Raw genomic sequence first — 112,595 nt, 5'->3', positions numbered from 1 at the left:
CCAGACCACCTCGATTGGATTGATGGCAACAGCTTCCTGCCTGTGGGACGAATCGACGAAGCGGTACAGGTGGGCGGTGTCAATGTATTTCCGCTTAGCATCGCTGCATGCCTGAAGCGCCATCCTGATGTGCTCGATGCCGCCGTGCGCTTGATGCGCAGCGACGAAGGAAGCCGGTTAAAGGCATTTATCGTGCCCCGCGCGGACGTGACGGCTGAACAGCTGCGGGTAAGACTCGATGGCTGGATCCAGAACAAGCTCACCAGTGCGCAGCGTCCGAAATCGTTTTCGTTTGGTCCGCAATTGCCAAGGGACGCAAACGGAAAGTTATCGGACTGGATTATTCTCAGTCTTTCCGAAGCGCGCACAAGTTTTGGTGAGTAGTAGCAGAGTTCAGGTAATCAGGGAGGGGGGCACTGGGATGATGTTTATCGCCAGAGATTGCTGCGTACACTGCCTAATTGACGATCCAGCTGAGTGATGCACGCCCAAATGCGCGCTGGCGGGACGGCTTCCAGATGTGCGGTTTCCTCGACCGCCATCACCACCACCTGCAGGGGAGTTTCGTCCAGGAAGTGCATTAACTGCGATTGATGGTTGGTCGGCACTTGTCCGGTAGCCAAGGCTTGTTGCAGTTGGTCTATGGGAAGCTCGCTCCTGTAACTGACGCTTGCGTTTTTTGCTGCCATCCACAAACCGCGTTTTTTCTCCCTGGCCTTGATCGTCGGTGGGGCAAAACTGAGTCCAAGCACCCCCAGCAGATTCACCACGCGTCCAAAACTCAAGTCGGCAATAGTTCCAGCCTCCAGTTGCTGTACCGTCTGGCGCGATAGACCAGCCAGCCGCGCCAGGCGTAGTTGCGTCAACCCAAGCGCCAGGCGACGGATGCGGACTGCTTTGCCGACTTCGTAGAGGTTCATGATCTGCCGTTCTATGAATGTACAAAATATTTTACATCCATTTGCAGCTTCAGTGCTGCCAACCGATGGCGCCGAATAGCAGCGACGGATCAGTGGGCCAATGCAGGAAGTAGCCTGGAACGCGCGACAGCAAGTTGATCTTTTCTGCCTAAAACCCCAAGTACCTAGAATGCTGTCGTTGGAGTAACTAGAACTCCTCCCTCCATCATTTTACATAATATAAATTATGCGAAGTTACGGATGGATTTGAGAAAACTTCCATTTTGACAACTCCCCAATCGCAAATGCGATTTTCGCCCTCTGCGCGCAGCTACCATTGTTGCGCGCCCTCGCTTGAACTAGCTACATGAATACCGCTTGTCCCCGTCCTTGTTCGGTTTGTTTACGCCCAGGTTGGCGTGCCGGTGCAAGTCTGGTGCTTCGATGATGCTGGCGATCAGGTCTGCCACGCTCCTGCGCGATAACACGGTGCCTTTGAATGGCGCGTGGCGCGTCGTCAATTCGTAGTCGACTTCGTCTGCGTCCGTCATCTAGGCTGGGCGCACGATGGTGTATTCGAGACCCGACGCTTCGATGGCGTCGGCGGCGCGGCGGAATGGTTTCAGGTGTTCCGCCAGCCTGGCGCTGTTCCATTCGCCGAATTTGCCGGGAACTTCATCCTAAATGCCCATCGACAGCACGAAAAGCAAGCGCTCGACACCGGAGGCGCGCATGGCGGCGATGATGCTGTTGGCCTGGTCTTCCATGTCGTCGCCCACCAGATTGGCATAGACCAAGTCGTGACCGGGCATCGTTTGGCGCAGCATTGATTGGTCCAGCACGTCGCCGGCCAGCACGCTGCCGTTGGCCGGGACTGGCGTGGGCATTTGCCGGGATTGCGCAACAGCAGCGTCAAGGCAATGTTGTCACGACCCGCGAAGGCGCGGATGACCCACTGTGCTACCTGTCCGCCTGCGCCCAGTATTAATATCTTTTTCATCATTGTCGCTTTCATCATGGCACGCTGCCATGCAGGAAGTTACTGGCTTTCTGAAAGGAAAGGAACACGTCGCGCTGGAAAAAAACATCGCCCGGTGATGCGTGCCGGCAGATCGCCTAGTCTCGTGGTAAATTGCCGCCCGCAGCAAGCTTTCCATCGTCAGCGATATCGATAAAATCTGCAATTAAATCAGGCATTTCCCAACTATTTTGAATGAAAAGTCTCAAGACATCCATGACCCAGGCACCTCCACGCACTGCGCTACCTTTGTATGAACGCCTGGCGCGCGCCGGTGTCAAACAACTGCACCCGTGGCCTTGACGCAAATGCTGCTGGACCTGTCGCGCGTGCCGTATGCCGATTTGCGCAAGGAAACAACGCCGTAGCCGCCCCAAGACCTTGCCTGGCGTCCTCCTCCCTTCCCCGCCCTGCTCCCGGTACCATTCCGGACACCATACCAGCGCACCGGAAAACAGGCACTGGTATGGCCCGCATCGCCCACCTTCTGGGGTAATGCCACAACTGGTATTGTGATCTTGCGCAAAGAATAAAACCAGTTGACTACCACCTGCAATGCTTGCACTCTGAAAAATCGGACGGTGTCCAGCCGCCCGGCCATGAAAAAAATACACAAGGAGATGCAAGTGAACCGGACAGTCATGAATACCCTCATCCTTACCCTCTTCGGCGGCACTTTGGCCGCCTGCGGCGGTGGCAGCGGCGACGGATCCAGCGGCGGCGCGAGCCAGCTGCTGGCCGCTTCGACGGAAGCAGCCGCCTGTTTTACGCCGTGGAGCAGCGGCACCGCCTACAACGGCGGCGGCAAGGCCAGCTACAACAATGTCAATTACACGGCCAACTGGTGGACGCAAGGCAATAACCCGTCGACCAGCAGCGGCGGCGCCGGCAGCGGCCAGCCCTGGACGGCGGTGGGAGACTGTGGCACACCGACTCCTACGCCAACTCCGACACCCACGCCTACCCCAACACCTACGCCGACTCCCACCCCTACACCAACTCCAACGCCAACGCCGACTCCCACCCCTACACCAACTCCAACGCCAACGCCAACGCCTACCCCGACTCCAACACCTACACCTACACCTACACCGACCGGCCCGGCAAAGCACGCGCTGATCGGCTACTGGCACAATTTCACCAACCCCAGCGGCGCCACGTATCCGATCAGCCAGGTCAGCGATGACTGGGATGTGATCGTCGTCTCGTTCGGCGACAACGCGGGAGGCGGCAATGTCAGCCTGACCATCGATCCGGGCGCGGGCACGGAAGCGCAATTCATCGCCGACGTGGCCGCCAAGCGCGCCAAGGGCAAGAAGGTCATCCTGTCGCTGGGTGGCCAAAACGGTTCTGTTTCCGTCGGCAACACGGCCGAAGCCACCAATTTCACCAACAGCCTGTATGCCATCATCACGAAATATGGCTTCGACGGCATCGACCTGGATCTGGAAAATGGCGTGGCGCAAGGGGCGGCCATCCAGACCTACCTGCCGATCGCCGTGAAGAACCTGAAAACCAAGGTCGGCAGCAGCTTTTACCTGTCGATGGCGCCGGAATGGGTGTATGTGGAAGGGGGATACACGAGCTATGGCAGCATCTGGGGCGCCTATATTCCCATCATCAATGCCTTGCGCAGCGAGCTGACGGTGCTGCATCCGCAGTACTACAACAATGGCGACATCTACACGCCGTACGCCACGGGCGCCATCAAGGCAGGCTCGGCCGACCAGCTGGTGGCCACAGCGCGCATGCTGATCGAAGGGTTTAATTATGGCGGCAACACCTTCGCCGGCCTGCGTCCGGACCAGGTGGGCTTTGGCGTGCCATCGGGGCGCAGTTCGGCCGGCTCGGGCTTCACGACGAATGCCGACGTCAGCAATGCCCTCAATTGCCTGACGCGCCTGCTCAATTGCGGCACCATCAAGCCGCTACAGGCGTATCCGGACTTCCGCGGTGTGATGACGTGGTCGATCAACTGGGACCGTCACGACAGCTATAATTTCTCCGTGCCGACGAAGAATGTACTGAAAACCTTGCCGTAACAGCCTTTGCCCCACTGCGCATGGGAGCTTCCCCGCTCACATGCGCAGCAGCGCCGCTCCCAGCAAGCGCATGTGCAGCGCTATGCCCTGGCGCAAGGCCTCCCCTCCCCCTTGCGTGTGCTTGATGCCATCCATGGTGGCCACCAGCAGGCCTGCCACTTGCGCGGCACTCGCGTCCACCCGGCGCAGCGCGATATCGCCCGCCGCTTCGGCTTGCTCCAGTGCGCCGGCCGTTGACGCCACCAGGGTTGCCCGCGCGTTCAAGGTGATGTCGGCGGCCAGGGTCATGTTGGCATCGAACAATTCCTGTCCATGCGCGCTGGACGAAATTTCCACCATCAAGCCCTGCTGGAATGCCAGCAGCGCTGATTCGATGCGCGTGAAGACGGGGCCGGGTTCGGCCAGCGCCGCTGCCACTTGCGCCATGACGGTGGCATGTGCCCGTTCAGAGCCGGCACGGAACACGTCTTCCTTGTTCTTGAAGTGCAGGTACAGCGCGGCGCGCGACATATCGGCCGCCTGCGCGATGTCGAGCATGGACGTTTTGCGATAGCCGTAGCGGCAAAACACGGCCAGGGCCGCATCGAGTATCCGCTGGGTTTTCAGGGTGTGGAGTGACATGCTGACATGTTGATACTTTGAATATATAGTGTCAACATGGCTTTTGGACAAATTACGTAAAAGTGTCAGCTTCACCTTACGAAAGGATGGAATCATGGAAGCACAGGACCCTGGCCGCCAGGCGCTCATACAGGAACAATTGCGCGACATCGAACGCAGCCGCCTGCGCGCGCTGGTCGACGGCGACCTGGCAGTGGCGCGCAGCTTGCACGCCGATGATTTTTAGCTGGTCACGCCCATCGGCAGCATGCTGTCCCGGGAAGAATACTTGGGCGCCATCGCGGCAGGCCACATGCGCTATCTGAGCTGGGAGCCGGGCGAGATCGCCGTGCGCCTGCATGGCGATGCGGCCGTCCTGCGTTATCAGGCCCAGCTTGAAATCAATTTCGGTGGCCAGGCCGTGCCCCGCTCGCGCTACTGGCATATCGATAGCTATGAGCGGCGCGAGGGACGCTGGCAAGCCGTGTGGTCGCAGGCGACGGCGATACGCTGACGGCAATGGCTGCTTCGGAATGCACCTGCAGCAGGGGCTATTGATATTTCTCAATCCATAGATGCAATCTATGGATTCAGTTGAAATATTTTACTTCCTTTTGTAAATGAGAATCGTTACTATCTAAATCAAGAATAAGCGAATTCAACAGAAAGGAGCATCCCTTGTTCACAGCCATAAAAACATTCAGCCAGGTTTGCACGCACATGTCGATCGCCTTCGGCCTCGCCTATTTGCTGACAGGGTCCCTGGCGCTCGGTGGCTTGGCCGCAATCATCGAACCGATCATCAACGTCGCCTTGCTGCCATGGCACGAAAAAGCCTGGCACGCGATCCGCCGCCGCTACGCGGCCAGCCGCCTGGGGTTTGCCGCCCTGGCCGGCGAAAAGCTCAGCCAGACGACCCTGCACATGGGCGTGGCCTTCGGCGTCATGTACTGGGCCACGGGTTCCATGGCCTTTGGCGGCTTGCTGGCCGTGGTCGAGCCGATCTGCAACGTGATCGTCTTGCCCTTCCACGACCGGTTGTGGGAAAAAGCCCGCTTTCGCCTGGAAAGCCGGGGCGCGGCCCGCCTCGCCGCCCTGTAATCGTCCTTCTTAATTACCTGCCCACACGGGCGGCCGCCGTTGCCCCCATGGCGCCGCCCGTTCCAGCTGCCCTGCCAGGCGCAGCAACACGCCATCGCTGGCGTAGCCCGCCATGAACTGCATGCCGATCGGCATGCCTTCTTCCGACATGGCCAGCGGCACGGACATGGCCGGCAAGCCCGCCACGTTCGCCAGCGGCGTGTAGGGCGAATGCTCCAACAGGCGCGCCGTCCAGCCAAAACCGTCGAGTTTTTCCTCGTCCTTGCCATAGCGTCCCAGCTGCCATGGCAAGTCCGGCATGGTTGGCGTCAGCAAGACGTCGTACTGGCCGAACACGGCGCCGGCGTGGCGCGTGACCGTGTTGCGCACGTCGAGGGCGGCCACGAAATCGACGGCGGAGACCATCTGACCATGGCGGTAGCAGGCCAGGGTCGCCGCTTCCAGTGTCTCGAGCGACACGGCGCGCCCGCTTTCCTGCGCCAGGGCGTCTATCCACGGCACCAGGTTGGCGCACCAGATGCTGGCGTTGGCGTGTACGAACGCGTCCCATGACACGCCCAGCTCTGCTTGCACCTCTTCCACGTGGTGGCCCAGGCTTTCCAGCAGGCGGACGGTGGCGTCCAGGGCGCTATCCACGGCAGCAACAGGATGGGCGCCATTGCTGGCGGCGCGCTGCACGCCGATGCGCAGCTTGCCCGGCGCCACGTCCACTTGCGACAACCAACTGTGGCCCGGTGCACTGGTCACATACGGCTCGCCCGGCAATATTGCCTGCACGCAATCGAGCAAGGCGGCGCTGTCGCGCACGGTGCGGCTCACGCCCAATTGCACGCCCAGGCCGCTGAAGATCTCGTCCATGGCGGGACCGTTCGAGACCCGACCCCGGCTCGGTTTAAAGCCGAACAGGCCCGTCGAGGCGGCTGGTACGCGGATCGAGCCGGCCGCGTCTGTCGCATGGGCCAAGGGCACGATGCCGGCAGCCACGGCCGCCGCCGCACCGCCGCTGGAGCCGCCCGCGCTCAGGCTGACGTTCCAGGGATTGCGCGTGGCGCCGTACAGGACCGGTTCCGTGGTGGTGGCAAAGGCCATTTCGGGCGTGCTCGTGCGGCCAAACGTTAGCAGTCCCGCCCGGCGGAACTGCGTCATCAGATGAGAGTCTAGCGCGGCGACATGGCCGGCGCCAAGGCGGCTGCCCGCTTCGCTGCGCTGGCCCGCCATCGTCACGGCCACATCCTTGATCAAAAATGGCACGCCGGCGAACGCCGCAGTGCTGACTGTGCTGTCGATGGCAGTCAAATCCGCTGGCCACAGTTCGACCACGGCGTTGAGCTGCGGATTCACGGCGGCGCAGGCGCGCACGGCGGCGTCGTGCAATTCGGCGGCCGAAACGCTGCCTTCACGCAGCAGCTGGGCCAGTCCAAGGCCATCAAAGCTCGTATATTCATGGAGTTGCATCGTGTAGTTCCTGTAATAGATGAGGAGTGGATATCACAGGAACTACTGTAGGGCTTGCGCTATCATAGTGGAAATGAATAGTTGATATACAAGGTATAGCCATGAACAATTTCTATAAGCTGGATTTACACAAGCTGGACTTGAATCTGCTGCTGACCCTGAACGCGCTGTTGATTGAACGTAACGTCACGCGAGCGGCCGCGCGGCTGCACCTGAGCCAGCCTTCCGTCAGCGTGCAACTGGGCAAGTTGCGCGCGGCCTTCGACGACCCGCTGCTCTTGCCCGGTCCGCGCGGCATGCTGCCCACAGCCCGGGCGCTGACCCTGTTCGCGCCCTTGCAAGCCGTGCTGGCCCAGCTGGAGCAGGTCTTGCAGCCGGAACAGGCGTTCGACCCGGCCACGGCCGAGGTGCGCTGGAACCTGGCGGCGGCCGACGCCACCGAATATGCGATCTTGCTGCCCATGCTGCCCGCCCTGCGCGAGCAGGCGCCCCTGTCGCGCATGGCCGTGTTCGAAGCCGTGCCGGCGCGCATGGCGCAAGAGCTGGAAAGCGGCCAGGTCGACCTGGGTTTCCTGGCGCAGGAAGAAGCGCCGCCCGGCTTGCGCCACCGCACCCTGTTTACCGAACACTACGTGCTGGCGGGCCGCCACGACCACCCGCTGCTGCAGGCGCCGCCCGACCTCGATCAATTCTGCGCGCTCGAATTCATCGTTGTCTCGCCCAACGGCGGCGGCTTCCGCAGCAACGTCGATACGGCGCTGGATCAGCTGGGCCGAACGCGCAAGGTGGTGCTGTCCGTGCCGCATTTCCTTATCGTCCCGCCCTTGTTGGCCGCATCAGACATGGTGGCCCTGCTGCCATCGCGCCTGCTGAAAAACGCCCTGGGCGGGCTGCGCACGTGGGAGCCGCCCGTCAGCCTGCCCGATTACGAGATGGCCATGGTCTGGCATGAGCGCATGCACCTGGATCCGGCGCACCGCTGGTTGCGCGAGCGCATCATGGCCAGCTTGTAAGCGGCCTTACACGATTTTCCAGGCTAAAACACTAGGGAAGATTACCTAGTTAATCGAAAGAAACTCCCAATTTTCGCCGTGGTGACGTATGCGTATGCTTGCGCGTAATAATAAAGGGTCACCATGAACGCCATTTCCAGCCTGCTTCGCGGGTCGCACCGCTCCCACACTTCTTTCTTTCCGAGAACTACCTGGCTCACGGCAATGCTGTTGCTCCTGGGCATGCTGGCCTGCTGCGCCAGTGCCTGGGCCGCGCCTGCCGCGACGCCCGCCAAGCCCACCGCCTCGGCCGAGCTGATCAAGCGCGGCGAATATGTCGCCCGCCTCGGCGACTGCGTGGCCTGCCACACCAGCCCGAACGGCGCCGCCATGGCCGGCGGCCTGGAACTGAAAACGCCGTTCGGCACCATTTACAGCACGAATATCACGCCCGATACCAAGACGGGCCTGGGCACGTATACCTACGCGCAGTTCGACCGCGCCATGCGCAAGGGCGTGGCGGCCGATGGGCGCAATCTGTATCCGGCCATGCCCTACCCTTCCTACGCGAAGATCACGCCCGACGACATGCAGGCGCTGTACGCCTACCTGCAGCGCGGCGTGGCGCCCGTGGCGCAGCAAAACCGCGAAACGGACATGAAATGGCCATTCAGTATGCGCTGGGGCTTGTCGCTGTGGAATGCCGTCTTCCTCGACGACGCGCCGTTCAAGCCCGACAGCGCCAAGTCGGCCATGTGGAACCGGGGCAGCTATCTCGCCCAAGGGCTCGGTCATTGCGGCTCCTGCCACACGCCGCGCGGCGTGGCCTTCCAAGAAAAAACCATGGGCCAGGATGGCGGCAGCGGCAAGCTCTACTTATCCGGCTTCACCTTCGACGGCTGGCATGCGGTGAACTTGCGCAATCTGTGGACGCCAGGCGACATCGTGCAATTGCTCAAGACTGGCCGCAACAGTTTCGGCACGGCGGCCGGCAGCATGACGGAAGTCATTACCCATAGCACGCAGTACTTCACGGATGGCGACCTCGACGCGCTGGCCCATTACCTGCACAGCTTGCCGGCCAAGGACGGGGCGGCCGCGCCGCCGAAGAAAACCGCGGCCGTCGCGGTAGCCAGCAACGATGCCCTGTACAACACGCGCGGCGGCCTCGGCTACCTGCAGTTTTGCGCCACCTGCCACCGCCGCGACGGCCGTGGGGTGGAAAACATCTTCCCGCCGCTGGCGCAGAACGACTCGGTGCTGTCGAAAGATGCCACCTCCGTCATCCATATCGCGCTGACGGGCTGGCAGTCCGCCGTCACGCAGCATTCGCCCCGTTCCTTCGGCATGCCCGCGTATGACCGCCTGTCGGACACGGAACTGGCGGAAATCCTCACCTTTGTGCGCGGCAAGTGGGGCAATCACGGCGCGCCCGTCATGCCTGCGCAGATCGCCAAAGTGCGCAAGGAGCTCAAGCTCAAGGCGCCGGACGCGGGCGGCTTCGTCACGCCCCGCTTCGCGGCCCTGACGGCCGATCCGCATGCCAGTCAATTGATCCACGGCATGCAGCTGATGACGGAAACGCGCGCGCGCCTGCCGCAAAACGTGGGCAACGACCTCAATTGCAGCAGTTGCCACCTGAATGGCGGCACGGTGGCGAGCGGTTCGCCCTTCCTCGGCATTTCCGCCTTCTTCCCGTCGGAAGCGCCGCGCGCCGGCAAGGTGATCAGCTTGGGCGAGCGCATCAATGGCTGCTTCCGCCGCTCCATGCACGGCAAGCCACTGCCCGTAGACGGCCCCGACCTGCAAGCGATGGTCGCCTATATCGACTGGATGAAGGGCGCCACGCAAGCGAACGACAAGGTGCCGGGACGCGGCGTGGCCAAGATCGATCGCAATCTGCTGCCCGATCCCGTGCATGGCAAAAAAGTGTATGCCGAGCAATGCGCCGTCTGCCATGGCGCGAATGGCGAGGGCATCAAGGGCGCCAACGGCGTAGTGGCCTTCCCGCCGCTGTGGGGCGAGCGCTCGTTCAATATCGGCGCCGGCATGGCCCGCACTTACACGGCGGCCGGCTTCGTCAAGGCGAACATGGTGATGGGCCACGGCCAGAAATTCCCGCTGGGGCAAGGCAACCTGTCCGACCAGGATGCCGTCGACGTGGCCGAATATTTTACGCACATGCCGCGCCCGGACTTCCCCGACAAGGTGAAGGACTGGCCAAAGGGCGGCAAGCCCAAGGATGCGCGTTACTGATACAAACGTAGGCAGCTGGACGCCGCCCGCCTGTGATACGCTGCTCGCACCACCACACAGGAGCCACGCATGCACACCGACAGCGCCCGCGCTGACGCCGTCCGCCAGCAGGCGGCCCCATCCGACACCTGGCTGGGCAAGCTGGGCCCTGGCCTGATCACGGGCGCGGCCGACGACGACCCCAGCGGCATCGCCACGTATTCGCAGGCCGGTGCCCAGTTCGGCTTCGGCATGCTGTGGACCGTCTGCCTGACGTTTCCCCTGATGCTGGGCATCCAGGTCATCAGCGCCAAGATTGGCCGGGTGAGCGGGCACGGGCTGGCGACAAATATCCGGCGCCACTATCCCCGATCCTTGCTGTACGCCATCGTTGGCTTGCTGCTGCTGGCTAATGTCATCAATATCGCCGCCGACGTGGCCGCCATGGGCGATGCCTTGACCCTGATCATCGGCGGTCCCACCCACTTGTACGCCGTGGGTTTCGGCCTGCTGTCCCTGCTGCTGCAAGTCTTCATTCCCTATCAAAAGTACGTGCGCATCCTGAAATGGCTGACCCTGGGCTTGCTGGCCTACGTGGCCACCGTGCTGACCGTGCACATTCCCTGGGGCGAAGTGGCGCTGCGCACCGTCTGGCCACAGTTTACCTGGTCGGCCGCCTCCGTGACCATGATCGTGGCCGTGTTCGGCACCACGATCAGTCCCTATCTGTTTTTCTGGCAAGCCTCGCAGGAAGTGGAGGACTTGCAGGCAGATTCCAGCGCGCAAGCCTTGCGCCGCACGCCCGAGCTGGCGCCACGGCAATTCCAGCGCATCAAGATGGACACGGCCATCGGCATGGGCTTTTCCAACCTGGTGGCATTTTTCATCATGCTGACCACGGCCGTGACCCTGGGTGCGCAAGGCATCACGCATATCGACACGTCGGCCCAGGCCGCGTCCGCCCTGCGCCCCATCGCCGGCGAGTTCGCCTTCGCCCTGTTCAGCCTGGGCATCATCGGCACGGGCTTGCTGGCCATTCCCGTGCTGGCCGGCTCGGCCGCCTACGCCATGGCGGGCGCCTTTCACTGGAAAAACAGCCTGGAACTGGCGCCCAGGGCGGCCAAGAAGTTCTACGGCATCATCGTCACGGCCACCTTGATCGGCGCGGCCCTGTGCTTCACGCCGCTCGACCCCATCAAGGCGCTGTACTGGAGCGCCGTCATCAATGGCGTCATTTCCGTGCCCATCATGGCTTTGATGATGGTGATGGCGTCGCGCCCCGCCATCATGGGAACCTTGACCATTTCGCGCCGCCTGCGGGTGCTGGGCTGGCTGTCCACCATCGTCATGGCGACGGCCGTGCTGGCCATGTTCGCCACCATGGCGTTCTGATACCTACACCGCTTTCGGCTTGAGCATGCCTTCCACGATGCCCAGCACGGTTTGACGCGGCAGCAGGCGCGGCAGCCAGGCGAGTAGCCGGTTGGGCCGGCCCGCCACGTGGCTGCTGCGGCTCCGGTCCAGGGCGCGCAGCGCTTCGTCGACCACGGTTTGCGGCGCCATGCGCTGGCCCACGGCCGCTTCGGGCGCGGCTACCACGTCGAAGAAGGCCGTGTCCGTGGCGCCCGGGCACAGGGCCAGCACCCGCACGCCACGGCTGCGGTTTTCCGCCCACAGCGCTTCCGAAAACGACAGTACGAAAGCCTTGCTGGCGCCGTAAATCGCCATGTAGGGATCGGGCTGCAGGGCTGCCGTGGACGCCACGTTGATGATGGCGCCCCGCCCCTGGGCCAGCATGTGCGGCAAGACGCAGTGCGTAAGTTCCATCAGCGCCGTGCAATTGACGGTCACTTCGGCCGCCTGGCGCGCAAGATTGATGTTTTCGAAGCGGCCATGCGTGGCGAATCCCGCATTATTGATCAGCACATCGGGCGGCATGCCCAGCGCGCAGGCTTGAGCATGGGCGTGGGTGGCCGCGCCGGGCAGGCTCAAGTCGGCCACCAGCGCGTGCGCGCGAATACCGTGGCGCTGGGAAAGCTCCCTGGCCAGGCTGTCGAGCACGGCGCCGGAGCGGGCCAGCAGCAGCAAATGGGCGCCGCGTGCGGCCAGGGTTTCTGCAAAGACGCGGCCAATGCCGGACGAGGCGCCCGTGATCAGCACGGTCTGCTTGGAGTAATTGAATGCGGTCATGGCAATTGAATCGTAGTGAAGAGAAATTCACTGTAAACTGTGGTCTTTAGTCCACGGTCAAGAGGAATCGATGCGCATCGGAGAAATCACCCGCCTGACAGGCGTCAGCAAGGACACGGTGCGTTTTTACGAGCGCCAGGGCTTGTTGGACGAAGCGCCGCAGCCGGGCATGACGAATAATTACAAGGAATACTCGGCGCAAGCCTTGCGGCGCATCGAGCTGATCGGTCACGCCAAGGCGCTGGGTTTTACACTGAAGGAAATTGCCGAAGTCATTGCCGTCTGGCAGGAAAATGCCCTCGATGCGGCTACCAAGCGGGACATGCTGCAAACGAAAATTGCCCAGATCGACGACAAGGCCCGCTCGATGGCCGTGCTGCGCGCGGGCCTCGTCGATGCGCTGGCCAAGGTGGAGACGGGCTGCAACGATGTGGCGCCAGTGCATATACAAGGATAAAGACAAGGACTATCAATGAGCAACCATTACACGCAGTACCGTCATCTGGCAATCGAGGGCGCCAAGCCAGCCCCCACGGCGCAGCAGATCGCCGCCATCGAAACCTTGCTGGAGGCGCCCTTGCCGCCGGCCTTTCTGGCTTTCCTGCAAGTGGCCAACGGCGCCTGGTTCGACTACACCTGCGATGTGCCGGACGGCAATGGCGGTGTGGAAAAAATGGGCTTCAATACCTTCTTCAGCGCTGAGGAAGGCGATTTCTGCGATGAAACCCTGGTTGGCGAAATCCGCTCCGAGCGCAAGAATATGGACATGCCGGTGCGCATCCTTCCCTTCGCCCGCGATGGCGGCAATTCCATGGTTTACCTGGATCTGACGGAGGAAGGCGGCGGCCGGGTGCTGGCCTATGTGCAGGAGTTACCGGATTGGACGGGCAAGCGCGCCCACGGCATGCTGGAACTGGCGCCTTCGTTCGACGCCTGGCTGGACAGCCTGTATATAGACCGGGACACGGTGCTCGACGAACTCGAACACAGCGTCTCGGAGCCAGCCCACCTGGAGGCGATGGCGCAGTGGCTCGATATCGGCATGCCCGCCTGGCGCCGGGATGCCGGCATCACCGCCTTGTTTGCTCTAAAACAAGTGGAACTGTGCCCTAACGAACAGGACTAGTCCTACGGGAAGCATCGCACGCGTCCTATGGGTGTGCGCAGCCTGCGGGCTTAACATTGCCATCAGCCTGTAGAAAAAACCATACCCGAAAGGAATCCCATGCGTATCTCCACCACCAGTTCCCGTACCCCCTCGCTGAAGAGTGTGGCCATCGGCGCCGCCGTGGCGCTGCTGAGCGGCATCGCCATCAGCAGTATCGCCGCCGCCGCGCCGGGCGCGTACGACAAGCAATTTCTCAGCAAGGCCGCTGACGCGGGCAGTACGGAAATTGCCGCCAGCAAAGTGGCGCAAAGCAAGAGCAGCAATCCCGAGGTAAAGAAATTCGCTGATGCCATGGTCACGGACCACACGAAAGTGGCCGAAGAATTGAAGCAGCTGGCCAGCAGCAAGCAGATCAAGGTCAGCGACCAGCCCGGCATGAAGCACCAGGCGCAGATCGACAAGCTGGGCCGTCTGGAAGGCCAGCAATTCGACAAGGAATATGCGGCCAGCATCGGCGTGGCCGCGCACAAAGAGGCCGTGAAACTGTTTACGGATGCCGGCCAGAAGGCCAGCGACCCGGACATCAAGGCCTTCGCCAAGAAGACCTTGCCAGCGTTGCAACATCATCTGGACATGGCGAACGCCTTGCAGGCGGCATTGGCGAAATAGACTGCAATACGCAGCTAAATACTCGACGTACATGCTGTACAGCAAGTATTTCTGCACTTGACATACAATGCAGCAACTTCGTTTTCGGCCATGCCATGACCTCATGCAGTTACTCAAGAAAACCGGCCTGATCGCCGCCGCCTTCCTGTTCCTCATTCTGCTGGCAGGCTGGCTCTTCATCAAGGTGAGCGCGGCGCGCAATGCCACCGTGTACACCCAGCAGTGGAACGACCAGGGCACGTGCGTGATCAAGACCTATGTGCCGCACTATGGCAATGGCGTGCCGCAGAACATCGTACGCGCGCTGAGCACGTCCACCTTCTTCCGCGTGTACCACAAGGATGGCACCTTGCTGGAAAGCACGGAATGGGTGCTGGACATGCATGAAGACGGCATCCTCGACCATGCCCGCTGGGGCCAGAACCGCGCCATCTACCCGACCGACATGGGCTATGAAGGCTGGACCTTGCCAGAGTGCGCGTAATCCACATGATGCCGAAAGCTAAGCCCACAGGCCTGCGCAGCCCCTGGGTAGACGTGCCGTATGAGCCCACGCTTTACCATTTCCTCGGCCCCTTCGATGTGTATGACCGCGAAGAAACCCTGGGCGTGGAACTGGACACCTGGGACATGAATGATGCCAGCCAGCGTGCGGCGCTGATACGGCGCGACATCACGTCGCAGTACAAGGAGCTCAGCTACCGCCACCGCCATGCTTTGGTGGCCGTGCTGGCGCAGGCGCTGCAAGACCCTGATTATGACTTCCAGGCCATCCTCGAACATGATCCCGAGAGTACTTACGCCCTGCCCGCCCGGTGGGATGACATGGCCGACCCGCGCGCCTTTTTTACCGATATCTATCACTTGGCGCAGCAGGACTGGCACGATGACCTGGCCCGCGCGGCGGCGGAAGACCCGGCCGACTGGTAGCCGCTTGAGCTATGCCTTCCGCCTGGGCGATGGCGGCCCGCCCCTGCAGCCGCGTTAGCGCGGTGACTGCATGGCCGCTGCCGCGCAGTCGAGCATGCGCTTGCCTGCCGCCTTCAGCGCCGGATCCTCCTCGTCCTGCAGCAGCATCCCCACGACGCTTTGGTCGGTAACGCTGCCCTGCATGGCGGCCAGGCGCGCCACGCGGTCTTGCGTGGCGCCATCGCCGATGGTAGGGGCAGTGAAAAAGCTGTACAGGCCAGCGATTTCGCGTTGGTGCAGCCATTCCATCAATTGCACCAGGCGCGCCTGCTCCACATAGCTCAGTTCGCTCACCTTGCGTTCCGCCAGCGCGTAATACACTTCCAGGAGCGCCATCCAGTTGCCCTGTGCTGCAGCCGCAAGCAGCTGGTCCCAGACGGCACCGGCGCGCAGCACGGGCAGCGGCTGCAGCTGATAGGCCAGCACGGCTTGCTGCTGCGGCAAGGCGCCATAGGCCGTGGGCGCCTTGCAGACGAACTGGCGTACATCGGGGCCGCCTTGCCGCAAGCCGCTGGCGATATGCCGCTGGATCTTGTCGCCGATGGACAGCAGACGCTTGGCGTGTTCCTGCATCGACCACTGCGGCGGCAATTTGCCCAGCCAGGCCAGCGCATCGTCGTTGGCCTGGGCCGCCAGTACATAGGCCGCCGCCTTGGCCTGTTGATCTTTCTCTCTGGCCAGTTTTGCCGCATCCTGTTCGATATCGTATAGGCTGGCGCTTTGCTTGAGTTTCAGGCATGACTGGAAGGCGGCAGGCGTTTCCTGCCAGCAGCGAGCCGGCACAAGGAAGGTCCAGCGCATGCTGAGCGTTTCCAGGACATACGACTCTTCGCCCTCCTCTCCCTTGAGATAGGCGCGGCCGTCGGCCTTGGTCACGCCTTTCGTCAGTTGCTTGCCGCCGACCGTGCTCCAGGTATACGGGTCATCGTCCAACGGCACGCCGGGCACGGCGTACAGGGTCAGGTAATGGGCGGCGGCAGGAGCATCGGCGGCATGGGCCAGCGGCGACAACAGGGACAAGGTGAGTAAAGTACTTCGAGGTATCAGTTTCAGCATGCAGCAATCGGTTCAATGAAGTTCGGTATGGCAGGCGCAGTCGTGGCCGCTGGCCGCCTCGGACAGGTTTTGCAGGATGGCGCAGTCCTGTGACGGCTGCGGCTGGTCGCACTGGTGGCGCAAGGTCACCAGTTGCTGCTGCAAGGTTTGCAGGTTGGCCATTTGCTCGGCGATGCGCAAGATATGGTGGTCGAGCAATTCGTTGACGCTCTGGCAGCCTTCGGCCGGATTGTTCTTAAATTCCAGCAAGGCGCGGATATCCGTCAAGCCGATCTGCAGGGAGCGGCAATGGCGGATGAATTGCAGCCGTTCCTGGTGTTCTTCGCGGTATTCGCGGTAGCCGGCACTGTTGCGGCCCGGTTCCTGCAGCAAGCCCGCCTTTTCATAGTAACGCACGGTTTCCACGTCACAATCTGTCCGTTTGGCCAGTTCTCCGATACGCATGGCATCCCCTTTTCATTCTTTCGTGCAAATTCCGCTTGACCCTGTAGCCGCTACAGGGTTTCTAATGGAAGCATACACGAAACCGGAAGGATGATGCGATGCCGCACGATAGCCATAACCACGCGCAGGGCCACGATCATAAGCACGACCATCAGCACGATCACAAGCATGCGCACGAAGCAGCCCCGGCCGCTGCGCCCAAGGCAGCCAGCTGCTGTTCCAGCCAGCATGCGTGCTCGGCCACGCCTGCCGCACCATCTGGCCCAGCGCTGCCCAGCAAAGCCATCGCCGGCGCGAACACGGCCAAATACCGTATCGCCAACATGGATTGCCCTACGGAAGAACGGCTGATCCGCAACAAGCTGGCCAATATGGCTGGCGTGGTGGGCCTCGATTTCAACCTGATGAACCGGGTTCTCGACGTGCACCACACCCTGCCCTCGCTGGCCACGGTGGAAGCGGCGCTGCACGGCATCGGCATGCAAGCGATTCCCATGAAGGCGGACGCCGTCGTCGCGCGCGATCCGGATGAAGGCAGCCTCAGCAGTCTGCAGAAAGGCTTGCTGGTCGTCTCCGGCCTGGCTGCTGCCGGCGCCGAAGCGCTGGCGTGGACCACGCATGAAGACAGTTCGCCCCTCGTCATCGCCCTAGCCCTGCTATCGATCGCCACGGGTGGCTGGCCGACCCTGAAAAAGGGCTGGATTGCCCTCAAAACGTTCACCCTGAACATTAATTTCCTGATGAGCCTGGCGGTGTTTGGCGCCATCGCCATCGGCCAGTGGCCAGAAGCGGCCATGGTCATTTTCCTGTTCGCCATTGCCGAGCTGATCGAAGGCCTGTCCCTGAACCGCGCGCGCAACGCCGTGCACAGCCTGATGCAACTGGCACCCGATACGGCGACGGTCGCCGACGCGAGCGGCGCCTGGCAGCAAGTAGCCGTCGCCACGGTAGCCATCGGCACCATGATGCGTGTCAAGCCGGGCGAACGCATTGCGCTCGACGGCGTGGTGGCCAGCGGCGCATCGTCCGTCAACCAGGCGCCCATCACGGGCGAAAGCATGCCGGTGGACAAGGCCGTGGGCGACGTCGTGTACGCGGGCACCATCAATGAACGGGGCTTGCTTGACGTCACCGTGACGGCCAACAGCGGCAACAGCACCCTGGCGAAAATTGTCAAGGTGATCGAGGAAACCCAGGGAAAACAGGCGCCGACGCAGCGCTTTGTCGATAACTTCGCCCGCTACTACACGCCGGCCGTGGTCGTGTTCGCCATCCTCGTGGCCGTGCTGCCGCCACTGCTGCTGGGCCAGCCCTTCATGCCCTGGGTCTATAAAGCGCTGGTGATGCTGGTGATCGCTTGCCCATGCGCGCTCGTCATTTCCACGCCTGTTACCGTGGTCAGCGGCCTGACGGCGGCCGCGCGCCGCGGCATACTGGTAAAAGGCGGGCAATTCCTGGAAACGGGCTACCGCATCAAGGCCATCGCCGTCGACAAGACGGGCACTTTGACCATGGGCAAACCGGCCGTGACGGACGTGGTGGCAATGGAGGGCAGCAGCCGCGACGCCATCTTGCTGCTGGCCGCCAGCCTGGATGCCAACTCGGCCCACCCGCTGGCCGCCGCCATCGTCAAGGCGGGCCCGCCCGCCGGCAGCCATTTGCCCGTCAGCCAGTTTGCCGCCCTGCATGGACGCGGCGTGCAAGGCAATATCGATGGCCAGACGTATTATCTGGGCAATGCGCGCCTGATGACGGAATTGAAGGTCTTGACGCCGGAACTGCAAGCCATCCTGGCGCGGCTGGAACAGCAAGCGTACACGGCCATGGTGCTGGCCACGCCAGCCGGCGCGCTGGGCGTGATCGCCGTGGCCGATGTGCTGCGCCCCACGGCGGCGTCTGCCATCGCCAAATTGAATGCCCTGGGCGTCACCACCGTGATGCTAACGGGAGACAATTTGCTGACGGCGCAGCGCATCGGCGCCGAAGTGGGCGTCAGCTTGGTCAAGGCGGAATTGCTGCCGGAAAACAAGCTCGATGAAATCAAGGCCTTGCAGCAAGAGTTTGGCGTGGTCGCCATGCTGGGCGATGGCGTCAACGACGCTCCTGCCCTGGCGCAAGCAGACATCGGCTTTGCCATGGGCGCGGCCGGCAGCGACACGGCCATCGAAACGGCGGACGTAGCCTTGATGGATGATGAACTGGGGAAATTGCCCGAATTCATCAGCCTGAGCCAGCGCACGCGCAGCATCCTCGTGCAAAACATCAGTTTTGCCATCGGCATCAAGGCCGTCTTCTTCGGCCTCGCCCTGGCCGGCACGGCGACCTTGTGGATGGCCGTATTCGCCGATGTGGGCGCCAGCCTGCTGGTGGTGGCCAACGGTTTGCGCTTGCTGCGTAACAATAAGCAAGCATAGTCCCACACAGAAATATTTCCATCTGGACAATTGCTGTAAAAAACGCTACTTTGGCGCTTGATCTCCACCGCCGCCAAAGTAGCCGATGACCTTTCTGCCACGCTTGCCCCTCATGGCCGTGCTGCTTGCCAGCGCCGGCCTGCATGCCGAACCCCTGTTTTTCACGCCTTGCTCCGATACGGCCGCTCCCGGCAGCCTGTGCTCGGGCTTGAACGTACCCGGCAGCTACGACGCCCAGGGGCGCGCCGTCGGCGACAAGGATGCCATGCACGTCTTCGTGCGCAAGTTTGCCGCCGATGTGCCTGCCGGCAAGCCCGCCAGGGGCACCTTGTGGCTGGTGGCCGGCGGCCCTGGCGAATCGGGCGCTTCGTTCTACAGCTTGCTGCCCACCTTGCGCCGCAGTTTTCCCGGCTTTGAATTCCTCATCCCCGACCATCGGGGCACGGGCCACTCTTCTCGCCTGTGCAAGGTGGAAGAGTCCGAACAAAGTCCTGGCGGCCGCGCCCTGGCCGGGGCCGAATGGGGCAGCTGCTTTGCCGGCATCAACTTGATGCCGGAATACGCGGGCCAGTTTTCCATCACGATGGCCGCGCGCGACTTGAAAGCCTTGATCGAAGGCGAACGCGGAAGCAAGAAGCCGCCGGTCTATGTATATGGCGTGTCCTACGGCACGCAACTGGTCTTGCGCACCTTGCAGCTGGGGCCGCTGCCCGTCAAGGGCGTCATCCTCGACTCGCTGGTGCCGCCGCAAACGGATGCGCGCCGGGACTTGAGCCAGCGTTCGCACGTGGTCAACACGGTCGGCGTGCAGGTGCTGGCCCAATGCGACGCGGATGCCGCTTGCCATGCGGCATTGGGTGAGCCGGCCGCAACCCTGTACCGCCGCGTGCTGGACAAGGTGCAGGCCGATCCCGCACTGCTGGCGAAGATCCCCGGCAAAAACCTGAAAAACTTCCTGGGCGGCATGCTCGACGTGCCGGCCGCGCGCGCCCGCATCCCGTATCTGCTGCACGACCTGGACCAGGGCGGCGAGGCGGAACTGGCGTCCGTGCGCGCCATCCTGACGCAGGCGGCAGCTGGCCTGGGCAGTTATCCCCAGTCGCCGCTGTCGATACCGCTGGTCAATATCATCAGCAACTCGGAAAACAATCTGCAACCTTCGTTGCGCCCGAACTGGGCCACCACCGACATCGACCGCGACGAGGCGGACTTGCTGTTTACCAGTCCATTGCCCCGCATCTTGCTGGGAGGCGGCTTGCCCACCTACCCGCGCGACGCCTATTTCGGTGCCTTGCCGATGAAAGTGCCACCCACCCTGGTGCTGCAGGGAACACTGGATCCGAAGACGCCGTACGCGGGCGCGCAGGCACAAGTGCAGGCTTTGACACAGAGCAAGGCCGGCAAGGTGGCGCTGTCCGCCGTGCACAACGCCCCGCATTTCCTTTTATGGACGGCGCCCACCTGCTTTGAACAGGCCAGCACCCGCTTTATCGCAGGCAAGACGGCGCAGGATTGCACGCTGCAGTTCCCACCCACTATATAGAAGAGGACGATATGCGCATCACAGGCTTGGCATTGCTGCTGTTATCTTGTTTCGGCTTGGCGCAAGCCGCGCCACCCGCCTCCCCGTCTATCTGCACCTCGCCCGCACAGCCCATCCGCGAGCAAGGCTATGTGCCCATCAATGGCATCGAGCAGTGGATCACGATCACGGGCGCCGCCTGCGGCAATCCCGTGATCTTGTTCATCCATGGCGGCCCCGGCAACGCGCTGAGTCCGTATGCGGATTCCATTTATGCGGGCTGGGAACGCCACTACACGCTGGTGCAGTGGGACCAGCGCGGCGCGGGCATGACGTATGCAAAGCAGCGCCCAAGCGAAGATGTGCCCTTGACAGTGGCGCAGATGCGCGACGACGGTATCGCCGTGGCCCGCTATATCGAGCAGCGTCTGGGCCAGCAGAAAGTCATCCTGATGGGCAGTTCCTGGGGATCGATTCTGGGCGTGCACATGGCCAAGGCGCAGCCGGAGCTGTTCCACGCGTACATCGGCACGGCGCAGGTGGTCAATGCGCGGGACAACGAGACTGGCATGTACCGGGAAGTGCTTGCGCTGGCGCAAGCAGCGAAGGATGCGCCCACGGTGGACAAGCTGACGGCGCTCGGTCTCCCGCCGTGGCGCGATCCGCGCAATTTTGGCATCTTGCGCCGCTTCGACCGCAAATATGAAGGGATGGTAACGGATGCGCCGCCCAAGCACTGGTGGCAACCGGCGCCGTTCTATGCCACGCCGCAAGCCCTGGCCGATGCCGAGGCTGCCGACGACTACTCGTACATCCAGTTCATCGGCATGCGCGGCGACGGCATGTTTTCGACGGTTAACCTGCCCGCGCTGGGCACGCACTTTAAATTACCCGTGTTTTTCATCATGGGCGAAGCGGACTTGTTGACCTCGCCCGTCATCGCGCGCACGTACTTTGACAGCATCACGGCACCGGCCAAGGATTTTACCGTGGTGAAACGGGCCGGACACGACCCCAACCAGGCCGTGCACGACGCCCAATGGACGGTCTTGCGCGACAAGGTGGCGCCGCTGCTCAAGCGCTGACCGAGCAGATCGCGCGGCGTGCCCGCAGATGCAGGTGGCGGATGGTGGCCGCGGCCGCCATCAGGATGGCGGAAGCCGTTGCCAGCACGACAATAAACGCCTTGTCGAAGGCCGAACGGGCCAGCTCCGACACTTGCAAGCCCAGTTCGGCCGGCAATTGCTCGGCGGCCAGCAGCGCCGCATCGAGGGTGTCATGGGCATTCGGCAACAGGCCCGCGCTTTCCGGGATCACCAGGGTGGCGCTGTAGACGGCCGACAAGATGGTGCCCAGCACCGTCACGCCGATCACGGCGCCCAGTTCGTACGACACTTCCTCGATCGAGGCGGCCATGCCGGCCTGCTGCGGCGCCACGTTCAGCATCACGGCGCTGGACGCGGCCGTCATGACGGCGCCCAGGCCCAGGCCCAGAATCACCAGGCTGGCCACCTGCGCCGAGACGGCGGCGTCATGCAGCAGCAAATACGACGCCATGCCAATGCCGGACAGCAGCAGCGAACCCCACAGTACCTTGGCCTTGTCGGCACGCGGCAGCATGAATCCCGTCAGCGGGCCCGCAAATACGGACGCCAGCGGCAACGGCAGCAGCAGCAAGCCTGCTTCCAGCGGCGACAATTCACGCACCAGCTGCATGTGCTGGCTCAGCGCCAGTTCCATGCCGATCAGGGCGGCAGAGGCCACCATGGCGGCGGCCACGGCGCTGGAAAACGGCAGTTCGCGGAACAGGGCGAAGTCGATCAGCGGCTTGGCTTGCCGTTTCTGGCGGCGTATGAATTTCAGCATGAAGAAGGCGCCCACGGCGAACGAAGCGGCGGCCAGCGCATACGACGGTTGCGACTTGCCCAGCTCCTTGATCGCATACACGCCACCAAGCAGACCCATCATGATTTGCAAAGAGCCCGCCAAGTCCCACGGCTTGTCGCGGTTACCGGCCCGCTTCGGCAGGACGACGGTGGCCAGCACCAGGGTAAGCAGCACGATGGGCACGTTGATCAGGAAGACGGAACCCCACCAGTAATGTTCCATCAAGAAACCACCGAGCACGGGGCCAAATGCGGCGCCACCGGAGGCAATCGCCGCCCACACGCCGATGGCGAACGAGCGCTCGCGGTTATCCGTAAACGTCAGGCGGATGATGGACAAGGTGGCCGGCATCATCAAGGCGGCGCCGATTGCCAGCAGGATGCGCGAAAAAATCAACAGTTCCGGCGCGGGCGAAAACGCGGCGCACAGCGAGGCGATGCCAAACACGGCGAGGCCGGCAAGGAAAACGGGTTTGTGGCTGAGGCGGTCACCGAGGGTGCCGAGGCCGGGCAGCAGACCGGAGACGACCAGCGCGTACACGTTGATGATCCACAGTTTTTGCGAGGAAGTTGCCTGCAAGTCGCGCGTCAGCGCGGGCAAGGCGGTGTAGAGCACGGTCATGTCGACCACGATCAGGAACAGGGCGCTGGAGACGATGGCCAGCGTCAGCCATTTTTTCATTGGATGCATAAACAACTCATGTATTATTTAACAACTATCGGTTTGGATAAAGCGGGTGCTGCGCAAATATTTACGTTCCAGGCTGCCACGGGCCTGGCCTTGTCGGGGGCGGCGGGCGTCAGCCACGGTCGCCATCCTTGTCATCCACAGCAGCGCTTACCGCTGGCACGTCGAGTTCGCGCAGCATGACGACGGACACTTGCTTGAAGCCCCGACCCTGGAAGAATTTCTGCGCCGTCAGGTTGTGTGCGCCGCATTCGAGGAACAAACGGGCGATGCCGTGGCTGCGCAGCTCGTCGGCAACCCACTCCACCAACTGACTGCCGATGCCGCTGCCGCGTACGGAGGGCAGCAAGACCAGGTCGTCCAGCGCGGCGAACGATTTCGAGGCGCGCTGGCGCGTATCGATGGAAACAAGGGCCATGCCGACGATGCTCTCGCCTGACGTGGCGACGGCCAGCAGGGTCGAATCGCCATGCGCCCAGTCATGCGACAGGGCGGCGCGAATTTCGCCGCGGATCACCTCAGGCAAGTCCGCGCGCCAGTTGCCGGGCGCATCGGCGCGCTCGCCCTGCAGCTCCGAATGGGAGATATAGTCGGCGCTGACGTTATCAAGATATAACTTGCACAGCGTATCTTCGGCGGTGGCGTCGTGACACCAGCTGAAGCTGATGGCGGGGGTATGGGCTTGAGCGTTTTTCATGGCGGATCTCGTATTGTTGAAAATGTAAATGCATTTTATGTCGCCCCTGAATGGCATTCAAGTTAAAATCCATCTGTAAAACAGATAGGTTAATGCCATGCAATGGACTTTGGAACAAATGCGCTACTTTGAGGCGGCTGTCGCGGCCGGTTCTTTCTCGGGCGCGGCGCGCCGGCTGGGACGCGCCCAATCAGTGGTCAGTACCTCGATCGGGCTGCTGGAAGCGGAATTCGGCGTAGAACTATTCGACCGTTCGCGCCGCAGCGCCGTGCTGACGGAAGCAGGCAAGGTGATGCACCTGGAAGCGTGCGAACTGCTGCGCCAGGCCGAGCGCTTGCAGCTGCGCGCTCAATTGCTGAGCGAGGCGCCCGAAGCGCAGCTGACCCTGGCGCTGGACGAAGCCCTGCCCTACCTGGCCATCAGTACCCTGGTGAAGGAGTTGGCGGCGCGCTACCCGGCGCTGGAACTGGTGATGCTCAACGCCACGGCGTCGGAAGTGGCGCAATACGTGGAGCAGCAGCAGGCCGACGTGGCCTTCCACTTCGACCGTGGCCCGATATCACCCGTGCTGGAACAGCAGCACATTGGCAGCGTGGCGCAAGGGGTGTTCGTGGCGAAAGGCCACCCGATGGCGCACGGCCAGGAAGTGAGCCGCAACGAGCTGACCCGCTACCGCCAGTTGATCATGGATTCCGAGCTCAACCGTGAACACGCCTTCAGCCCCGCCGTCTGGTTTTCCGACAGCTTTTACAGCATCGCGGAGATGGTCGCGGATGAGCTGGGCTGGGCCATTTTGCCTCTGAATATCGCCAACTACGACAATTACAAGGGCTATCTGCAGGAAGTCCCCTGCCCTGCGCTGGCGCTGTCACGCTTGCCCGTGCGGCGGCTGTCGATCCACGGCAAGAAGCTGAGTGAGACGAGTTTGTGGCTGACGACAAGGCTGGCGGAATTGTTACTGGATGGGCCGAGGGGCTAAGGCGTACTGCGGCTATTCCAGTAATTTAATGAAGGAAAAGCTGGTACCTGCAGCATGTAATACCATCTCACTCACAACCGGAACTGGCGGCATTAAATTACACTATATGGCGATACCGATATAACAAAGTGAAGGAATACAGCATGGATTTCGATTGGCACGGTGGCATCATCACCCGGCACACAGTCGTTGATGCCAATTACCGGAACACGCAAAACGTCAGGCGTTTCCTGTTTGACCAGTGCAGTCCCGAATTCAAGCTTGACCGTGATTTCATGGCCTGGATACGCAATGGCGACACCAAAACCATGGGCGAAGTCGCGGATGAATGGATGCGTCGGCATAATCAAGCCGGTGATGTGTCAATAAACAAATTAAACAAATATTAATAAGTACTGAAAGCTTTACATAATGCACTCAACTGTCGTAAGCAGCTGGTTCGCCATGGCGAAAGACGATGCCGTGGAAATTGATCCCGATAACATCAATCACGAAGCGATGACTAATATGTGGAGCTTTTCGCCCACGGACGAGGAAACGCCGCAGATTCATGCGGCGGATATCGTTGAATTTATCGACCAGGTGATTGCGGCCCGCAGCAGCGCACTCAAAGGCGAGGATATGCTGTTCTATTGCTGGCATGATGCGCAATGCCGCCAGTTGCGCTTCAGCCTGGTGTCGCGCTCGCATGGCCGCCTGCCGTTTCGCCGCGAGGTGCGCGAAACGCAGGATCTGGCGCTGATCGTCGACCGGGTGGTGAACGGGGACTGGCGCAACGCGCATTTTATGCAGGCACCGTCGGAGGAAGGCGATGAGCAGGAGCAAGCGCCGTTCGTCTTGCCCGTGTTTGTAGTGCCTGTGCCGTAGAAGTCAGCGCGGCATAATCACGCCTGGAAACGCGCGGGCCGGCAAGCCTCCAGGGCTGACGCTGGCTGCCCATCGACGATTTCCTCGCTGGCAAGCTGGCCCACGATGGCCGCCAACACCACGCCCGGATGCATGGCGCACACGTACGCACCCTCGACCTGCGGCAAATAGCCGATGATGGGCACGCCGTCAAAGGGCATGGGACGCAGGCCGACACAGGCCAGTTCCAGCGCGATGGCGTCGGCTCCTTCCAGTTCATTGCGGATCGCACTGGCCGCGCGCCGAGCCATGGCGGCAGGCTGATTTTCCGGCGCCTCATCCACGTAGTCTTCCGCCGCCAGCAGTGTTCCATCCGCGTTTTGCCGCACTTCCATTGCATGGCTGGAAATAATGCCGCGCACCAGGCCGGGCGGCGCCTTGTAGCGCATGAAGATCGCGGGCGAGGCGTGAATCGGTAGGCTGGCGCCCAGTTGCGCGGCCAGCGCAGCAGTGCCCGTGCCTGCCGCAAGGACGATCACGTCCGCCTCGATGACGCCAGCGGCCGTTTTCACGCCCGTCACTCGCGCGTCCTGGACGGTAAAGCCCAGCACGGGCGTGTGCGTGCGGACAGTCGCACCGAGCGCCTGCGCCACTGCCAGCAAGGCATGCGTGGCGGCAACGGCGTCGAGGGCGCCCTGCGCTGGCTCGTACAGCGCTTGTTCCGGCGGCTGCCGCAGATGTGGTTCAAGCTGGGCGATGCGGGAGCGGTCTATCAATATGGACGCGGGCGACACCCGCCCGTCCGGCGTGCCGTACGACAAGGCGCCATGCCAGCGCACCGTCAGGCCGGGCACCTGCGTTTCCAGCCGGCGGTAGGCAGCGATGGCGCCGCCGCGCAGTGCCGCAATGGGATCCGGCCCCGTGCAGGACGTGTTAATCCAGGCAAACGATGTTCCCGTCACCCCGGACGCGATGCCTTGCGCCTCGACCACGGTGACTTGCGCGCCCTTGCTGGCCAGGTGATACGCGAAGGACGCGCCCACGATGCCGGCGCCGATGACGACGATGCGTTGCGGTTTTTCATTAATCATATACTACGACCTTGTTGTCGACGGGAAGCGCCGTCACGCCAGCCGCCCGCAAATTCAACGCGTAGGCATGGCCATCGACGATGTTACCGGCCACGGTGGCGATATCGGGCACGGCCATTCCCTGCACGAAACCGCAGCGTTCCAGCACGCGGATCGAAGCCGCATTGCCGTCGATGGCGTAGGCACACAGGCTGGCCAGTTGCCATTCGTCTTGCGCCAGGGCAATCAGGTGGCGCAGCGCGGCCGTCGCCAGGCCCTTGCCCGCTTGCTGCTCGCCGATGCGGTAGCCGACTTCGGCCGTTTGCGCCTGCCCGTCGATATCCTTGAGGTTGGCGCGCCCGATCAGCTCGCCGTGTTCGTCCACGATGACGCAGGGGTGCATGCGTCCCTGTGCGTGCTCGTCCAGGAATTGCGCGACGTGCGCCTGGATGCCGTCAACACTGTAAAAATCGTCCGGGCGCCGGTCGATATGGCGCTCGAACCAGGTCCGGTTGGCTTGCTCAAAGGCCAGCAGTGGCGCGGCGTCGTCCCGGCGCAGAGTGCGGATTGCGTATGTGCTCATGGATACTCCTGGAAAGGCATCAGTCTAGTGACGCGCCACCCGGCCCGTCAATCTTGATTCCATCAATCAATATAAAGTGACAAACGCTACAATGGCGGCCATGAACAACGATCTGTCCGCTCTTGACGCGGCGCGCCTCTTGGGCGTCAGCCTGCCCACCCTGTACTCCTATGTGAGCCGGGGCCTGCTGGCCTCCGTCAGCAATGGAGCGTCGCGCCGCAAGCGCTATCCGCAGGAAGACGTGCTGCGCCTGGCGGCGCGCAAGAATGACGCCAAGCGGGGCGGCCAGACGGCCGTGGCCGCCATGCACTGGGGCTTGCCCGTACTCGAGACGCAGATTTCCCACATTCTCGATGGCCAGCTGCTGTACCGGGGCTGCAATGCCACGGCGCTGGCGCAGCACGCGACCTTGGAAGCGGGCGCCAGCCTGCTGTGGGACGATGGCGCAAGCGATTATTTTCAGCAAGATCCTCCTGCCCTGCTACAAGGACCGGCCAGCGTGCCGGACGCGACGCCGCTGGCGCGGGCCATGCTTGCCATGGCCATGCTGGCGTGCAAACCTGCGACTATGCCCGCAACCATGCTGCAATCCGGCCCGGCCGTGATGCGCATCCTGGCCGCCGCCCTGCTGCAGGCGGCGCCGTCCTCCCAGCCCCTGCACCAGCAGCTGGCCCAGGCATGGCTAGCCGACGCGGAGCAGGCTGAATTGCTGCGCGCGGCGCTTGTGTTGCTGGCCGACCATGAATTGAATGCGTCGACCTTTGCCGTGCGCTGCGTCGCGTCGACAGGCGCCAGTCTGCCTGCCGCACTGGGTGCCGGGTTGGCGGCCTTGTCCGGCGACAAACACGGCGGCGGCAGCGCGGCGGCCCGGCGCATGTTGACGCAGGCCCTGGCCGCGCCAGACGCCAGGGCCGCCATCGGCGCCTATTACACGACCATCGCGCCGGAATTCTCCGGCTTCGGCCATCCGCTGTATCCGCACGGTGACCCGCGCGCCGCATATCTGCTGGACCGTTTGGCAGCGCTGTCGAACGAGCAGCCGCAGCTGGGCGCCATCCTGGCCGCGTGCGCCATGGCAGGCGAGCTGCTCGATGCGCGCCCGAATGCCGACCTGGCCCTGGCCGCCATGGAGCTGGCGTTCGACTGGCCCGAGGGCGCCGGCATGAGCGTGTTTGCCCTGGCCCGTTCGGCCGGCTGGATCGCGCATGCGGCCGAGCAAGCCGCCAGTGCGGCCCTGATCCGTCCCCGCGCCCGCTACGTGGGACGCCACCAGCGCGACTAACAATAGCCGCTTGATTTATTACGCATACGTAGTAGTATACTTCGCATGCGTATCAATACATCCCCCCAGCCCGACCTTTCCGATACCGCAGCAGCCTGCCCGCTGGGCGAGCGTTCGCCGCGGCTGTTCAACCTGCTCAACCTGGCGCGCCAGAACCTGTTTCGTTCGGCCGATGCCGTGTTCACCAGCGAACTGGGCTTTTCCGGAACGCAAGTGGTCGCCCTGTTTGCCCTGAAGGGCGAGGAAGGCTGCCAATTAAAGGATCTGGGGCGGGCGCTGCAATTGAAAAACTCGGCCGTCACCGGTCTGGTGGCGCGCATGGAAGAAAACGGCCTGATCGTGCGCGGCCAGTCGGCGCTCGACGCACGCGCCGGCACCCTGCACATGTCTCCCAGGGGCGGCGAGATATTGGCCGCCGCCCTGCCCCTGCTCGACAGCCTGAATGAACAACTGAAGCAAGGTTTCAGCGAAGAAGAACTGGCCGTCGTCGCCCGCTTTCTGCTGCATGCCTCGCGCCTGCGTTTCCAGCAAGACGTCTGACTCATCCCCACATCACCACCACAGGAGTTACCCATGCACCCGAAAGACATGACCGGCTTGCAACTGATGCAAGCTTTCGCGCAAGGCCTGTTTCCCCGGCCCGGCATTTCCAAGACCATGCCCATGGATGCCCACACGGTCGAGCACGGCAGAGTCATCTTCACGGCGACGGCGAATGAAACACATACCAATCCCATGGGCGGCGTGCATGGCGGTTTCGCGGCCACCGTGCTCGACACGGTCACGGGTTGCGCCACGCACACGGTCTTGCCGGCCGGCGAAAGCTATGGCACGACGGACCTGAACATCAAGATGTGCCGTCCCCTGCCCTTCAACGTGACGGTCTACGCGGAAGGCAAAGTGATCAATGCGGGGCGTAACCTGGTCATTTCCGAAGGCACGATCCGCGACGAAGCGGGCAAAGTCTACGCGCACGCGACGGCCACCTGCATGATCATCCGCCCCCGGGAGCAGGCGGCTGCATGATCCGGCTTGGCACCATCGAGGAAGCCTGGCACGTGCTGCAGGCTTGCAATGGGAGCAACAGCACCATACACTGAGCCATTTTGGCCGAGGTCAAATAATGGTTAAAAAGATTGCTTTTATTATCCTCGGGTTCCTGCTTGGCATTGCCTTCGATATGCTGCCTCGTACGTTTGAGGTCGTTGCAAAGACCAACGTTTGTCGCGAATCATGTTCCAAATCACTAAGTGTCGTGTCAGTCGTCCTCTATGCGATCTTGCCATTAGCTTGGGGCGCGCTCTTGGGGGGCGTGATCGAAAAGCATCACGCAACCCGGATACTGTTGACCAGTGCGCTATTCTCTCTGTTTATCATGGCAGTATTAACCTGGTTTCTCTACAAGCAGCAACACCCATGATTTTCAAGCTCAATGTTTTTTTGGGGCGGCCTCAGCCGACCGGTTTCGTCTTCCGATGTCATGCCAGAAGAGTAACAAACCCCGGGCAAGCGGCCAAGAGCAGATCATATAGTGATAAGCTATGCAATTGTTTTTTTGAGAACATCTTATGGCCGGACAAACAGCCTTGATCATTATTGACATGCAAAAGGGTATGGGCAATAGCGCACTTCCGTCGAGAAATAACCCACGCGCGGAAGACAACATGGCACGGCTTGCCGCAGCTTGGCGCGAGGCGAAACAGCCGCTTGTCTGCGTGCGCCACGTCAGTCGTTCTCCCACCTCCGTGTTCGCTCCGGGCCAGAGTGGCATTGAGTTCCAGGAGCGCTTTGCACCATTGCCGCATGAGCACGTTGTAGAGAAGAATGTTCCGGATGCCTTGATTAACACTGGACTCGAGCGCTGGCTGCACGCGCGTGGAATTGAGCAAGTCGTCGTTGTCGGCGTAAGCACCAACAACTCGGTTGAAGCTACCGCACGTACGGCGGGCAATCTTGGTTTTGTGACGACAGTCGTAGCGGACGCCACCTTTGCCTTCGAGACGCAGGACTATGCCGGTAACGTGCGCAGTGCCGAGGATGTCCACTTGATGGCCTTGTCAAACCTGCATGGTGAATACACCGAGGTATGCACGACCGACAAAGTCTTGATTGCATTGGGAGCCTGAACGAATGCGAATCGCACTCCTTTCCGACATCCACGGAAGATGGCCGTGCTTGAAACGCTACGTTTCCTGATTTGGGAGGTCAAGTGAAACGTATTGGCTTGTCGGTCGGGTTTCTCATTGTTGGACTGCTAACAACCTGGGCTGCAATGTTCGCCGGCAGTCACATGTCGTTCAGGTTTCATATCAAGCTGTTACACCACGACTCCAGAGCTTGCTATGAAATAGGGCCGTGTTCGGTGTCTTGGTGGGTCACTGCCGCGCTTGTAGCCTATATTCTCGGCCCATCGTTAATTTTTACGTTGACGGGATGGGTTAGCGGACGGCCCGGCGTTACCACATCTAAAAAACTGAGCAGACTCTTGATGCTAACAGTCCTTACCGTGCTACTGTATTTGCTAGGGTATGTCATCAGTTGAATGTGGCATGAACATGTGCGAATGTGTGATTTTCCGCAGTAAAAAATTTGTTATTGCTGATGGCGGACGGCACGAATTCAACCGGTCAACGCAACACACTGTTCAAATCGTTGTTGGCGGTCCGCCGCAAGGTGTTCTCGGGCGCCCTCAGCCCGCCGCAATCTTCTTCGCCTTCAATAAACTGCCAGCCGCATTTTCCTCGAAACGCCCCGCCTCTTCTATGTAGCCGTGCACCGTGCCATCGTGGCGCCAGCCGCCCTGGCGCTTGATGGCCTGGAAATCGGCGCCAGCCCGGTGGGCGCTGGTGGCCATGCCGCGGCGCAGGCTGTGGCTCGACAATTCCGGCACGTAATCGAGCTGAGCCAGCCTGGCGCAGCCTTCGAGTATCGTGTTGATGCTGCTCGCGTGTAACGCTTTCACACTCACATGGCCCCACTGATTGACGGTGCGCAAGAGCGGCCCCGTGCGGATATGCGCCGCGGCCAGCCAGGTGCGCAGGGCCGTGGCCGGACAGCAGACGCCGTCGCCAAACGGAATCGCCTTGACGATGCCCTCCCCCAATTGATCCGTTTTCGAACGGGGCAAGGTGATCACCATGCCCTGCGGCTCCCAGCTCACGTCTTCCAAGGTCAATCCCACCAGTTCGCTGCGCCGAAAACCGCCAAAAAAGCCCAGTTGCAGCAAGGCGCTGTCGCGCAAGGCCTTGACGCTGCCCAGCGCGGCCAGCCTGGCGATGATCAACTCCAGGTCTTCCAATGGCAAGGCCTTGGCCTTCTTCTTCGGCTTGCCGTGCAGGCGGGCGATGCCGGCCAGGGTCTTGCGCACCGTGGGCGTGGACGCCGGGTCGGCGAAGCCCTGGTACACATGCCATTGCGACAGGGCCGTCAGGCGCAGGGCCAAGGTGCGCGCGTTCAGGCTGTCCGCATACGCCATCAGATAGCGGATGACGGTGGACTCGTCGGCGGGCAGCGCCCCGCCCCAGGCCTGGAAGTGGCGGATGGCGGAACGGTAGGTGCGGCGCGTGTTGTCCGAGGTGGCGGCGGCGAGAAAAGCCTGGTGGCGCGCGGCCAGCTCCGCATCGATCAGGGCGCCGTGTAACGGGATCGCAGCGATGGCGGCGTTTTTCGAAGGGGCAATACGGCGTTTCGAGAGGGGCAAATCGGGCATGGCGGTGGCGAAATCGCATTTTTGTACTGTGAGATACGCAGAATAGCATGCAAACCACCCTCATAACACACGATAAGCAATCTTATAGAGTCTTATTTTTTCAAGAATCATTAAAATTTATATCGTAATATTATCTCATATTACGTATCATGTAATACGTTACTAAATTTCACTCATAGGTGGTTTTATGGCCCGCACCGGCATTTTGTACTCTGATGTTATGAAAGCAGCCCAAATCGTCGCTGCCGATGGGCGCAATCCCACGGTCGACAGTGTGCGCGAAGCGCTGGGCAGCACGGGCAGCAAGAGCACCATCGCGCCCTTGCTCAAGCGCTGGAAGGAAGAGTTCCAGGGTGCGGGCGCCGTGAAAACGGAGGCAGGCTTGCCGGCCGAGCTGATGGAAGCGATGCGCGGCGTGTACGACAGGCACCAGCGCGACGTGGCGCAGCAGCTGGAAACGGGCATGCAGCAAAACCGCGCCGAACTCGACGCGGCGCTGGAAAAGCTGAAAAAGACGGAAACGGAACGGCTGAAGCTGACGGAGGTGCGCGCCGCCCTCACCCAGGAATTGCGCGCCACCCAGCATGCGCTGGCGCAACTGAAAGAAGAGCACCATTTTCGCGCCGTCACCCTGGCCACCTTGCGCAGCGATAACGCGGGCCTGACGCAGCGCCTGGCCGACCGCGGCGAGGAAATCGCCGCTCTGAACCGCCAGTTGGCGCAGGTGCGCTCGCAGTTCGACCATTACCAGGAAGCGGCCGCCACCCAGCGCAGCGAGGAGCGCGCACAGGCGCAACAACGGATCAGCCGGCTGGAGCAGGAAAACGCCCAGCTGCAGCACCGTTTGCAAGCCCAGCAAGCGACTCTGGTGCAGCAAGACATGCGCCTGGCCCAGCTGCAGGCGGAGCAAACGCGCTTATCCGGCGAAGCGGCCGCCGACCGCGAAGCGCTGGCCACCGTGCGTCCCGAACGCGACCAGTTCGAATTTCAATACTTGCAGGCGGCCGCGTCCGCCGACGCCTTGCTGGCCAAGCTCGATACGGCCCTGCTGGCGCTGAACGACGCCAAGGTGGCGCTGGCCGCGCAAGACCGCCAACTCGACATGCTGACGGAAAACGCGCAAGCGGCGAAGCAGAAGACGGAAACGCTGGCACAGGAACGCGACGGCTTGCTGCGCGACAATGCTGGCATGGCGGCCAGGCTGGCCCTGCTCATGGATAGCAAGGAGAAGCGCGATGTTTGAACCTGTCTACATGGTTGGGATATCTACGATGGCGCCAGGACGGACATCGCCAGTTTTCAAGGTTTGTCCCATTATTTTGCCTGCCTGATGACGGCCAACGGGAACGAGATGCACAGCAGTTTCACTGTCCCTGCCTGGCACGGTAGCGCACTCTTATCCACGCACCGATGGCGTCCACGCCGCAGTCCGTCGCCTCTTCGACCCAGCCCGCGCGCGCGTAAAAGCGCCGCGCGCCCGTATTGCTGAGCTGCGTCTTCAGGCTCAGATGGGGACCGAAGCGCGCCACCACGGCCGCCAGCAGTTGCGCGCCGATACCCAGTCCGCTGTGCGCCGGGTGCACGTACAGGTGGTGGAGAAAGTAGTCGGGGGCGTCGCCCGTGTGCACGGCGGCAAAGCCGACGACGATGCCGCCGCGTTCGGCAACGAAGATATCTTCGCCCTGCGTCGCCGCCGTGAACGCGGCGCTGTCGGCGACAGGGCCGAATGCGTCCCGCCCGGCCAGGGCCAGGATAGCGGTGCAGGACGCCGTGTCCGCGCTGGTGTAGGGACGAATCAGGCTCATGGCTGGTGTGCTGTGGAGTGACTAGAAGCGTCGCTACAGGCGACGGTTCAGCACGCTGTCGATATCGTGGGTTTTCAGCTCCACCTGGAGCGCGCCGTTTTGCAGCCAGTAGCCGTCGCCTCCCTGTTGCAATGCGTCCATATCGAGCGCGCCCAAGGCTGGCGGGATGGCGCCGGCGAGCAGCGCCGCCACGTCGTCCCATGCCGCATACAACAGCTTCAGGTACCAGCCGTCGTCGTGGGCAAAGGCGAGGAAGCGGCTGCGCAAGGCGGGAAGCGGCCCGAGTGCGCCACGGTGGTCGAGCATCGCGGCCACGTCCAGATCACGGGAAGCGGGCGGCTTGCCCTGGCAATCCTCCTGCCAATCGGCCCAGGCATGACTGCCCCAGGCATACATATCCTCATGTGCCAGGGCGGCCAATGGCTGCCGGGCCAGCACCTGGTAGACGGCAGGCTTGCTGGCCGTCCCGGCGCTGCCCTTGCGCAGCACGATGCCGTCCGCGTCCAGCAGCGCGGGGATGACATCCTTGAATTCGATGCCGGAAGCGATCAGCATGCGCTCGGCCGGGTCGTGCCAGATATACAGATAATGTCTCACTTGTTCGTTCGCTTCGGTTTGGATGATGTATTTACGGCCACGGCAGCGCGTATCAGCGCCCTGAACGCCGCGCCGTCCCCGGACTCTGCGCCTGGCTCACTGCGCCGTATCGGTCATGCAGGCGGCCAGCGCGGCTATGAACAGCTCGCGCAAGGCCTGGTACTGCGCATCCGTCGCGAATTCCCGTTTATCTGCCGGTTGATTGAGCAGGTAGGCGGTCGCGACCGTCCCGCTGGCGGCATGCAGCAGCGTGTATAGACTGATGACGCCGGACGATTGCGTGATCTTCGGGTTGTTCAATCCTAGCACTTCCACGCCCTGGCGCGTGTCCGTTTCCAGCGGCACCAGATGGGGCGGCTTGCTGTTGGCGGACATCTGCTGCATTTGCGCCACGATGGTGTCGCGGTCGGCGACAAATCTGCCTTCGGCGCTGCGTTCGATTTTCAGATTCACGAAGGGCAAGCTGCCCTTGTGAAACAACATCAGCCGATAACCATCGGCCACCGATACCTGGCCGTCTCCCGTCGCCAGCTTGACGCTGCGCGTCGTCACATGCGCTGGCAAGCGGTCCTGCTGGCGGAACTGGAACTGGCTGCGGTTGATGCATTGCGCCAAGGGCCCCAAAGGATAGGCCGTGCGGTCTTGCGCCTGGGCGGCCAGAGCGGCAACAAGCATGGGAATGGCAAGCAATTGGCGGTGCTTCATGGAAGACATCAGTCATCGGGTTGGCGAGCAGGGAGAATAAGCGTCAGTATTACTAAAAGGCAAATGTTTAGTTGCCATCCTCTAAATGTGCATGAAAACAGCTTCTTAATATGAACTTCACCTGGCCCACGTAGCATTCAGATTGGCAAGGCTCTCATTGTGCAGCGCCTGCCCTTTTCTGGCTGAATCATGAATGACATCGCTTTACCCCTGCGCCACGGCGCCGCCCTGCCGCACCCCGCCAGCGGACACCGGCTGAAAGCGGCACTGGGCGCCCTCTTCTTTCCCCGTCAGCGCACGCGCTGGCAAGCCTTTCTGGGCAGCATGCCCGGCTTGCATTCCCTGGCGCAGCTGCATCCTTGCCTGCGCTTCAAGATTTACCGACCATACGCCTCGCGCCAGCTGGGCTGCGCGGATCGCCTGGCCTTGCTGGAAGGGCATTACCGTTTCCTGTGGCAGGCCGGGGCGCGTGCCCTGGTCGAGCGCGCCGCGCGCCAGCCCGTCGTGCTGGCCGCGTTCGAAGGCAAGGATGGGGCACTGTACCGCTTGCAGCTGACGGCCATCCACGACAGCTACCGCGAAGGCGAATTGTGCCTGCGCCTGACGCGCGACGGCCAAGCCTTCTACCTGGCCAGTTTCCTGTTCCTGCCGCGCGCCGATGGCGTGTCCTTGCAGCTGGGCGCGCTGCAAGGCTTGCGCTCCGAGGCGGGCAAGCTGGCCGTCAAGGAAGCCACGCGGGCGCTGCACGGTTGCCGCCCGAAAAACCTGATGGTGACGGCCCTGCGCGATTTCGGTGATTTTTTTGCCTGTAATAACTTGTTTTTGATCAGCAATGACAACCGCATCGCCCTGAATGCGCGGCGCCGGCGCCATATCGCCGCCGATTACGACTTGGCATGGCAGGAATTGCATGCCTTGCGCATGCGCGATGGTAATTATCACCTGCCCTGCGCGCCTTACCGTGCGCCGGACCTGGCCGACGTGCCGTCAAAGAAACGGGCCGATGCGCGCCGGCGCGGCGAATTGCTGCAATGCATGTCCGCCGACATGCGGGCGCAACTGGCGGGCTTGCTGGAAGAGCCGATGACTGAAAATTGAGCAAGCGCAGACTTGCCATACTGGCAAGCATTAAACTCAGGCAACCTTCATGTTGGGGCCGTATCCTTCCCTAGGCATGCCAGCCACCTTAGTCTGGCGCCGGCGTGCCTTCGACCCACCCTGGACAAGGCTCCCATGACACCCACTTTCGCCCTCCTCCCCCTTTGCCTCGCCGGCACCGCTGCACTGGCCGCACCCGTGCTGGACGACGCCGTGCGTCAGCGCGCGGAAGAACTTACGCGCACGGGCATGCACGCCAGCATCGTCATCGCCGTAATCGACGGCAAGGACAGCGCCGTGTACGGCTTTGGCAGCGTGCATGCAGGCAAGAGCGCCAAGCCTGGCGCCGACACCGTCTACCAGATCGGCTCCGTCACCAAGACCATGACGGCCTTGCTGCTGGCCGATGCCGTCGTTGATGGCAAGGTGAAACTCGACGAGCCCATAGCGACATTGTTGCGGGGTTATACGGTGCCCGCCTTCGACGGAAAAATGATCAGCCTGCTCGACCTGGCCACGCATTATTCTTCGCTGCCGCGCCTGCCCGACAACTTCGCGCCGAAAGACCCGGCCAATCCGTATGCCGATTACACGGCAGCAAAACAGCGGCAGTTTCTCGCCGCCTACCATCTGCCCCGCGCTCCGGGCACGGAATTTGACTACTCGAACATCGGCTACGCCGTGCTGGGCACGGCCCTGGCCGCACAGGCCGGCAGCAGCTATGAAGCGTTGCTGCAAAAGCGCATCGCCGTTCCGCTGGGCATGCGTTCCACGTCGAACAAACCCACGCATGGCATGCTGGCGCGGCTGGCGCCCGGCCATGTGCTGTCGGGCGAACCGACGCCGGCCTGGGATTTGAATGTGGTGGCGCCGGCGGGCGGTGTGTATTCCAGCGCGCGCGACATGATTTCCTACCTGCAAGCGTACATGTTCAAGCCGCTGCGCCCGTATGCGCTGGCGATCAAGCCGCAGCGGCCGCTGGCACCGGACAGCGACACGAAAATCGGCCTGGCCTGGCTGCTGGAGCAGAAACAGGGACACAGCTACGCCTGGCACAGCGGCCAGACGGGCGGCTACGCCAGTTATGCGGCGTTTACCACGGACGGCAAGCGGGGCGTGATGGTGCTGACGAACACGGCGCGCGATGTCGATGCCCTGGGCTTGTCCGCCCTGCTGCCCGGCACGCCCTTGCCCCCTTTGAAAAAGCCGCAAGCCGCCATCGTAGTGCCGCGCGCAACATTAGCTGAGTATGTGGCCGAATATGTGCTCGAGCACTCCCCAGGCGAGAATTTTATATTGACGGTGTCGTTAGGCAAGCAAGGGCTGGAAGCGGCCGGCACGGGCGTCGGATCAGCCCCCCTGTTTGCCAGCGCGAAAGACCAGTTTTTCTTCCGCGCCATCGACGCGGAACTGGCGTTTACACGCGATGCGGCTGGCAAAATAATCAGCGCAGTGCTCAAGCAAGGTGGGCAGGACGTGGTCTTGCCGCGCAAACAGTAAAACTCAAGCTGCCGGGTCTTGCATGAATTGCCCGACCCGCTCGACAAACTCCGCCTTGCTGCGCGTGCGAAATTCGCCCAGGAAGGCGTCGCTGCCCTGGACGATCTTGCCGTGGCGGTCGTATTCCACCTTGCCCATCTCCAGCACGAACTCGCCGGCGGGATCATCTTCCGGCTCGAAGTGTGAATTGAAGCAGTAGCCGGTGTCGCGGCAATGACCCCACAGCAGCAGCGCGCTGCTGAACCATTGCATGGTATCCGGGCCGGGGTCCACCTCGAACAGGGTATTGACGGTGAGATGCCAGCCGCCCGGTACGCGCAGCGGTTGCAAGGGATAGGGAAAGCGAGACTGTTTCATTACGTCGATGGCGCGCGGCGCGCCCGGTAAAAGGCCAGGAATTCTGCGGCCGGCAGCGCTTTCGCAAACAGCCAGCCCTGGCCGAATTCGACTTTGCGTTCCAACAAATAATCGGCTTGTTGCTGCGTTTCTATGCCTTCGGCCACGATCAGCATGTTCAAGGTGCGGGCCATGGCGATGATGTGCGGCGTGACGCTGCTGGTGGCGGCATCCGTGCCGATGGTGTCGACGAAGGATTTGTCGATTTTCAGGGCGTCGAGCGGCAGGTTTTGCAGGCTAGACAGGCTGGAATAGCCCGTGCCGAAGTCGTCGATGGCCACGGCGTGGCCGCGCGCTCTCGCCTTTTCGATGGTGGCGCGGGCCGCGTCCACGTTGATGAAGCCTCGCTCCGTTGCTTCCAGCCAGATCTGCTGCGCCTCGATGCCGGTGCCGGCCAGAGTCCGCTCGAGCACATCGAGCACCCTGCCCGTTTCAATGTCGCTGGCGCACAGATTGATGGCGATGTGCAGTTCGCGGTCGGCCAGCAGCGCGGCGCGCATGTCGGCGATGACGCAATCGATGACCTGGTCGGTGATGGGCAGAATCAGCTCGCCTTCCTCGGCCACGGGGATGAACAGGTCGGGTCGTATCATGCTGCCATCGGGACGGCGCCAGCGTATCAGCGCCTCGGCGCCCACGCACACGCCCGTGTCGAGCGCGATGATGGGTTGATAATGGACAAAGAATTCGCGCCGCTCGATGGCGATCTTCAGTTCGCCCATCAGGGACAGACGGCGGCGCGACAGCCACACGACGATGCCGACGATGAAGGCGGCCATTAGCAGGCCCAGCGGCAAGAGCAGCAACTGCTCGCGTCGCAGCCTGTCGTTCAGCTTGCTGCGCGGCTCGATCATGACGGCTGTCAAGCCATCCCGGTACAGCATCGCATGGATGCTGCCGTCCTGGGTGGCGCGGCCCGCCGCTGGCTGGCCGGCGAGCAGGGCGTGCACCTGCGCGGGGTCCGGATGGTGCAAGGTGTCGAGCACGCCTTCCTTGCCGATGGCCACGGCCATCTGGATATCGCTGTCGACGATGACGTCGGAAAAGCGCACGGGATCGATCAGCACTTTATAGGCGCGGTAAGTCAGTCCCACCATGCGCTTGCCGCCGCTGACGACGGGGCGCAGGTTGAAATCGATGCCCATGCCATTGGCCATGGTGAAATCGGCGGGCGTGATGGCGATGCGCTCGTCCTCCATGCCCGTGGACGTGCATTTGAGCAAGCCATTTTCCACATAGCCGATATCGTCGATGCTGCGCGTGGTGATGGTGATGCGGCGCAGTTGCTGGATATGCGCTTCCGAGCACGGCGCCAGGTCCAGGGCATCGGCGCTGCGCAGAGCCATGCTGGCCGAGGCGATCGAACGGTGGGCGCGCTCGAGCGCGTAGCCGGCCAGCAGCCGCAGGCGTTCCTGCTCGCCCTGCTCGGCGCGCACGGATGACAGGTAGAAGGCCAGGCTCAGGGGAGCGGCCACACCGATGACTGCGACCAGCACGCTCGTAACAATAATGCGTTTTCTGCGCATGCGATTACCTGTGGTAGTTATATGATTGCCATGTATTTCCTGATGGCATCATATTACAAGCAAAGGCCGTGTACTTGAATATTGATGAACAGTTACACTTTTCCCACTTTTTGCACCGGCCTTGCCAGCACAAACACCAGCGCCGCCACCACGGCCGCCAGTCCGCCAGCCAGGTAGAGCACGCTGGCAAAGCCGTCGATGAAAGCGTGCCGGGCCGCTTCCTGGGCCACTGCCTGCATGGTAGGCGGCAGCTGGCCGAAGGCCTCGGCCGCGTTGCCGGAGACGATGCGTCCTATCATTTCAGGAGATGCCTTCAAGCCGTGCAGCCACGCCAGCTTGTCGAACGAAGCCGCCGTGCGCATGGCCAGCACGGCGCCCAGCGCGCCCACGGCCAGCACGATGCCGACAAAGCGCGTGGTGGTGCTGATGCCGGACCCCATGCCCGTGCGTTCGCGGGGGATGCAGGCAAGGATAGCCTTTTGCGTCGTACCATTGAGCAATCCGGCGCCCGCGCCCGTGACGACCATGCCGGCCGCCACCAGGCCGTATTGCAGGCTGGCGGCGGCCAGCGCCGTGGCGACGTTGCCCACAGCGACGATCAGCAAGCCCGTCACGAGGATGCCGCGGTCGTCCAGATGGCGCATGGCGCGCGGCGCCAGCCGGGACAGCACCACCATGGCCACGGCAAACGGCAGCATGGCGCAGCCGGCCAGCACGGCGGAAAAGCCGAAGGCATTCTGCAAATACAGCGGTAAAAACGTCATCATCACTTGCGCGGCAATGGCGTAGCCGAACATGCCCAGCACGGCGCCGACGAACACGCGCCGGCCAAACAGGGATAGATCGACCATGGGCGCGCGCTGGCGCCGTTCCACCATCACGAAGACCACCAGCAGCGCCGCGCCCGCCAGGAAGCGCAGCACGGTGGCGTGGCTGGCCCAGCCGGCCACGCTGGCGTCGATCAAGCCCCAGATGATGCAGAACAGGCCGGCGGAAAACAGCAGCGCCCCAGACGGGTCGAAACTGGCGTTGGACGCATCCTTAGATTCTTCCACATGCTTGCCTACCAGCAGCATCAATATGGCGACGACGGGCAGATTCAGATAGAAAATCCAGCGCCAGTTGATGGCGCTCGTGATCAGGCCGCCCAAGAGGGGCGCCACTGTCATGGCCACGCCCATGGCCGCGCCCCACACGGACCAGGCGCGCGCCCTCTCCTTTTCCGCATGAAAGGTGTGGCCAATGACGGCCAGCGCGGAGGTAAGCAGCAGCGCCGCGCCAAGGCCCTTGATGGCGCGCGCCACGTTGAGCACGAACGGCGTCCACGCCAGGCCGCACAGCAGGGACGCCAGCGCGAACACGGCCAGGCCAAACAGCATGACCCTGCGCCGTCCCAGGCGGTCGGCGATGCTGCCAGCCGGCAGCAAAAACGAGGCGAACGCCAGCATGTAGGCGCTGACCACCCATTCCACGTCGACGAAGCTGGCATTGAGCGAGCGGGCGATAGACGGCAAGGAGACGGCCACCACGTTGGTGTCGAGCATGATCAGCGCACACACGCCCGAGCACGTATATAAGGTCCAGTTGGTATTTTTCATGCCTCGATTGTAAGCAGGCTTGTATTATTTCCTGTTATAAGATGATCGCCTTATAATTTACTCATGGTGAATATAGTCAAAGACATGGAACTGCGGCATTTCCGCTGCGTGCTGGCCGTGGCGCACAGCCTGCACTTCGCGCGGGCGGCCGCGGAACTGGGCATTTCGCCGCCCGCGCTGACCAAGCAGGTGCAGGAAACGGAACAGTTGCTGGGCACGCGCCTGTTCCAGCGCAGCAAACGCGCCGTGGCCCTGACGGCGGCCGGCGAGCTGTTCGTGCTGGAAGCGGCGCGGGCGCTGGAGCAACTGGCGCAGGCGCAGGAAGTGGCGCGGCGCGCGGGGCGGGGCGAGCTGGGACGGCTGGAAATCGGCTACGTGGCCTCGGCCGCCTATTCCGGCGTGCTGCAAGACCAGTTTGCCCGCTTTCGCGCCAGCCACCCCGGCATCCATATCGGTGCGCGCGAACAGGCGATGGATGCCCTGCCCGGCTTGCTGGACCAGGGACGGGTCGACCTGGCCTTCGTGCGCCCGCCCCTGCACTTGCCGGATGGCATAGACAGCGTGGTCTTGCTGCGCGACCGCTTCGTGCTGGCCGTGCAAGCAGACAGCGCTCTGGCCCGGATTGACGTGGCGGGGCCGGCCACGCTGGCGCAGCAGGCATTCATCGTGCCGGAACAGGAATTGGGAACCCTGGAAGTGAGCCGGCGCGGCGGCTTTGCGGCGCAGGTGGTGTCGCGCCCGGGCAGCCTGGTGGCCGTGCTGACGGAAGTGTCGCTGGGCGTGGGCTGCGCCATCGTGCCCCACTCCGTGATGGCCAGCGTGCAATTACCCGGTGTGGTGTTCCGTGAGCTGGAAGCACCGCAGATCAGCTCGGAAATCGCCGTGGCCTTCCGCCGCCACGAACAGGCGCCCGCCGCGCGCGCCTTCATTGCCCAGCTGCGCGCGGCGGCGCTGGCCTGAGTCAAGCCCGGTGATTCGGCCGCTCAGGCGCTTTTCAGCACGGCCACGGCGTAGGTGCAAGCAGTGGCCGTTTCATTCCTGAATACGCAGTCGGCCGGAGGACCCAGCTCCAGGCAATCGCCCTCGTCCAGCACGTGCCGGGTATCGCCTTCGATGAAGACGAGGCTGCCGCTGAGTGACCAGATCAGCTGGCGCCGCGATACATAGGCGGCGGCCGGCATGGCCACCACGGCACCCGGCGGCAAGGTAATATGCACAAGGTCGAGCGGCATGTCGGATGCGGGCGACACGTGCCGCCGCACATAGCCGCTCTGCGGGTCGATCCACACGGGCTGGTCTGCCTGGCGCAGCAAGCGCCCGGCGCGCATTTCGGCGCGGGCGATCAGTTCGGACATGCTCAGGTCGAAGGCGCCCGACAGCCGGGCCAGCAAGGTGGCCGTGGGGCTGCAGTCGCCCCGCTCCACCTTGTGCACCATCGCGCGCGACACGCCAGAACGGGCCGCCAGGTCCGTCAGCGACCAGCCCAGGTTTTCCCGCTCGAGGCGCACCCTGGCGCCGATGCGCTGGTTCAATTCGTCTGGTTTAGTGGACATCTATAGGATTTTATTGGACAAGCGGCGGGTGGCAATCTATGATTTGTCCATTATAGTAGACGCTTGGCAAGGAGAGCAATATGCAGATACGCGACGCCCATGCGGGCGACATCGAGGCAATTACGGCCATCTACAACGATGCCGTCAGCCATACCCTGGCCATCTGGAATGAACGCACGGTCGATGCGGCCAATCGCGCCGCCTGGCTGGCCGACCGGGAACGGGCCGGCTATCCGGTGCTGGTGGCCATCGATGCGCAGCAGAATGTGGCCGGCTACGCCTCGTTTGGCGACTGGCGCCCGTTCGAGGGTTTCCGCCATACGGTCGAGCATTCCGTGTATGTACGCGCCGATAGCCGCGGCGCGGGCGTCGGCAAGGCCTTGATGGGAGAGCTGATACTGCGCGCCCGCAGTCTGGGCAAGCACGTGATGGTGGCGGGCATTGAAGCGGGCAATGCCGCCTCGATCGCCCTGCACAAGCAGCTGGGCTTCGAGGAAGTGGGATTGATGCGGCAGGTGGGCACCAAGTTCGGCGCCTGGCTGGACCTGGCGTTTTTGCAACTGCAGCTTGATACGCGCAGCGATCCGGACGGCATCACGCCGTCCAGCTAAGCGCAAGCAGGCATCAGAGATCGATCTCCGGCGGCGGACGGCGCAGCGCCATATGTTCCCACACAGCCACCAATACCAGTACGCAGCTGGTGATGCAGGCCAGGGTCAAAGGCGAATACAAGCGGCCGTAGGCCATCGGGATCAAGGCCAGGATGATCAAGATGCCCAGCAGATGCGACAACGGCGGCGTGGCGCGGTCGTTGCTGACCCATTTGAATAGCGCATTGCCCAGCAGATACAGGATCGGGCCGCCCAGCAAGGCGCTGATGCCGGCGAAGCTCGCCTCGTCCGGGTGCACGAGGGCCAGCTCATCGGCCACGGCGCTGACGATCACGCCGCCCACGATCAGCACGTGGATATACGTGTAGGCCTTGCGGGCGATGCGGCCCGGGTCCTTCGAGTGGGCGATGCGGTGATGACCCGCTTCAGCCCCCGTGTCAAAGTAAATCCACCACATGGCGATGCTGCCTGCCAGGGCCGACAAAAAGCCCAGCCAGTTGCCAGGCGTCCATTCCAGGCCCGCGAACGTGGCGCCCGTCACCAGCAAGGATTCACCGAGGGCGATGATGACGAACAGGCCACAGCGCTCGGCCATGTGACCGCCATCGACATCCCAGTCGGCGATCGTCGAGCGGCCCAGGCCCGGCATGCCGAATTGCATCCAGGGGCCCGCCAGGTCGATCAGCAGGGCCGCGCCCCACCAAAAGATGCGCTGCTCGGGCGACGCGAGGCCGCCGGCGATCCAGAAGATGCCGGACAGCACGGCCCACAGGGCGATGCGCTGGAAATTGCGGCGGCGTGCCAGCGCTTCATGGCGCACGGCCCACCAGGCAAACAGGGGCCGGCCCACTTGCATGGCCACGTAGGCACCCGCAAAGCCGAGGCCCCGCGTGCCGAACGCTTCGGGAATCGAGGCCGACATGATCAGGCCGCCCAGCATCAGCGCAAACAGGCTGATGCGCACGGGAATGCGCTCTGGGTCGAGCCAGTTGGTAATCCACGATGTGAAAATCCATACCCACCAGACGGCCATCAGCAGCAAGCCCGTCTGCAGCCAGCCCATGGCGCTCAAGTGGGCCAGCAAGCCGTGCGAAAGTTGCGTAACGGCAAACACGAACACCAGGTCGAAGAACAGCTCGATCATGCCCACCTTGCCGCTGTCCTGCCCGCCGCGCGGGCGCAACAGCGATTTTGTCAATTCCATAAATACTCTTTCATCGTCAATCCTGGCCGTGCTGGCGGTGCTGCCCATGGGCTGGCGGCTCAGGCGCGTTGTAAACGCCACCACAAAAAACCGGCCAGCAAGGCTGGCACGGCAAAAATTACTGCAAAAATCGGTAGTTCCTCGGCGATGGAATAGCCGGCTACGAGCACGCCCACCGCCATGTTGATGCCGGCGCCCAGCAGCCACAAGGGAATGAAAGCCAATGCCGCGTGCGCCATCGCGCCCTTACTCCACCCCAGCAGCAGGCAAAGTGCCAGCAGCGCAAAACCTGCGCCCATCACCAGTATCGTATGCATAGCCGCTCCTTCATCCATGTAAAAATGCCACTACATGATGTTAATGCATTTCGCTGGCGCCAGAAAACGATACGCTGTACGTGGCGGGCGGCTAGGTCTTTACTGGCGTGAGCAGGGGCAAGCCGGCGAAGTGTGCGGCCAGATTATCCACCACCAGTTGCCCCATCGCATGGCGCGTTTCCACGGTCAGGCTGCCCACATGCGGCGTCAGCACCACGTTCGGCAAGGCGCGCAAGGCGGCCGGTACGCGCGGTTCGTCCGCAAACACGTCGAGACCGGCCGCGCCCAGGTGGCCATCCTGCAAGGCGGCGATCAGGGCGTCTTCATCGATGAGGGCGCCACGCGCGATATTGATCAGGGTGCCTTGCGGGCCCAGCGCATCGAGCACGCTGCGGTCGATGATCTTGCGCGTGGCCGGCGTGCCCGGCGCGCAGACGATCAGGTAATCGCTTTCCTGCGCCAGGGCCAGCAGGGATTCCGCGCGCGGCACGCTAGTGCCGGCAATGGCGCGCGGCTGGAAGTAGCGGATCTGGACGCCGAAAACGGCCAGGCGCAGCGCGATGGCTTGCCCGATCTGGCCGAAGCCGAAGATGCCGGCCGTCTTGCCGCGCAGGCTAGATGCGGGGGCGATGGCCTCACGACGTTCCCAGCCGCCATCGCGCACGAAGCGGTCGAGTGTCACGATATGCCGCGCACTGGCCAGCAGCAAGGCCAGCGCCACGTCGGCCACGTCATCCGTCAGCACGTTCGGCGTGGTGGTGACGGCGATGCCGCGCTCGCGCGCCAGGTCGAGCGCCACGCCGTCGAGACCGACGCCATTGACGGCGACGATTTCCAGCGCGGGCAGCAAGCCCATATCGGTGGCGTTCAAGCCCAGCGCGCCCGTCGTGACGACGGCGCGGATGGCTGGCGCGCGCTGGGCCAGCCAGGCGTGGCGCTCGTCCGCCGGCACTTGCCAGGCGTGGTGGCAGGTATATTGCTGTTCCAGCTGCGCGTTGACTGCAGCCGAAGGACTGGGAGCGAGGATGAGGAGTTCGGGTGGCATGGGCGTCCTGGGTCGTGTCGACATGAATTGCAGACGCAACTTAGCATATTTGATGCCCGGCCGGGGGTGACTGCCCCGGAATCGCCGTCAAAACCCTGCCATCGACTCGGCATTTAGCCTGGGCAAGGCACGCGTTTCACCTTGCCGCCCGTCTTGAACGGGTCGGCGCCAGCGCCTGGGTTTGCATCCATGCCGTAGCACGTGGCGCCGCCGGCGCTGACGACGCGCGTGGCGGGCCGGCCATCGGCCGTCAGGTATTCCTCCACGCGGATGACGGGGCCGCCGCGCCAGGCGGAGGCAACCAGCTTCTGGAAGGTGCTTTCGCTCTTCAGGTCGGCTGCGGCCAGCCATGGCTGGTCTTGCTTCAGCTCGCCGCGCAGGGCCTTGTCGGCGGCGCCCGCAGCCAACCGGACGCGCGTGCGCAAGTCTGCGCCAGACGGCGCGGTGGCAGGCGCGTCGAGCAATTCTTCGGCGGGGACGGTAATGGTTTGTGCCGTCACGGCAGACATGTCAGGGACGGCGGGCGGCGCAGTAGCCCGTGCGCGCGGCATGGGAGCCGGCATCGGCATCGGCAAGGCCATCGGCGGCGCCTGCGGCGTTGGCCGGGGCGGCAGCAAGGTCATGAAAGCCACTTCCGTATATTGCTTGAGCTGCCTAGCCGGCAAGAGCAGGAAATACAGTCCCAGCGCGTGCATGGCCAGGATCAGCGCGACGGCCGCGCCTTTCAGGCTCAAGCCGCTCCGTATGCGCATGCGCATGGAAGCAGACTGTAGATGGCGGTGCAATGGCATGCGGTTTCCTGTAGGCGCCGGGCGCGATGGCCCATTTTAGCGAAACTGCGCAACGAGCATTAATAAATCCACAAGGTATCGTGTGGCGCACCTTTTTCCGCCAGATTCCAGTGCCTGGCTACCAAGTGTTGTACAAATGGCGACTTTTTTTATGGCATTCTCACACTTTCTCACACCCCGCGCCGCGCTGGAATATAATGATAATCATTCTCATTAATATCCAGATAATACCATGCGCACCTTCCGCCTAGCCCCTACCCCGTTCGCCCTGGCCGCCTTCCTGCTGGCCAGCGCCGCCGCCCAAGCCCAAACCACTGCTGCGACACCGGCCAGCGACGCGCAAACCATGCCCACGGTGGTCGTGAATGCCTCGGCAGATGCCTCGGCGGAAGGCTTGTCCAAAGCCTATGCGGGTGGCCAGGTGGCGCGCGGCGGACGCACGGGCATCCTCGGCGCCGTGGACATGATGGACTCGCCATTCGGCAGCACCAGTTACACGCAACAATTCATTGCTGACCAGCAAGCGCGCAGCGTGGGGGACTTGCTGCAAAGCGATCCGGCCGTGCGCATGTCGCGCGGCTATGGCAATTTCCAGGAAGTGTATGTGATACGCGGTTTCGCCCTCGATTCGGACGACGTGGCGTATAACGGCCTGTACGGCGTGTTGCCCCGTCAATATGTATCGCCGGAACTGCTGGAGCGCGTGGAAGTGTTCCGCGGCGCCAGCGCCTTCCTGAATGGCGCGGCACCGGGCGGCAGCGGCATCGGCGGCGCCATCAACCTGATGCCCAAGCGTGCCGGCAACACACCGCTGACGGAATTGACGCTGGGCGTGGAATCGGGCGGCCATGCCTATGCGGCCATCGACGTGGCGCGCCGCTTTGGCGAGCACCAGGAATTTGGCGTGCGCGTGAATGCCGCCAAACGCCAGGGCGAGACCAGCATCAAGCGCGAAGACCACGACGTGGGCATGTTCTCGATGGGCCTCGACTATCGTGGCCGCGGCTACCGCCTGTCGGCCGATGCCGGCTACCAGAATTTCGACTTGACGGCGCCGCGCCCTTCCATCAGTACCGGCAGCCTGACGGCCTTGCCAGGCGCGCCCGATGCATCGAAGAACTTTGCCCAGCCGTGGAGCTATTCGAAGGAACACGATGTGTTCGGCACGGCGCGCGCCGAAGTGGACCTTGCCAAGGATGTGGTGGCATGGGCCGCGTTTGGCAGCCGTTCGACGAAGGAGTCGAACAGCCTGGCCCAACCGACGTTGAGCTCACTCAATGGCGATGCCAGCGTGTACCGCTTCGATAATGCGCGCAAGCAGGAAATCCGCACGGGTGAATTGGGCATCCGGGGCAAGGTCCGCACGGGCACCGTCCGGCACACCCTGGTGGCCAGCTGGTCCGGTCACTGGAATGAAGCAAAGAATGCGTACGCGATCAGTGACTACGCGGGTTTGCCGACGAATATCTACCATCCGCTGGACGTGGCCATGCTACCCACCCTGCCCCCGAACTCGGGCGGCGTGATGAGCGACCCGCGCCTCACCCAGAAAACCATCCTCAACAGCTATGCCGTGGCCGATACCATGGCCTTCCTCGACGACAAGCTGCTGCTGACCGTGGGCCTGCGCCGCCAGCAGATCCGCGACGCGGCGTATGCCTACGGCACGGCCGTGCAGTACTCCAGCTATGACAAGAGCGCCACCACGCCCGTGGCCGGCATCGTCTACAAGGCCAGCAAGAACGTGTCGTTGTACGCCAACTACATCGAGGCGCTGGTCAAGGGACCCGTTGCCAGCGGTACCTATTTTGATGGCAAGAACGACCTGCCGTTGAGCAACAAGGGCGAGGTATTCTCGCCATACAAGTCGAAGCAGAAGGAAATCGGCATCAAGTACGACGGTGGCAGGCTGGGCATGAGCGCCGCCCTGTTTTCCACGGCCAAGCCTTTGCCGGCCGTGGTCGGCTCGCGCGCTACCCTGTCGGGCGAACAGCGCAACCAGGGCCTGGAACTGTCACTCTTCGGTACGCCAATGGCAGGGGTGCGCCTGCTGGGCGGCCTGACCTGGCTCGATACGGAACAGCGCAAGACGGACAAACCGGCCAACAATGGCAAGGATGCCATCGGCGCGCCAAAAACACAGCTCAGCGTGGGCGGCGAATGGGATGTCCCCGGCACGCCTGGCCTGTCGCTGAACGCCCGTACCGTCTACACCTCGACACAGTATGCGGATCTGGCCAACAGCAAGCAGTTGCCATCCTGGACCCGCGTCGATATCGGCGCGCGCTACCTGACGCAGGTGGCGGGCCGTGACGTGACCTTGCGGGCGCGCATCGACAACGTTGCCGACCGCAGCTACTGGGCATCGGCTGTCTCCTCGTTCGACGCCGGCAGCCTCGTGCTGGCCGCGCCGCGCACCTTCGTCCTGTCGGGCAGCGTGGCGTTCTAACTCAGCCTCCGCCAGCCTGCGCCAAAGCTGTCCCATGAACGGGGCAGCTTTTTTTTCGCGTGCGCGCCTGTGCCGCAAGGCGCGCTTCGGCGACAATGCCCGCATGAAACGACTCCCTGCCCTGTTGCTCTTGCTGTGCCTATCCCTGCCGGCCGCTGCCCAGAAGCAAGCCGCCTGCCCGTATGCCGCCTGGAAAAGCGGTTTCAAGGGCGATGCGCGGGCGCAAGCCACGTGCTTGCTGCGCCCTGTGAAACTGTATGCGCGCCTGGGCGACAGTGCGCCGCTGCCGGACTTTCTTGCCGCCCGCATCGGCCAGCGCACGGGCATCGCCCCGGCCCGCCTGCGCGCCTGGCTGGCCGAGCAAGGCATCGTCGAAGCTGACGTGGGCGGCGCCGTCGACGCTCCCCTGTCGCGCGCCGTGGGCCGGCTGGCCGCGCCCATGGCCCGCTATTTCGTCATCCATGACACCAGCTACCCGAATTTCTTGTTAGAAACCATTCCCGGCCATATCAACGACGCCAGCTGGGACTTCAACGACTTTACCTTGCGCAATCCGGCGCTGGGCGGCGGCCCGAAAGGCCATGTGTACGTGAACCGCCTCGGCGATTCACTGGCCGTGCGCGACTTTGGCACGCCCGGCTACGCCAGCAAGCTGGAAAAGGACAAGCCTTCGCTGACGGGCCTGTTTCTGCACGTGGAACTGGTGCAGCCGCGCCACTCCGTGCCTGGCGGCGGCAAGGGCAACGATGGCCTGGCTCCTGATCCCGGCTTTACGCCCGCGCAATACGAGCGCCTGGCCCTGCTGTATATCGCCGCCAGCGTGCGCAAGGGCACGTGGCTGATCCCCGCCTTCCACGCCGTGCTCGATACGGGATTTGCGAACGGTCATGACGATCCGCAAAACTTTTCGCTGGCCGACTGGTCAGCCTCTCTTTCCCGTCTGCATGCGGCCCTTTGGCAGGCCGATACTGGACAATAAGGCGTTTCCCTGGCGGCGGATTAGGCGCATACTATTGAAAGCATAGCCATTCCTGTCAGGGAGTTCAGGTGAGTATTACCACGGATCATCAGGCGGATCGCCAGGCAGGCGCGCGCCATCCACTGCAGCGCGCGCAGCGCCTCTTTGCCATGCGCGACGCCGTCCTCAGCGTCTGGGAACAGCGCGTGCGCGCCAGCGTACAAGGCGCTGACGAGTTGCTGACACCCATACTCACCAATACCTTGCCGGCCTTTTTCGATAACCTGGCCGAAGCGCTGACCCCGGGCCACCCTCGCGAAAATGCCACCAGCAACAGCAACGTTCCCGCCGTGCATGGCAACGAACGGGCGCGCATGACCAATTACGGCCCGGAACAAGTGATCCAGGAATACCAGATTTTCCGCGACTGCTTCGCCGCCGTCGCACATGAGTCCGGCATCAGCTTGCGCGGCAAGGATTGGCAAGTGATCAACGCATCGATCGACGTGGGCATCCGCGAATCGATACGCGAATTTACCAGCATGCACGAAGGCTTCCGGCGCCGCATCGCAGCCGGCCTGTCGCACGACATGCGCAATCCCCTGGCCGTGATCAGCACCAGCGCCCAGCTGCTGCTCAGGCTAGCGGACCCGGAACGGGTGGTATTGCTGGCGCACAAGATTGCCGAGCACAGCAAGCGACTCGACAGCATGATCGAGGAATTGCTCGATGGCCTCAGCTACCACCAGGGCCAGCAACTGCCGCTGGCCCTGAGCCAGTTCGATGTGCTGCCCCTGGTGCATGCCGTGGCCAGCCAGGTCAACCTGCAGCAGCCGGACAAATGCCAGGTCAGCGGGCAAGCCGTCGTCGGCTGGTGGTGCGAGAATTCGCTGCGGCGCGCGCTGGAAAACCTGCTCGGCAATGCACTCAAGTATGGCGACGACACGCCCATCAGCGTGCATGTGGAAGCGGTCCACGAACGCCTGATCGTCACCGTCCACAATGGCGGCCCCGCCATCGCGCCGGAACAGGCCAAACGCATCTTCGACTACCTGCGCCGCGAGAACGACAACCCCGCGCCAGGCTGGGGCATCGGCCTGCCCTTCGTGCAGAACGTGGCCGAAAGCCACGGCGGCAGCATCGCCGTCGACAGCGCACCCGAAACGGGCACCAGCTTCATCTTCGACGTGCCCGTCGATTGCCGGCCCTTCGTCCAGCCCGCTGACGTCCCCAAGAGTGACACCTAGCGCACCGAATTGGTGCGAGTGGCGGCGCAACGCCACAAAAATGGTCATATTTGCACCTGTTCACGCCCGCCCTGTTGGCACGCTTCCTGCTGAGCTATACCTAGACACGGCTCAAGGGAAATCACAACATGGCAAATTTTTTCAATGAAATGACTGCGGATGAAGTGGGTACGGACAGCAAGGTGCGTGAACACTATCGTGAATTTGACAATTGGCTGGCGCAGCAATCCCCCGAGACCATCGCCCGCAAGCGGGCCGAAGCCGACCTGACGTTCCGCCGGGTCGGCATCACGTTCGCCGTCTACGGCGACGATGCCGGCACGGAACGGTTGATACCGTTCGACACCATCCCCCGCATCATCCCCGCCGCCGAATGGGCGCAGATGCAGACGGGCCTGGTGCAACGCGTACAAGCCTTGAACATGTTCATCCATGATATTTATCATGAGCAAAACATCATCAAGGCGGGCATCATCCCCGCCGAGCAAATCTACAAGAACGCGCAATACCGCCCGGAAATGCAGGGCATTGCCGTCGCCTCCGACATTTACGCGCACATCGCCGGCGTCGATATCGTGCGCGCCGGCCAGGGCGAGTTCTATGTACTGGAAGACAACTTGCGGGTGCCGTCCGGCGTGTCCTACATGCTGGAAGACCGCAAGATGATGATGCGATTGTTCCCGGAACTGTTCGCCCGCAACCGCATCGCCCCCGTCGACCATTACCCGGACATGCTGCTCGACAACCTGCGTTCCGTCGCCCCCATGGGCGTGGACGACCCGACTGTCGTCGTCATGACGCCCGGCATGTACAACTCCGCCTACTTCGAACATGCCTTCCTGGCCCAACAAATGGGCGTGGAACTGGTCGAAGGCAAGGATTTGTTCGTCAACGACAATTCCGTGTACATGCGCACCACGCGTGGCCCCAAGCGCGTCGACGTGATCTACCGCCGGGTCGACGACGATTTCCTCGACCCGCTGGCCTTCCGCTCCGATTCCTCGCTGGGCGTGCCGGGCCTGCTGTCCGTGTACCGCGCGGGCCGGGTGACTTTGGCGAACGCCATCGGCACGGGCGTGGCCGACGACAAGTCGATCTACCCCTTCGTGCCCGACATGATCAAGTTTTACCTGTCGCAGGAACCGATACTCAACAACGTACCCACCTATCAGTGCCGCAAGCCGGCCGACCTGTCCTACGTGCTGGCGAACCTGGCGAAACTGGTCGTCAAGGAAGTGCATGGCGCGGGCGGCTATGGCATGCTGGTGGGACCGGCGTCCAGCTTGGCGCAGATCGAGGATTTCCGCCAGCGCCTGCTGGCCAATCCGGGCGGCTACATTGCCCAGCCCACCCTCGCCCTGTCCGCCTGCCCCACCTATGTGGACGCCGGCATCGCGCCGCGCCATATCGATCTGCGCCCGTTCGTGCTGTCCGGCAAGACGATTTCCATGGTGCCCGGCGGCCTGACCCGCGTGGCGCTGGGCGAAGGCTCGCTGGTGGTCAATTCCTCGCAAGGGGGCGGCACCAAGGATACCTGGGTACTGGAAGCCACATCCGCTTTTGCAGGAGAGAAAACATGCTGAGCCGCACTGCCGATCATTTGTTCTGGATGGCCCGCTACACGGAGCGGGCGGAAAATACGGCGCGCATGCTCGACGTCAACATGCAAACGTCGATGCTGCCCCAGTCCGAGCAGGACGCGGAACAGGGCTGGCGCGCCACCCTGGGCATTTCCGAGCTGCAAAGCGCATACGACCATAAATATGGCCGCTTCCACACGCGCGACGTGCTCGACTTCATGGTGCGCGACCCGAACAATCCGTCTTCCATCCTCGCCTGCCTGACGGGGGCGCGCGAAAATGCCCGTGCCGTGCGCGGCACCCTGACGACGGAAGTGTGGGAAATCCAGAACGCCACCTGGCTCGACATGCAGAAACGCCTGAAAAGCAATTTGCTGGAAACGGACCCCAGCCAGTTCTTCGAATGGGTCAAGTACCGCTCGCATCTGTCGCGCGGCGTGACGTTGGGCACCATGCTCAAGGACGAGGCGATTCACTTCATTCGCCTGGGCACCTTCCTCGAGCGGGCCGACAACACGGCGCGCATCCTTGACGTGAAGTTCCACGGCGCGCGCGACACGTCGAAAGACATCACCCAGCGCGACTTTTACTACTGGGCGGCGCTGCTGCGCTCCGTTTCCGGCTTCGAAATCTACCGCAAGGTCTACCGCGACGTGATCACGCCGGCGCGGGTGGCGGAATTGCTGATGCTGCGCGGCGACATGCCCAGGTCATTACTTGCATGCATGGATGACGTGGTGGAAAACCTGAAACATATCCGCAACGATGTCTCGGCCGATACGGAACGCTTCGCTGGCAAATTGCACGCGGAGCTGAAATTTGGCCATATCGACGACATCATGAAGGCTGGCTTGCACCATACGTTGACGGAGTTTCTGGAAAACATCTACGACCTGGGCAACCGGGTCAGCCGCGACTTCCTCGTTCCCTTGGCGGCCTGATGCAGCTCACTATCCGTCACGAAACCCATTACGCCTACAGTGCGCCGCTGGCCTACACCATCCAGCAGCTGCACCTGACGCCGCGTATCGAGCCGCAGCAGCGCGCCTTGTCCTGGCAAATCACCACGCCGGGCCAATGCCACGCCTATACGGATGCCTACGGCAATCTGTCGCACATGCTGACGATTAACGGCAGCCATCATTCCCTGAGCCTGGTGGCGCATGGCGTGGTGGAAACCATTTATCCGCACAAGGGACGGCTGAATCTGATCGATACCTTGTCGCCGCTGTTGTTTACGATGCCCACGCCGTTGACGCAGGCCAACCCGGCCATCCTCGATCTGGCCGCCGCCAGCTTGCCGGACCAGCGCGTGACGGCGGGCACGGGCCATCTGCTGCGCCTGGCCGAGCACATCGTCGGCAAGGTGGCGTATGAAAGCGGCGCCACCATGGTCACCACCACGGCCGGCGACGCGCTGGCCCTGGGGCGCGGCGTGTGCCAGGACCATGCCCATCTGTTCCTGGCTTGCTGCCACGCCTGGGGCATCCCGGCCCGCTATGTGTCCGGCTATATCGATCCGGGCACGACGGGCCACGCGGCCAGCCACGCCTGGGTCGACGCCTGGACGGAAGACACGGATTTCACGGGCTGGGTCAGCATCGACGTCACCCATGCGCGGCTGATGACGGATGCATATTGCCGCCTGGCCATCGGCCGCGACTATGATTCGGCGGCCCCGGTACGCGGCGTGCGCCAGGGGGGTGGCACGGAAACCTTGAGAGTCGATGTGCAGATCGTGCCCGTGTAAACCGGCAGGAATGAGGCTGGCCGGGCCTTGCCAGCAGGTGGCACGGTCCGGCTGGTGTAGAATGCTCCCCCTTTTGACTTGATTTACGACGATGACTTATTGCATAGGCATGCGCCTCAACGAAGGCCTGGTCTTCCTGTCCGACTCCCGCACCAACGCCGGCGTGGACCAGGTGGGCACCTTCCGCAAGATGAGCGTGTTCGAAAACCCGGGCGACCGCATGCTTGTCCTGATGACGGCCGGCAACTTGTCGATCTCGCAGGCAATCCGCCAGATCGTTTCCGAACACGTGGATGCGGATGGCCGCAGCATCTGGAACGTCGCCAGCATGTACGACGCGGCGCGCATCGTGGGCGAAGCCGTGCGCACCGTGCACCTGCGCGAAGCGAAGGCCTTGGCCGACTGCGGCATCGATTTCAATGTCAGCATCATTCTGGGCGGCCAGATAGGCGCCGAGCGCTGCCGGCTGTTCCAGGTGTATTCGGCCGGCAATTTCATCGAATCGCACGATGAGAACACCTATTTCCAGATCGGCGAAGCGAAATATGGCAAGCCCATCATCGACAGGGTCATCAACCCGTTTACGCGCCTGGACGAAGCGGCCAAGTGCGCGCTCATTTCCATGGATTCGACCTTGCGCTCGAACATTTCCGTCGGCTTGCCGCTCGATCTGCTCGTCTACGAGACGGGTAGCCTGGCTGTCACGCGCTTCGTCACCATCGATGAAAAGAACCAGTATTTCCGCATGATCCGCGACACCTGGGGCGAACAATTGAAACATGTGTTTGAAGGCATCGTCGATCCCGTGTGGAATGCGGCGCCGGAAACCACCACGAACGTGCTGTCCTCAAGCAATATGCACAGCAAGCCCGTGCGCGTGGCCATCCCCGACCACGTGAGCCGAGGCGGTCTGACAGTGGCGCCCTTGCAATCGCTGGCGCAGCAGTTCAGCGACGACAAGCAGCATTGATCTGCCGCGCACCGCCTGCGCGCGGTGCTGGACAAGTCGCTTTGCGCGTGCTTTTATGGCAATATGGGTTGACATTTAATCCAGATTGACCTGAAAGGCAGGTGGCGCATGGACTTGATTACTTCCGCTGTCGTGGCGGCCATCGGGCATGGCGCGCCCGGCCACGCGCCCGAAGTCATCGCCAGTCATTTTCAAAGGCTCAAGCAGGCCATCGCCAAGTTCGACAGCGCCGCCACCATCCTGGCCGCCATCGCCGCGCTGGAAGCCGAGCCTGACGATAGCCAGCTGCAATTGGCCCTGTCGGCCGCCCTGTCCAGCGCGAAAGTGCCCGATGACATGGAAACCCTGTTTGCGGCGCAAGGCTTGCTCGATGCGCTGCAGCGGCCTGTCCCCCAGCTACCCGAAGTGCAAGCCGCGCCCTCGCCGGCCGATAAAAGCGCCGTCGTATCCAATTATGCGGTCGTCAAGGTGTATTTCGCCACGGACCGCCAGCGCGACGTGGGCAAGCCGCCGGCCCAGCGGTTCAGCGGCGAACGCAGTAAAGGAGTGAGCAGCGGCAATGGCGGCGGCGATGGGCCGCTCAGCTATGGCAGTTGCGACATCAGCATCCCCCGCGACCACCGCATGGGCCAGCTGGAATCGCCGTCGCTGTGGCGCCTGGAGTTTCGCGACGACCCGGCCAAGCACGTGCTGCTGCTCGATGCCGAGGTGCAAGACCGCGAGCTGTTCTTTGCTGCATTAACGGCCCAGATCCGCGCCTCGGCCGGCAAGAGAGCCTTTGTCTTTGTGCATGGCTATCACGTGAGTTTCGAGGATGCGGCGCGGCGCACGGGACAGATGGCCTACGACCTGGGCTTCGACGGCGCGCCCGTGTTCTACAGCTGGCCGTCGCGCGGCGACCTGGCCGCCTACACCATCGATGAAAACAATATCGAGTGGAGCACGCCCCACCTCACGGCCTTCCTGGCCGACTTTCTCGCCAACACGGAGGCGGCGCAAGTGTACCTGGTGGGACACAGCATGGGCAACCGGGGCCTGGCGCGGGCCGTGGCCGACCTGCTGGCCGCGCAGCCGCAACTGGCGCAAAAGATCACGGAAATCATCCTGTCCGCGCCCGATATCGACGCCGCCATCTTCAAGCACGATATCGCGCCGAAACTGGCCGGCGCGCGCAACCCCGTCACCTTGTATGCCTCGTCGCAAGACCTGGCCCTGGCCGCCTCGAAAGCCGTGCACGGCTATCCGCGCGCGGGCGACAGCGGCGCCGGCATGCTGATCGTGGCGGGCGTGGAAACCATCGACGCCACCGGGGTCGACACGAGCTTCATGAAACATGCGTATTTTGCGGAAAAGCGCTCGGCCCTGTCCGACATGTTTTATCTGATACGCAACCATGCGCGCGCGGACCAGCGCTTTCTCGACCCCGTCGATACGGTCGCCGGCCGCTATTGGACGTTCAAACCATGACGCCGTTCCATCCGGTGCGGCACGCATGCTAAGATACGGCCCAGAGGGTGGCAACGGGCACGGCGATGACGCCGCCAGCCGATCCCCCCGCAAGCAGGCCTATCATGTTGACATCATCTTCTACACCGCAAGCCGAATCGCTGATCCGCAACACCAACGCCCGCGTCACCAAGACACGCGTGAAGGTGCTCGACTTTTTAATGACGCAAAGTCGTTCGCTGACCCACCACGAAATCCAGCAAGCGCTGTCGCAGGACAGCGATATCGATTCCGTCACCTTGTACCGGGTGCTGGAATGGCTGACGGAAAATGAACTGGTGCACCGCATCGCGGGTGCAGACCAGGTGTGGCGCTTCAGCGCCGGCGCCGGCCACCAGGCGCACGAGCACGCGCACTTCCAGTGCACCAAATGCGCGAACGTCACCTGCTTCAATGAAGTCAAGCTGCCGCCGCCCGTGCTCTTGCCGGAAGGCTTCAGCGGCGGCGAAGTCGATTACCTGATCAAGGGTGTGTGCCCCCGCTGCAAGTAAGCGGTGCCAGCAGCATTACCTGATCAATAAAGCCAGGTGATGCTCGTCATAAAACAAGTCGCCCACGCGCATCGAGCGCGGCTCCGTGCCATAGGCGATAAATCCCAGCGATTCATACAGTTGCCGTGCGGCATTGTTTTCCGCATTCACGCTCAAGTGCACCTGCATGACAGCGGGATCGTGTTCGGCCTGTTCGATGCAGGCCTTCACGAGACGCCGCGCCACGCCCTTGCCCCGCTGCGTTACATCGACGAACACGCCCCATAGCAAGGCCTTGTGCCACAGTTGCCGCAAGGGTTCGCGCCGCAAACCGGCAAAGCCGACCAGGCGCGCGCCATCGAAGGCGCCAAAACCGCGTTGCATGGCGCCGCCGGCGATGCGCTGCGCGTGTTCTTCCGGCGTGCGCGCCAGTTCATCCTCGCGCGACGAGGAAAACGAACTGGGCGAGTCAAGGATGGCGCGCAGGCGCAGCGCGCAAAAGGCGGCGGTGTCTGCTGGCGTCAGCAGGCGGATGACGATATCAGGTGCGGGCATGGTGGAATTCGGCAGTTTTTTTCCATTATACCCACGCCCCCGTCTCAGGCACGCACGCGGCGCAAGACTAGCAAGCTGCGCGCATTCAAGGCGGAGATCAACAACAGCAAGGCGATGGGCAGCCATGCCAGCCAGCCGAACAGCTTTGGCGATGGCGTAAATTGCCGTGATGCCAGCGCCGCCACGGCCACGATGGCCAGCACGGTGACGCCATGGCCCAGCGCAAACAGCGCCCCCATCCACGGTCAGCGCCATGGCGGGCAAGCCCGCTTCCACGCTCATGCGGCCACCGGGACTGGACTGGCCACGCAGCGGTCCAGGCCCTGCGTCAGCATCTGCTGCGGCAAGTCGCGGCCGATAAAGATGATCTTGCTGGCGCGCGTTTCACCGTCGCGCCACGGCGCGCCCAGCTCCGAGCCCATCAGCATGTGCACGCCCTGGAAGACAGCGCGGCATGGCGTATCAGCAATGTACAAAATGCCCTTGTAACGCATCAGCTGGGTGCCAAACAGCTGCACCACGGCATCGAGAAAGTTTTCCACCTGCAGCAAATCGAGGGGCTGGGACTGGTGGTAGACGAACGATTGCACGCCGTCGCCATGGCGGTGGCCCAGTTCCCCCAGGAAATCCGGCTCCAGCTCGACGATGGCGTTCAGGTTGAAGCCGCGTATGTTCAAAATGTCGCGCAGCGGCACATTGCCAAAGCGCACTTTCTGTATGCTGGCGCGGCCGTTGATGGCGATCAAACGCTGGCGCAGCGCGGCCAGCTCGTCCTTGCTGACCAGATCCGTCTTCGACAACAGGATGCGGTCGGCAAAGCCCACCTGCTCCTGCGCTTCCCTGTGTGCCGTCAATTGCTGCTGCGCATGGCGCGCGTCCACCACCGTCAATATCGCGTCCAGCATGTAGCACTCGCTGATTGACGGCTCCGCAAAAAAGGTTTGCGCCACGGGACCCGGCGCGGCCAGGCCCGTCGTCTCGATGATCACGTGATCGAACGCGATGCTGCCTGCTGCGCGCCTGGTGTGCAGCTCGCCCAGGATGCGGATCAGGTCGCCGCGCACGCTGCAGCAGATGCAACCATTGTTCATTTCCACGATCTGCTCGTCGCTATCTTGCACCAGCAAGCCATGGTCGATGCTTTCGGCGGCGAATTCATTTTCGATCACGGCGATGCGCACGCCGTGATCGCCCTGCAATATGCGCTTGAGCAAGGTGGTTTTCCCGCTACCGAGAAAACCCGTGATGATGGTGACGGGGATCAGTTCTGTCATCTTTCTTTCCTATCGATGGTTAATCTTCAAGTTCTTCCATGCGCTGCCATTGGGGGAACGGGTCGGGCAGCTTGCGCCAGGCGGCCATGCCCTGGCGCGTTTCCGTGTAGTTGAGTTGACATTTCTTCAAGCCCGCCTCGATGGCGGCCTGGTCCATGTCCTGCCCGATGAAGACAAGCTCCTGGTAGCGATCGCCATACGTTTCGCTCCATCCCGCTTTTACTTCCGCCAGCGAGGCCGCATCCGTGGGCCAGCGCTCCCTGGGCACGGACACCCACCACAGACCCACGGGTTCGATATTCATCAGCTTGCCCGCGCCGGACAGGCTGGCCACCCATTCGGGCCGGCTGGCCAGCCAGAAATAGCCCTTGCTGCGCACCACGCCCGGTATCGGCTGCGCAATATAGTCATGCAGGCGCTGCGCGTGGAATGGTTCCTTCGCCCGGTAGACAAAGCTGCTGATGCCATAGGTTTCCGTTTCCGGCGTGTGCACACCGGCCAATTCCTGGGCCCAGCCCGGTATGCTGGCCGCCTGCTCCAAGTCGAACAAGTTCGTGCCCAGGATCGCGTCGAGCGGCACGACAGACTGGTTGGTTTCGATAATGCGCGCGCCGGGATTCAGGGCTTTTAAAATGGCCAGCACCCGCAGGCGCGCGTGCGCATCGACCATGTCGACCTTGTTGAGGACGATGACATTGGCAAACTCGATCTGTTCCGTCAGCAAGTTGGCCAGTTGGCGGTCGTCGCCCTCGCCGGCGATTTCACCGCGCTGTTCCAGGCTGTCTTCGCTATGAAAATCGTTCAGCAAGTTGGCGCAGTCGACGACGGTAACCATGCAGTCGATGCGCGCCACGTCGTTCAGGCTGTCGCCGTGCTCGTCTTCGAAGTTGAAGGTGGCCGCCACGGGCATCGGCTCGCCCACGCCCGTCGATTCGATCAGCAGGTAGTCGAAGCGGTCCTCAAAGGCCAGGCGCCGCACTTCCAGCAATAAATCGTCGCGCAGGGTGCAGCAGATGCAGCCGTTCGACATTTCCACCAGTTTCTCTTCCGTGCGCGACAGGGCCGCGCCCGCCGCCTCGGCGCTGTCCTTGACGAGCGAGGCATCGATATTGACTTCGCTCATGTCGTTGACGATGACGGCAACGCGCTTGCCTTCGCGGTTGCGCAGTATGTGGTTGAGCAAGGTCGTCTTGCCTGCGCCGAGAAAGCCGGACAGGACGGTGACGGGGAGTTTGTGCTGGGGCATGGGAATTCCTTCGGCTGGCTGAATTACTGGGTTGGCGATTCTCTCGCTAATACAAATGAATTGCGTTTTAGAATTATAATGCAACTAACTTGCATTTGCGTAGCAATCTTTGCCTGCCAACTTGAAAAGAGAGCCGTGCGCCACCTCGCTGCCATGCCAGGCCATGACATGCCCGACGTGCTACAGTGGAACTTTACCGCTCATGCTATCGACACAAGCGCATGGTGGCTCGACGTTTAAATTTTCACAATCACCAAGGAAACGATGTTCTTACGCAGCTCCACAACGCTTCTTGCCTTACTTGTTTTGATGATGGGCAGTGCCATTGCGGCAGACATAAGAAAGCCGATCAAGCACTATCTTTACTTCAATCACCGCGAACTGAACGGGGAAAACATCACCTCGGATAAGGCCTTAAGCGATCCCCGCTTCAGCGGCGCGCAAATCGTGTACACATGGCGTAACCTGGAGCCGGAACAGGACCGTTATGATTTTTCGGCGATCCGCCAAGACATCACCTATCTCGATTCAATCGGAAAAAAGTTGTGGATACAACTGCAGGAAAAATCCTTCACGCCACGCCATAATGTGCCGGCCTATTTGCTCAGTGATCCTCGCTACCAGGGTGGCATCATCAAGCAAAGCATGCTTTCCGCGCCGGAACGCGACCCGCACAAGCCGGTGACGGATGATGAATATGGCTGGTCGCCAAAAATGTGGGAAGCGCCGGTACGCGAGCGTTATCAACGCTTGATCCAGGCGCTGGGCAAGGAATTTGACGGGAAAATCGAGGGCATTAATTTCAGCGAAAGTTCGATCGACATTGGCGTTGAGGATAGCAAAGGAAATACTACTTTCCCCGATGATTTCAAGCCGCAAAAATATGTGGATGCCATCAAGGAAAACATGCAGGTACTGGCCGCTGCTTTTCCCCACACCACCACCATGGTGTATTTAAACTTTCTGCCCGGTGAATGGCTGCCGTGGAACGACAAGGGCTATATGCGCAGCCTGTTTGCGCAAGCGCAAACGCTGCATATGGGCGTGGGCGGTCCTGACCTGATGCCGTATCGAAAGAGCCATATGGGCCAGAGTTACGCCTTTATCAAGGACTACCCTGCGAATCTGGTCAAGGGCATGGCCGTACAGGACGGTAACCTACGCCAAATCAATCCCCGTACCAGGCAAAAAAATTCAGTCGAAGATTTGCTCGATTTTGCCCGCAATTACCTGGGCCTGGACTATATTTTCTGGGTAGAAGACGAGCCTTACTTTAGCAATGAAGTGCTGAAAAAACTGCCGGCGCATTGACAGACAGTCGCGCCATCGCGCGGCAGCGTGCATCCATGCGCCTTGCACGGCTGTCATCGCCGCGTCATATGGCGGCGTTACAGTCGCGTCCTTTGAATCTTTCCGAGGGCGGTAATGAAAACAAATTGGGTCATGCTGGCGGCGCTGGCAAGTGCGGGTCTCGTCGGTTGCAACGGCAGTTCGAATACCCCGGCGGCGCCGGCCATTCCCGAAGGCGCGACGGTCACCGTTGCCTTGCTGGAAACTACCGATATCCACTCGAACGTCCTCAGCTATAACTATTACGCGCTGGCCGAAGACACGAGTCTGGGCCTGGAACGCACGTCGACCCTGATCCAGGCGGCGCGCGCGGAAAATCCGAACAGCGTCTTGCTCGACGATGGCGACGTCATCCAGGGCACCTTGCTGGCCGATTTGCAAGCCGTAGCCGCGCCCGTGCCCTGCTCCGGCACCCTGGCCGTGCACAAAGCCATGAACGCGCTGAAGTACGATGCGGGCGGCATGGGCAACCACGAATTCAACTATGGCTTGCCCTACCTGAGCCAGATCACCAATACGGATTTCGGCATTCCCGGCGTGGCCAAGCCGACGGGCACGTGCGGCGCGCCCGCCTTCCCTTCCGTGCTGAGCAATGTCGTCGGCGTGTCCAGCGGCAAGCCGATTTTCCAGCCCTACACCCTGCTGCCCCGCGATTTCGCCGCCACGGCGCCCGATGGCAGCAAGCTGAGCGTGAAGATCAATGTCGGCGTGCTGAGCTTTGTGCCGCCGCAAATCCTCGAATGGGACCAGAAAGTGCTCGCTGGCAAAGTCAGCGTGACGGGCGTACAGGAAGCGGCGAAACAGTACGTGCCGGAATTGCGCAACAAGGGCGCCGACCTCGTCGTGGCCCTGTCGCATGGCGGCCTGGACACAAGCGCCTACAGCCCGAAGATGGAAAACGGCAGCTATCACCTGACCAGCACGGGCATCGACGCGCTGATGATCGGCCACTCGCACTTGATCTTCCCGAAAGGCAAGGAAGAAGGCGCGGCCGCGCTGGACGCCTCGTTTGCGGCCTTCCCGGCCAGCGCCAAGATCGACGCCGAAAAGGGCTTCGTGAACGGCGTGCCGACCGTCATGGCGCAAAGCTGGGGCCGCCGTCTGGGCATCATCAAGCTGACGATGGTGTATCAGGGTGGAAAGTGGGTAGTGCAGCCGGCCAAGACGACGGTGGAATCGCGCGGCTTCAAGTATACGGATGGCAAGACCCTCGTGAAAGCCGATCCGGCCATCGCGCCGCTGGTGGCCACCGAACACGCTGCCACTATCGCCTACGCCAAGCAGCCGCTGGGCATCAGCACGGATTTCGAGATGTCCGCCTACTTCGCACTGGTGGGCGACGTGAGCGCCATCCAGCTGGTGAACCAGGCGCAGCTCGATTACGTGAAGAACTTCATCGCCACCAGCACGGATGCAACCTTGTCCAGCTACAAGAACATCCCCGTCATTTCCTGCAGCGCGCCATTCAAGGCGGGCCGCAACGGGCCGTCCGACTTCACGGACGTGGCTGCGGGCGCGACGCCGGCCGCGCCAATCGGCTTGCAAGTACGCAATCCAGGCGACTTGTATTTGTATAGCAATAACAACCTGCAAGCCGTGAAGATCAAGGGCGCGGACTTGAAAGCGTGGCTGGAAACGTCGGCCAAGCAATTTGGCCAGATCGACCCGACCAGTAGCGCCGAGCAAGACCTGGTGCCATCGTATGGCACGATCTATAACTATGACGTGTTCTATGCGGAAAACAATGCGCTGACGTACCAGATCGACGTGACGAAAAAGCCGGGCAACCGCATCGTCAACCTCACGTACAAGGGCGCACCCGTGGCCGATGGCGATGATTTCATCGTCGCCACCAACGATTACCGCGCCGGTGGCGGCGGCGCCGTGCCCGGCATCGATGGCAGCAAGACCATCATCAAGTCACCCGATGCGAACCAGGCCGTGGTCAGCAACTACCTGGCGGCGCTGAGCACCAAGGGCGGCAAGGTGACCCTGGCAGCGAATGGCAGCGCGCGCAGCTGGAGCTTCGTCAAGACGGCCACGGCCGGTCCCGTGATCCTGCGTTCGGCGCCGGGCCATCTGGCATTGGCGCAAGGCAGCGGCATCGCCAACGTGGCAGCCGAAGGCGGACTCGACGCCAGCGGTTTCGCCAAGTACCGCATCGACCTGAGCAAATAAGGTCCATGGGCCGGGACTGCGGTGGTTCCGGCCTGTTTTGATGAAAGGTGATCCAGATGAAACACGCACTTTCTCTCCCCGCCGTCGTGCTGGCCGCTGTCCTGGCCGCCTGCCAGTCTTCGCCACCGCCCACGGCGGCGGAAATCGAAGCCGTCGCCATGCATGCGCGCCAGGCGGGCGACCAGCAGGCCGAGCGCCGTGTGCGCAGCTGGGCCAGCAAGGACATGCCCGTCGCCGAGCGCGAACTGGCGCTGATTTACCAGCCCCGGCCCGAGCGCCGCGCCGAGGCTCTGGCCCTGTTCGAACAGGCGGCCCGCGCCGGCGACACGGAAGCGGCCTTCGAACTGGGGCAGATGCTGCGCGCAGCTACGCCCGGTCAAGCCTGGCTGTGGTACCGGCAAGCGGCGCAGCAAGGCCATGCGAAGGCGGCCTTGATGCTGGGCTTGCTGGCGGCGAATGGCGAAGGCGTGCCGAAAGATCAGCATGAAGCGGCGCACTGGCTGGCCAAGTCGAGCGAACTGGGCAATCCACACGCCATGTTCCTGCTATACAACGCCTACCGCGAAGGCCGCGGCGTGCCGCGCGACCTGGCCAAGGGCCGTGAATTGCTGGAAGAAGCGGCCCACCACGAATACCCGCCCGCCATCCAGGAACTGGCCATGACGGTGCAGGCGAACGACGCGCTGCGCGCCGGTCACCTGATGAAGGAAGCCACGGAACACCGGCATAACAATTGGAACCGCTTTTAAAAACTGGGTTTTACAACCTGGACAAAAGGCCAGTGGCGTGAGCTAGGCCAGCCTTTATATACTTGCAACTTGCAAGCGTGCGGGAGTGTCAGCCATTCGGCGCTTATGATACAAGGATGCCGCCCGTGCTTGCATGGGCGGCGTGGCAAGCCGTCTCGCACAAAAAGATTTACACTGATTTGCATTTTAGAAATTTTACTCTGGACCAGCCCCGGTGAATGTTCATTCAACCCAGCCAGTGTTTGAGTAGCGCCGGTGCGTCCATTGCTCTGCCTAGCCATGAAAGAAAGAGTCCAATGAAAAAGCTGACCACCGCCTTTGGCGCGCCTGTAGTCGACAATCAAAACATCCAGACGGCCGGCCCTCGCGGCCCCGCCCTGCTGCAAGATGTCTGGTTCCTGGAAAAGCTGGCCCACTTCGACCGCGAAGTCATTCCCGAGCGCCGCATGCACGCCAAGGGTTCCGGCGCGCACGGCACGTTTACCGTCACGCACGACATCACGCGCTATACGCGCGCGAAAATCTTTGGCGAAGTGGGCAAGAAAACGCCGATGTTCGCGCGCTTTTCCACGGTGGCCGGCGAACGAGGCGCGGCGGACGCGGAACGCGATATCCGCGGCTTCGCCCTGAAGTTCTACACGGAAGAAGGCAACTGGGACTTGGTCGGCAACAATACGCCCGTGTTTTTCATGCGCGACCCATTGAAATTTCCCGATTTGAATCACGCGATCAAGCGCGACCCGCGCACGGGCTTGCGCAGCGCCAACAGCAACTGGGATTTCTGGACCTCGCTGCCTGAAGCTCTGCACCAGGTAACGGTGGTGATGAGCGACCGGGGCTTGCCGCGCAGCTTCCGCCACATGCATGGCTTCGGCAGCCATACCTTCAGCTTCCTGAATGCGCAAAACGAGCGTTTCTGGGTCAAGTTCACGTTCAAGACCCAGCAAGGGATTCAAAACCTGACGGATGCGGAAGCCGAGGCGCTGGTCGGCAAGGACCGCGAAAGTTCGCACCGCGACCTGTATGAGAGCATCGAGAACAAGGATTTCCCCCGCTGGACCCTGTACGTGCAAATCATGCCGGAAAAAGAGGCAGGCACGTATCACCTCAACCCCTTCGACCTGTCGAAAGTGTGGCCGCACGGCGACTACCCGCTGATCGAAGTGGGCGTGCTGGAACTGAACCGCAATGCCGACAATCACTTCGCCGAAGTGGAACAGGCGGCCTTCAACCCGGCCAACGTGGTACCCGGCATCAGCTTTTCGCCGGACAAGATGCTGCAGGGCCGGCTGTTCTCGTATGGCGACGCGCAGCGCTACCGCCTCGGCGTCAACCACAGCCATATCCCCGTCAACGCGCCGAAATGCCCGTTCCACAGCTATCACCGCGACGGCCAGATGCGGGTCGACGGCAATCAGGGGGGCACCTTGGGCTATGAACCGAACAGCGAGCAGGAGTGGGCCGAGCAGCCGGACTTCCGCGAGCCGCCCTTGAGCCTGGAAGGCGCGGCCGACCACTGGAACCACCGCGTCGATGAGGATTACTATTCGCAGCCGCGCGCGCTGTTCCACCTGATGACCCCGGCACAGCAGCTAGCCTTGTTCGACAACACGGCGCGCGCCATCTCGGGCGCCTCGGAACAAGTCAAGCAACGCCACATCGGCAACTGCACCCTGTGCGACCCCGCTTATGGCGCGGGCGTGGCCGAAGCGATCGGCCGCCTGAGCAAATAAGGCAGGCTGATAAATGACGAGGAAGGCCTGGCAACAGGCCTTCCTCCGCAGCACTCTGCGGCGATGGCCCGACCGCCCAGCTCGCTTGCCTAGCAGCGCTGGATATCGATATGGCCCGTGATGCTCGTCTCCACCGGATAGCCATCGACCTGCAGCGGTACGCGCCGCTTGACGGACGAGTCGCGCAGGTACACGACGAGCGCTTCCTTGCCCACGGTCGTGCGCCCCAGGCTGACGCCTTCCACGCCATCGATGGCCATCAGCGCCCGCTCGTTGCGCCGCCTGGCCGCTTCCAGGCGGCCCTGGGGCGCGGCAGGGGCGTACTGCCCCATGCCCTGTCCAGCGGTCTCATCCGGCAAATACGGCATGGCGGCGTCTTCGAAGACGGCATATGGCGATTGTGCGAATTTACTGTTTGACATGACACACCCTCCTGATGCATTCCATCATACACCCGCCCATCCGGCCTTGTAGCACCCTTCGCCGTCCCGCACCGTGCGTGGCCGCTGCCCAAGATCATCATCGTGCAAAAAACAGCGTTAGGCAAGGCGGCGCGACGCCGCCTCAGCAGGTCCTGGCAGCGTGCTCAGGTGTATAAATTGATGTCGAGCGCCACCACCACCCGCCGCATCTGATTGGCAAAGGTAATGTTGCCGCCGCCGGCAAACAGCAAGCCGACGGGATTGCGCTGCTGGTTCCAGGTCCAGATGGACGAGCCGGAATCGCCGCCCGCGCTGAACGCCCCGCTCACGCCCGTGATGGCGATCTGGTCCTGGAATAGCGCGATCCTGCCGCCGCCGTAATTGACGTTGATGGTAGCGCCCAGGCCCGTGATGCGCCCCTGCGTCAATTGCGTCGTGCGGCCGGATTTGCCGACCATCATGCCCAGCGCGGGCGCCACCAGCGCACTGCTGATGCGGAAGTAGGCCGGCACGCCGCCGCTCAGGTAGACCAGTTCGGGACGCACGCGGTCTGGCCAGGCCCAGCCGGTGGCGCAATCGACAAAATTGACGCCGCCGCTGAAGTTGATGGGCACGAAACGCTCGAGCACGGCCACCTGGTCTTGCGGGCAACGGCCGCCATCGATGGGGCCCGGCTGCACGATGCAGTCATTGAACACGCCGCCGTTGGTATTGGCCAGCACATGATTGTTGCTAAGTATCATCAAGCGGCTGTTGCGCGGCGCGCTGCGCCCCACGGCCAGGCAGCCGATGGTGCCGGCCGTGATGCGGAAATGCCCGACCGACACGCCGCCCGGCGCCGGACGCAAGCGGAAACGGTGCGGTTGCGCATCGATCACGCCCGTGACGACGATATTGACGGGCACCCTGTCGCTGGCCACGGCGCGCACGCCCATGGCCCCCACGATGGCGGCCTTGGCGCGGTCGACAGAGGTGGGCTCGGCCACGTACAAGGTCAAGGCCGGCAAGCCCGGCTCGCCGGACGAGCTGTCGCTGGCGCCCTCACCCAGGCCGATGGACACGCCCTGGATATTGCCGCCGTCGCTGAAGGCATCGGCCGCGCGCACGCCGCCCGCCTGGGAAATGGACTGGCGCATGCCGTCTTCGATGCTGCGCTTGATTTCCAGCAATTCCATGCTGACGCCGCTCAGGGCGTCGGGTACGTCCGAGACGGATGCGCTCTCGATCGTATTGTCTTCTTCGCCGGGGACGGAAAATTGGCCGACGGCCTCTTCATCGTCCGCATTTTGGCCCCTGCCGCTGCTGCCAGGCGGGGCGCTGAAACCATTCTCGTTGCCTATCATCACGTTCTCCTCGTGGGTCACTGCAAAGTACCAGTGTGGACGGGCCGCGCGGGCCGATATTGATCTGGATTGACCCGCGCAGGCGCCTGACTGCCCTGCCCATCCGGGCCCAGCAAGGATAAAAATAGTTCCCGCTTCAAGGTTGAGCGAGATCAGGCGTGCGGGCAGAGGCAGCGCCGTATACTTGGCCGACAGGCTGGTACTGGGCCTGCTCCACGGCAGCAACGCCAGCAACGGTATGGATGGGGAAACGATGACGAGCCCTGGTATGACACGCCACGACGACGCGCCTGCGGACGAGCAAGCAGGCCACCGCGCCACAGATGCAGATGGCGCAGGCCAGCATGCCGACTTTATGCACGGCATGGCGGCCTGGGCGGCAAAACACCGCATCAGTCCCTGGGGCGGCAGTTTTGCCGACTTCGTCGAGCAGATCCTGCCCGGCCGCGCCGCCCTGCTGACGCGCAGCGCCCACCAGTACCTGTGGGACATGATGCGCTGGAACGGCCAGACCGACGACGCCGGACGTTTCCGCTGCCGCCTGTTCGACGACGAGCTGTTCGGCATCGACGAGGCGATCGACCGGGTTGCCGCCTACTTCAAGGCAGCCGCCGCCGGCTCCGAGGTGGGCCGGCGCATGTTGCTGTTGCTGGGCCCGCCGTCGGGCGGCAAGTCGACCATGGTGATCCTGCTCAAGCGGGGGTTGGAAGAATATAGCCACAGCAGCGAAGGCGCGCTGTACGGCATCGCCGGCTGTCCCGTGCATGAATCGCCGCTGCATCTGGTGCCGCACAGCATGCGCGCCGACTTTCGCGCCAGCTATGATGCCGAGCTGCATGGCGAACTGTGCCCCCATTGTCGCGCCCGCCTGGAAGAACAGTATGCGGGCGACTTCCTGCGCATGCCCGTCGAGCGCATCCACCTGTCCGAGGCGGGCCGCTGCGGCATCGGCACGTATGCGCCGCACGATCCCAGCACGGCCGACCTGGCCGACCTGGTGGGCTCCGTCGACCTGTCGAAAGTGGCGCAATACGGCGACGAAGGCGACCCGCGCGCCTGGTCATGGTCCGGCGCCGTGTATGCGGCCAGCCGCGGCATGCTGGAAATGATCGAGATCCTCAAGGTCAAACGGGAATTTCTCTACTTGCTGCTGACACTGACGCAGGAAAAGAATGTCAAGGTATCGCGCTTTCCCCTGATTTACCTCGATGTAGCCATCCTCGCACACACGAATCTGGCCGAGTTTCGCAAATTCCTGCAAGAAAGCGAAAACGAGGCGCTGCTCGACCGCATGGTCATCGTGCAAGTGCCGTATACACTCAATTACCGCGAAGAAGCGCGGATTTACCGCAAGCTGATCCTGGCGGCCGCACCCGCCTTCCGCAATGTGCACCTCGATCCGCACGTGCTGCATGCGGCGGCCGTGTTTGCCATCCTCAGCCGCTTGCCCGAAGGCGACGACAAGGAAGCCGAGCTGGTCAAGAAACTGCGCATCTACGCCAACGAAGACGTGGACGACTTGCAGCCTGCCGACATCCGCCGCATGCGCGAGCGCGACAAGGCACCCGACGAGGGCCTGTCGGGCGTGTCGCCCCGTTTCGTCATCAATGCCCTGTCGCACGCCATCATTTCCGCCCAGCACAACAGCCTGTCCACCATGGACGTGCTGCTGGCCCTGAAGGACGGCATCGAAAGCGATGCGCGCATCGAACCGCGACGCAAGCGCAAGTGGGTCGATTACCTGGTGCTCACGCGCAAGGATTTCTATAACCGCTGGGTCAAGGCCGACGTGCACAAGGCTTTATTCGTTTCGTTCGAGCAAGAAGCGCAAGACTTGCTGAACAAATATCTCGATGAAGTCGAAGCCATGCTCGACAACCGCCAGATCCGCGATCCCATCACCAGCGAAGAGCGCCGCCCCGACGAACGCTTCTTGCGCGCCGTGGAAGAAAAAATCCACATCAGCGATTCGGGCAAGCAATCGTTTCGACAAGAAGTGGTGCGCAAAGCCATGAGCGCCTTCAAGCGGGGCGAGGCGTTTGGCCTGGGCAGCCATGCGCAACTGCACGACGCCATCCAGCAATATCTGTTCGAGCAGCGGCGCGATGTGCTGCGCCTGGTCAGCTCGGCCAAGCGCCCCGATGACGACGTGCGGGCCAGGATCTCCGCCGTCGAGCAGCGTCTGGTCGACGACTATGGCTATGACGCCCATAGCGCGCGCGAAGCGCTCAACTACGTGACCACCTTGCTGGCGCAGGAATAACCATGGCCGCCACGACCTCGCCAGGCAGCGGCAATCAGCATGATCCTCCGGTACGGGGCGGCCCCGCAGCTGCGGCAGTCACGGCAAGCGAGGTAAATTCCGCCGGCGCGGCGGCGTCGCAAGCGGGCGCCGCGCCGGCCCTGGCCCAGCCCTGGTACGCGTTGTTCTCGCGCGGCGCGCGCGACTGGCTGCGCCACAACCAGAAAGTGCGCGATGCCGTGCAGGCGCACTTGCCCGAGCTGATCGCCACGCCAGACCTGATCGGCGGGCCGCAGCAGCGCACGGTGCAAGTGCCCATGCGCCTGCTTGAGCATGCGCGTTTCCGCCTGGCCCCCGCGCGCTACAGCATGGGCGCGGGCCAGGGTGATGGCAAGCCCGGCGATCTCCTGCGCGCGGCGTGCCCCACCGTCACGGGTGGGGCCGGAACGCAAGGCGATGGCGGCGATGGCGAGGGAACGGTGCGCCTGCTGCTGGAGTTTCCCATCGACGATATTCTCGACTGGCTGTGGGATGCGTTCGAACTGCCGCACCTGAAGCCGCGCCACCTGGGCGCCATCGACGAGGCACGGCTCGTGCGTAGCGGCCTGGACCGGCATGGCGCCCGTTCGCGCCTGGACCGGCGGCGCACCGTCAAGGAAGCGATCAAGCGGCGCGCCCTGCAAGCGCAGCCCGTGCCCTTTACCAATGATGACTTGCGTTACCGCCAGGTACTGCCTCAGCCCCATCCCAGCACGAATGCCGTCGTGTTTTTCGTGCTGGACGTGTCGGCCAGCATGGCGCAGGCCGAGCGCAAGCTGGCCAAATCCTTCTTTTTCTTTGTCTTGCAAGGCTTGCGCCGCAGGTATGCGAGCGTGGAAACACGCTTCATCGCCCATACGACGCGGGCCTGGGAATTTTCCGAAGCCGAGTTCTTCCAGGTCAATGGCATGGGCGGCACCATGGCCTCCACCGCCTTTCGCCTGAGCCGGGAGCTGCTGCAGCAACACTATGCGCCGCAGCGCTACAACGCCTATTTATTCTATGCCTCCGATGGCGAGAATTTCAGCGAAGACCGGAGAGCGGCCAGCCTGGCTCTCTGTGAACTGGCCGCCTTGCTCAACTATATGGGCTATGTGGAAACCTTGCCCGGCGTGACGCGCAGCCTGGAAACGGAAATGCACAGCTTGTGCGCCGAGCTGGAACGACGGGGCTTGCCCTTGCACAGCAGCATCCTGAGCCGGAGTGACGATATCTGGGCGGCCATCCGCACCTTTTTTCAGCACGAGGCGGCCGATACGGAAGAAACAGCATGACGTTGCATGACGCACAGCCCCACGGCGGCACGGCAGACACGGCAAACACAGCCAGCCTGGACGGCTACGCGGCGCGCATCAACGCGCTGGCGCGGGAACTGGGCCTGGAATTTTCCGCCGTCGAGTTCGAGCTGGTGCCGGACAGTTTCATGGCCGAGATCGCCATTTATGGCTTGCCCGTGCGCATGCGTCACTGGTCGTTCGGCGTGCGCTACATTCAACAGCTCGTACATCAAAAGATGGGCAACTCGCATATGTTCGAAGTCATGTTTCCCGGCGACCCTTGCCATGCCTACATGGCAGAGCGCAATTCCGTGGCGGAAAACACCCTCGTCACAGCCCACGTGTTGGGCCACGCCGATTTTGCCAGCCGCAATGCGCTGTTCCTCCGTTTCGGCGCCATGGCGGGCCAGCGCATCCTGGAACAAAGCGCGGCGCGGGCGCAGCGTCTGGAGATAGCGCTGCGGCGACACGGGCAGGAGCAGGTGGAAGCTGTGCTCGATGCGGCACTGGCGCTGGAGCAGCATGTGGACATCCACGCCGAGCTGCACCGCCCGGCCTATGCCGCCGTATCGGGGCCATCTGCTGCGGCGGGCACGCACGATGGAACCAGCATGGACGATCCTTTTGCGCAGCGCTACCGGCGCTTGCCGGGCGAAGCGGCCGTCCTGGCGGCGCACGACGCGGCACGGGCACGCCTGGCGCAGCGCCCGCTTGTGCCGCCGCAGCCCGAGTACGACTTGCTGTGGTTCATCGCGCAACATGGGCCGGAACTGGCCGATTGGGAGCGCGACATTTTCCTGGCTGTGCGCGAAGAGTCGTTTTACTTCTATCCCGTGTTCGCCTGCCAGATCATGAACGAAGGCTGGGCCTCGTACTGGCATGCACGGCTGCTGCGCGAAGCCGACTTCCTGCCGCCGGCCCTGTATCTGTCCGCCATCAAGTCACATTCGGACGTGGTGCGTCCTTACGCGGCCGAGCACCAGCAGGCGCTGGCCGTCAACCCGTATCACCTGGGTTTTTGCATGTGGGAACACATCATCGATCGCGAAGGACTGGCACGGGCGCGCCAGATTTGCCGCGACGACGATGACTGCAGTTTTATTCGTAACTATCTGGACGCCGAACTGGCTGACCGCCTGGGCCTGTTCGTGCATGAAAGCCGCAGCGACGGTGAAACGCGCCTGGCCAGCCGCGACTTGCGCGCCATCCGCGAAGCCATCCTGACGCCCAGATACAATTATGGCGCGCCGTGCATCGCCGCCACCCTGCTCAACGACGACGGCAGCCTGGTGCTGCGCCATGATCACCAGCGCGATGGGCGCGGACTCGACCTGGAGCGGGCCGAACAGGTGCTGGCGTATATCGCCCGCGTCTGGCGCCGCCCCGTCACCCTGCATACGACCGATTTCCGCGGCACACCCCAGATTCTCAGCAGCAAGACCGATGGTGTACCCGAGCCGCCCGAGCCGACAGCGTCAACAACGCCGACAGCGGCGCCCACGCAACGCTAGATGGCGGGCGCGAACCGGCGACTATCGCTGGCCTGCCTCGCGCAACTACCAGGCAGGCGGCTGCCAGGCGCCAGGTGCCGGTTGCCGGGCCGCGGACAGCGGGACACCCATCAAGCGTGGCTTGCTTGCTGCACGTACCAGGCGATGGTTTGCCGCAAGCCTTGCGCCAGGTCGTGCGTGGGGACATAGCCCAGCAAGCGGGCCGCCTTGGCGATGTCCGCCTGCGAATGGCGCACGTCGCCGGCGCGAAACTCGCCATACTGCGGCGCCTGCGGCACGTGTTGCGGGCGCACGGCCAGCAGCATCTGCTGCATGGTGGTGTGCAGCTGCGTCAGGCTGGTGCGGGCGTTGAGGGCCACGTTGTAGACCTGGTTCACGGCCGCCGGATCGGTACCCGTGGCGGCCAGGATATTGGCTTGCACGGCATTGTGCACAAAGCAAAAGTCGCGGCTGGTGGCGCCGTCGCCATGGATGTGCACGGCCTGGTTGTCCAGCATGGCGGCGATCCAGCGGGGAATGACGGCCGCATAGGCGCCCAACGGGTCCTGGCGCGGACCGAAGACATTGAAATAGCGCAGCCCCATCGTTTGCATGGCGTAGCAGCGCGCGTACACCTGCGCATACAGTTCATTGACATATTTACTCAGGGCATATGGCGACAGGGGCGCGCCGATGTGCTGTTCCACTTTCGGCAAGGCCGGATGGTCGCCATACGTAGCGCTGGAGGCCGCATACACGAAGCGCTGCACGCCCGCCTCGCGGGCGGCGGCCAGCATATTCAGGAAGCCGCTGACATTGACGGCGTGGCACAGCAGCGGGTCTTCCAGCGAACGCGAGACGGAACCGAGCGCCGCCTGGTGCAGCACGTAATCGACGGCGACGGGGCCACCCGGATCGAGACGGCCGCGCTCGGCCAAGCTGCTGCCGCTGCCACCATAGGCCGCATTTGTCTCACCGCCTGCCTCACCGTCGCCGGCCCTGGCGGTCTGTACCGGGGCACCGCAGGCGCGTGCGCACGCTTGCGGGTCGCGGATATCACCTTCGATAAAGGTGAAGCGCCGCCACGCCTGTTCGCCCACGCTGGCGCGCACCAGCTCCAGGTTTTGCCGGTGGCCCGTCAGAAAATTGTCCAGGCCGCGCACTTCCTGTCCCAGTTGCAGCAAGGTTTCCAGCAGGTGTGAACCGATGAAGCCGGCCACGCCCGTCACCAGCCAGCGCCGCGGCGTTTGCACCAACCGCGCGCAGGCTTGCCCATAGGCGCTGTCATTCGCGCTCAAGCCCGTCAGCGCGCCATCCAGCCCCGTAACCACGCTCGCCTTGCCATCTTCGGCCGCCATCACAGCCGCCACACGTGCAAGCCGCCATCCTCCAGCGGACGGGGGTCGAAATGCGATTTGATATCGATGAAGCAGCCGTTTTCCAGCACTTTGGCCTGGAAGTCGGCCAGCGGGCGGGCCAGCAGGGCCTGGTGCGAGACGGCACTGATGATAGCCTCGGCGCGCGGCAGCTGTTCCCAGCTTTCCAAGGTCAAACCGTATTCTTCCAGCGCTTCGCGGCCATCGGCGACGGGATCGTGGACGTGCACCTGCACGCCGTACGATTGCAGTTCGAGGATCATGTCGACCACTTTCGAGTTGCGCAGATCCGGGCAATTTTCCTTGAAGGTCAGGCCCAGTACGTTCACGTGCGACCCTTTCAATTTGAAGCCTGCCCGCACCATTTCCTTGATGGTCTTTTCCGCCACGAACTTGGCCATGCCGTCATTGATGCGGCGCCCGGCCAGGATCACGTGCGGGTGGTAGCCCAGCATTTCCGCCTTGTGCGTCAGATAATAGGGGTCAACGCCGATGCAGTGCCCACCCACCAGCCCGGGCCGGAATGGCAGGAAATTCCATTTCGTGCCGGCCGCCTGCAACACTTCCAGGGTGTCGATGCCGATGCGGTCGAAGATGATGGCCAACTCGTTCATCAGCGCGATGTTCAGGTCGCGCTGCGTGTTTTCGATCACCTTGGCCGCTTCGGCCACCTTGATGCTCGACGCCCGGTGCACGCCGGCCTCGACCACGCCTTCGTACAAGGCCGCCACCTTGTCCAGTGTGGCGTCGTCGTCGCCCGAGACCACCTTGCGGATGCTGTGCAGGGTGTGGTCCTTGTCGCCGGGGTTGATGCGCTCAGGCGAAAAGCCCACATGAAAGTCTTCTTTCCAACGCAGGCCCGAGTGCTGTTCCAGGATGGGGATGCAGATTTCTTCGGTGGCGCCCGGATACACGGTCGATTCGTAGATGACGATGGCGCCGCGCCGCATGTGCCGGCCGACGGCCGCGCTGGCGCCGGCCAGGGCCGAGAAATCGGGATTGTGCGCGCTGTCGACGGGCGTGGGCACGGCAACGACGATGAAATCGGCCAGTTGCAGCTCGGCCGGGTCGCAGCCGACGCTCAACCCTTGCGCCGCCAGCAACTGTTCATGGCTGACTTCTCCCGTCGGGTCGATGTGGCGCCGGTAGCTTTCCACCTTGCGTGCCGACAAGTCAAAGCCGATCGTGCGCTGGCGCATGCCAAACGCCACGGCCAGTTGCAAGCCCACATAACCGAGTCCTACCACCGCCACCACGCCCGCTTTGCTATTCACATTGCTAAGCACCTTGCTGTCCATATGCATTGCTCCGAAGGGTTGCGGCCTGAGCATCGCCGTCCGGGAAATTCTACGGTTGCCGAAACGGCCATTCTTGAGCGGGAACAAGAAACACGGGATGGAGGCCGGCAGGCGCGCGGACAATCGGCGGCTTGTTGAGCCCAATCAAGAAGACCGGCGGCCATCTTTTTAAGCTAGGCCATGCCGATCCCTTCTGCACGCCGCTACCGGAGACTTCCATGGCCCGTTCCCTGCCCCGCCCTTTCCCTGGCCTGCCGGCCGCCGCGCTGTGCTGCACCCTGCTGCTGCCCCTGCTGACGGCGTGCCACGGCACGCAGAGCAGCGAGACCCTGCTGGCCGACGCGCAGCAATACCGCCAGAAAGGCGAGGCGCGGGCCGCCATCATCCAGTTGAAGAACCTGCTGCAAAAAGAGCCGGACAATGCCGCCGCGCGCTTTCTGCTGGGCAGTATCTATATCGACACGGGCGAAGCGCTGTCGGCCGAAAAAGAATTGCGCAGGGCAAAGTCGCTGGGCCTGGCGCCGCAGCAAGTGATGCCACTGCTGGGCAAGGCCTGGCTGATGCTGGGCCAGTTCGACAAGGTGCTGGCCGAGATCGCCGACGATGCGGCGCAGCCCGCCAGCGTGCAGGCCCTGCGCGGCGACGCCTTGCTGGCCCTGGGTCGCCAGGACGAGGCGCGCGCCCTGTACGCGCGCCTGCTCGAAGCCCATCCTGACCAAGTCGAGGCCTTGCTGGGTCTGGCACGCCTGGCGGCGCTCGGGCAGCAGGTAGCGGCGGCCGAACTGCTGCTGGCGCAAGCCTTGAAAAGCGCGCCTGCCAACCTCGACGCCTTGCGCCTGCAGGGCGACCTGCTGCGCCTGCAAGGCAAGAACGGCGCTGCGCGGCGCGCCTACATGCAGATCCTCAAAATCAAGCCGGACAATACCCAGGCGCACATCGACCTGGCCAACCTCGATATCGTGGAAAAGCGCTACCTGGAAGCGGGCGCGCAGCTGGCCACGGCGCGCAAGACGGCGCCCAACAGCCTGGGCTTGCTGCAAGCCCAGGCGCTGCTCGATTTTCGCCAGGGCAAGAACAAGGCGGCCTTGCAAGCCCTGCAACTGGTGCTCAAGGCGGCGCCCGACCACATGCCGTCCATCCTGCTGGCCGGCGCCGTGCAACTGGCGCTCGGCTCGCCGCCCCAGGCGGAAAACTACCTGCGGCGCTTCCTGGCCGTGTATCCCCGGCATCTGTATGCCGTCAAGATGATGGCCTCGATCGAATTGATGCGCAACAAGACCGACGCGGCCATCGACTTGCTGCAACCCATGCTGGCCGCCTTTCCCGACGACGTGGAATTGCTGTCGCTGGCCGGCGAAGCCCACTTGCGCGCGCGCCAGTACGACAAGGCGACAAGGTATTTCGAACAGGCCAGCACCCTGGCGCCGGACACGGCCAGGCTGCACGCGGCACTGGGGATCAGCCGCTTGGGCATGGGCGAGAACAGCCGCGCCATCAATGAACTGGAACGCGCCAGCATGCTCGACAAGAGCACGCCGCAAGCGGGCACCATGCTGGTGATGACCTTGCTGCGCGACAAGCAGAACGACAAAGCCCTGGCCAGGGTCAAGATGATGGAGCAACAGCAGAAAGGCACGAATCCCTTGCTGCTGAACCTGAAAGGCGGCGTCTATCTGGCCTTGCGCGACTTGCCGGCCGCGCGCGCCAGCTTCGAGCAGGCCCTGAGCATGGACCCCGTCTATTTACCCGCCCTGAACAACCTGGCGCAGATCGACCTGGCCGAGAAAAAACCGGAGCAGGCGAAGCAACGCTTCGAGCGGGCGCTGGCGAAGGCGCCGAAAAATGCCGACCTGTGCGCGGCGCTGGCCAAGCTGGCCGCATCGGAGGGCAAGACGGATGAGGCGCGGCGCTGGCTCGAGCGGGCCAACCGCGACAATCCCGACGCCGTCGCGCCAGCTCTGCTGCTGAGTAACTTTTACCTGAAGACGGGCGCACCCGACAAGGCGCTGGAGCTGGCGCGCACGCTGCAGACGGGCCATCCGGGCGACGCCGATGCGCTTGCCCTGCGCGCCCAGGTGGAGTACAGCGCCGGCCAGGCGCCGGCCGCGCTCGACAGCTATACCAAGCTGGCCAGCCTGCAAACCACGTCCGCGCCCTTGCAGATGCGCATCGCCAGCCTGCATCTGGCGCTGGGCGAGCATCATGATGCGCTGCAAGCCGTCAAGCGGGCGCAAGCGCTTGACCCGGCCCTGCTCGAAGCGCGCGTGGTGGAAGTGGCCCTGCTGCTGAACCTGAACCGCCAGCGCGAGGCGCTGGCCGTGGCGCGGCAAGTGCAGGAACAGCAGCCCAAGCTGGCGGCTGGCTACAAGCTTGAGGGCGACGTGCTGATGGAGCAAAAGCTGCCGCAGCAAGCCGTCAAGCTGTACCAGCACGCCTTCGGGATCAGCCCCATCGGCCCTTTGCAGGTGCAGCTGTACCGCGCCTTGAAGGCATCGGGGCAGGAACGCGAGGCCGATGCGCGCATGGCCACCTGGCTGAAAGAGCATCCGGAAGACTTGCCGACGCGCACTTACCTGGCGAGCACCCGGCTGGCAGCGAAGCAATACCGCGCCGCCATCGGGCACTTCCAGTATGTCGTCGCCAAGGATGCGGGCAACGTGGTGGCGTTGAACGACCTGGCCTGGGCGTATCAGCAAGAAAAAGATTCGCGCGCGCTGGCCACGGCCGAGCAGGCGCTCAAGCTGGCGCCCGACAATCCCGCCGTGCTCGATACTCTGGGCTGGATCGTCCTGGAGCAAGGCGACGTCAAGCGCGCCACGGCCCTGCTGCGCAAGGCTGCGGGACTGGCGCCGCAGTCGCCCGAAGTGCAGTATCACCTGGGCGCGGCGCTGGCGAAATCGGGCGACAAGGGCGGCGCGCGCAAACAACTGGAACAACTGCTGGCCGCCAACCAGGACTTTCCGCAGCGGGCCGCAGCGCAGGCCTTGCTGACCCAGTTGTAGGCCATGGCTGTGCAAACAGCCATGGCCGGCCTGGCGGCGCGGCCTTTGGCCCTGTTGGCGGGCGCGGCCTGCGCGCTGGCCCTGAGCCAGTATCCGCTGGGCCACGGCTGGCCCGGCCTGCTGTTCGCCACCCTGCTGCCCGCGTATTTCCTGCTGCTGTGCTGGCGTCCCGCCTGCTGGCTGTTCTGCGTGCCCGCCCTGCTACCCGTGCTGGACCTGGCGCCATGGACGGGCTGGTTCTTCCTCGAAGAAATCGACGTGCTGCTGTTGCTGACGGTGGCCTGCGGTTACTGGCGCCTGGGAAGACCTGCCCAGCCGGCAGCGGCGCGGCTCTCGCCCGCCGCCCGCGCCTGTTTGCTGCTGTGCAGCCTGGCCTGGCTGGCGGCGCTGCTGCGCGGCGTCCTGCCACTGGCGCCCCTAGACCTGAATGCCTGGGATAATTACCTGAGTCCCTACAACAGCTTGCGGCTGGGCAAGGCCTGGGCCTGGAGCATGCTGCTGCTGCCGCTGCTGCTGCGCGACGCGGATACTCCCGCCTTGCGCCGCTACGCGTTGCCGGGCATGCTGAGCGGGCTGACCATGGTGTCCCTGTTCGCGCTGTGGGAACGGGCCGTGTTTCCCGGCCTGCTGAACCTGTCCAGCGACTACCGCATCACGGCGCCGTTTTCCGCCATGCACACGGGCGGCGCCGCGCTGGACGGCTACCTGGCCCTGAGCTTGCCGTTTGCGGGCCTGTGGCTGGCGCGCGCGCGCAGCCGCTGGCAGGCGGCGCTGGCCTTGCTGCTTCTGGCCCTGGCCCTGCACGCCGCGTTTACCACCTTTTCACGGGGCTTGTACGCGGCCCTGGCTACGGCCATGCTGCTGGCCTTTTGGCATGTCTTGCGGGCGGCGCCCGACCCGCAAAGACGCCCGCCGGGCCAGCCCCCCGTGCGCAAACTCTCGCTAGGGCTGCTGCTGGCCGGCCTGGGCACCGGCCTGCTCGTATACATGTTCAGCCTGGCCGGCTACCGGGGCTTGCTCGCCGCCGTCGTCCTGCTCGCGGCCAGCTTCGTGCTGGCGGCGCGGCCCTTGCCGTGGCGCCTGGCGCCGGCCAGCCTGCTCTGCGCACTGTGCCTGCAGGGCTTGCTGGCTGCCTGGTGGCCGGAACCTGCCGGCCAGCAGACGGCCGGCTGGCTGAAAGGCCCATATTTCCTGTTCCTGCTGGCCGCCGTGCTGCTGGCGGCCGTGCTGCTGCCCAGCCCCCTGTGGCCGGGCGGCAGCGCCGACAAAGGGCCGGCCAGGCTGGGCCTGGCGATGATGGCGTGGACCATGCTGGCATGCAACCTCGCCTGGATCGGCTGGCACTGGGCGGGACCACCGGCACTGCTGCCGGCCGGCCTGGTCGTGCTGCTGGCCATGCTGATGCTGTGCAACGGACGCTTGCGCACACCGCTATGGCGGCTGGACCGGGCCAGCCTGAGCATGGCGGGCGCGGCCGGCATCCTGTTGCTGCTGGCCATCCCCGTCTCGGCCAGCTATTACGCCACCGAACGTTTCGCCACCACGGCCTTCGATATGCAAGGCCGCTTGCGCCATTGGCGGCAAGTGCTGGCCATGCAGCCGTCCGACCCGGCCAATCGCCTGTTCGGCCAGGGTATCGGCACTTTTCCCGCCACCTATTACTGGCACAATCCCCAGCGCGAGGTGCCGGCCAGCATCGCGTATGCCGAGGAAGGGGAAAGCCCGGGCAAGCCGGGTAACCGGTATGTACGTCTGGCCAGTCCCGGCTACAGCGCCGGCTATGGCGAACTGCTGCGGCTGCTGCAACGTCTGCCCGTGCAACCCGCCACGCGCTACACCCTGGCGCTCGACGCGCGTAGAAGCGGCCCCATGCCCGTGCTGCTGGTGCGCCTGTGCCAGCGACAATTACTGTATGCACAAAACTGCGTGAATATCCCTCTGCGCCTGCGCCCCGCGCCGCCTGGCACGCAGGCCAGCGCGTGGCAACATCATGAAGTATCGTTCGACAGCGCCTGGCTGGGCGCAGGCAGCTGGCTGCTGCGTCCGCCCGTGCAGCTGGAACTGGCGGCCAGCGGCACGGCCACCTCGTCCGTGCTCGAACTTGACAATCTGAGCCTGCTCGCCCCCGATGGCGAGGAACTGATCGCCAACGGGGGCTTTACGCAGGCCAACAATTACTGGTTTTTCAGCAGCGACCATCATCACTTGCCGTGGCATATCAAGAGCATGGCGCTGCAGTTGCTGGTCGAAACGGGCTGGTGCGGCGCACTGTCCATGCTGGCCCTGCTGACCCTGGCAAGCCAGCGCCTGCTGCGCCGCGCCGCGCGGGGCGACCCAGCCGCGCTGGCCTGCGCCGCCGCCCTGCTGGGTTTTCTCGTCGTCGGCCTGTTCGACAGCCTGCTCGACGTGCCACGCATCGCCCTGCTGTGCTATCTAATGCTGCTGTGCGCGCTGCTGCAGCCCCCGCGACCTCCTTCCATTGAAAGCGCGCCGCCATGAAAGCGTTGACATTATCCTCCGCCCTGCTGTCCAGCCTTGCCTTGCTCCTGTCCAGCACATCGTGCCGCGCCGACGCGCCGCTGGCGCAAACCATCGCGCGTGTGAAACCGTCCATCGTCGGCGTGGGCAGCCTGCAAAAGACACGCACGCCGCCGATGAATTTCATCGGCACGGGCTTCGTAGCGGGCGACGGCTTGAGCGTGCTGACCTGCGCCCATGTGATCCAGAAACTGCTCGACGCCAATCCGAACGAAGTCATCGGCATACTCACGGGCCAGGGCGAGGCGGCGCAATTTCGCCCCGCCAAAGTCCAGACGCTGGACACGGAACACGACCTGGCCTTGCTGCGCCTGACGGGCGCCCCCCTTCCCGCGCTGGCGCTGGGCGACTCGGCCGCGGTGCGCGAAGGCCAGGCCATGGCTTTTACGGGGTTTCCGCTGGGCACCTTGCTGGGTTTACACCACGTCACGCACCGCGCCACGGTGTCATCGCTGACGCCGGTGGTCATGCCCAGCGAAAACGCACAGCGCCTCGACGTGCGGCGCCTGGCGCAACTGCAAAAGGCGCCGTACACCGTGTTCCAGCTGGACGCGACGGCGTATCCGGGCAGCAGCGGCAGCCCCCTGTTCGATCCCGAGACCGGTCTCGTCTACGGCATCGTCAACATGGTGTACGTCAAGGGCTTGAAAGAGGCGGCCGTCAGCGCACCGAGCGGCATCACCTATGCGATACCGGGCAGCCACATGCAGACGATCTTGCTGAAAAATAAATGAGTCAGTTGCGCCCCTGCCGCAGCCGGTCGGTAATGCCAGGCTCATCCCATGTTGGAAAAAAAAAGGGGTAAAACGATCGTTCACCCCCATGCTGTTCCATCATGCCGCCGTACTTGCGGATCTGGGCCCCCATGTAATCGAGGTCCAGCCGCAGCAGCACGGCCGGCGCCCCCACGCGCGTGCACTCGCGCTCGCCGCCGAAGTCCTTGAAACCCAGCATGCGCTTGTAAAACACCACGTGACGCGGATTGACTTCGATCACGTAATCCGTAAATTCGTGAATATTGTGGGCATAAATATAAGAAATATGAATCAGCGCCGCAAACACGCGCTTGCTCACGCCCTTGTCGATGGCCAGGCGCGACGGTTCGCACAGGCGCCGGCCCTCTTCACGCAGCACGTCGAGCTTGTCGCGGAAATTTTCATCGGCAGGCAAGCCCGTCTCATCATTATCCAGGCACAGGGTCATGGTGCCGACGGTGCTGCCCGCCGTTTCCGCAAACAGGGTGATTTTATTCAGGGCATGCGCACTGCCGGGATCGACGGCATAGCCTCGCCAGCCGTACATCTTGCGGATCAGCAAACTGGCCGCTTCGCGCCGGCCACGCGAATTGGCCATGCGGATATGAAAGCGCTGCAGGTCCAGCTCGTGCTCCATGGCAGGATCGATCTGCCCCTCGCCCACCACCAGGTCACTGAGGGTACCTGGCGTGTCGAAGGAAATAATGGGTTCATCTTGAAAGCTCATCTTGTCCTCACGTTCATCGGCAGCCGTCGAGACGGACTGAAGCCAATGCCTTGTGACAAGAGAAAAACTGAAGAAGTTCCCACACCCGGCAAAAAAAACAGAAGAAATATGCTATTCAGTCGCAAATTTACACGCTGAAATTTGCCGAAAAGTATAAAAAGACAAATATAAGTGCTGTTTTGATATTGTTGAGATCGCTTCTAAAAGAAGCTCTCCGGTATCAGCAGCACGTCACCCGGCCGCATCATGACATTGGCGGAAATATCGCCTTCTTTCAATAAATCGTCGAGCCGGACGCGCAACTGCTGCTGGCTGCCTTCGCGCATGCGGATGATGCTGGCCTTGTTGCCGGCCGCAAAATCGGTGATGCCGCCCACGGCGATGAGCACGTCCATCAGCGACATGCCCAGACGGTACGGCAGCGCCTGCGGCTTGGCCGCCTCGCCGATCACCCGGATCTGCTCGCCATACGGCCCCGAGAAATTGGTGACGATGACCGTCACCACGGGCTGCTGGATGAACTTGCTCAAGGCTTGCTCGATGTCGCGCGCCAGCTGGGTCGAAGTCTTGCCGCTGGCGGCCAAATCCTCGACCAGCGGCGTGGTGATCTTGCCGTCCGGCCGCACGGCCACCGTCAGGGACACTTCCGGGTTGCGCCAGACGATGATGTTGACGGAGTCACCCGGTCCGATCAGGTAGTCATGCATGGGCGCGCTGTCGTCGGCCGGTGCCAGCGGAGGGGACGTGCGGCAGGCGCCCAGCAGGCTGCCAGCCAAGGCCAGGCCCAGCGCGTTACAGACAAATGCACGGCGAAACGGATTCATGCGGAGCCTCTTCGAGTCGATGGCGCGTCCATGGCCGGCCCCGCAGAACCAGCCTGGGCCGCGAACCTCCTATGATTATTAAAACCCGGCAAGTGAACCTTGAGGCGTATCAAGAAGCAATCATCTTGGGAAATCTTGCCTCACAGCCGCCCTATACTTTGCTTACCCAACAGGCAAGCATTTCTTGCAAGATACCGCCGTTGTCCGCGCCGCGAACCCATCTACCGTGCAGCACCGCACCGTCACCTGAAGGAAGCGACATGGAGCAATTGATACAGCAACTGCTTTCCAGCCTGAAAGGCATCTGGAAATACCGCTGGCATGCGGTCATGGTGGCGTGGCTGGTGGCCATCGTCGGCTTCATCAGGGTGATCACCCTGCCAGACGATTTCCAGACGTCGGCACGCGTGTTTGTCGATACGCAAACCATCCTCAAGCCGCTGATGGCCGGCATGACCAGCGTGCCGAACACGGAACAGCAGGTGGCCATCATGAGCCGCACCCTGCTCAGCCGCCCGAATGTGGAGCGCGTCATGCGCATGGTCGACCTCGACCTGGACACGAAGACCGTGCGCGAGCACGAGGCCCGGCTGGATGAACTGATGAGCCGCATCAAGATTACCGGCACCAACGCCTATGACATCTACACCATCAGCTACAGCGGACGCGACCCGAAGCTGGTGCGCGACGTCGTGCAAAGCCTGCTGACCATCTTTGTCGAAGGCAGCTTCCAGGGCAAGAAAGGTGATTCACAGAAGGCGGTGCAATTCATCGACGAGCAAATCAGGAATTACGAGGACAAGCTGAGCGCGGCGGAAAACCTGGTGAAGGAATTCAAGATCCGCAACAACCTGCTGCTGCCGCGCCAGGGCATCGACTATGGCAGCCAGCTGCTGATGTCGTCCGATAGCCTGAACAATGCCAAGCTGGAACTGGTCGAGGCGGAACAAGCGCGCAAGGCCATCCTGAGCCAGATCGAGGGCGACGAGCCCGTGCTCGATTTGGAACCGAACGCGGCGGCCATCACGAATCCCGAACTCGACGAACGCATCGCTTCGCTCAACAAGAACCTGGACAGCTTGCGCATGCAATTTACGGAATTGCATCCTGACATCATCTCCTCGAAGCGCCTGGTGGCCCAGCTGGAAGAACGCAAGATCGAGGAAAGCAAGCTGAAAACGGCGGCCGGCGACCCGGGCAAGAACTACAGCCCCATGCTGCAGCAGCTGAAGGTGGCGCTGACGGACGCGGACGCGAAGGTGGCGGCCATCAAGGCCCGCGTGCAGGAATACAACGCGCGCAATGAGCGCCTGCTGGCGCAGAGCAATGCCGTGCCCGAAGTGGAATCGCAGCTGGCGCAGCTCAACCGCGACTACATCATCAACAAGGAAAACTATGAAAAGCTGATCGGCCGGCGCGAAGCGGCCAAGCTGTCGGGCGAACTCAGTTCCACCACCGAAATGATGGCCTTCAAGATCATCGACCCGCCCACGGTGCAATATGCGCCCGTCGGCCCGAACCGCCCGCTGCTGTTCAGCGCGGCGCTGGGCGCGGCCTTGGTGGCCGGCGTCGCTACGGCCCTTCTGATCAGCCAGGTGCGCCCCACCTTCCTCAGCCCCGCAGAACTGCGCGACGCCACGGGCTTGAACGTGCTGGGCACGGTATCGATGAACTGGACGGCGCTGCAGCAGGTGCGCCGCCGCCGCGCCCGCTATGGCTTCGGCGCCTGCCTGGGCAGCCTGTTCGTGCTGTACGGCGGGGTCATGACGGCCGCGCTGCTGAAATTCTAGACCACGCCACGGGAGCGACGATGAGCAGCAAGAACAGCGGCATGCAGGAACCCACCATTCTGGGCGTAGCCGAGGCCAGCGTGCCCTATGGCACGGATGGCACGCATGGCGCGACTGCGGCCCAGTCGCCCCGGTACCGCCCCCTGAATCTGGCCCGGTTGGCGGAGCAAGGCATGCTCACGCACGATGGCGGGCGCAGCTCGGTGGCCGAGGATTTCCGCATCATCAAGCGCCCGCTGCTGCGCCAGGCGCGCGCCAGCGGCGCCGAGGCCATCCGCCACGGCAACCTGATCGTCGTCACCAGCGCCATGCCGGGCGAAGGCAAGACCTACTGCGCCGTCAACCTGGCCATGAGCATTGCCATGGAAATGGATATCACGGTGCTGCTGGTCGATGCCGACGTGGCGCGCCCGTCCGTGCTGAAAGTGCTGGGGCTGCCGTCCGAGCCGGGGCTGATGGACGTGCTGCTCGACCCCCAACTGGCCATGGGGGACGTGATCCTGAAAACCAACGTGGCCAACCTGAGCATCCTGCCCGCCGGGCGCAGCAACAAGCACGCGACGGAATTGCTGGCCAGCCGGGCCATGAGCCGCCTGCTGGCTGAAATCGCCAGCCGCTACAGCGACCGCGTTGTCGTCTTCGATTCGCCTCCCCTCCTGATCACCAGCGAGGCGCACGCGCTGGTGGGGCAGATGGGACAAGTAGTGATGGTGGTCGAGGCCGAAACGACGACTCAGCACGCCGTCAAGGAAGCGCTGCGCCAGATCGAATCGTGCGAACACATTCATTTGATCTACAACAAGACCAAATCGTTCCCCGGCAACGACTACTACGGCTATGGCCATTACGATTAGCCGCCGGGGGCCGCTGCCGCTGCTGCCATTGCTTTCCCTGCTGCTGCCCATGCCGGCCGGCGCGGTCGACTGGCTGGTGAAACCATCGCTGCGCCAGCGTATAAGCTATACGGACAATGCCTTGCGTGCGCCGCCAGGCCAGGCACAATCGGACTTCATCACGGAAATCGCGCCCGCCATCGCCCTCATCGGCACGGGCCCCCGCCTGCGCATGCACCTCGATTACAGCTGGCACAAATACCTCTCGGGCCAGCGCGCCGATACGGATAACCACGATCTGCACGCCTCGGCCGACGCCGAGCTGGTGAAGGACTGGTTCTTCATCGATGCGGACGCCAGCGTGAGCCGGCGCAACATCTCGCCGTTCGGCCCGCAACTGATAGCCGAGCTGCCCGACACGGACAATGTCAGCACCGTGCGCACCACCGGCATCAGTCCCTACCTGCGCCACCGTTTCCGCGGCCTGGCCACGGCCGAGCTGCGCTACACGCGCAACACGGTCGACAGCGGCGGCGCACTGCTGTCCGTGCACAGCGATGAAATGGAATTATTGCTCAGCGGCGAGCCCCGCGGCAACGGCTGGACCTGGAACGCCAGCCACGACGTGCGCCGCACCCAGGACAGCAAGCTGGCTCCCGTGCGCATGCAGCGCAGCAGCGTGGGCCTGCGCTATCCGCTCAACAGCAAATGGGCGGCCACGGCCAGCGGCGGCACGGAAAAGGAAGGCTATCTGTCGTCCACCGGCAAGGCGCCGGCGGGCCGCTTCTGGTCGCTGGGCGGCGTGTGGACGCCATCGCCGCGCACCAGCGTGGCCTTCAGCACGGGCAAGCGCTTTTTTGGCACCACTTATAGCCTGGATGCCACTTTCCTGCAGCGCCATACCAACTGGCAACTCAATTACAGCGAAAATATCACCACCATGCCCACGCAGTTTTCGCGCCTGGGCGACCGCGACGCGGGCCGGCTGCTCGATCAATTGTGGCGCGGCATCTTCCCCAATGCGCGCGACCGGCGCTTGCGCATCGATGCCTTCCTGCGCTACGCCAACAGCCTGGGGCCGGAACGGGGCGCCATCAACTACTTCAGCCACCGCTATTTCCTGCAAAAGCAGCTGAAGCTGACGATGGCGCGCGCCACGGCGAAAAGCACGATGATCGTTGGTGTCACCGCCGTCGACCGTACGGCGCAAACGGCCAGCGGCATCGATAGCGGCCTGTTGCCTGGCGTGGAGTTCGGCAGCGAAGACCGCACGCGCCAGATCGGCGGCAATCTGGGCTGGAGCTGGCAAGCCAGTTCGCGCACCAGCATGAATGTCAATGCCGGCTATGCCAGCGTGCGCTCGCTGAGCGCGCCCCGGCGCGACAACAACATCACCTTGACGGCTGGCTACACCCGCATCCTGCAGCCGAACATGACGGCCAGCATCGACGTGCGGCATACGCGGCACGCCAGCAACCGCGGCGGAGACTACCGCGAAAACGGCGTCAGCGCCACGCTCACCATGCAATTCTAAGGAGGCCGCAGCATGTCCGAACTCTCTCTCCCGTCCGCCGCGCCGGCGCATCTGCTGTGCGTGGTGGCCGCGCGCCCCAACCTGATGAAGATGGCGCCCATCCTGGCCGCCCTGGCGCGCCAGGCGAGCGCCGTGCGCGTGACATTGTTGCATACAGGGCAACATTACGATACGGCCATGAACGGACAACTGTTTACGGATCTGGACATGCGCCCGCCCGATATCTGCCTCGACGTCGGCTCCGGAAATCACGCGCAGCAGACGGCCGAGATCATGCGCCGCTTCGACGCCGTGCTCGACGCGCAGCCGCCGCTGGCGCCCGATTGCGTGCTGGTGGTGGGCGACGTCAATTCCACCCTGGCTTGCGCGCTGGTGGCGGCCAAGCGGGCCATCCCCGTAATCCATGTCGAGGCTGGCTTGCGCAGCGGCGACCGGCGCATGCCAGAGGAAATCAACCGCGTGCTGACGGACCAGTTGTCCGACCTGCTGCTGACCAGCGAGGACGGCGCGCGCGCCAACCTGCTGCGCGAAGGGATCGCCCCCGAACGCATCCATTTCACGGGCAATGTCATGATCGACAGCCTGCGGCAGCAACTGCCGCGCGCAGTCAAGCCCGCCGCCACCCTGCGCGCCCACGGCCACGCCTGCCCGCCCGCGTATGGCTTGTTGACCCTGCACCGTCCCTCGAACGTCGATGACGGGGAACAACTGGAAGCGCTGCTGCAAGCGCTGGGGCAGTTGTCAGCACAACTGCCGCTGCTGTTCCCCATCCACCCGCGCACCCGGGCCGGCTTGCGCCTGGCGGGCCTGGAACCGCTGCTGGCACGGCATGCCATCGTGTGCCTTCCGCCGCTGGGCTACCTGGAAATGCTGGGCCTGATGCAGGGCGCGCGCCTGGTGCTGACGGATTCGGGCGGCATCCAGGAAGAAAGCACGGCCCTGGGCGTGCCCTGCCTGACCCTGCGCGCCAATACGGAGCGGCCCGTCACTGTCAGCGATGGCACGAATACCCTGGCAGGCACGCAGCCGGCCGCCATCCTGGCGCTGGCGCGCGCCATCCTGGACACGGGCGGCAAGCGGGGCCGCCTTCCGCCCCTGTGGGATGGCCACGCGGCCACGCGCATCGCCGCCGTCATCGCGCCCTGGCTGGCGGCGCACCGGGGCACGCCATGACGCCGCCGCCTTCATCTTTGATATTGCGCAATGCGCTGACCATCGACGTGGAAGACTATTTCCAGGTGTCCGCCTTTGCGCCGCACATCGCGCGTGCCGACTGGCCGCGCCTGGAATGCCGGGTCGAAGCGAATATCGAGCGCATCCTGCTGCTGCTGGAGGCGCGGCGCATCCACGCCACCTTTTTTACCCTGGGCTGGATCGCCGAGCGCTATCCGGCCATGCTGCGCCGCGTGGCGGACGCCGGACACGAAGTGGCCAGCCACGGCTATGCGCACCTGCGCGCCTGCGATCAGTCAGCCGCGCAGTTCGCCGACGACGTGCGCCACAGCAAGACCATCCTCGAGCAAGTGACGGGGCTGGCCGTGCGCGGCTACCGGGCGCCCAGCTTTTCCATCGGCGCGGCCAATCTGTGGGCCTTCGACGTGCTGCAGGAAGCGGGCTACCGCTACAGTTCCAGCATCTACCCGATCCGCCACGACCATTACGGCATGCCGGACGCTCCCCGCTTCGCCTGGCGCCCGCGCGGGCCGCACGGCATGCTGGAACTGCCCGTCAGCACCGTGCGCCTGCGCGGGCGCAACCTGCCGGCCGGCGGCGGCGGCTATTTTCGATTGATGCCGTATGCACTGTCGCGCTGGCTTTTGCGACGCATCAATTCGCGCGACGGGCAAGCTGGCATATTCTATTTTCATCCTTGGGAACTCGATCCCGGCCAGCCGCGCCCGCTTGGCCTGAGCCCGAAGACGCGCTTTCGCCACTACCTGAACCTGGGGCGCATGGAAGCGCGGCTGGCGCGCCTGACGCGCGATTTCTCCTGGGACCGCATGGACCGTATTTTTCTGGAAAGCACATGATGCACGAGGCCAGCCTTCCGTTCGACCCGGCACCATCCCGCGCCTCCATCGCCGTGCGCTCCCTGCAAGGGCACGAGCATGCGCGCTGGGATGCCTTTGTCGACACGTGCCCGGAAGCGACCTTCTTTCACCGTGCCGGCTGGCAAACCATCATGCAGCAAGGTTTTCACCATGACAGCCATTTCCTGTACGCGGAACAGGATGGGCGCATCGCCGGCGTGCTGCCGCTGGCCCATCTGCGCAGCCGTTTGTTCGGCTCCTCCCTCGTCTCGCTGCCCTTTTGCGTGTACGGCGGCATCGCCGGCGGCAGCGCGGCCGTGCGACTGGCCCTCGACGATGCCGCGCAGGCGCTGGCGCGGCGCCTCGGCGTAGGACACCTGGAATACCGCTGGCGCGAGGTGCCAGAAAATACGCAACTCAGCCCGGACGCGTCTTGGATACACAAACCTTTGTACGCGACCTTCCGCCGCTCCCTGCACCCGGATGCGGAACAGAATCTGCTGGCGATTCCCCGCAAGCAACGCGCCGTCGTGCGCAAGGCCATCGCGGGCGGCCTGCACAGCGCCATCGACAATGATATCGAAGGTTTCTACCCTATCTACGCGGCCAGCGTGCACCGGTTGGGCACGCCCGTCTTCGCGCGCCGCCATTTTGCCCTGCTGCGCACGGTTTTTGGTGACGCCTGCGACATCCTCACCGTGTATCACGGCCGGCAGGCGCAAGCCAGCGTGCTGCTGTTCTATTTCCGCGATGAAGTGCTGCCGTACTACGGTGGCGGCACGCCGCTGGCGCGCAGCACGGGCGCCAACGACTTCATGTACTGGGAAGCGATGCGCCGCGCCAGCGCGCGCGGCTGCAGCCAGTTCGATTTCGGCCGCAGCAAGCTGGGTACCGGGGCATACGACTTCAAGAAGAACTGGGGTTTTATTGCGCAGCCGCTGCCGTATGCCTACAAACTGGTGCGCGCCAGGGCCTTGCCGGAAGTCAATCCCCTGAATCCGAAGTACGCGCTGTTCATCCGCGCCTGGCGCCGCCTGCCGCTGCCGCTGGCCAACCTGCTGGGGCCGCACCTCGTGCGGCAACTGGGCTAAGCAAGGGGACACACTATGCGCGAACTGCTCTTCCTCGCCCACCGCCTGCCGTATCCGCCCAACAAGGGCGACAAGATACGCTCGTGGCACATGCTGCAATACCTGAGCCGGCATTTCCGCGTGCACCTCGGCTGCTTCATCGACGATGACGACGACTGGCAGCACGCGAAAACCGTGGCCGCCCTGTGCGCCAGTACGCGCTACATCGACTTGCAGCGAGGCACGGCCCGCTGGCGCGCCATGCAGGCGCTGCTGTCGCGCCAAGCCATGAGCGTGCAGTACTACCGCGATGCGCGCATGCTGCAATGGGTCGACGGCCTGCTGTCCGGCGGCAAGGTGCGCCACGCGCTGGCCTTTTCCGGGCCCATGGCGCAATACATCGACGGCAGCGCGGGCCGCGCCCTGCACCGCGTGATCGATTTCGTCGATGTCGATTCCGACAAATGGCGCCAGTACGGCGACAGCAAGCCTTGGCCCATGTCGCAACTATACCGGCGCGAAGCGCGGCTGCTGCTGCAGTACGAGCGCCATATCGCCCAGCAGTTCACGGCCACCAGCTTCGTCTCGCCAGCCGAAGCGGCCCTGTTCCGCCAGTGCGCGCCGATGGCGCGGCGCAAGACGGGATACTTCAATAACGGCGTCGACTCGGCGTATTTCACGCCCATGCCGGCCCAGCCCGGCGTGTATCCACCCGGCGTGCAGACACTGGTGTTTACGGGCGCCATGGATTACTGGCCGAACATCGACGCCGTGCAATGGTTCGTGCGCCACGTCTGGCCCGCCCTGCGGCGCCAGTTTCCCCAGTTGCAGTTCTATATCGTCGGCAGCGCGCCCGTACCCGCCGTGGCGGCGCTGGCGCGCGTGGCCGGCGTGGTGGTGACGGGCAAGGTGCCCGACATCCGGCCTTACCTGGCCGGCGCTGCGCTGGCCGTGGCGCCCCTGCGCATCGCCCGCGGCGTGCAAAACAAGGTGCTTGAAGCGATGGCGATGGGCAAGATCGTGCTGGCCACGCCGCAGGCGCTGGAAGGCATCGCCGCCCAGCCGGGCCTGGAACTGCTGCTGGCGCGCGACGATGCCGAATTCATCCACCATGCCGCGCGCGTGCTGCGCAATGCCCAGGGCGACGCGGCCGAAGGGAGCGGCGCGGCCATGGGCGCGGCGGCGCGCCAACTGGTCTTGCAGGATTACGACTGGGAACGCAATCTGCGCGGCCTGGGGGCCATGCTGGGCCTGCCTGCCGATGCGGCTGCCAGCGCAGCTGCGCCTGTGCACCCCGTGCCGGAGATATCCACATGAGCTTGCAGCTCGAGCAGGTGGCCCACTTGCCGGATGCGGCCGTCTGGCCGCGCGGACATAGCCCGCAACAAGCCCTGAGGGCCTTGCTGCTGTCCCTGGCCGCCGTCGTGCTGTTGTACCACGCCACTTTCTGGTCGATGCTGGAACTGTGGGCCCGCTCGCAGACGTTCGCGCATGGTTTCCTGATCGTGCCCATCAGCTGCTGGCTGGCCTGGCGCCAGCGTAGCCGCCTGGCCGCGCTGGCACCCCAGCCGTCGCGGCAGGGCTTGCTGCTGCTGGGCGCGCTGGGCCTGGCCTGGCTGCTGGCCGATGCCGCCAACGTGCCTGTGGTGGAACAATATGCGGCCACGGCCATGCTGCCCGCCTGCGTGCTGGCCATCCTCGGCTGGCCAGCCGTGCGCCTGCTGGCTTTTCCACTGGCGTACCTGTTTCTCGCCGTGCCGTTTGGCGAAGTCTTCCTCGATCCCCTGATCGACTTCACGGCCGCCTTCACGGTCACCGCGCTGCAATGGACGGGCGTGCCCGTGTTTCGCGATGGCAGCCATTTTTCGCTGCCCACCGGGAACTGGTCGGTGGTGGAGGCCTGCAGCGGCTTGCGCTACCTGATCGCCGCGCTGGCCCTGGGCGCCCTGTACGCCCACGTCAACTTTCACAGCACACAGCGGCGCCTGGCCGTCATGGCCGCCGCGCTGCTGGTGCCCATCCTCGCCAATGGCGTGCGCGCCTACTTGATCGTGATGCTGGGCCACCTGAGCAACATGCGCCTGGCCGTGGGCGTCGACCACCTGATCTATGGCTGGCTGTTCTTCGGCCTGGTGGCGCTGCTGCTGTTCTGGATTGCCGCGCGCTGGCGCGAATTGCCGCTGGCGCGCGCCGCCTTACCGCCCGTCCTGCCCGCCGCGCCCGTGCGCCTTGGCGCCGGCGCGGCCAGCCCGCGCGCCGTCGTGCACGCCAGCGTCGGCTGCCTGCTGCTGGTGGCGCTGTGGCCGGCGCTGGCCCTGGCCAGCCACCGCGAGGACGGCGCCATACTGCCTGCGACCGTGCTGACCTTGCCTGATCCGCCCACTTGGCGGCGGCTGCACGCTGCGGTCCCCGCGTGGCAGGCGCCGTATGCGGGCGCGCCCGCGCTGTTTGCCGCCACGTATGCGCGCCAGGACGGCGATGGCGCGCCGGTGGGGCTGCAACTGCACTGGTATGCGCGCCAGGTGCGCGATGCCGAACTGCTGACGCATCTATCCTTGCCCTATGGCGCGCGCTGGATGCCTTTGGCGCAGCGCATGCAGCACGTCAACCTGGCAAGCGGCGCCTTGAGCGTACGCGAAAGCGTGCTGGCTTACGGCGGCGAACGCCTGCTGGTGTGGCGTGTGTACCGCCAGGGCGGCATCGTCACGGCCAGGCCCGTGCTGGTGAAACTGCTGCTGGCGCAAGCCAAGCTGCTGGGCAGGCGACAGGATGGCGCCGACCTCATCGTCTTTGCCGCCTACGACGAGCTGGCGCCGCCACCGCGCGCGCATCTGCAAGCGTTCTTGCAGGCGGCACTGCCCCTCATCGAACAACGCTTGCAGGAGCTGCCGCATGGCCCTTGACCTCGATACCTGTGGCACTCATGCGGCCAGCACCGCCCCCCTGATCGTGCACGTGATCCACCAACTCGATGTGGGCGGGCTGGAAAACGGCTTGATCAACCTGATCAACCATTTGCCGCCGGAGCGCTACCGGCACGCCATCGTCTGCATGAAGAATGCCACCGCGTTTCGCCAGCGCCTGACCACCCCTGGTGTCGATATCATCAGCCTGGACAAGCGCGATGGCAAGGACTGGCGCCACTACCTGCACCTGTACCGGGTACTGAAACAGCTGCGTCCAGCACTCGTGCACACGCGCAACCTGGGCTGCCTCGAAGCGCAGCTGCTGGCCTGCCTGGCCGGCGTGCGCTTGCGCGTGCATGGCGAACACGGGCGCGACATGAGCGACTTGCATGGCACCCGCCGCAAATACCGGCTGCTGCGCAAATGCATGTTGCCGCTGGTGCAACACTTCATCGCCGTCAGCGCGGACCTGGGACGATGGCTGGTCGATGCCATCGGCGCGGCGCCCACGCAGGTGTCGCACATCGGCAATGGCGTCGACAGCGTGCAATTCCATCCGCGCCTGGGGCCGCCGGCCGCCGTGGGGCCGCCCGGTTTCCTGTGCAATGGCGCCTTCGTCATCGGCAGCGTGGGCCGCATGGCGGCCGTCAAGGACCATGCCTCGCTGGTGCACGCCTTCCTGCTGTTGCTGGCGCAACCGGGCGCCCGCGCGCGCCTGCGCCTGATCATCGTGGGCGACGGGCCGTGCCGCCAGGCCTGCCTGGATCTGTTGCAGCAGGCCGGCGTGGCCCATCTTGCCTGGCTGCCCGGCGCGCGCGATGACGTGGCGCAACTGCTGCGCGCCATGGACCTGTTCGTGCTGCCGTCCCTGGCCGAAGGCAGCTCGAACACCATCCTCGAAGCGATGGCGACGGGGCTACCCATCGTCGCCACGCAGGTGGGCGGCAATGGGGAACTGGTGCAGTCTGGCTGGAGCGGCACCCTGGTGCCGCCCGATTCGCCCGAGATGCTGGCCGACGCCATGCTCGACTACTACAGCATGCCCGAACTGGGCCCGCGCCACGGCGCCCGCGGGCGGCGCCAGGTGCTGGCCGAACACAGCCTGCCCGCCATGGCCGGCGCCTACCTGGCCGTGTACGACCGCCTGACCGGCGCGCGCCAGCCATCCCCCCTGTCTACCACTCCCTGAAAGGCCTCCCATGTGCGGCATCAGCGGCATCTTTGATTTGCAGGGCCAGCGCGACATCGACGTGCAGCTGCTGGCGCGCATGAACCACAGCCTGCGCCACCGGGGGCCGGACGAAGGAGGATTGCACCGCGAGCCTGGACTGGGCCTGGCGCACCGGCGCCTGTCCGTGATCGACCTGGCCAGCGGCCAGCAGCCGTTGTTCAACGCCGACCGCAGCATCGCCATCGTCTTCAATGGCGAAATCTATAACTATCGCAGCCTGATGGCCGAACTGCGCCAGTTCGGCCACACCTTCCGCACCAGCAGCGACACGGAAGTCATCGTCCACGCCTGGGAACAATGGGGGGAGCAATGCGTGCAGCGCCTGCGCGGCATGTTCGCCTTCGCCCTGTGGGACCGGCGCCGCCACCTGCTGTTCCTGGCGCGCGACCGCCTGGGCGTGAAACCGCTGTATTACGGCGAGGCGCAGGACGGCACCCTGCTGTTTGGCTCCGAACTGAAAGCCCTGCTCGCGCATCCGGCCATGCCGCGCGCGCTCGATCCGCTGGCGGTGGAAGAGTATTTCGCGTACGGCTACGTGCCCGAGCCGCGCAGCATCTTCCAGCACGCGCGCAAGCTGCCACCCGGGCATACCCTCTCCATTCGCGCGGGCCAACTGCTGCCCGCGCCGCAATCGTACTGGGATATTCCGTTCACGCCGAATCCGCCCGCCAGCGAGGCGCAGGCGGCCGACGAACTGCTGGCGCGCCTGCGCGAAGCGGTGCGCATCCGCATGGTGGCCGAAGTGCCGCTCGGTGCCTTTCTGTCGGGCGGCGTCGATTCCAGCGCCGTAGTGGCGCTGATGGCGGGGGCGAGTTCCACGCCCATCAACACCTGCTCCATCTCGTTCGGCGACCCGGCATACAACGAAGCCCGCTACGCCGACCTGGTGGCGCGCCGCTACGCCACGGCGCACCACGCGCGCCAGGTGGAGCAGGACGATTTCGATCTGATCGACCTGCTGGCCAAGCTGTACGACGAACCGTTCGCCGACAGTTCCGCCATGCCCACCTACCGCGTCTGCCAGCTGGCGCGCCAGCGCGTCACGGTGGCCCTGTCGGGCGACGGCGGCGATGAAAGCCTGGCCGGCTACCGGCGCTACCGGCTGCACACGCGCGAGGAAAAAGTGCGCAAGGCGATGGACCCGCTGCTGCCGGCCGGCTTGCGCCAGTCGCTGTTCGGCACCCTGGGCCGGCTGTACCCGAAGGCCGACTGGGCGCCCCGCTTCCTGCGCGCCAAGACTACCTTCGAAGGCCTGGCGCGCGACACGACGGACGCGTATTTTCATGGCGTCAGCCTGCTGGGCGACGCCATGCGCGCGCGCCTGTTCAGCCCCGAGCTGCGCCGCAGCCTGCACGGCTACCGCGCCGTGGAAGTGTTGCGCCGGCACGCGCTGGCCAGTCCCGCGCAAGACCCGCTGTCGCAGGTGCAGTACCTGGACTTGAAAACCTACCTGCCCGGCGACATCCTCACCAAGGTGGACCGCGCCAGCATGGCGCATGCGCTGGAAGTGCGCTCGCCCCTGCTCGACCATGAACTGGTGGCATGGATGTCGGGCCTGCCGCCGCAATTCAAGCTGCGGCGCGGCGAAGGAAAATACCTGCTGAAAAAAGCCCTGCGCCCGCTGCTGCCCGACACCCTGCTGTACCGCCAGAAGATGGGATTTTCCGTGCCGTTGGCCGACTGGTTGCGCGGGCCGCTGCGCCAGCGCCTGCAACAGCGGCTGCTGGGACCCACCCTGGCGCAGTGCGGCCTGTTCGACATGGATTACGTGCGCCTGCTGCTCGATCAACATGCGAGCGGCCGGCGCGACTACAGCGCGCCACTATGGTCGCTGCTGATGTTCGAAGCATTCCTGCGCCAGGTGCTGCCCGTCGATGGCCACCCTGCGCCGGTGCAGGTACCGGCCATGGCAATGGAGTGAAGCCATGCGCATCCTGCACATCCTCGACCACTCGCTGCCCCTGCACAGCGGCTACACCTTCCGCACGCTGGCCATCCTGCTGCAGCAGCGTGCGCTGGGCTGGCACACCATGCAGCTCACCAGTGCCAAGCAGGGACCGTCCGATGGCGCGCAGCAGTTGGTCGACGGCTGGCATTTCTACCGCACGGTGCCCGATGCACGCTGGTGGGCGCGCCTGCCCGTGCTGCGGCAAGTGGCCGTCATCATCGGCCTGGCCGTGCGCCTGCGCAAGCTGGCGCGGCAAACCAGGCCCGACATTCTGCATGCGCACTCGCCCGCCCTGAACGCCATCGCCGCCCTCAACGCGGGCCGCGCGCTGGGCATTCCCGTCGTGTATGAAGTACGCGCCTTCTGGGAAGACGCGGCCGCCGACCATGGCAGCAGCCGGCCCGGCGGCCTGCGCTACCGGCTCACGCGGGCGCTGGAAACCTACGCGCTGCGCCGCGCCGACGCCGTCACCACCATTTGCGACGGCTTGCGGCGCGAGCTGTGCGCGCGCGGCGTGCCTGCGCATAAAATCACCGTGATTCCGAACGCCGTCGATGCCGGAGCCTTCAGCATCACGGCGCCCGAAGACCTGTGGCTGGCGCACAAACTGGGCTTGCATGGCCACCTGGTTATCGGCTTCATCGGCTCGTTTTATGCCTACGAAGGGCTGGCCCTGCTGCTGCGCGCCATGCCGCGCCTGCTTGCGGCGCAGCCGGCGCTGCGGCTGCTGCTGGCCGGCGGCGGTCCACAGGAAACGGCGCTGCGCGCGCTGGCGTCGCAATTGGACGTTGAACACGCCGTCGTCTTCGCGGGCAGAGTGCCGCATGCGCAGGTGGCCGCCTATTATCGGCTGGTCGACATCTGCGTGTATCCGCGCCTGCCCATGCGCCTGACGGAGCTGGTGACGCCCCTGAAACCGCTTGAAGCGATGGCCCAGGGCCGTCTCGTGGTGGCGTCCGACGTGGGCGGCCACCGCGAACTGATCGAACATGGCAAGACGGGCATGCTGTTTCGCGCCGGCGACGCCGAGGCGCTGGCGCAGGCAGTATTACACCTGCTGCTGGCGCCCGCCAGCTGGCCGGCGCTGCGGCGCCAGGCGCGCACTTTCGTCGAGACGGAGCGCAGCTGGGGCGCCAGCGTGGCCCGCTATGCGCCCGTGTATGCGCGCGTGGCGGCGGGTGCCGTCGGAGTCATGCCATGATCTTCACGGGCCTGCGCATCGCCCTGGTCGGCCCGCTGCCGCCGCCGGCAGGCGGCATGGCGAATCAAACGCAGCAACTGGCGCGACTGCTGCGCGAAGACGGCGCGCAAGTGCAGCTGCTGGCCGTCAACGGACCGCATCTGCCCCCGTGGCTGGCGCGCATCCGCTACCTGCGCGCCGCGCTGCGCCTGCCCGTGCACCTGTGGCGCCTGTGGCGCACGGCCAATACGGTCGACCTGTTCCACATCATGGCCAATTCCGGCTGGTCCTGGCATTTGCAGGCCGCGCCCGCGCTGTGGATCGCCAGCCTGAAAGGCAAACCGGCCCTGCTCAATTACCGGGGCGGCGAAGCGGCCGCCTTTTTGGCCCGCTCGCCGCGCCTGGTGGCGTTCAGCCTGCGCCGCGCCAGCGCCATCGTCGTGCCTTCGGCCTACCTAGCCGGCATCTTCGAGCAATATGGCCATACGACCCACATCGTGCCGAACGTGGTGGATTTGCAGCGTTTTACACCAGACACATCCGCCGCGCCACCATCCGCCGATGGCCCGTGCATCCTCGTCGCGCGCCACCTGGAAAGCCTGTACGACAACGCCAGCGCCGTGCGCGCCTTCGCCCTCGTGCGCCAAAGCTATCCTACGGCGCGCCTGGTGCTGGCCGGCGGCGGGCCGCAGCGCGCGGCGCTGGCGCGCCTGGCCAGGTCTCTCGGCGTTCTGGACTCCGTGCGCTTCGCCGGCCCCGTCGACAATGCCGCCATGCCGGCGCTGTACCTGGCCAGCGACATCGTCCTCAACCCCAGCCTGGCCGACAACATGCCCAATTCCGTGCTCGAAGCGCTGGCCTGCGGCGTGCCCGTCGTCAGCACCAACGTGGGCGGCATCCCCGCCCTGCTGCAGGACGGCGTGACGGCGCTGCTGGTGCCACCCGGCGATCCGGCTGCCATGGCGCACGCCATCGTGGCGCTGCTGCGCGCCCCGCCGCGCGCGCAGGCGCTGGTGGACGCGGGCCTGGCGCACGCCGCCACCTTCGGCTGGCCCGGCATCGCGCCCAGGCTGGCCGCGCACTACCGCCGCATCCGCGCCACGCCGCGCCCGGGCGCCTACACGCGTTGCGTGGCACGCTGGCTGTTTTCCCTGCATGAATGGCTCAAGGGCCACCACAGCGCGCGCCTGTTGCACCGGCTGGAACGCTCGCAATGGTGGAGCGTCGAACAGCTGCAGGAGTGGCAGCTGGCGCGCCTGCGCGCGCTGCTGCGCCATGCGGCCGAGCACGTACCGCATTACCGTGCGCTGTTCGCCCGCAGCGGCTTCGATCCCGGCGAAGTCAGGCAACTGAGCGATCTGTCTCGTTTGCCGCTGCTGCGCAAGCGAGATATTGCGAGTGCGCGCGACAGTTTCAAATCCGCCCGCGCCGTGGGCTTGCGCCCGTTCGCCACGGGCGGCTCCAGCGGCGAGCCGCTGCAGTTTTTCCTGGGACGGCGCAGGATCAGCCACGACATCGCCGCCAAGTGGCGCGCCACGCGCTGGTGGGGCGTCGATATCGGCGACCGCGAAGCCGTGTTGTGGGGTTCGCCCATCGAGCTGCATTCGCAAGACCGCGTGCGCCGCCTGCGCGATGCGCTGCTGCGCACCACCCTGCTGCCCGCGTTTGCCATGTCGCCCGCGCGCCTCGACGGCTACGTGCGGCAATTGCGCCGCTGGCGTCCGCGCATGCTGTTCGGCTACCCGTCGGCCCTGTGCCGCATCGCCAGCCACGCCAGCGCGCGCGATTTGCCGCTCGACGGCCTGGGCGTGAAAGTGGCGTTCGTCACGGCCGAACGCCTGTACGACGAGCAGCGCGCGCAGATCGCCGCCGCCTTCGGCTGCCCCGTGGCCAACGGCTACGGCGGGCGGGACGCAGGCTTCATCGCCCACGAATGCCCGGAAGGCGGCATGCACATTACGGCCGAAGACCTCATCGTGGAAATTGTCGATGCCCAGGGCCAGCCGCTGCCGCCAGGGGCCACGGGCGAAATCGTCGTCACCCATTTGGCCACGCAGGACTACCCGTTCATCCGCTACGCCACGGGCGACGTGGGCGCCCTGGGCACGCAAGCGTGCGCCTGCGGCCGCGGACTGCCCCTGCTGCAAAAAATCGAAGGGCGCAGCACGGATTTCCTCACGGCCGTGGACGGCACCGTCATGCACGGCCTGGCCCTCGTCTACATCGTGCGCGAACTGCCGCAAGTGCGCAGTTTCAAGATCATCCAGGAAAGCCTGCTGCGCACACGCGTGCTGCTGGTCTGCCTGCCGCGCCTGGACGAGCCCACCCGCGCCGCCATCGTCACCGGCTTCCAGGCCAGGCTGGGCGCGCAAGTGGACATCGCTATCGAGGAAGTCGACGAAATTGCGGCGGAGGCGTCGGGGAAGTACCGCTATGTGGTGAGCGAGGTGGCGTAGGCAGGCTGCCCACAATTAGCTTACCGCGAGGCCAGCTGGCCGCGATTCATCGCTGGAATCGCGCTGCCATCTTAATGCTCGCGCCATGGCTTGGTACGTCCGTTTTCGCCCCATAGCGGAAATTCGCCCTATTCTTTTCCTGTGCGAGCGCTATTTTCCAGCTTCTGCGCCATTGCCTTGATTCCGCGCGAATAAGCCAGCCGAATTTTTGAGCCGACGGCGGCATCAGCTCCGGCGTTGATAAGCTGGCTTTCAAGCGCCTTCATTGATTTTTCGAATGACTTTCTTCCTTCGGTGTGTTGATCTACGGTAACGGAGCTCATGTGCATCACCTTGTTTGTCAGTGGTAATGCATAGGTGAGCCGCCTCGGACGGAATGCTTCGCGCTGTCACGATGAAGTGCAAAGGAAGGCGGGCGCGGCCAATACTCAGGACTTGCCCTCGATGCTGGCGGCGCCGCTGGCGCGGGCCAGGCTTGAGCGCGCGCCAGCCACTGCGCGCAGGCGTTCTTCAAGGTAGGCGCTCACGCGCGGATGCTGGCTGAAGGCGACGTTAAAGCGGATGTGCTGGTTGGGCATGTCGTTGGCCGAGAACGCAGCGCCGCGCATCATCAGGATCTTGTTGCGGTAGGCGTCCTGCACCAGCAAGTCCACATCCAGTCCTTCGGGCATGCTGCCCCACAGGAAAATTCCTGCGTCGCCGGGCTGTTCGAACAGCACGCCGGCCGCGCTCAATTGCCGCGTGCTGGCGTTGCGCGCCAGCATGATCTTGCGTTGCAGCCGCTCCAGGTGCTTGCGCAGGTTGCCGGCCTTGAGCACTTCCAGCAGAACGTATTCATTCAGCGCAGGCAAAGTCATGATGGCGTGGATCTTGGTTCGCATCAGCAGCTTGAGCAGGGCGGGCGCCGCGGCCAGATAGCCCATGCGCAGGGCCGGACTCAGCGCCTTGCACAGGCTGGAGTAATAGATCACGCCGTCCAGTCCGGACAGCGATGCCAGCCGCATGCTGTGGCCCGGCTGGAAATGGCCGTGCACATCGTCTTCGGCGATCAGAAAGCCATACTGCTGCGCCATGATCAGCACCTTGTGCAGATTGGTGGCGCTGCTGCTCCACCCGGTGGGATTGTGCAAAGCCGTCTGCATGAACAGCAGGCGCGGACGGTGCACGCGGCAGGCGGCTTCCAGTTCGTCCAGGTCGAGGCCATCGGGACGGCGCTTGATGGGTACCAGGCGCACGCCGTCCTGGCGCAGCCTGCCGAACATCAGGAAGTATCCGGGGTCTTCCACCAGCACCGTATCGCCGGGCTGCAGAAACGTGCGGCAGATCAGATCGATTGCATGGGTGCCGCCGAAAGTGGTGAGGATGTGGCTGGCGTCCGCAGCGATGCCGATGCCGCGCAACAGCAGCGCGATCTGCTCGCGCAGTTCGGCCAGCCCTTGCGGCGGACAGCGCGAGGCCATACCGGCCGCGCTACGCGCCAGGCCACGTTGCACGGCGGCCGCCGGCAGCGCGTCCTGCAGCCAAGTGGGCGGCAAGGCGCCGCTGCTGGCCAGCAGCACGCCCGGCCGCTGGTCGTTCACTTGCTGGCTCAGCCAAACCGGCTCTTGCTCCTGGCCCGCTTCCAGCGCCACCTCGTCGGGAATGACGCGGCTGGCGTCAGTTGGTGCGCAGACGAAGAAGCCCGCCGTGCCGTGCGTATCGATGACGCCTGCGGCCACCAGCCTGTCATAAGCCACCACCACGGTGTTGGTGCTCACCGCGAGCTGCGTGGCGAGCTGGCGGATCGACGGCAGCCTGGTCCCGCCAGGCAGGACGCGTTGCGCGATCTGCTGACGCAATGCTGCCTCGATTTGCTTGAACAGGGCGATGGGTGAGGAGCGGTCGATGGCGAACATGGGTGGAAGTCTAGCGTAAAAACGTCACGGCGAGGACCAGCAGGATGGCACCCATCGCCAAATTGAATATGCGCTGGTTGCGCGGCGCTTTCAGCACACTGCGGATCGAGACGCCGAACAGCGCCCACATGGCGTTGCACGGCATGCCCACCACGGTGCCGATCACGGACACCAACAGCGCGCTGGCGAGCATATTGCTCTGCGAAGGCATGAAGACCGACGCCATGGTGATCGCCTTGAGCCAGCTTTTGGGATTCAGCGCCTGAAACAGCGCCGCCTGCGCAAACGACACGGCCTTCGGTGCGCTGGTTCCCGCCACCGAGGCGCCCGCAAGCTTCCAGGCCAAAAACATCAGGTACAGCGCGCCCGCGATCCGCAGTACCTGCTGCACCATCGGGTATGCGACGAACACGCTGCCCAGCCCCACGCACATGAGCATGGTCTGCACAAAGATGCCGACCTGGATGCCGAGGATAACCGGCAGCGCACCGCGATAGCCAAAATTGGCGCCGGTGGTGGCCAGCATGACGTTGTTCGGACCGGGCGTGGCGGACATTACAAAACAATAGCTCATCAGGGGTAGGAGTTCGGTCATGGTATGCAGTCGCAGCGTGGAGAAGCCCCCAGTCTAAAAGCGCGGCACGGCAGGGACAAGGCACAAGGCGCCGCGTACAAGCACATGCTGTATCAGTCGAACGACTGCTACAGCGGCGATACAGGTCGCCCCGCCCGGACAGACTCCAGGGGCCGAGAGTCGATTTCGACTCGTCATTTGCTATGGTTTCATTCATTTATGTGTGGAACGTACCTGCTGGACAGTCTGCTACTGGCGTAAAGCCCAGATAAATTCAAAGGCAAAAGGGAATAATTACTCCCTGAACATCTGTTCCAGCCTTGGCTGATCCCCCGCCGCCACAAAACACCCCGCCTGCCAGCGCTGCGTGCGCAAGGCCTGGACAGATTGGGGCGCGCACCACGGCGGATACACGCGCAGCGCGCGTTTGCCGCCTTGGCCGGCGCGCGACATCACGCCCCGTTCCAGCAGCACGCTGCGCGAAAAAATGAAAAAGCCGTGCTGCACGCCGTCGTCGTCGTCGGCCACGGCGATGATGACGACATCGACGGGGTCCGTTTCGTCCAGCGGGGCGATGTCGGCATCGGGATGGGGGCGCTTCCAGACGGTGACGAACTGGCCGGTTTTCGTCGGCGTGGTTTTCGCCACGCGCAAGACCAGGCGCTTGCCATGTAATTCAGCACGGCAGGCGCCGTACTCCGCGCTTTCCGCTTCCGGCGCAGGGGCTTGCGGCAAGCCTAGGAAAGCCCACGGACTGGCCTTCATTGGGCGCTGAACTCGGCTGCGGCCTTGGCCGCCCACAGCGCTTCGGCGTGGCTGGCGAACGGGCTGTCATAGCCGTCGACGGTGCCATCCTCGTCGACAAAATACAGCCACCAGCCGTCGGCCTGTTCGCGGATGGCCGTGTGGCCCGGTGCGCAATGGGTTTCGATGGGGTCGCCGGCGGCCAGGGTGGCGATGCGGATGCCGCGGTGAATAATATGCTCGGGTGTCATGGGAAAAGAAGTCATGCGAAAAAATCAATGGCCGTAGTGTAGCCTTGCCAGCGAATCCTGGCCAGTGCGCTACACTGTTCTTTCAAACGGAGGACGACATGGCATCACAGCAAGGCACGGTGGATTTTTTGCTCGACCAGATGGCGGGCGCGGGCAGCGTCAGCGCGAAAAAAATGTTCGGCGAGTATGGCCTGTATTGCGACGGCAAGATGTTCGCCATCGTCGCCGACGACCAGCTCTTCATCAAGCCCACGGACGCGGGCCGCGCCTGGATCAGCGCACAAGGCACGCTGCAGGAAGCGCCGCCCTACCCGCAAGCCAAGCCGTATTTCCTCATCGATGGCGGGCTGTGGGACGAGCGCGACTGGCTGGGCCAGTTGGCGCGGCGCACGGCCGATGCCTTGCCGCTGCCGAAACCCAAGCCGCCGCCCAAGCCTAAAAAACCGGCGTCAGCTGCTTAGTACGCTGTTTTCGCATACCTTGCCCTGCAGGAAACACGCCAGGTTGTGATACGTGATGGCGGCGATCTCGCGCAGCGCTTCGATGGTAAAGAAACCCTGGTGGCCCGTCACCAGCACGTTGGGGAACGTCATCAATCGCTGGAAGATATCGTCGTCGATGATGTCGGACGAGCGGTCCTGGAAGAACAGATTGCTTTCCTGCTCATACACGTCGATGGCAAGGGAACCCAGCTGGCGCGATTTGAGCGCCTCGATGACGGCGCCCGTGTCGATCAGGCCGCCGCGCGACGTGTTCACCAGCATGGCGCCCTTCTTCATCAGCGGCAAGGTTGCTTCGCTGATCATGTGGCGCGTACTGTCCATCAAGGGGCAATGCAGGGAAACGATGTCGGATTCGGCCAGCAGCTGCGGCAGCTCCACCATCGTGCCCAGCTCTGCGAACGCAGGCGCCGGATACGGGTCGTGGCCCAGCACCGTGCAGCCGAAGCCCTTGAAAATGCGCGCCGTGGCCAGGCCGATCTTGCCCGTGCCGACGATACCCACCGTCTTGCCGTGCAAGGTGGCGCCCAGCAAGCCGTCGAGCGAGAAATTGCCTTCGCGCACGCGGGCATACGCGCGGTGCGTATGGCGATTCAGGGTTTGCACGAGGGCCAAAGTGTATTCGGCCACGGCTTCCGGCGAGTAGGCGGGCACGCGGGCGACGAACAGGCCCAGGCGCTTGGCCGCTTCCAGGTCGAGGTTGTTGTAGCCGGCGCAGCGCAGCAGGATGGCGCGCACGCCGTAGCCGTGCAGCGATTCCAGCACTGGCGCGTCGAGCACGTCGTTGACGAAGACGCAGACGGCCTGTGCGCCTTGCGCCAGCACCACGGTTTCCTGGCTCAGCAAGGCGCTGTGATAGACCAGTTCGATGCCGGCGGCGTCGGGCTGGGACGGCAAGGCTTCATCGAAGAAACGGCGGTCATAGGGCTGACTGGCAAAGAAGGCGATTTTCATGGGGTGTCCTGGAACTTGCTGGATGGCAAAACATCATCATAGCGCAAGCGCCCTGCCCCACGCTATACGCCTGGCACCGATAGCCCCCTATTCGGGTTCGCGCGGCAAGGTCAGCACGTGGCGCAGATACGCCGTTTCCTCCGCGTGCTGCGCGTGATAGCGTTCGCGCGCGGCGCGCACGGCCGTCTGGTGGGCCGCGATGCCGTTTTCCGTCAACTCCACGCCGAAGTCCGCCGGCGGCGGTACAGGGCCGCCGAACAGGCGTGCCAGGATGAAGCGCCCCACATTGTCGCGATAGTGCGACGCTTCCCAGTAATAGCGCATCGCGCGCGCCCCCGTCACCTGCGGGATCGCCTCGCTGGTGATGCTGTTGAAACCGGAAAAATCATACAGGCGCACGTTGCAGCCCAGGCGCCGGTAGCGTCCGGCCAGCTGCGCCAAGTCCCGCTGCCATGCTTCCATGGCGCCCCATTTGCCGCGCCAGTACAGGGCGTCGAGCGTGAGCGCGTGCGTGGGATTGATGTACAGGCGCAAGCGCGTGCCGCCCCGGCACAGTTTGCCGACACTGGCATCGAAGGCCTGCAGCGCGGGCGCCGTCGGCCCCAGGCCGTCGCCAAATTCCTGCAGGCGCGGCGTGAAGGCGCGCGCCGTGCCGGTCCAGGTACGGTTGCGGCTGGTAAGGCAGGACTCGTCGCGCTGGCCGTGCAAGGCCAGGCTGGACAGGCACACGCCGTCATAGCTGCCGCTGAGGATGCGCCAGGTGTCGCGCGTCATGTCGACAGTCAGGCCGCGCTTGATATTGAGCAAGGCACGGCGCGCGAAAAACGCGGGGCCGGCGGCCGTCAGGCCCGGCTCCACGCCAGCCGAGCCCAGTTCCAGCGAGAACGAGGGGGCATCGATGCCCCACACCATGGTGTCGACATGGCTGACCCTGGCCGCGTGCTCGGCCAGGCGGATAGCCTCGCCGATCGAGGCGCCGGACACCGCGCTGTTGAACACGCTCTTGCCATCGAACAGGGCGCGCACGCCCGTCGGCAAGCCCATTTCCGTGCGCGAATTGCCGATATACACGACGGCGGGCCGGTAGCGCGCCACGGCATACGTCTTGCCCCACACGCTGAGTTTTTCGGTCGTCGGCCGCAATCGCTGCAGCAGCGGGCTGTCCCACTGGTGCAGCAGATACGGGTCGACGTGGTAATTGACGGCGGAAACGAGGGCCAGCGCGGCCAGCACGCAGGCAAGGAAGATGGCGAGGTAGCGACGGGCAATGGTATCCATGGTCAGCACTGGAAGTAGAGAAATGGCGTATGCGGCGGCTTACATCATCGCCGGATCAGCGGCCCGTCCAGCACCCGCTGCGCATAGGCCGCCTCGCGCGCGTGTTCCACGCGATAGCGGTCGCGCGCGGCGCGCGTGGCGGCCTGGTGGGCATCGATGTTGGCCTGCGTCAGCTCCACGCCGAAATCGGCCGGCGGCGGCGTGCCACCGCCGAACAGGCGCGCCAGGATCAAACGGCCCACATTGTCCCGGTAATGCGACACTTCCCAGTAATAATGCATCTCGGGCTTGCCGCTGACGAGCGGGGTCGCTTCGGTCGTGATGCTGTTAAAACCGGAAAAATCATACAGGCGCACGTCGCAGCCCCGCTGGCGGTGGCGCTCGACGAGCTGCACCAGGCCGCGCTGCCAGGCCTGCATGGCATCCCACTTGCCGCGCCAGTGCAGCGCGTACATCGTCAGCGCGTGCGTGGGGTTGATGTACAGGCGCAGGCGCATGGCGCCCCGGCACAGCTTGCCGATGCTGGCGTCAAGCGCGAGTGTCGAGGGCGGCGTCGGCCCCTGGCCATCGCTGAATTCCTGCAGGCGCACGGGAATGGCGTCCTTTGTTCCCAGCCAGTGCCGCATGCCTTTGAGGGTGCAAGTCTCGTCGCGCTGCCCATACAAGGCCAGGTTGGAGCGGCAGACATCGCCGGCATTGCCGGTGAGGATGCGCACGCTGTCCTCCGTCATGTCCAAGGTCAGGCCACGCTTCAGGTTGACCAGGGCGCGCCGGGCGAAAAAGCCGTGCTCGGCGCCCGTCAGGCTGTCTTCCACGCGCGCCGCCCCCATGTTCAGGGAAAATGTGGGCGCGTCGATGCCCCACACCATGGTCTCGACGCGGCTGACCCTGGCCGCATGCTCGGCCAGGCGGATGGCGTCGCCGATCGAGGCGCCGGACACCGCGCTGTTGAAGACGCTCTTGCCGTCGAACAGGGCGCGCACGCCCGTCGGCAAGCCCATTTCCGTGCGCGAATTGCCGATGTAGATGATGGCCGGCCGGTAGCGCGCCACGGCATAGGTCTTGGCCCAGGCGCCGAGTTTTTCATTCAGCTGGCGCGGGCGCTGCAGCAAGGGGCTGTCCCACTGGTGCAGCAGGTAGGGATCGACCTGGTAATTCATGACCGAGACGGAGCCGAGCACCAGGAAGACGCAGGCGAAGAAGCAGATGAGGTAGCGGCGGCCGGAACTGTCCATGGTCAGAACTGGAAGTAAAGAAATTCGGTGACCCGGTTCATGCCGAAGATGCAGGCGACGAACAGCGCGGCAAAGCCCAGGCTCCAGCGGGACGTGGGGCGCCAGCTGAAGGCCCAACGCCCTGCGGGTTGAAATATTCTTTCAATGGCTGGTTCGTAGAGAAAGAATATTTCTTGCGTGTTCGGCGCCTTGAAAGCCAGCAGCATCGCCGCCAGCAGCGTGGGCAAGCCGGGCCCGGCCAGTTCGATCCAGCGGATGCCGTCGAAGGCGGGCTGCCAGCCCCACTGCGCCAGGCTGGCCGCGTGACTTACCAGGCCGCGCGGCAAGCTCACGCCATTCGCGCCCACCAGCGCGCCCGTGATGTCCCAGGCCGTGGCCACGTCGGGCGCGCGGAAGAAGATCCAGGCCAGCATGACGGCAAGAAAGGTCAATACGCCAGGCCACCAGCGCGCCTGGATCGAGCCGAACGCGCGCTGCCACGCCTGTTGCAGCACCAGGTACAGGCCGTGCAAGCCGCCCCAGATGACAAAGGTCCAGCCGGCGCCATGCCACAGGCCGCCCAGCAGCATGGTCAGCATCAGGTTGCGGTAGCGCATGGCCTCGCCACGGCGGCTGCCGCCCAGGGGAATATATAAATAGTCGCGCAGGAAACGCGACAAGGTCATGTGCCAGCGGCGCCAGAAGTCGGCGATATTGGCCGCCTTGTATGGTGAATTGAAATTCAGCGGCAATTTCACGCCGAACAGGCGCGACAGGCCAATGGCCATGTCGGAATAGCCGGAAAAGTCGAAATACAGCTGGAAGGTGTAGGCAAGTACGCCGATCCAGGCCTCGATCAGGGTCGGCTGGGCGCCGGCCGCGAAGACGGGGATGGCCAGCGGCGACAGGTTGTCGGCGATCAGCACCTTTTTGGCCAGGCCAATCGTAAAAATCGACAGGCCGATGGCGAAATTGGCGGCGCGCGGGTGGGCATTGGCCGGGTCGGCGAACTGCGGCATCATGTCGCGGTGGTGCAGCACGGGGCCGGCGATCAGGTGGGGGAAATAACTGACGAACAGCACGTAATGAATGAAACGGTATTCGCGCACCTCGCCCCGGTAGCAATCGACGAGGAAGGCGATCTGCGTGAAGGTGAAAAACGAGATGCCGATCGGCAGGATGATGTCGAGGCCGTGCCACGGCAGGCTGGCAGTATCGGCACCGGCAGCGATGGCGACGGCGTTCACGCTGTCGATGAAGAAATTCGCATATTTGTAGTAGGCGAGCAAACCCAGGTTCAGCGCCAGGGCCGCCAGCAGTGCGCGCTTGCGGGCCGCGCCCGCGCAGGAGCCGATCAGCCGCCCGGCGCCGTAATTAACGCAGATCGACGCCAGCAGCAGCGGCAGGTAGCGCACGTCCCACCAGGCATAGAAAAACAGCGAGGCGCCGGCCAGCCAAGAGGCGGGTCCCAGGCGGCGCCAGCTGGTAGTGGCGCCGGCGGCGGAGGCCCAGCGGTCCAGCAGAAAATAGCCGGCCAGCACGATGGGCAGATAGGCAAACAGGAAGGCGAAGGAATTAAACAGCATGCTGCCTCCTGGCAGGCAAGGACTGCAGCTGGTAGTAACAATCGGCAATCTGCGCCGCCACCCGTTCCCATGTAAAGCGTTCCACCAGGGCTTGCACACGGCAGCGTTCGGGCTGCAGCGCCAGCAGTTCAAGGATGGCCTGGCGTTGCGCGGCGCCGTCGTCCCAAGCCACCTTGCGCAGCGCGAACGCGGAATCGGGCAAGTCCAGTGCACTTTGCGCCGTCATGACGACGGGCGTGCCGGCCGCCAGCGCTTCGAGCACGCTCAAGGGAAACACTTCGCCCTGGCTGGGCAAGGCCGCCACGGCCGCCGCATGGTAGGCGCTGGCCAGCAGCGGGTCGGCGTGGTCGAGCGCGCCCAGCCAGCTGACGTGCGGCAAGTCCAGCAATTGCTGCAGATACGCTTGCTGTTCGCGCGGCGCGGCGCCGATCAGTACCAGGGGCAAGCCGGCGCCCGCCAGCGCCTGGGCCAGTCCCAGCTGGTTTTTATACGGCGAAATGCTGCCCGTCATCAGCACGAACGGCCCGGCGATACCCGTCTCGCGAAGGAACAAATCGCCATTGGCCGTGAAGAAATGCGGGTTGATCCCATTCGGCAAGACGCGGATGGCGTCGGCCCGCATGCCGAAACCGTGCACGATGGCGTCGCGCTCAGCCTCGCCCAAGGCGATCACCACGTCGGCCAGCTGCAAGGCGCGCCGCGTTTGCGCATAGCTCGTTTGCACCATCCATTCCGTCAGGCGCCCTGCCAGGCGGTCGGCCAGCCGCGCGCGCCAGGCGCTGGCGCGGCCCCAGCCCGGCGACAGCAGCGGCGACAGCACCACGGGCACGCCTTGCTCGCTGGCCATTTCCATGATGCGGTAAGTGCCATTACTCGCCGAAAACACATGCAGCACGTCGAAATCGGCCAGCCGCTCATGGTTGGCGTCGACCAGCTGCACTTCCAGGGCGCGCGCCGCCTGCTGGGGCAGCCGGTTCAGCGCGGCAATGGTTTCGCGCACCTGGATCTGCAAGCCGCCGTCGCGCTGGAACAGCATCGGGTAGGACAAGATACCGACACGCATGGTCATCCTTTCGTGCGTTCGCGCCGATACCAAAGGCTCAGTGCGGTGATTTGACTGCCAGCCAGCGGCCAGCTAGCTTGCGTTGCAATAACAAAAATTCGCCCGCGAGTTCATGCCTCAACAGGAACAGGCCGGCCAGCCAGCACAGCAAGGTGGCCAGCGCCGTGCCCGTCAGCGCCAGCAGCGCCGGTGTCTCCGCAGGCAGCCACAGCAGCGAAGCGATGGGCGCGACGCCACTGAAGCCGCAGAGCAGCAGACTCTTGCGCAAGGCCCGCGCCAAGATGCGCCAGTCCAGTGCACTCAAACGGCGCAGGCTGCCGTAGTTCAGCCAGCTGCGCAGCACGCTGCTGAGCACCACGGCCCAGGCCACCGCCACCAGACCGAACGGCGCCGCGGCCAGCAGCAGCGCCACTTTCAAGCTGCCGGCCCACGCATCGAGCCGTACCTGCGCATGCAACTGGCCCGTCGCCACGAACAGGTAGCGGGCCATGCTGAACATGCTATACACGGCCGAGGACAGGCACATGATGCGGATCAAGGGCACACAGTCCAGCCATTGCGTGCCATACAACACCTTGACCAGGGGCAAAGCCATGCAGGCGAGGAAGAGAAAAAACGGCCAGGCCAGCGCCGTCATGTAGCTGATCGTGCGCAAATACACGAGTTCCGCCCCGCCCTGTCCGCCCTGGCCTCCCCCTTCCCGCGCGCGGACCGCGAACAGGGGAAACACCACGGGCGAGATGGCGCTGGTGATGGCCTGGTTGAAAATATTCAGCACGCTTTGCGCCTTGCCGAACAGGGCCAGGCTTTCAATGCCGATCAGCTTGCCGATGATGAGGTCCGGCGCCGCCACGCCCGCCTCGTCGACGAGACCGCCACCCGTCGCATACGCGCCAAAACGGGCGATGGCGCCCATGCCGCGCCGCCCCGGCAGCCACGGCAGTTCGCCCGGCCGCACCAGCAGGCTTACCAGCAGTGACGCGCAGGAACCGGCCAGCGCCGCCCATACC

The 112,595-nt window shown here is 63.8% G+C and carries 104 protein-coding genes and 1 pseudogene (2 of these 105 running past the window's edge); 60 read left to right on the top strand and 45 right to left on the bottom strand.

Going from position 1 to position 112,595, the window contains the following annotated elements; all coding sequences use genetic code 11:
* On the top strand, positions 1-384 hold the 3' end of the coding sequence (locus ACQ4WY_RS01020) for an AMP-binding enzyme (RefSeq protein WP_436502434.1). 885 nt of this gene lie to the left of the window's left edge; 384 of the gene's 1,269 nt are visible here — the last part of the coding sequence; its start codon lies beyond the left edge, outside the window; it ends in the stop codon at positions 382-384.
* 44 nt (positions 385-428) lie between these two features.
* Here ACQ4WY_RS01020 and ACQ4WY_RS01015 read toward each other — a convergent pair whose 3' ends face one another.
* From ACQ4WY_RS01015 to ACQ4WY_RS01005, 3 genes and pseudogenes are all read right to left on the bottom strand, one after another.
* Entirely contained in the window at positions 429-920 is a 492-nt protein-coding gene (locus tag ACQ4WY_RS01015; protein ID WP_436502433.1) for a helix-turn-helix domain-containing protein, read from the bottom strand.
* A gap of 338 nt (positions 921-1,258) precedes the next feature.
* Positions 1,259-1,450, bottom strand: a complete 192-nt coding sequence (locus ACQ4WY_RS01010; RefSeq protein ID WP_436502432.1) for a Rossmann-fold NAD(P)-binding domain-containing protein — start codon at positions 1,448-1,450, stop codon at positions 1,259-1,261.
* Positions 1,451-1,786, bottom strand: a pseudogene (locus tag ACQ4WY_RS01005) (NAD(P)H-binding protein).
* Between the two features lie 772 nt (positions 1,787-2,558).
* Here ACQ4WY_RS01005 and ACQ4WY_RS01000 point away from each other — a divergent pair.
* Positions 2,559-3,959, top strand: coding sequence for a chitinase (locus ACQ4WY_RS01000; protein WP_436502431.1), 1,401 nt, complete (start codon positions 2,559-2,561; stop codon positions 3,957-3,959).
* Positions 3,960-3,995: 36 nt separating this feature from the next.
* Here ACQ4WY_RS01000 and ACQ4WY_RS00995 read toward each other — a convergent pair whose 3' ends face one another.
* Positions 3,996-4,580: a TetR family transcriptional regulator gene (locus ACQ4WY_RS00995; protein ID WP_436502430.1), complete on the bottom strand. Its 585-nt coding sequence runs from the start codon at positions 4,578-4,580 to the stop codon at positions 3,996-3,998.
* 94 nt (positions 4,581-4,674) lie between these two features.
* On the opposite strand from ACQ4WY_RS00995, the gene ACQ4WY_RS00990 reads away from it, so the two are divergent.
* The 3 genes from ACQ4WY_RS00990 (at position 4,675) to ACQ4WY_RS00980 (ending at position 5,660) form a co-directional block, all read left to right on the top strand.
* Positions 4,675-4,806 (top strand): hypothetical protein, encoded by a 132-nt coding sequence (locus ACQ4WY_RS00990; protein WP_436502429.1) that lies wholly within the window; start codon positions 4,675-4,677, stop codon positions 4,804-4,806.
* Positions 4,807-5,073, top strand: a complete 267-nt coding sequence (locus tag ACQ4WY_RS00985; RefSeq protein WP_436504373.1) for a nuclear transport factor 2 family protein — start codon at positions 4,807-4,809, stop codon at positions 5,071-5,073. It abuts the gene before it with no gap.
* Between the two features lie 164 nt (positions 5,074-5,237).
* A complete protein-coding gene (locus ACQ4WY_RS00980; RefSeq protein ID WP_322426895.1) occupies positions 5,238-5,660 on the top strand; it encodes a DUF2061 domain-containing protein in 423 nt (140 codons plus the stop codon).
* Between the two features lie 9 nt (positions 5,661-5,669).
* Here the strand turns inward: ACQ4WY_RS00980 and ACQ4WY_RS00975 are convergent, their stop codons facing one another.
* Positions 5,670-7,115, bottom strand: coding sequence for an amidase (locus ACQ4WY_RS00975; RefSeq protein WP_436502428.1), 1,446 nt, complete (start codon positions 7,113-7,115; stop codon positions 5,670-5,672).
* A 101-nt stretch (positions 7,116-7,216) separates the two neighbouring features.
* On the opposite strand from ACQ4WY_RS00975, the gene ACQ4WY_RS00970 reads away from it, so the two are divergent.
* From ACQ4WY_RS00970 to ACQ4WY_RS00960, 3 genes are all read left to right on the top strand, one after another.
* On the top strand, positions 7,217-8,128 hold the full coding sequence (locus tag ACQ4WY_RS00970; protein ID WP_436502427.1) for a LysR family transcriptional regulator: 912 nt from the start codon (positions 7,217-7,219) through the stop codon (positions 8,126-8,128).
* 204 nt (positions 8,129-8,332) lie between these two features.
* Complete coding sequence (locus ACQ4WY_RS00965) at positions 8,333-10,363, top strand: c-type cytochrome (RefSeq protein ID WP_436502426.1); 2,031 nt, start codon at positions 8,333-8,335, stop codon at positions 10,361-10,363.
* A 69-nt stretch (positions 10,364-10,432) separates the two neighbouring features.
* Entirely contained in the window at positions 10,433-11,734 is a 1,302-nt protein-coding gene (locus tag ACQ4WY_RS00960; RefSeq protein WP_436502425.1) for an NRAMP family divalent metal transporter, read from the top strand.
* Positions 11,735-11,737: 3 nt separating this feature from the next.
* Here the strand turns inward: ACQ4WY_RS00960 and ACQ4WY_RS00955 are convergent, their stop codons facing one another.
* Complete coding sequence (locus tag ACQ4WY_RS00955; protein WP_436502424.1) at positions 11,738-12,532, bottom strand: SDR family NAD(P)-dependent oxidoreductase; 795 nt, start codon at positions 12,530-12,532, stop codon at positions 11,738-11,740.
* 70 nt (positions 12,533-12,602) lie between these two features.
* Between ACQ4WY_RS00955 and ACQ4WY_RS00950 the strand changes: the two genes are divergently transcribed.
* From ACQ4WY_RS00950 to ACQ4WY_RS00930, 5 genes are all read left to right on the top strand, one after another.
* Positions 12,603-12,989, top strand: a complete 387-nt coding sequence (locus ACQ4WY_RS00950; protein WP_436502423.1) for a MerR family transcriptional regulator — start codon at positions 12,603-12,605, stop codon at positions 12,987-12,989.
* A gap of 15 nt (positions 12,990-13,004) precedes the next feature.
* Complete coding sequence (locus tag ACQ4WY_RS00945) at positions 13,005-13,658, top strand: SMI1/KNR4 family protein (RefSeq protein ID WP_436502422.1); 654 nt, start codon at positions 13,005-13,007, stop codon at positions 13,656-13,658.
* A 99-nt stretch (positions 13,659-13,757) separates the two neighbouring features.
* Positions 13,758-14,309 (top strand): DUF4142 domain-containing protein, encoded by a 552-nt coding sequence (locus ACQ4WY_RS00940; RefSeq protein ID WP_436502421.1) that lies wholly within the window; start codon positions 13,758-13,760, stop codon positions 14,307-14,309.
* Positions 14,310-14,412: 103 nt separating this feature from the next.
* Positions 14,413-14,793 carry a hypothetical protein gene (locus ACQ4WY_RS00935; RefSeq protein WP_436502420.1) on the top strand — a complete coding sequence of 127 codons (381 nt, stop codon included), beginning with the start codon at positions 14,413-14,415 and terminating at the stop codon, positions 14,791-14,793.
* A 5-nt stretch (positions 14,794-14,798) separates the two neighbouring features.
* A complete protein-coding gene (locus tag ACQ4WY_RS00930; RefSeq protein WP_436502419.1) occupies positions 14,799-15,239 on the top strand; it encodes a hypothetical protein in 441 nt (146 codons plus the stop codon).
* A 54-nt stretch (positions 15,240-15,293) separates the two neighbouring features.
* On the opposite strand, the gene ACQ4WY_RS00925 is transcribed toward ACQ4WY_RS00930, so the two are convergent.
* Both ACQ4WY_RS00925 and cadR read right to left on the bottom strand, forming a co-directional pair.
* The gene (locus tag ACQ4WY_RS00925) at positions 15,294-16,334 is read right to left on the bottom strand and encodes a hypothetical protein (RefSeq protein ID WP_436502418.1); all 1,041 of its coding nucleotides are present in this window, start codon (positions 16,332-16,334) and stop codon (positions 15,294-15,296) included.
* A gap of 12 nt (positions 16,335-16,346) precedes the next feature.
* On the bottom strand, positions 16,347-16,778 hold the full coding sequence (gene cadR / locus ACQ4WY_RS00920) for a Cd(II)/Pb(II)-responsive transcriptional regulator (protein ID WP_034787498.1): 432 nt from the start codon (positions 16,776-16,778) through the stop codon (positions 16,347-16,349).
* A gap of 98 nt (positions 16,779-16,876) precedes the next feature.
* Here cadR and ACQ4WY_RS00915 point away from each other — a divergent pair, with 98 nt between their 5' ends.
* The 3 genes from ACQ4WY_RS00915 to ACQ4WY_RS00905 all read left to right on the top strand — a co-directional run bounded on the left by ACQ4WY_RS00915 (position 16,877) and on the right by ACQ4WY_RS00905 (position 21,799).
* Positions 16,877-19,192: a heavy metal translocating P-type ATPase gene (locus ACQ4WY_RS00915; protein ID WP_436502417.1), complete on the top strand. Its 2,316-nt coding sequence runs from the start codon at positions 16,877-16,879 to the stop codon at positions 19,190-19,192.
* An 85-nt stretch (positions 19,193-19,277) separates the two neighbouring features.
* The gene (locus ACQ4WY_RS00910; RefSeq protein ID WP_436502416.1) at positions 19,278-20,735 is read left to right on the top strand and encodes an alpha/beta fold hydrolase; all 1,458 of its coding nucleotides are present in this window, start codon (positions 19,278-19,280) and stop codon (positions 20,733-20,735) included.
* Between the two features lie 11 nt (positions 20,736-20,746).
* A complete protein-coding gene (locus tag ACQ4WY_RS00905) occupies positions 20,747-21,799 on the top strand; it encodes an alpha/beta fold hydrolase (protein ID WP_436502415.1) in 1,053 nt (350 codons plus the stop codon).
* Here ACQ4WY_RS00905 and ACQ4WY_RS00900 read toward each other — a convergent pair.
* Positions 21,789-23,282 carry an MFS transporter gene (locus ACQ4WY_RS00900; protein WP_436504371.1) on the bottom strand — a complete coding sequence of 498 codons (1,494 nt, stop codon included), beginning with the start codon at positions 23,280-23,282 and terminating at the stop codon, positions 21,789-21,791. The genes ACQ4WY_RS00905 and ACQ4WY_RS00900 overlap by 11 nt on opposite strands.
* Before the next feature lie 118 nt (positions 23,283-23,400).
* Complete coding sequence (locus ACQ4WY_RS00895; RefSeq protein ID WP_436502414.1) at positions 23,401-23,985, bottom strand: GNAT family N-acetyltransferase; 585 nt, start codon at positions 23,983-23,985, stop codon at positions 23,401-23,403.
* Positions 23,986-24,082: 97 nt separating this feature from the next.
* Here ACQ4WY_RS00895 and ACQ4WY_RS00890 point away from each other — a divergent pair, with 97 nt between their 5' ends.
* From ACQ4WY_RS00890 to ACQ4WY_RS00880, 3 genes are all read left to right on the top strand, one after another.
* Positions 24,083-24,964, top strand: a complete 882-nt coding sequence (locus ACQ4WY_RS00890; RefSeq protein WP_180278791.1) for a LysR family transcriptional regulator — start codon at positions 24,083-24,085, stop codon at positions 24,962-24,964.
* A gap of 143 nt (positions 24,965-25,107) precedes the next feature.
* Positions 25,108-25,353 carry a DUF6434 domain-containing protein gene (locus ACQ4WY_RS00885; protein ID WP_436502413.1) on the top strand — a complete coding sequence of 82 codons (246 nt, stop codon included), beginning with the start codon at positions 25,108-25,110 and terminating at the stop codon, positions 25,351-25,353.
* Between the two features lie 22 nt (positions 25,354-25,375).
* Positions 25,376-25,831 carry a hypothetical protein gene (locus ACQ4WY_RS00880; RefSeq protein ID WP_436502412.1) on the top strand — a complete coding sequence of 152 codons (456 nt, stop codon included), beginning with the start codon at positions 25,376-25,378 and terminating at the stop codon, positions 25,829-25,831.
* Positions 25,832-25,848: 17 nt separating this feature from the next.
* Here the strand turns inward: ACQ4WY_RS00880 and ACQ4WY_RS00875 are convergent, their stop codons facing one another.
* Together ACQ4WY_RS00875 and ACQ4WY_RS00870 are read right to left on the bottom strand one after the other, a co-directional pair.
* Entirely contained in the window at positions 25,849-26,901 is a 1,053-nt protein-coding gene (locus ACQ4WY_RS00875) for an NAD(P)/FAD-dependent oxidoreductase (RefSeq protein ID WP_436502411.1), read from the bottom strand.
* A complete protein-coding gene (locus tag ACQ4WY_RS00870) occupies positions 26,894-27,463 on the bottom strand; it encodes a GNAT family N-acetyltransferase (RefSeq protein ID WP_436502410.1) in 570 nt (189 codons plus the stop codon). Before ACQ4WY_RS00870 ends, ACQ4WY_RS00875 begins: the two co-directional genes overlap by 8 nt.
* A gap of 100 nt (positions 27,464-27,563) precedes the next feature.
* On the opposite strand from ACQ4WY_RS00870, the gene ACQ4WY_RS00865 reads away from it, so the two are divergent.
* The 4 genes from ACQ4WY_RS00865 to ACQ4WY_RS00850 all read left to right on the top strand — a co-directional run bounded on the left by ACQ4WY_RS00865 (position 27,564) and on the right by ACQ4WY_RS00850 (position 30,871).
* The gene (locus tag ACQ4WY_RS00865; protein WP_436502409.1) at positions 27,564-28,745 is read left to right on the top strand and encodes a citrate synthase; all 1,182 of its coding nucleotides are present in this window, start codon (positions 27,564-27,566) and stop codon (positions 28,743-28,745) included.
* Between the two features lie 45 nt (positions 28,746-28,790).
* A complete protein-coding gene (locus ACQ4WY_RS00860; RefSeq protein WP_436502408.1) occupies positions 28,791-29,285 on the top strand; it encodes a MarR family winged helix-turn-helix transcriptional regulator in 495 nt (164 codons plus the stop codon).
* 33 nt (positions 29,286-29,318) lie between these two features.
* Positions 29,319-29,771, top strand: a complete 453-nt coding sequence (locus tag ACQ4WY_RS00855) for a PaaI family thioesterase (RefSeq protein ID WP_046685238.1) — start codon at positions 29,319-29,321, stop codon at positions 29,769-29,771.
* A gap of 542 nt (positions 29,772-30,313) precedes the next feature.
* A complete protein-coding gene (locus tag ACQ4WY_RS00850; RefSeq protein WP_436502407.1) occupies positions 30,314-30,871 on the top strand; it encodes a cysteine hydrolase family protein in 558 nt (185 codons plus the stop codon).
* A gap of 563 nt (positions 30,872-31,434) precedes the next feature.
* Here the strand turns inward: ACQ4WY_RS00850 and ACQ4WY_RS00845 are convergent.
* Positions 31,435-32,454 (bottom strand): tyrosine-type recombinase/integrase, encoded by a 1,020-nt coding sequence (locus ACQ4WY_RS00845; RefSeq protein ID WP_436502406.1) that lies wholly within the window; start codon positions 32,452-32,454, stop codon positions 31,435-31,437.
* A 220-nt stretch (positions 32,455-32,674) separates the two neighbouring features.
* Between ACQ4WY_RS00845 and ACQ4WY_RS00840 the strand changes: the two genes are divergently transcribed.
* Positions 32,675-33,697, top strand: coding sequence for a DNA-binding protein (locus tag ACQ4WY_RS00840; protein ID WP_436502405.1), 1,023 nt, complete (start codon positions 32,675-32,677; stop codon positions 33,695-33,697).
* Positions 33,698-33,818: 121 nt separating this feature from the next.
* Here the strand turns inward: ACQ4WY_RS00840 and ACQ4WY_RS00835 are convergent, their stop codons facing one another.
* From ACQ4WY_RS00835 to ACQ4WY_RS00825, 3 genes are all read right to left on the bottom strand, one after another.
* Positions 33,819-34,259 carry a GNAT family N-acetyltransferase gene (locus ACQ4WY_RS00835; RefSeq protein WP_436502404.1) on the bottom strand — a complete coding sequence of 147 codons (441 nt, stop codon included), beginning with the start codon at positions 34,257-34,259 and terminating at the stop codon, positions 33,819-33,821.
* 33 nt (positions 34,260-34,292) lie between these two features.
* Positions 34,293-34,856 (bottom strand): hypothetical protein, encoded by a 564-nt coding sequence (locus tag ACQ4WY_RS00830; protein WP_436502403.1) that lies wholly within the window; start codon positions 34,854-34,856, stop codon positions 34,293-34,295.
* Positions 34,857-34,952: 96 nt separating this feature from the next.
* On the bottom strand, positions 34,953-35,561 hold the full coding sequence (locus ACQ4WY_RS00825) for a hypothetical protein (RefSeq protein ID WP_436502402.1): 609 nt from the start codon (positions 35,559-35,561) through the stop codon (positions 34,953-34,955).
* Positions 35,562-35,750: 189 nt separating this feature from the next.
* Between ACQ4WY_RS00825 and ACQ4WY_RS00820 the strand changes: the two genes are divergently transcribed.
* Both ACQ4WY_RS00820 and ACQ4WY_RS00815 read left to right on the top strand, forming a co-directional pair.
* Positions 35,751-36,659: a VirK/YbjX family protein gene (locus ACQ4WY_RS00820; RefSeq protein ID WP_436502401.1), complete on the top strand. Its 909-nt coding sequence runs from the start codon at positions 35,751-35,753 to the stop codon at positions 36,657-36,659.
* A 135-nt stretch (positions 36,660-36,794) separates the two neighbouring features.
* Positions 36,795-38,159, top strand: coding sequence for a serine hydrolase domain-containing protein (locus tag ACQ4WY_RS00815; protein ID WP_436502400.1), 1,365 nt, complete (start codon positions 36,795-36,797; stop codon positions 38,157-38,159).
* A gap of 3 nt (positions 38,160-38,162) precedes the next feature.
* On the opposite strand, the gene ACQ4WY_RS00810 is transcribed toward ACQ4WY_RS00815, so the two are convergent.
* The 3 genes from ACQ4WY_RS00810 to ACQ4WY_RS00800 form a co-directional block, all read right to left on the bottom strand.
* Positions 38,163-38,516, bottom strand: coding sequence for a hypothetical protein (locus tag ACQ4WY_RS00810; protein WP_436502399.1), 354 nt, complete (start codon positions 38,514-38,516; stop codon positions 38,163-38,165).
* Positions 38,516-40,081 carry an EAL domain-containing protein gene (locus ACQ4WY_RS00805; RefSeq protein ID WP_436502398.1) on the bottom strand — a complete coding sequence of 522 codons (1,566 nt, stop codon included), beginning with the start codon at positions 40,079-40,081 and terminating at the stop codon, positions 38,516-38,518. The genes ACQ4WY_RS00810 and ACQ4WY_RS00805 overlap by 1 nt, the downstream gene beginning before the upstream one ends.
* Before the next feature lie 92 nt (positions 40,082-40,173).
* Positions 40,174-41,679, bottom strand: coding sequence for an MFS transporter (locus ACQ4WY_RS00800; RefSeq protein ID WP_436502397.1), 1,506 nt, complete (start codon positions 41,677-41,679; stop codon positions 40,174-40,176).
* A 63-nt stretch (positions 41,680-41,742) separates the two neighbouring features.
* Between ACQ4WY_RS00800 and ACQ4WY_RS00795 the strand changes: the two genes are divergently transcribed.
* Positions 41,743-42,639: a LysR family transcriptional regulator gene (locus ACQ4WY_RS00795; RefSeq protein ID WP_436502396.1), complete on the top strand. Its 897-nt coding sequence runs from the start codon at positions 41,743-41,745 to the stop codon at positions 42,637-42,639.
* Between the two features lie 23 nt (positions 42,640-42,662).
* Here ACQ4WY_RS00795 and ACQ4WY_RS00790 read toward each other — a convergent pair whose 3' ends face one another.
* The gene (locus ACQ4WY_RS00790) at positions 42,663-43,232 is read right to left on the bottom strand and encodes a helix-turn-helix domain-containing protein (RefSeq protein WP_436502395.1); all 570 of its coding nucleotides are present in this window, start codon (positions 43,230-43,232) and stop codon (positions 42,663-42,665) included.
* 80 nt (positions 43,233-43,312) lie between these two features.
* Between ACQ4WY_RS00790 and ACQ4WY_RS00785 the strand changes: the two genes are divergently transcribed.
* Positions 43,313-43,843, top strand: coding sequence for a GNAT family N-acetyltransferase (locus tag ACQ4WY_RS00785; protein ID WP_436502394.1), 531 nt, complete (start codon positions 43,313-43,315; stop codon positions 43,841-43,843).
* Positions 43,844-43,856: 13 nt separating this feature from the next.
* Here the strand turns inward: ACQ4WY_RS00785 and ACQ4WY_RS00780 are convergent, their stop codons facing one another.
* The 4 genes from ACQ4WY_RS00780 to ACQ4WY_RS00765 form a co-directional block, all read right to left on the bottom strand.
* Positions 43,857-45,041 (bottom strand): low temperature requirement protein A, encoded by a 1,185-nt coding sequence (locus ACQ4WY_RS00780; RefSeq protein ID WP_436504370.1) that lies wholly within the window; start codon positions 45,039-45,041, stop codon positions 43,857-43,859.
* 65 nt (positions 45,042-45,106) lie between these two features.
* The gene (locus tag ACQ4WY_RS00775) at positions 45,107-45,364 is read right to left on the bottom strand and encodes a hypothetical protein (RefSeq protein ID WP_436502393.1); all 258 of its coding nucleotides are present in this window, start codon (positions 45,362-45,364) and stop codon (positions 45,107-45,109) included.
* Positions 45,365-45,455: 91 nt separating this feature from the next.
* Complete coding sequence (locus tag ACQ4WY_RS00770) at positions 45,456-46,409, bottom strand: 2-hydroxyacid dehydrogenase (protein ID WP_436502392.1); 954 nt, start codon at positions 46,407-46,409, stop codon at positions 45,456-45,458.
* A gap of 113 nt (positions 46,410-46,522) precedes the next feature.
* Positions 46,523-47,200, bottom strand: a complete 678-nt coding sequence (locus tag ACQ4WY_RS00765) for a hypothetical protein (protein ID WP_436502391.1) — start codon at positions 47,198-47,200, stop codon at positions 46,523-46,525.
* Positions 47,201-47,432: 232 nt separating this feature from the next.
* Between ACQ4WY_RS00765 and ACQ4WY_RS00760 the strand changes: the two genes are divergently transcribed.
* From ACQ4WY_RS00760 to ACQ4WY_RS00720, 9 genes are all read left to right on the top strand, one after another.
* Positions 47,433-49,649 carry a TonB-dependent receptor gene (locus ACQ4WY_RS00760; RefSeq protein ID WP_436502390.1) on the top strand — a complete coding sequence of 739 codons (2,217 nt, stop codon included), beginning with the start codon at positions 47,433-47,435 and terminating at the stop codon, positions 49,647-49,649.
* 103 nt (positions 49,650-49,752) lie between these two features.
* On the top strand, positions 49,753-50,628 hold the full coding sequence (locus ACQ4WY_RS00755) for a hypothetical protein (protein WP_436502389.1): 876 nt from the start codon (positions 49,753-49,755) through the stop codon (positions 50,626-50,628).
* A gap of 68 nt (positions 50,629-50,696) precedes the next feature.
* Positions 50,697-51,854, top strand: a complete 1,158-nt coding sequence (locus tag ACQ4WY_RS00750) for a sensor histidine kinase (RefSeq protein ID WP_436502388.1) — start codon at positions 50,697-50,699, stop codon at positions 51,852-51,854.
* 128 nt (positions 51,855-51,982) lie between these two features.
* Positions 51,983-53,437 carry a circularly permuted type 2 ATP-grasp protein gene (locus ACQ4WY_RS00745; RefSeq protein WP_436502387.1) on the top strand — a complete coding sequence of 485 codons (1,455 nt, stop codon included), beginning with the start codon at positions 51,983-51,985 and terminating at the stop codon, positions 53,435-53,437.
* Positions 53,431-54,375: an alpha-E domain-containing protein gene (locus tag ACQ4WY_RS00740; RefSeq protein ID WP_034787425.1), complete on the top strand. Its 945-nt coding sequence runs from the start codon at positions 53,431-53,433 to the stop codon at positions 54,373-54,375. The genes ACQ4WY_RS00745 and ACQ4WY_RS00740 overlap by 7 nt, the downstream gene beginning before the upstream one ends.
* Positions 54,375-55,184, top strand: a complete 810-nt coding sequence (locus tag ACQ4WY_RS00735) for a transglutaminase family protein (RefSeq protein WP_436502386.1) — start codon at positions 54,375-54,377, stop codon at positions 55,182-55,184. Before ACQ4WY_RS00740 ends, ACQ4WY_RS00735 begins: the two co-directional genes overlap by 1 nt.
* A gap of 91 nt (positions 55,185-55,275) precedes the next feature.
* On the top strand, positions 55,276-56,154 hold the full coding sequence (locus ACQ4WY_RS00730; protein ID WP_353657249.1) for a proteasome-type protease: 879 nt from the start codon (positions 55,276-55,278) through the stop codon (positions 56,152-56,154).
* 108 nt (positions 56,155-56,262) lie between these two features.
* Positions 56,263-57,621: an alpha/beta hydrolase gene (locus ACQ4WY_RS00725; RefSeq protein WP_436502385.1), complete on the top strand. Its 1,359-nt coding sequence runs from the start codon at positions 56,263-56,265 to the stop codon at positions 57,619-57,621.
* Positions 57,622-57,725: 104 nt separating this feature from the next.
* Positions 57,726-58,151: a Fur family transcriptional regulator gene (locus ACQ4WY_RS00720; protein WP_436502384.1), complete on the top strand. Its 426-nt coding sequence runs from the start codon at positions 57,726-57,728 to the stop codon at positions 58,149-58,151.
* A 15-nt stretch (positions 58,152-58,166) separates the two neighbouring features.
* Here ACQ4WY_RS00720 and ACQ4WY_RS00715 read toward each other — a convergent pair whose 3' ends face one another.
* The 4 genes from ACQ4WY_RS00715 to ACQ4WY_RS00700 are packed head-to-tail and all read right to left on the bottom strand — an operon-like array spanning position 58,167 to position 61,205.
* Positions 58,167-58,685 (bottom strand): GNAT family N-acetyltransferase, encoded by a 519-nt coding sequence (locus tag ACQ4WY_RS00715; protein ID WP_436502383.1) that lies wholly within the window; start codon positions 58,683-58,685, stop codon positions 58,167-58,169.
* 44 nt (positions 58,686-58,729) lie between these two features.
* The gene (locus tag ACQ4WY_RS00710; RefSeq protein WP_436502382.1) at positions 58,730-58,924 is read right to left on the bottom strand and encodes a hypothetical protein; all 195 of its coding nucleotides are present in this window, start codon (positions 58,922-58,924) and stop codon (positions 58,730-58,732) included.
* A 39-nt stretch (positions 58,925-58,963) separates the two neighbouring features.
* Complete coding sequence (locus ACQ4WY_RS00705) at positions 58,964-59,959, bottom strand: CobW family GTP-binding protein (RefSeq protein ID WP_436502381.1); 996 nt, start codon at positions 59,957-59,959, stop codon at positions 58,964-58,966.
* 19 nt (positions 59,960-59,978) lie between these two features.
* Complete coding sequence (locus ACQ4WY_RS00700) at positions 59,979-61,205, bottom strand: GTP-binding protein (protein ID WP_436502380.1); 1,227 nt, start codon at positions 61,203-61,205, stop codon at positions 59,979-59,981.
* A 264-nt stretch (positions 61,206-61,469) separates the two neighbouring features.
* Between ACQ4WY_RS00700 and ACQ4WY_RS00695 the strand changes: the two genes are divergently transcribed.
* The 4 genes from ACQ4WY_RS00695 (at position 61,470) to ACQ4WY_RS00680 (ending at position 67,215) form a co-directional block, all read left to right on the top strand.
* Complete coding sequence (locus tag ACQ4WY_RS00695; protein WP_436502379.1) at positions 61,470-62,516, top strand: hypothetical protein; 1,047 nt, start codon at positions 61,470-61,472, stop codon at positions 62,514-62,516.
* A gap of 114 nt (positions 62,517-62,630) precedes the next feature.
* Complete coding sequence (locus ACQ4WY_RS00690; protein WP_436502378.1) at positions 62,631-64,733, top strand: bifunctional 2',3'-cyclic-nucleotide 2'-phosphodiesterase/3'-nucleotidase; 2,103 nt, start codon at positions 62,631-62,633, stop codon at positions 64,731-64,733.
* Between the two features lie 56 nt (positions 64,734-64,789).
* Positions 64,790-65,482: a tetratricopeptide repeat protein gene (locus ACQ4WY_RS00685; RefSeq protein ID WP_436502377.1), complete on the top strand. Its 693-nt coding sequence runs from the start codon at positions 64,790-64,792 to the stop codon at positions 65,480-65,482.
* Positions 65,483-65,778: 296 nt separating this feature from the next.
* A complete protein-coding gene (locus ACQ4WY_RS00680) occupies positions 65,779-67,215 on the top strand; it encodes a catalase (RefSeq protein WP_436502376.1) in 1,437 nt (478 codons plus the stop codon).
* Positions 67,216-67,304: 89 nt separating this feature from the next.
* Here ACQ4WY_RS00680 and ACQ4WY_RS00675 read toward each other — a convergent pair whose 3' ends face one another.
* Both ACQ4WY_RS00675 and ACQ4WY_RS00670 read right to left on the bottom strand, forming a co-directional pair.
* Positions 67,305-67,637, bottom strand: coding sequence for a hypothetical protein (locus ACQ4WY_RS00675; protein WP_436502375.1), 333 nt, complete (start codon positions 67,635-67,637; stop codon positions 67,305-67,307).
* 164 nt (positions 67,638-67,801) lie between these two features.
* Positions 67,802-68,980 carry a chymotrypsin family serine protease gene (locus ACQ4WY_RS00670; RefSeq protein ID WP_436502374.1) on the bottom strand — a complete coding sequence of 393 codons (1,179 nt, stop codon included), beginning with the start codon at positions 68,978-68,980 and terminating at the stop codon, positions 67,802-67,804.
* Between the two features lie 268 nt (positions 68,981-69,248).
* On the opposite strand from ACQ4WY_RS00670, the gene ACQ4WY_RS00665 reads away from it, so the two are divergent.
* Genes ACQ4WY_RS00665 through ACQ4WY_RS00655 form a run of 3 tightly spaced genes read left to right on the top strand, consistent with a single transcriptional unit; the run spans position 69,249 to position 74,049 of the window.
* Positions 69,249-71,243: a serine protein kinase gene (locus ACQ4WY_RS00665; protein ID WP_436502373.1), complete on the top strand. Its 1,995-nt coding sequence runs from the start codon at positions 69,249-69,251 to the stop codon at positions 71,241-71,243.
* Positions 71,244-71,245: 2 nt separating this feature from the next.
* On the top strand, positions 71,246-72,535 hold the full coding sequence (locus tag ACQ4WY_RS00660; RefSeq protein WP_436502372.1) for a DUF444 family protein: 1,290 nt from the start codon (positions 71,246-71,248) through the stop codon (positions 72,533-72,535).
* A complete protein-coding gene (locus ACQ4WY_RS00655) occupies positions 72,532-74,049 on the top strand; it encodes a SpoVR family protein (RefSeq protein WP_436502371.1) in 1,518 nt (505 codons plus the stop codon). The genes ACQ4WY_RS00660 and ACQ4WY_RS00655 overlap by 4 nt, the downstream gene beginning before the upstream one ends.
* Positions 74,050-74,159: 110 nt before the next feature.
* On the opposite strand, the gene ACQ4WY_RS00650 is transcribed toward ACQ4WY_RS00655, so the two are convergent.
* Positions 74,160-75,386, bottom strand: a complete 1,227-nt coding sequence (locus ACQ4WY_RS00650) for an SDR family oxidoreductase (RefSeq protein ID WP_436502370.1) — start codon at positions 75,384-75,386, stop codon at positions 74,160-74,162.
* Positions 75,386-76,702, bottom strand: coding sequence for a nucleotide sugar dehydrogenase (locus tag ACQ4WY_RS00645; protein WP_436502369.1), 1,317 nt, complete (start codon positions 76,700-76,702; stop codon positions 75,386-75,388). Before ACQ4WY_RS00645 ends, ACQ4WY_RS00650 begins: the two co-directional genes overlap by 1 nt.
* Positions 76,703-76,920: 218 nt before the next feature.
* Between ACQ4WY_RS00645 and prsT the strand changes: the two genes are divergently transcribed.
* The 3 genes from prsT to ACQ4WY_RS00630 are packed head-to-tail and all read left to right on the top strand — an operon-like array spanning position 76,921 to position 82,976.
* On the top strand, positions 76,921-79,704 hold the full coding sequence (prsT, locus tag ACQ4WY_RS00640; RefSeq protein ID WP_436502368.1) for an XrtA/PEP-CTERM system TPR-repeat protein PrsT: 2,784 nt from the start codon (positions 76,921-76,923) through the stop codon (positions 79,702-79,704).
* Between the two features lie 3 nt (positions 79,705-79,707).
* Positions 79,708-82,203, top strand: coding sequence for a hypothetical protein (locus tag ACQ4WY_RS00635; RefSeq protein ID WP_436502367.1), 2,496 nt, complete (start codon positions 79,708-79,710; stop codon positions 82,201-82,203).
* The gene (locus ACQ4WY_RS00630) at positions 82,200-82,976 is read left to right on the top strand and encodes a S1 family peptidase (RefSeq protein WP_436502366.1); all 777 of its coding nucleotides are present in this window, start codon (positions 82,200-82,202) and stop codon (positions 82,974-82,976) included. The genes ACQ4WY_RS00635 and ACQ4WY_RS00630 overlap by 4 nt, the downstream gene beginning before the upstream one ends.
* Before the next feature lies 1 nt (position 82,977).
* On the opposite strand, the gene ACQ4WY_RS00625 is transcribed toward ACQ4WY_RS00630, so the two are convergent.
* Positions 82,978-83,724, bottom strand: coding sequence for an N-acyl amino acid synthase FeeM domain-containing protein (locus tag ACQ4WY_RS00625; protein ID WP_353657266.1), 747 nt, complete (start codon positions 83,722-83,724; stop codon positions 82,978-82,980).
* A 200-nt stretch (positions 83,725-83,924) separates the two neighbouring features.
* Positions 83,925-84,548, bottom strand: a complete 624-nt coding sequence (locus tag ACQ4WY_RS00620; RefSeq protein WP_436502365.1) for an XrtA/PEP-CTERM system exopolysaccharide export protein — start codon at positions 84,546-84,548, stop codon at positions 83,925-83,927.
* A 260-nt stretch (positions 84,549-84,808) separates the two neighbouring features.
* Between ACQ4WY_RS00620 and ACQ4WY_RS00615 the strand changes: the two genes are divergently transcribed.
* From ACQ4WY_RS00615 to ACQ4WY_RS00560, 12 genes are read left to right on the top strand one after another with little or no spacing between them, the layout of a single operon-like run.
* Positions 84,809-86,338: an XrtA system polysaccharide chain length determinant gene (locus tag ACQ4WY_RS00615; RefSeq protein WP_436502364.1), complete on the top strand. Its 1,530-nt coding sequence runs from the start codon at positions 84,809-84,811 to the stop codon at positions 86,336-86,338.
* Positions 86,339-86,358: 20 nt separating this feature from the next.
* The gene (locus ACQ4WY_RS00610; protein WP_436502363.1) at positions 86,359-87,192 is read left to right on the top strand and encodes an XrtA-associated tyrosine autokinase; all 834 of its coding nucleotides are present in this window, start codon (positions 86,359-86,361) and stop codon (positions 87,190-87,192) included.
* Positions 87,176-88,705, top strand: a complete 1,530-nt coding sequence (locus ACQ4WY_RS00605) for a TIGR03016 family PEP-CTERM system-associated outer membrane protein (protein WP_436502362.1) — start codon at positions 87,176-87,178, stop codon at positions 88,703-88,705. The genes ACQ4WY_RS00610 and ACQ4WY_RS00605 overlap by 17 nt, the downstream gene beginning before the upstream one ends.
* Before the next feature lie 12 nt (positions 88,706-88,717).
* A complete protein-coding gene (gene wecB / locus ACQ4WY_RS00600) occupies positions 88,718-89,878 on the top strand; it encodes a non-hydrolyzing UDP-N-acetylglucosamine 2-epimerase (RefSeq protein ID WP_436502361.1) in 1,161 nt (386 codons plus the stop codon).
* Positions 89,875-90,735, top strand: a complete 861-nt coding sequence (locus ACQ4WY_RS00595) for an XrtA system polysaccharide deacetylase (RefSeq protein ID WP_436502360.1) — start codon at positions 89,875-89,877, stop codon at positions 90,733-90,735. Before wecB ends, ACQ4WY_RS00595 begins: the two co-directional genes overlap by 4 nt.
* A complete protein-coding gene (locus ACQ4WY_RS00590; protein WP_436504369.1) occupies positions 90,735-91,826 on the top strand; it encodes a FemAB family XrtA/PEP-CTERM system-associated protein in 1,092 nt (363 codons plus the stop codon). The genes ACQ4WY_RS00595 and ACQ4WY_RS00590 overlap by 1 nt, the downstream gene beginning before the upstream one ends.
* 15 nt (positions 91,827-91,841) lie before the next feature.
* Complete coding sequence (locus ACQ4WY_RS00585) at positions 91,842-93,122, top strand: TIGR03087 family PEP-CTERM/XrtA system glycosyltransferase (RefSeq protein WP_436502359.1); 1,281 nt, start codon at positions 91,842-91,844, stop codon at positions 93,120-93,122.
* Positions 93,119-94,708, top strand: a complete 1,590-nt coding sequence (gene xrtA, locus ACQ4WY_RS00580; RefSeq protein ID WP_436502358.1) for an exosortase A — start codon at positions 93,119-93,121, stop codon at positions 94,706-94,708. The genes ACQ4WY_RS00585 and xrtA overlap by 4 nt, the downstream gene beginning before the upstream one ends.
* Entirely contained in the window at positions 94,698-95,900 is a 1,203-nt protein-coding gene (locus ACQ4WY_RS00575; RefSeq protein WP_436502357.1) for a TIGR03088 family PEP-CTERM/XrtA system glycosyltransferase, read from the top strand. The genes xrtA and ACQ4WY_RS00575 overlap by 11 nt, the downstream gene beginning before the upstream one ends.
* A 10-nt stretch (positions 95,901-95,910) precedes the next feature.
* A complete protein-coding gene (locus ACQ4WY_RS00570) occupies positions 95,911-97,863 on the top strand; it encodes an XrtA/PEP-CTERM system amidotransferase (RefSeq protein WP_436502356.1) in 1,953 nt (650 codons plus the stop codon).
* A gap of 4 nt (positions 97,864-97,867) precedes the next feature.
* The gene (locus ACQ4WY_RS00565) at positions 97,868-99,091 is read left to right on the top strand and encodes a TIGR04063 family PEP-CTERM/XrtA system glycosyltransferase (protein ID WP_436502355.1); all 1,224 of its coding nucleotides are present in this window, start codon (positions 97,868-97,870) and stop codon (positions 99,089-99,091) included.
* Positions 99,088-101,526, top strand: a complete 2,439-nt coding sequence (locus ACQ4WY_RS00560) for a glycosyltransferase (RefSeq protein WP_436502354.1) — start codon at positions 99,088-99,090, stop codon at positions 101,524-101,526. The genes ACQ4WY_RS00565 and ACQ4WY_RS00560 overlap by 4 nt, the downstream gene beginning before the upstream one ends.
* A 128-nt stretch (positions 101,527-101,654) precedes the next feature.
* On the opposite strand, the gene ACQ4WY_RS00555 is transcribed toward ACQ4WY_RS00560, so the two are convergent.
* From ACQ4WY_RS00555 to ACQ4WY_RS00535, 5 genes are all read right to left on the bottom strand, one after another.
* Positions 101,655-101,849 (bottom strand): hypothetical protein, encoded by a 195-nt coding sequence (locus tag ACQ4WY_RS00555; protein WP_436502353.1) that lies wholly within the window; start codon positions 101,847-101,849, stop codon positions 101,655-101,657.
* A 105-nt stretch (positions 101,850-101,954) separates the two neighbouring features.
* Positions 101,955-103,421, bottom strand: coding sequence for an aminotransferase-like domain-containing protein (locus ACQ4WY_RS00550; protein ID WP_436502352.1), 1,467 nt, complete (start codon positions 103,419-103,421; stop codon positions 101,955-101,957).
* Between the two features lie 10 nt (positions 103,422-103,431).
* Positions 103,432-104,016 (bottom strand): LysE family translocator, encoded by a 585-nt coding sequence (locus ACQ4WY_RS00545; RefSeq protein ID WP_436502351.1) that lies wholly within the window; start codon positions 104,014-104,016, stop codon positions 103,432-103,434.
* A gap of 273 nt (positions 104,017-104,289) precedes the next feature.
* Positions 104,290-104,760 (bottom strand): MepB family protein, encoded by a 471-nt coding sequence (locus tag ACQ4WY_RS00540; protein ID WP_436502350.1) that lies wholly within the window; start codon positions 104,758-104,760, stop codon positions 104,290-104,292.
* Positions 104,757-105,005, bottom strand: a complete 249-nt coding sequence (locus ACQ4WY_RS00535; protein WP_436502349.1) for a hypothetical protein — start codon at positions 105,003-105,005, stop codon at positions 104,757-104,759. Before ACQ4WY_RS00535 ends, ACQ4WY_RS00540 begins: the two co-directional genes overlap by 4 nt.
* 83 nt (positions 105,006-105,088) lie before the next feature.
* On the opposite strand from ACQ4WY_RS00535, the gene ACQ4WY_RS00530 reads away from it, so the two are divergent.
* The gene (locus ACQ4WY_RS00530) at positions 105,089-105,451 is read left to right on the top strand and encodes a TfoX/Sxy family protein (RefSeq protein WP_353657283.1); all 363 of its coding nucleotides are present in this window, start codon (positions 105,089-105,091) and stop codon (positions 105,449-105,451) included.
* Here ACQ4WY_RS00530 and ACQ4WY_RS00525 read toward each other — a convergent pair.
* The 6 genes from ACQ4WY_RS00525 to ACQ4WY_RS00500 all read right to left on the bottom strand — a co-directional run.
* On the bottom strand, positions 105,440-106,444 hold the full coding sequence (locus tag ACQ4WY_RS00525; protein WP_353657284.1) for a 2-hydroxyacid dehydrogenase: 1,005 nt from the start codon (positions 106,442-106,444) through the stop codon (positions 105,440-105,442). The two genes, ACQ4WY_RS00530 and ACQ4WY_RS00525, sit on opposite strands and share 12 nt — an antisense overlap.
* 87 nt (positions 106,445-106,531) lie before the next feature.
* Positions 106,532-107,722, bottom strand: coding sequence for a hypothetical protein (locus ACQ4WY_RS00520; protein ID WP_436502348.1), 1,191 nt, complete (start codon positions 107,720-107,722; stop codon positions 106,532-106,534).
* Between the two features lie 44 nt (positions 107,723-107,766).
* Positions 107,767-108,957, bottom strand: coding sequence for a hypothetical protein (locus ACQ4WY_RS00515; protein ID WP_436502347.1), 1,191 nt, complete (start codon positions 108,955-108,957; stop codon positions 107,767-107,769).
* 2 nt (positions 108,958-108,959) lie between these two features.
* Positions 108,960-110,522: an MBOAT family O-acyltransferase gene (locus ACQ4WY_RS00510; protein ID WP_436502346.1), complete on the bottom strand. Its 1,563-nt coding sequence runs from the start codon at positions 110,520-110,522 to the stop codon at positions 108,960-108,962.
* Positions 110,512-111,585 carry a glycosyltransferase family 4 protein gene (locus ACQ4WY_RS00505; protein WP_436502345.1) on the bottom strand — a complete coding sequence of 358 codons (1,074 nt, stop codon included), beginning with the start codon at positions 111,583-111,585 and terminating at the stop codon, positions 110,512-110,514. Before ACQ4WY_RS00505 ends, ACQ4WY_RS00510 begins: the two co-directional genes overlap by 11 nt.
* A gap of 37 nt (positions 111,586-111,622) precedes the next feature.
* A protein-coding gene (locus tag ACQ4WY_RS00500; RefSeq protein WP_436502344.1) for a lipopolysaccharide biosynthesis protein crosses the window boundary here: on the bottom strand, positions 111,623-112,595 show its 3' portion. 506 nt of this gene lie beyond the right edge of the window; the window shows 973 of its 1,479 coding nt (coding positions 507-1,479); its start codon lies off the right edge, out of view; its stop codon occupies positions 111,623-111,625.

This window comes from Janthinobacterium salmonicoloratum (assembly GCF_051380845.1).
In the GTDB taxonomy this organism is placed as follows: Bacteria; Pseudomonadota; Gammaproteobacteria; order Burkholderiales; family Burkholderiaceae_D; genus Janthinobacterium; species Janthinobacterium lividum_F.
The sequence above is the reverse complement of the archived record's forward strand: the minus strand, read 5'-3'. Positions and strand labels throughout refer to the sequence as shown.

Bases quoted from the DNA above. Each gene is read 5' to 3' on its own strand.
- ACQ4WY_RS01015 (WP_436502433.1), bottom strand. From the start codon at position 920: ATGAACCTCTACGAAGTCGGCAAAGCAGTCCGCATCCGTCGCCTGGCG.
- ACQ4WY_RS01010 (WP_436502432.1), bottom strand. From the start codon at position 1,450: ATGACGGACGCAGACGAAGTCGACTACGAATTGACGACGCGCCACGCG.
- ACQ4WY_RS01000 (WP_436502431.1), top strand. From the start codon at position 2,559: ATGAATACCCTCATCCTTACCCTCTTCGGCGGCACTTTGGCCGCCTGC.
- ACQ4WY_RS00995 (WP_436502430.1), bottom strand. From the start codon at position 4,580: ATGTCACTCCACACCCTGAAAACCCAGCGGATACTCGATGCGGCCCTG.
- ACQ4WY_RS00990 (WP_436502429.1), top strand. From the start codon at position 4,675: ATGGAAGCACAGGACCCTGGCCGCCAGGCGCTCATACAGGAACAATTG.
- ACQ4WY_RS00975 (WP_436502428.1), bottom strand. From the start codon at position 7,115: ATGCAACTCCATGAATATACGAGCTTTGATGGCCTTGGACTGGCCCAG.
- ACQ4WY_RS00970 (WP_436502427.1), top strand. From the start codon at position 7,217: ATGAACAATTTCTATAAGCTGGATTTACACAAGCTGGACTTGAATCTG.
- ACQ4WY_RS00965 (WP_436502426.1), top strand. From the start codon at position 8,333: ATGCTGTTGCTCCTGGGCATGCTGGCCTGCTGCGCCAGTGCCTGGGCC.
- ACQ4WY_RS00960 (WP_436502425.1), top strand. From the start codon at position 10,433: ATGCACACCGACAGCGCCCGCGCTGACGCCGTCCGCCAGCAGGCGGCC.
- ACQ4WY_RS00955 (WP_436502424.1), bottom strand. From the start codon at position 12,532: ATGACCGCATTCAATTACTCCAAGCAGACCGTGCTGATCACGGGCGCC.
- ACQ4WY_RS00950 (WP_436502423.1), top strand. From the start codon at position 12,603: ATGCGCATCGGAGAAATCACCCGCCTGACAGGCGTCAGCAAGGACACG.
- ACQ4WY_RS00945 (WP_436502422.1), top strand. From the start codon at position 13,005: ATGAGCAACCATTACACGCAGTACCGTCATCTGGCAATCGAGGGCGCC.
- ACQ4WY_RS00940 (WP_436502421.1), top strand. From the start codon at position 13,758: ATGCGTATCTCCACCACCAGTTCCCGTACCCCCTCGCTGAAGAGTGTG.
- ACQ4WY_RS00935 (WP_436502420.1), top strand. From the start codon at position 14,413: ATGCAGTTACTCAAGAAAACCGGCCTGATCGCCGCCGCCTTCCTGTTC.
- ACQ4WY_RS00930 (WP_436502419.1), top strand. From the start codon at position 14,799: ATGATGCCGAAAGCTAAGCCCACAGGCCTGCGCAGCCCCTGGGTAGAC.
- ACQ4WY_RS00925 (WP_436502418.1), bottom strand. From the start codon at position 16,334: ATGCTGAAACTGATACCTCGAAGTACTTTACTCACCTTGTCCCTGTTG.
- cadR (WP_034787498.1), bottom strand. From the start codon at position 16,778: ATGCGTATCGGAGAACTGGCCAAACGGACAGATTGTGACGTGGAAACC.
- ACQ4WY_RS00915 (WP_436502417.1), top strand. From the start codon at position 16,877: ATGCCGCACGATAGCCATAACCACGCGCAGGGCCACGATCATAAGCAC.
- ACQ4WY_RS00910 (WP_436502416.1), top strand. From the start codon at position 19,278: ATGACCTTTCTGCCACGCTTGCCCCTCATGGCCGTGCTGCTTGCCAGC.
- ACQ4WY_RS00905 (WP_436502415.1), top strand. From the start codon at position 20,747: ATGCGCATCACAGGCTTGGCATTGCTGCTGTTATCTTGTTTCGGCTTG.
- ACQ4WY_RS00900 (WP_436504371.1), bottom strand. From the start codon at position 23,282: ATGAAAAAATGGCTGACGCTGGCCATCGTCTCCAGCGCCCTGTTCCTG.
- ACQ4WY_RS00895 (WP_436502414.1), bottom strand. From the start codon at position 23,985: ATGAAAAACGCTCAAGCCCATACCCCCGCCATCAGCTTCAGCTGGTGT.
- ACQ4WY_RS00890 (WP_180278791.1), top strand. From the start codon at position 24,083: ATGCAATGGACTTTGGAACAAATGCGCTACTTTGAGGCGGCTGTCGCG.
- ACQ4WY_RS00885 (WP_436502413.1), top strand. From the start codon at position 25,108: ATGGATTTCGATTGGCACGGTGGCATCATCACCCGGCACACAGTCGTT.
- ACQ4WY_RS00880 (WP_436502412.1), top strand. From the start codon at position 25,376: ATGCACTCAACTGTCGTAAGCAGCTGGTTCGCCATGGCGAAAGACGAT.
- ACQ4WY_RS00875 (WP_436502411.1), bottom strand. From the start codon at position 26,901: ATGATTAATGAAAAACCGCAACGCATCGTCGTCATCGGCGCCGGCATC.
- ACQ4WY_RS00870 (WP_436502410.1), bottom strand. From the start codon at position 27,463: ATGAGCACATACGCAATCCGCACTCTGCGCCGGGACGACGCCGCGCCA.
- ACQ4WY_RS00865 (WP_436502409.1), top strand. From the start codon at position 27,564: ATGAACAACGATCTGTCCGCTCTTGACGCGGCGCGCCTCTTGGGCGTC.
- ACQ4WY_RS00860 (WP_436502408.1), top strand. From the start codon at position 28,791: ATGCGTATCAATACATCCCCCCAGCCCGACCTTTCCGATACCGCAGCA.
- ACQ4WY_RS00855 (WP_046685238.1), top strand. From the start codon at position 29,319: ATGCACCCGAAAGACATGACCGGCTTGCAACTGATGCAAGCTTTCGCG.
- ACQ4WY_RS00850 (WP_436502407.1), top strand. From the start codon at position 30,314: ATGGCCGGACAAACAGCCTTGATCATTATTGACATGCAAAAGGGTATG.
- ACQ4WY_RS00845 (WP_436502406.1), bottom strand. From the start codon at position 32,454: ATGCCCGATTTGCCCCTCTCGAAACGCCGTATTGCCCCTTCGAAAAAC.
- ACQ4WY_RS00840 (WP_436502405.1), top strand. From the start codon at position 32,675: ATGAAAGCAGCCCAAATCGTCGCTGCCGATGGGCGCAATCCCACGGTC.
- ACQ4WY_RS00835 (WP_436502404.1), bottom strand. From the start codon at position 34,259: ATGAGCCTGATTCGTCCCTACACCAGCGCGGACACGGCGTCCTGCACC.
- ACQ4WY_RS00825 (WP_436502402.1), bottom strand. From the start codon at position 35,561: ATGAAGCACCGCCAATTGCTTGCCATTCCCATGCTTGTTGCCGCTCTG.
- ACQ4WY_RS00820 (WP_436502401.1), top strand. From the start codon at position 35,751: ATGAATGACATCGCTTTACCCCTGCGCCACGGCGCCGCCCTGCCGCAC.
- ACQ4WY_RS00815 (WP_436502400.1), top strand. From the start codon at position 36,795: ATGACACCCACTTTCGCCCTCCTCCCCCTTTGCCTCGCCGGCACCGCT.
- ACQ4WY_RS00810 (WP_436502399.1), bottom strand. From the start codon at position 38,516: ATGAAACAGTCTCGCTTTCCCTATCCCTTGCAACCGCTGCGCGTACCG.
- ACQ4WY_RS00805 (WP_436502398.1), bottom strand. From the start codon at position 40,081: ATGCGCAGAAAACGCATTATTGTTACGAGCGTGCTGGTCGCAGTCATC.
- ACQ4WY_RS00800 (WP_436502397.1), bottom strand. From the start codon at position 41,679: ATGAAAAATACCAACTGGACCTTATATACGTGCTCGGGCGTGTGTGCG.
- ACQ4WY_RS00795 (WP_436502396.1), top strand. From the start codon at position 41,743: ATGGTGAATATAGTCAAAGACATGGAACTGCGGCATTTCCGCTGCGTG.
- ACQ4WY_RS00790 (WP_436502395.1), bottom strand. From the start codon at position 43,232: ATGTCCACTAAACCAGACGAATTGAACCAGCGCATCGGCGCCAGGGTG.
- ACQ4WY_RS00785 (WP_436502394.1), top strand. From the start codon at position 43,313: ATGCAGATACGCGACGCCCATGCGGGCGACATCGAGGCAATTACGGCC.
- ACQ4WY_RS00775 (WP_436502393.1), bottom strand. From the start codon at position 45,364: ATGCATACGATACTGGTGATGGGCGCAGGTTTTGCGCTGCTGGCACTT.
- ACQ4WY_RS00770 (WP_436502392.1), bottom strand. From the start codon at position 46,409: ATGCCACCCGAACTCCTCATCCTCGCTCCCAGTCCTTCGGCTGCAGTC.
- ACQ4WY_RS00765 (WP_436502391.1), bottom strand. From the start codon at position 47,200: ATGCCATTGCACCGCCATCTACAGTCTGCTTCCATGCGCATGCGCATA.
- ACQ4WY_RS00760 (WP_436502390.1), top strand. From the start codon at position 47,433: ATGCGCACCTTCCGCCTAGCCCCTACCCCGTTCGCCCTGGCCGCCTTC.
- ACQ4WY_RS00755 (WP_436502389.1), top strand. From the start codon at position 49,753: ATGAAACGACTCCCTGCCCTGTTGCTCTTGCTGTGCCTATCCCTGCCG.
- ACQ4WY_RS00745 (WP_436502387.1), top strand. From the start codon at position 51,983: ATGGCAAATTTTTTCAATGAAATGACTGCGGATGAAGTGGGTACGGAC.
- ACQ4WY_RS00740 (WP_034787425.1), top strand. From the start codon at position 53,431: ATGCTGAGCCGCACTGCCGATCATTTGTTCTGGATGGCCCGCTACACG.
- ACQ4WY_RS00735 (WP_436502386.1), top strand. From the start codon at position 54,375: ATGCAGCTCACTATCCGTCACGAAACCCATTACGCCTACAGTGCGCCG.
- ACQ4WY_RS00730 (WP_353657249.1), top strand. From the start codon at position 55,276: ATGACTTATTGCATAGGCATGCGCCTCAACGAAGGCCTGGTCTTCCTG.
- ACQ4WY_RS00725 (WP_436502385.1), top strand. From the start codon at position 56,263: ATGGACTTGATTACTTCCGCTGTCGTGGCGGCCATCGGGCATGGCGCG.
- ACQ4WY_RS00720 (WP_436502384.1), top strand. From the start codon at position 57,726: ATGTTGACATCATCTTCTACACCGCAAGCCGAATCGCTGATCCGCAAC.
- ACQ4WY_RS00715 (WP_436502383.1), bottom strand. From the start codon at position 58,685: ATGCCCGCACCTGATATCGTCATCCGCCTGCTGACGCCAGCAGACACC.
- ACQ4WY_RS00710 (WP_436502382.1), bottom strand. From the start codon at position 58,924: ATGGGGGCGCTGTTTGCGCTGGGCCATGGCGTCACCGTGCTGGCCATC.
- ACQ4WY_RS00705 (WP_436502381.1), bottom strand. From the start codon at position 59,959: ATGACAGAACTGATCCCCGTCACCATCATCACGGGTTTTCTCGGTAGC.
- ACQ4WY_RS00700 (WP_436502380.1), bottom strand. From the start codon at position 61,205: ATGCCCCAGCACAAACTCCCCGTCACCGTCCTGTCCGGCTTTCTCGGC.
- ACQ4WY_RS00695 (WP_436502379.1), top strand. From the start codon at position 61,470: ATGTTCTTACGCAGCTCCACAACGCTTCTTGCCTTACTTGTTTTGATG.
- ACQ4WY_RS00690 (WP_436502378.1), top strand. From the start codon at position 62,631: ATGAAAACAAATTGGGTCATGCTGGCGGCGCTGGCAAGTGCGGGTCTC.
- ACQ4WY_RS00685 (WP_436502377.1), top strand. From the start codon at position 64,790: ATGAAACACGCACTTTCTCTCCCCGCCGTCGTGCTGGCCGCTGTCCTG.
- ACQ4WY_RS00680 (WP_436502376.1), top strand. From the start codon at position 65,779: ATGAAAAAGCTGACCACCGCCTTTGGCGCGCCTGTAGTCGACAATCAA.
- ACQ4WY_RS00675 (WP_436502375.1), bottom strand. From the start codon at position 67,637: ATGTCAAACAGTAAATTCGCACAATCGCCATATGCCGTCTTCGAAGAC.
- ACQ4WY_RS00670 (WP_436502374.1), bottom strand. From the start codon at position 68,980: ATGATAGGCAACGAGAATGGTTTCAGCGCCCCGCCTGGCAGCAGCGGC.
- ACQ4WY_RS00665 (WP_436502373.1), top strand. From the start codon at position 69,249: ATGACACGCCACGACGACGCGCCTGCGGACGAGCAAGCAGGCCACCGC.
- ACQ4WY_RS00660 (WP_436502372.1), top strand. From the start codon at position 71,246: ATGGCCGCCACGACCTCGCCAGGCAGCGGCAATCAGCATGATCCTCCG.
- ACQ4WY_RS00655 (WP_436502371.1), top strand. From the start codon at position 72,532: ATGACGTTGCATGACGCACAGCCCCACGGCGGCACGGCAGACACGGCA.
- ACQ4WY_RS00650 (WP_436502370.1), bottom strand. From the start codon at position 75,386: ATGGCGGCCGAAGATGGCAAGGCGAGCGTGGTTACGGGGCTGGATGGC.
- ACQ4WY_RS00645 (WP_436502369.1), bottom strand. From the start codon at position 76,702: ATGGACAGCAAGGTGCTTAGCAATGTGAATAGCAAAGCGGGCGTGGTG.
- prsT (WP_436502368.1), top strand. From the start codon at position 76,921: ATGGCCCGTTCCCTGCCCCGCCCTTTCCCTGGCCTGCCGGCCGCCGCG.
- ACQ4WY_RS00635 (WP_436502367.1), top strand. From the start codon at position 79,708: ATGGCTGTGCAAACAGCCATGGCCGGCCTGGCGGCGCGGCCTTTGGCC.
- ACQ4WY_RS00630 (WP_436502366.1), top strand. From the start codon at position 82,200: ATGAAAGCGTTGACATTATCCTCCGCCCTGCTGTCCAGCCTTGCCTTG.
- ACQ4WY_RS00625 (WP_353657266.1), bottom strand. From the start codon at position 83,724: ATGAGCTTTCAAGATGAACCCATTATTTCCTTCGACACGCCAGGTACC.
- ACQ4WY_RS00620 (WP_436502365.1), bottom strand. From the start codon at position 84,548: ATGAATCCGTTTCGCCGTGCATTTGTCTGTAACGCGCTGGGCCTGGCC.
- ACQ4WY_RS00615 (WP_436502364.1), top strand. From the start codon at position 84,809: ATGGAGCAATTGATACAGCAACTGCTTTCCAGCCTGAAAGGCATCTGG.
- ACQ4WY_RS00610 (WP_436502363.1), top strand. From the start codon at position 86,359: ATGAGCAGCAAGAACAGCGGCATGCAGGAACCCACCATTCTGGGCGTA.
- ACQ4WY_RS00605 (WP_436502362.1), top strand. From the start codon at position 87,176: ATGGCCATTACGATTAGCCGCCGGGGGCCGCTGCCGCTGCTGCCATTG.
- wecB (WP_436502361.1), top strand. From the start codon at position 88,718: ATGTCCGAACTCTCTCTCCCGTCCGCCGCGCCGGCGCATCTGCTGTGC.
- ACQ4WY_RS00595 (WP_436502360.1), top strand. From the start codon at position 89,875: ATGACGCCGCCGCCTTCATCTTTGATATTGCGCAATGCGCTGACCATC.
- ACQ4WY_RS00590 (WP_436504369.1), top strand. From the start codon at position 90,735: ATGCACGAGGCCAGCCTTCCGTTCGACCCGGCACCATCCCGCGCCTCC.
- ACQ4WY_RS00585 (WP_436502359.1), top strand. From the start codon at position 91,842: ATGCGCGAACTGCTCTTCCTCGCCCACCGCCTGCCGTATCCGCCCAAC.
- xrtA (WP_436502358.1), top strand. From the start codon at position 93,119: ATGAGCTTGCAGCTCGAGCAGGTGGCCCACTTGCCGGATGCGGCCGTC.
- ACQ4WY_RS00575 (WP_436502357.1), top strand. From the start codon at position 94,698: ATGGCCCTTGACCTCGATACCTGTGGCACTCATGCGGCCAGCACCGCC.
- ACQ4WY_RS00570 (WP_436502356.1), top strand. From the start codon at position 95,911: ATGTGCGGCATCAGCGGCATCTTTGATTTGCAGGGCCAGCGCGACATC.
- ACQ4WY_RS00565 (WP_436502355.1), top strand. From the start codon at position 97,868: ATGCGCATCCTGCACATCCTCGACCACTCGCTGCCCCTGCACAGCGGC.
- ACQ4WY_RS00560 (WP_436502354.1), top strand. From the start codon at position 99,088: ATGATCTTCACGGGCCTGCGCATCGCCCTGGTCGGCCCGCTGCCGCCG.
- ACQ4WY_RS00555 (WP_436502353.1), bottom strand. From the start codon at position 101,849: ATGAGCTCCGTTACCGTAGATCAACACACCGAAGGAAGAAAGTCATTC.
- ACQ4WY_RS00550 (WP_436502352.1), bottom strand. From the start codon at position 103,421: ATGTTCGCCATCGACCGCTCCTCACCCATCGCCCTGTTCAAGCAAATC.
- ACQ4WY_RS00545 (WP_436502351.1), bottom strand. From the start codon at position 104,016: ATGACCGAACTCCTACCCCTGATGAGCTATTGTTTTGTAATGTCCGCC.
- ACQ4WY_RS00540 (WP_436502350.1), bottom strand. From the start codon at position 104,760: ATGAAGGCCAGTCCGTGGGCTTTCCTAGGCTTGCCGCAAGCCCCTGCG.
- ACQ4WY_RS00535 (WP_436502349.1), bottom strand. From the start codon at position 105,005: ATGACTTCTTTTCCCATGACACCCGAGCATATTATTCACCGCGGCATC.
- ACQ4WY_RS00530 (WP_353657283.1), top strand. From the start codon at position 105,089: ATGGCATCACAGCAAGGCACGGTGGATTTTTTGCTCGACCAGATGGCG.
- ACQ4WY_RS00525 (WP_353657284.1), bottom strand. From the start codon at position 106,444: ATGAAAATCGCCTTCTTTGCCAGTCAGCCCTATGACCGCCGTTTCTTC.
- ACQ4WY_RS00520 (WP_436502348.1), bottom strand. From the start codon at position 107,722: ATGGATACCATTGCCCGTCGCTACCTCGCCATCTTCCTTGCCTGCGTG.
- ACQ4WY_RS00515 (WP_436502347.1), bottom strand. From the start codon at position 108,957: ATGGACAGTTCCGGCCGCCGCTACCTCATCTGCTTCTTCGCCTGCGTC.
- ACQ4WY_RS00510 (WP_436502346.1), bottom strand. From the start codon at position 110,522: ATGCTGTTTAATTCCTTCGCCTTCCTGTTTGCCTATCTGCCCATCGTG.
- ACQ4WY_RS00505 (WP_436502345.1), bottom strand. From the start codon at position 111,585: ATGCGTGTCGGTATCTTGTCCTACCCGATGCTGTTCCAGCGCGACGGC.